The organism is Glaciecola punicea ACAM 611 (assembly GCF_000252165.1).
GTDB lineage: Bacteria > Pseudomonadota > Gammaproteobacteria > Enterobacterales > Alteromonadaceae > Glaciecola > Glaciecola punicea.
This window is the reverse complement of sequence record NZ_BAET01000004.1, coordinates 1-115,343: the sequence shown is the minus strand read 5'-3', so window position 1 is coordinate 115,343 and position 115,343 is coordinate 1. Positions and strand designations below refer to the sequence as shown.

Here is a 115,343-nt window from a genome sequence, read left to right as displayed (position 1 = left end):
GATGCGATATTTTCGGTCACTAAGTGAGCTTCCTGTAAATCAATATTTCAGTGCTAAAGCCATCTGCTAATTAATACGCAATTATAAAATAGTCAAAGGCAGCGCTTGGATAAGCAAATAATACGTGAAGCCCACACATTTATAAAGTCAATTTGAGCACCTCGCGCATGCGCTCCTGCAGCATATCTATCAACAGGTCAGGCTGAGACTTTGAAAAAAAGCGTTTATAACCCACTTTTTTCACCATAGCCTCTTTAAAAACTGTTCTAAAACGACGTTAACCATAGCAGGTTTCGGCTGCTTTTAGCGAAACACCACTGCAAGCTTAGCAATCGTCTCAGGCAAACCTCATCCTTAACAGAAGTTCTCAAAAAACAAATCTTGGCAATTAATGCGTTTTCAACTAAGGTCGTTATAACTGTATAAAAGCAAAGATTAAGCGCCATGAACATCCATCGTAAAAGCCACAATTATTCAATATTCAAACGTATATCTAGCCTTATTTTGCTTATACTCTGCGTGATCATTGGCGTTAATTTATATTACATGCATTCACAAAACGCCGCCAAGTGGTATCAAGTTGAGTCTGAACAACTTGGGCGCAGCCTCACCCTGCAGGCCGCTAAGCTTATTGCCGCGCCCTTAGCTAAAGATGACGAAGAAATGCTGATGCAGTATGTGGCGGTTATTAACCAAGGCATGTTTGTAAAAGGCGCCGTTTTATTTGACGAACTAGGCGTGCGCTACGCTCAGGAAGAAGATAATTTTTCGGTGGTAGACATGGTCAAAGAAAATGCAGTAAAGCCTCTTGTATTTGTCGAAGACATTGTGTTTGAAGGCAACCTTATTGGCTACATTAAGCTGCTATTAGACAAGCAGGCCATTACCGAGCATCATCGAATTTTTAACAAAAACCAGCTTTCGCAGAGTATACTTATGATTGTATTGAGCATTGTGGCCGCTGCGTTAGCCACAAGGTTGTTTTATAAAACCCGTCAAAGCTATCGCAAAGCGGCAACCGAAGACAATTTGGTGTAGTGACCCTTGATTGCTGTGGTTTTAGCTGGTTTGGTAATCTATGTAAATATACGGTGATAGTTAGCAGTACTTTGCTGCACTACCTCGTTTACTGATATACCCTTTAATTTTGCTAAAGCTTGCGCAATTAAAGGTAGTCTTTCGGGCGTATTAGGCTCACCTTGAAAACCATATACTGGCATGTCAGGCGCGTCGGTTTCTAACACAATATGCGCCATATCAACTGCCTTAATTGTGCGCCTTGTTTTAACGGCCCGCTCATACGTTATAGTACCGCCTACGCCAAGGGCCAAACCTAAGGCTATATAAGTCTGCGCTGTTTGATAGCTGCCGCTAAAGGCATGCACCACCCCACCAACGTCAAACTTCTCTTGTTTAAGTATGCGAATAAGCTCGTTGTGCGACTGCCTATGGTGCAGTATTAATGGTTTTTTAATCACTTTTGCAATGCGTATTTGCTCCCGCAGCACTTTTTCTTGATATTCCATGGGTATGCTCAGTGAACCGTCTACCCCGCATTCACCAATGGCGACTATTGTCGTTTTATGCTGGCTAGCCAAATCGGCCATGCGCATCATTTGCCTTTTTAATTCAGGTTCTGGCAAAACGCTTAAAAAACACGGATGACAACCTAAAGCGATATCAATAAGCGGATACCGATGTTTTAATTCTAAAAGGGTCGCAAACTGGTCAAGACTTAAGCCCGGCACTAACAGCTTTTTAAGGCCCAGTTGCAGGGCCTTGTTCAGTATTTGCTTGCGCTTATTCTCAAATACCGCAAGGTCAAAATGGCAGTGGCTGTCGATCATGCCTAGGGCATTAATCGAGTACTGTCCCACTCGCCATTTTCTGCTTTATTATATTCGAAACGATCGTGCAGGCGGTGCTCGCCTCCCTGCCAGAATTCTATTTGGCTGGGTTTGACTAAGTAACCCCCCCAAAAATCGGGCAGTGGAATTTCGCCTTTTGCGAACTTTTCTTTTACTTGCATGAACTGAGTGACTAACAACTGACGAGTCGATATGGGCGTACTTTGCTGGCTTGCCCACGCGCCTAGCTGGCTCGATTTGGGGCGTGAGAAAAAGTATTTCGCCACAGTGGAGCGAGGCAAAGGTTGTGCTATGCCGCACACACGCACTTGGCGCTCTAAAAAGTACCATGGGAAGTGCAGACTTATTTTATCGTTGTGCTTTAACTCTTTGGCTTTGCGACTGCCTAAGTTGGTGTAAAACACAAAGCCTTCGTCGCTCACGTCTTTGAGCAATACTATACGCTGGCTAGGCTGGCCGCTTGCGTCAACCGTGGCTACAGTCATTGCGTTTGGGTCGGGCAGTTCTGCCGCAATGGCGTCTTGTAGCCATTTGTTAAATAAATCCATAGGGTTTTTAGTAAGCACGTTAGTGTCGAGCGTGCCCTTGGTATATTCTTTTCGAAAATCTTGTAATGGTTTCATCGATTCATCTCGCTTATAAATAGCGTTACTTTAACAACCGTTAATTGTTGATTGGTTTGTTTACCTGCAAGTTTTCGCACTTGCATCTTAGCGGCCAACTAAAAAATTAGAACTTAACACTTTTGGCACAGCCACTTATGGACGATAATCATCGTCATAGCCTAATGAACGCAGTGCTCGGTCATCGTCAGCCCAGCCCGATTTTACTTTCACCCATAGTTCTAAAAACACCTTATTGTCGAACAAGACTTCCATGTCTTTTCGCGCTTCAGCGCCCATGGTTTTTAAATGCGACCCTTGCTTGCCTATAATCATAGGCTTTTGCGAAGCGCGATCAACCAATATAAGGCCGTGAATATGGTAAACACCTTTAGGGGTTAACGAAAACTGCTCAATTTCTACCGTTACCGCGTAAGGCAGTTCATCGCCAGTGAAACGCATTAGCTTTTCACGAATAATTTCAGCAGCCATGAATCGGCTTGAGCGATCGGTTACGTAGTCTTGAGGGTAATAAAACTCACTTAAAGGCAGTTGCTCAAAAATTAACTTGCGCAGGTTATCTATTTGTTTGCCCTGCTTTGCAGACACTGGCAAGAGGTGGGTAAAATCATGCTTTTTATTCAATTCTTTTAGGGTGTCAAATAGTTTGCCGTGCTCAGGCACCATATCTATCTTATTCACGACTAACCAACAGGGTAAACCCGACTGCTTAATTTTGTTCAACACAAGCTCGTCATCATCGGTCCAGCGAGTGCCTTCTATTACGAATAACACCATCGATACCTCGCTTAAGGAGCTTGACGCGGCCTTATTCATCAATTTGTTTATCGCTTTTTTCTCATCAGCGTGAAGGCCTGGGGTGTCTACGTATATAGCTTGCCTATTATCGAGGGTGTCTATGCCCATAATACGGTGGCGAGTGGTTTGGGGCTTACGCGAGGTGATACTCACTTTTTGCCCTAAAATGCGGTTCAATATCGTTGACTTACCCACATTGGGGCGGCCAACAATGGCAATCATTCCACAGTACGTTTCAGTCATAATGGTAAGGCCTCTAAAATTTTTTTGGCTGCTTCTTGCTCGGCAATACGGCGGCTCTTGCCAGCGCCCGTTTTATGGATTTTTAAGGCATGTACATTACATTTGACAGTAAACATTTGCGCATGATCCTTGCCCTTTATGTCTGTCACTTTATAATCGGGCAAATCTAACTGGCGGCTCTGCAGGTATTCTTGCAGCTGCGTTTTGTTGTCTTTTATCTGCTCGTCTGGGTCGAGCGCTTTAATTCTTTTTTCAAACAGCGTGTTTATGGTAAGCGCTACAGCGTCTATTCCAGACTCAACATAAATGGCGCCAAGAATGGCCTCTACCGCATCTGCTAAAATTGAATCTCGTCTGCGACCGCCGCTTTTCATTTCGCCAGGCCCCAGTTTCATAAGCTCACCCAAAGACAATTCTCTGGCGACTTTGGCTAGGGTTTCGCCCTTAACCAGATTTGAGCGCATGCGGGTGAGCTTGCCCTCCGGCAGATTTGGAAATTTTTCATACACCCGCTGGGCAATCACAAGGCCTAACACGGCGTCGCCTAAAAACTCTAGTCGCTCGTTATGTTTGCGCGCGGCACTACGATGCGTAAGAGCTTGCTGCAGTAGCGATACATTACTGAAGGTGTAATGAAGCTGTGCTAGCAACTTAATATAGGGATCTATCACGACTTATTTCACCTATCCAATTGGGCTTAACAAACTCAACATATCCATGTTAATTAATACCGCCAATTCGGCTGAAGCGCACACCGGTTGGCACAAACGTAGGTAAAAAGTCATCTTCGCTGCGTTCAAACTCAAAACTGACCCATATGAAAACGGCTTTGCCGACAATGTTCTCTTGCGGCACAAACCCCCAGCGACGACTGTCAGCCGAGTTGTCGCGGTTATCACCCATCACAAAATAGTGATCTTGTGGAATAATATGTGTACTGGCGGGGCTCATAATCCTAGGGTTTCGTAAAATTTGATGCTTCACATCGCCAATCGTTTCGGTAAACATGGATAGGACATCACCGTGCTCTTGCACATTGCTCAAGCCCTGCGATCTTAATGATACTGGCACTTGCGGCGAGCACACCTGCCCTGTTTCACACACCGGTTCAATAAACACCTGCTTACCACGATAGTGAACAGTTTCCCCCGGCAGCCCGATTACGCGCTTAATGTAGTCTATTCGTTCATCTAGAGGATATTTAAACACGATGACGTCGCCGCGCTTTACCTCACCTGTTTTAATAATTTCCTTGCGCGCTACGGGGTCCCTTAGGCTATATGCAAACTTTTCAACCAGTAAAAAATCACCCACCAGCAAGGTTGGAAACATAGAACCTGACGGTATTTGAAAAGGTTCGTAGATAAAAGAACGAAAAATCATGACGCCAAAAAATATGGGAAACATCTGCTTGCAAAAATCAACCACCGCAGGCATGTCGCCACTTCCGCTTGCTGCATTAGCAATGTCTGCATTGCCAACGGCAACTTTTTTGGGGGCGAAGGCTAGCGCGTATACCAGCCATACCAGGCCGGTTATAAGGCTGGCGCCAACTAAAAGAATGGAGAAGTAAGTGGCCATTAATTATCTACCTTAAGAATTGCTAAGAATGCATCTTGCGGCAGCTCTACATTACCCACCTGCTTCATGCGCTTTTTGCCGTCTTTTTGCTTCTGTAAAAGTTTCTTCTTACGACTAATATCACCGCCGTAACATTTTGCGATTACGTTTTTACGCAACTGTTTAACAGTACTGCGCGCAATAATATGGTTGCCAATAGCGGCCTGGATGGCAATATCAAACATTTGCCTTGGAATAAGCTCGCGTAGTTTTTCAACCAGCAAGCGTCCGCGATAGGGGGCATTGTTTTTGTGTGTGATAATGGCTAAGGCGTCCACGCGCTCGCCGTTAATTAAAATATCTAAACGACACATATCGGCTTCTTGAAAGCGAGTAAAGTTGTAGTCAAGTGATGCGAAGCCGCGGCTGGTCGACTTTAGCCTATCGAAAAAGTCCAGCACCACTTCGGCCATGGGTAAGTCGTAGGTAAGCGCTACCTGTTTACCGTGATAGACCATGGCGGTTTGCATGCCACGTTTTTCTATGCACAAGGTAATAACATTGCCTAAGTATTCTTGCGGCACTAGTATATGGGCAGTAACGATGGGTTCGCGAATTTCCTCTATGTCGTTAACTGAGGGCAGTTTTGACGGGCTGTCTACTTTATAAACCTCGCCCTGCGTGGTTTTTACTTCATACACTACCGTTGGCGCGGTAGTAATCAGATCAAGATCGTATTCACGCTCCAAACGTTGCTGAATAATTTCCATATGCAACATGCCTAAAAAGCCAATACGAAAACCAAAGCCTAAGGCTGTTGAGCTTTCTGGCTCATAAAATAACGACGAATCGTTTAAGCTTAGCTTAGCGAGCGCGTCACGAAAGTCTTCATAGTCGTCGGAGCTTACCGGGAATAAACCGGCATATACCTGTGGCTTTATCTTTTTAAAACCCGGCAGTGCTTTTTCACACGGATTTCTGGCTAAGGTGATGGTGTCGCCCACGGGAGCTCCGTTAATTTCTTTTATACCGGCAATAACGAAACCAACTTCACCAGTTCTTAATATAGTCGTTTCGGTTTGTTTAGGGGTGAACACACCAATTTTATCTGCCTGATGCACAACACCGGTCGACATAATTTTAATTTTATCTTTAGCGTTTAATTCGCCATTAACAATACGCACAAGTGATACAACGCCTTGGTAATTGTCAAACCACGAATCTACAATGAGAGCCTCAAGCGGTGCGTCTTTATTGCCCACCGGCGGCGGTATTTTGTTTATAATAACTTCGAGTACGTCAATAATGCCCTCGCCGGTTTTTGCCGAGCATCGAACAGCATCTATGGCGTCTATACCGACTATATCTTCTATTTCTTCGGCGACGCGATCGGGTTCGGCTTGGGGCAAATCTATTTTATTTAAAATAGGCACCACTTCCACATTCAGGTCGAGCGCGGTGTAACAGTTAGCTAGCGTTTGCGCTTCGACGCCTTGCCCGGCGTCAACCACCAATAAAGCACCTTCGCAGGCGGCTAATGAGCGCGATACTTCGTAGCTAAAATCCACGTGACCAGGGGTGTCAATAAAATTGAGCTGATATTTTTCGCCGTCTTTGGCGTTGTAAAACAAGGTAACGCTTTGCGCTTTTATGGTAATGCCGCGTTCGCGCTCAATGTCCATCGAGTCGAGTACCTGCCCTTTCATTTCGCGAATAGTAAGGCCGCCACATTCTTGTATAAGACGATCAGACAGTGTCGATTTTCCGTGATCAATATGTGCGATAATACTGAAGTTACGAATATTTTTGAGTTGCATATAAAAAATGTTACCTACTATGTTCTATATCCCGGGGCGGTGAAGCTTTGCAGCGGAACAAAGTTAACGAAATGCTGACGCGTTAGTAAGTGTTGTTTGAATAGCTTACTAACCATTTAACGACCTTTAATTATACGAAACATCAGCGCATAACAAAGGACACAGATAGTACCGTTTTGCGAGACTAATTGCGACAAATCAAGCGCAATATCGGTATTTTGATATAATTTGCATGTGAATGTACAATCTAGCCCCCAGCAGCAGCCTCAGCGCTTATGCTGTGAGCCGGCTGGGCGACTAAAGCAGCCATGCACTCACATGCAAAACCCCTTCACTGCTAAATTTTATGTACGGGAATTTCATGTTTATGTGTGACGACGGGAGAAAGCGTTGCGCCTAAGAATATTGGCGTAAAATGATGCTTATTGCTAGGGCGTTTAGAAAATGCCGACGCCCCCCAGAAACCGCCTAGCGCAGCAGTACAGGCAAACCCTAACGCTAGTAGCTCATGTGCTTGCGGAAAAACAGTCATAAAAATAGTCGCGCTGAGCATTAGCAGCAGCAAAGGCACTACATACACGATAAGAGAAGCGCGCAGCAGTGCTCTCTCGCTTATGCCAATTTTAACCTGTTGGCCTACTACCAACTGGCACGGTACTTCAATGCGTACATGGTTTGCTTTCGGGGTGAAGGCTTTGGCGATGGTGCTAGTTGGGCAGGCTTCGCTGGCTTTGCAACCCGCACAAGTGGTTTTCACTTGGGTTTCAATCCAGACATGATCGCCGTCTAATGCGACTACCGTTCCCATTTCTTCAATCATTTAACGATTGTCCTAGTTGTGCTGATTGTGCTGATTGTGCTGATTGTGTGCTGACTGCATAAGTTATGTGAGCTATACGATACATTTATTACGCAAACAAGCTTAAGGACGGTCACTTTTTAATACAATTGAGCTGGCCATTTTGCTGGCTGTTTCTAAGGGGATCTCTCCCACCACCGTTACTTGAATTCTTCCGTCTGAGATTGACACAATAGAGGTAACATCGGTAGTTAGCGCTATATCTTCTTGACTTGCGTCGCTAGCTTTCATGACGTAAATGGACACGTCAACTAGTCCGTCACTCACCATCATATATTCTGCCGGCTGACCTGTTAATGAAATACGGCGTAAATTTTCGGTGACTTTTTGCATGCCTGTGGGCACAAATTCAAGCGTCCATGGGAGCGCTTGATTCTCGGTCGCTTGTGTGCTGGCGACCGGCGGTAACTGTTCGGCTTGAATATTATAAAAGTATTGCTGTACATCGTCATTAATAGACAATTGGGTAACCTGCATTTGCTCTAAAAGCTCGCCTTGCAGGTCGTACATGTTTAGCTTTAGTAACAACCCCGTTTGCTCATCTAACCATAAGTTATATTGATAACGCGACTTGTCTTTGCTAATCACTCTTATTTGCTGGGCCATACGGCCCGAGACTCGATTACGGCCCATGAGTAACACCTCGTAACCCGCTTTTAATAAATCGGGGTTGTTTAAAAAGGCGTTGGGAATAGGCCCGTCTATAAAATCGGACCTAATGCTAAGCGGTGTAAAGCCTGGCTCAAAAATGCTAACTTTATTGTTTATGCGAATTTGTTCAAAGCCTGGGCCGTTAAGCAAGCTAAGCTGTTCAGCAGAATCGCCATTCTCCATGCGCGCTCGTCGCCATACGTAAGGCATAGTCTCACGCCTTGGGCTTGACACTACGTAGCTAATTTCGAACGACACTTGGTTAATTGTGTTCGACAAACGATTCATCCATGCATCAGCTGACATCACATCGAAAGTGTTTTCTTGGTTGATCTCAGCCAGTGATTCAAGTCCAGATTTGGTTTCTGCTTGCGTTTCTGTTTGCGTTTCAAATTGCGTTTGAGCTTCATTGCTGCTTTGGGCCGCACTCGCTAAAGGATACAGAGCAAATGTGATGATAAACATGAAAACAGCCGCCGACAATAAAATCGCAGGCAGCTGTTTTTTAAAATATAATAGCGTCATCTTATTTTGCACTACCACCGTTTTCATTAATCGATTCTTCGTTAGACTCTGCAGCTTTCACGCTTGCATCAGAAATGGAGATGTTTCGCAGCCTTTGCTGGCGCACGTGATCTTGAATTAGCGCGTTGATTTGCCGTCTTTGCTGGATAAGCTGGTCCATGCGATCTTGCTGAGAAATACTGGCGCTTTGCAAGCTCACAGGTGCTAAACCACCTTGAGGACCTATAATGGGAGGCGCAGTTCTAAAAGGGTCTGTTATTTCAGGCTTATTGTAAGTTTGCACGCCAAAAATTACCATTGCCGTTACACATGCCACCATGGCTAACTGGCCACTTTGCCTAGCAATAGGCAACAAGGCTTGCACTACCGGCAGTTCCCGCCAGCCTGGCTTGGGCGCAATCATTGCTAGTTCGTCGTGTAACGCTATGGCAATCTTGTCGCTGATGTCAAATGAAATGTCGCTTGACATGTCTTTACGCAACACATCGCGTGTTAAATGATAGCTTCGCCATTTTGCGCTCAGTTCTGCATCATTCATAATGGACTTAGCAAATTTGCTTCTTTCGCTGTCCGTTGCTTCACCGTCGACCATGGCCGATAAATTTTCATGCTTTTGTATCATTGACTGAATATCCTAGCTCAACCTATCCATTCGAGTCGCAAATAGATGGTTCGTTCATTTTGTTGTACCAAATCTTTTCTTTTGTTTATTAAACCAATGAAAATATAGGCTTTATAAATTTTAACGTTCAGTAAAAATCAACCATTACGAATATACAAACGTAAACAAAATAAAAAATTAATTCTCAATTAACGGCAGAATCACCTTGTCAATCGCTTCTCTAGCTCTAAAAATTCTAGATCTTACCGTGCCAACCGGGCATTCCATCACCGCGGCAATTTCTTCATAGCTTAAACCTTCTATTTCACGCAGTGTGATAGCCGCGCGTAAATCGTCTGGTAAGCTTTCAATTGCCGCAAAAAGTTTTGTTTGTAACTCTTCTGACAGTAAGGTTTTTTCGGGCGACGCATTTTCTTTTAGGGCATCGCTACCGTCATAAAAATCAGCCTCTTGGGCGTCTACATCACTCGCGGGTGGCTTTCTGCTTTGCGAGGTTAAATAGTTTTTTGCGCTATTAACCGCTATTCTATAAAGCCAAGTGTAAAAAGCACTCTCGCCTCTAAAATTCGGCAATGCTCTGTAAGCTTTTATAAACGCTTCTTGAGTAACGTCGGCTACGTCTCCTGAATTTTTGACATAGCGCGAGACAATGTTCATTACTTTATTTTGGTGCCTAACTACAAGTAAATTAAACGCGTTTTTATTTCCGCTTTGTACCTGTTTAACTAACTCTTGGTCGGTTGTTTGCTCGCTCATTAAAGCCACATCTCCTTTTACACTACTACCGAAATGGCGGCTGGCAAGTGCTATAATTGACCCATACTTTTGGTTTAAGTTCGAACTTTATCAAATTTAATCCGTAAAAACGCTTTATCTTAGTATTTTATTGCTAATATTTAGAACTATCCAAACAAGTTTCACGTAATTATCGAGTACTTTCATTACTATCTCTGAAAATAACTATGCAAGCACCTACAGCAGTCCCAACGGCTACATCCGAACCTGCAATGTCTGCACAAACCGCGATATTAGAAGCAGATTCGCCTGAAATATCTGTGGCAAAAGTCACTAGCTTGCCAGAAGCACAGGCAGAACATAGCTGCGACCTCTTAGTTATTGGCAGTGGCGCGGCTGGGCTTAGTCTTGCTTTGAATATAGCCGACCATTGCAATGTAATTGTGTTAAGTAAAAGCGATATTGATGAAGGCAGCACTCGCTATGCTCAAGGTGGTATAGCAGCGGTATTTGACGACAACGACTCTATTGAGAGCCATATTCAAGACACCTTAAAAGCTGGGGCCGGCATATGCGATGAGGAGGTGGTGAGATTCACCGCGCAAAACGCCAAACAAAGTATGCAGTGGCTCATAGGTGAAGGCGTGCCCTTTGACCAAGAGTTAGATGCTAACGGCGACACTAGGTTTCACCTCACTCGCGAGGGTGGCCATTCTCATCGTCGAATATTACACGCTGCTGATGCCACCGGCGCCGCCGTTCAAAGCACCTTGTCTGAACGCGTAAAAAATCACCCAAACATTCAATTGTTTGAGCGCTACAACGCCATAGACCTGATTAAAACAAGCAAAAGCGACAATCACTGTGTAGGTGCATATGTATGGAACAGAAACGCTGAAAAAGTAGAGTCAATAAGGGCCACTTTTGTCGCACTAGCAAGCGGCGGCGGCAGTAAAGTATACCAGTACACCTCAAACCCCGACGTTTCAAGTGGCGACGGTATTGCTATGGCGTGGCGAGCAGGCTGTAATATCGGCAATATGGAATTTAATCAGTTTCACCCTACCTGTTTGTATCACCCCGACGCGGGTAACTTTTTAATTAGCGAAGCCCTGCGCGGTGAGGGCGCATATTTGTGTCACGGCGACGGCACCCGCTTTATGCAGCAATTTGATGAACGCGGCGATTTAGCCCCGCGCGACATTGTAGCCCGCGCCATCGACTTCGAAATGAAGCGTCTAGGTGAAGACTGCATGTATTTAAATATTAGCCATAAACCAAGCGAATTTATCATAAAGCACTTTCCGAACATCTATAAAAAATGCCGCTCTTTAGGCATAGATATAACTCGCCAGCCTATCCCGGTGGTACCAGCAGCGCACTATAGCTGCGGAGGCGTGGTCACCGACCTTGATGCGCGTACTAATTTAAACAACGTGTATGCCATTGGTGAAGTGGCTTATACAGGTTTGCATGGCGCTAATCGCATGGCCAGTAATTCGCTGCTTGAATGCGTGGTATTTGCACACGCCTGCGCTAGACATCTAATTGCCAGCGGGCAATTAGGCCACAGCAAGCAGCAGTCGGCTAACGCAAACGCCATTATTGAACTTTGGGATGAAAGCCGCGTTATTGATTCAGATGAAGCGGTTATTATTCAGCATAACTGGCATGAGCTACGCTTATTTATGTGGGATTACGTTGGCATAGTGCGCTCTAACAAACGCTTGGAACGCGCCGCACGACGGATTAATTTGCTGAAGCAGGAAGTGGACGAGTATTACTCTAACTTTAAAGTAAGTAACAACATGCTTGAGCTGAGGAATTTGCTCTGCGTTGCCCAGCTTATTGTCATTTGTGCCATCAAGCGTAAAGAAAGCCGCGGGCTGCATTACAACTTAGATTATCCTGAACTGTTGGAAAACTCTGGCCCTACTATTATTAACAAGGATATGTCGCTGTAGCTAAGTGCAGTGAGCCGCTCACGCATGTTATTCAGCTCAAAAAATCACATTATTAGCCAAAATAACTAGAATCTAATATTGCCATGCAAAAATATGTGTTCTTTGGTGCCTGTCTTGGGGCTTAAGTTAAAATTTATTGTGTTTGAGGCACACTCTCGAGTATTGAGTATAGTGTTTGCCGGTAGCGCAATTGCATGTTTAAACACAGTGTCTATTGTAAATGGGCTTTGATAAAAGCGATGCTTATTGGCAATGTTTGAGACCGTGAGCGCTTTTGAGAACATGCCGTGGGCAATGGCTTTTTTGAAGCCAAAGAATTTTGCGCTCATGTTATGTAAATGGATGGGGTTATAATCGCCCGACACTTTCGCGTATTGGCGGCCAATGTTACTCGCAAAATTCACTTCAAGCTTTTCTGAAACGCCCACAGCAATTGCGCTTGAAATCCAGTCCGGCGCTTGCTTGGCGTGATTTTTTACAGCCTCTGCTGCATCCGCATGCTTAGTGCGAGCTAAGTAAAAACTCGTGGCTTTTATATCAGGCGCATCATCGTTTGTGTTGTTCGCGCTGCTTGCGGTGGTGACAACCTCAAACAACCAGCCTTTTTTGTGGTAAAAAACACCGCCAAAATAAGTCTGCAAATGTAATTTATCAGCTTGACTGGGTAGCTTATTTACGCTTATTTGATTGGCCACATGCACCATGCCCATGGGCGCAAAAGGAAAATCTTTATGCACCATCATTTCTAACTGCAAAGGCAATGATAAAGTTTGAATATAATTGGGATGCACTAGCGAAGCTAAGCCCGGCTGCCACTTCGTAAGTTGATTGTAAGTGGTGCAATGCTTTGCATTAATAGACTCTTGGCGCTGACAACTTACTGTTGGCAAGCACATATTCGGTAATGAATGCTCGCTTTGTAGCGTCGTGCTAGGTTTGTGGCTAAGTGCTTTTATATAAAGCTGTAGCGTTTTAGTATTCATATTCATTAGGCCCAATACTTTCACACAAGTTACATACATGGAAACTTTCCCCATCAGGAAAGTTATCAACCGTGATATTCATTGTTAGTATAGAGTAAAGTACTCTCTTCATGAAAACTTCTTCATATCGGAGCATAATCGGTGTTTGTCAAAACCATGGTGTTCTCACGCACTTTGTTTTGAAAAGCGCCAAAGCGCCAGTTAAGACACGTGCCATATTAAGTGACGACATATGCTTTTATATTGAGAAGGACTAAGCAAGAATTTAGGTAAAAACACCCAGTGCATTTTTTTTTGCCTAGCCCAAAGTGACAACTCATTACTAGGCGTTTTTTGAAATGCAAGCCAGCAACCCAGCTGATTATGCCTGCATTGTACTTCACACAGCACGGCTAAAAGCTCATATTCGTCGTTTATTCTATGCACACCAGCGCCAACGTCACCTTCATGCAATATCAAATGAGTGATAGTATCTTGCCTACGCCCTTTCAGTAAGAAAATACACATAACGGTGAGGCTAATTAGTAAAATATAGCTGAGTGTGGAAAGAGTATACTTCGCAAGTAGTAGGGTTATCGCTACCGCTATTAGTAGGCAAGCGACATTACAACGGTCAACAAATTGGTTTGATGGCGCAAGTGCAATCGTTATTGACACATATAAGCCTTATATTAAACGTGTTTAAACGGCTTTAGTCAGCTCTAATCTTAACCCGGTCTAGCACTATACTCACCATTTCAGACAGATCTGGATCGAAACAACGTTGATGTCCCATAAACCAAGCGAACAAATCTGGGTCGTCGCAGGTTAATAACCGCTCTAACGTTTCTTGCTCTTGAAAAGTGAGTGTGTCAAACGCCTGATCTACGAAAGGCAGTAGTAGAACATCAAGTTCTAACATGCCTCTTCTGCAGGCCCATCTTAATCGTGCTAATCGTTTAGGTTCAAATACCTTCGCGTTCAAAACTCTTTCCTTTGTTAAATAAGTTTTACGTTGCTAGCTTAACATTAAGCTAAGCTCCAAAATACTGATCTTGGGATAATTGTTGCTTTAGCAAGTAAATCTTTGTGCGACTATTGTAAAATGCACAGGTAACCCATAGTTCTACCTGATAACATGCATAGCATCTGTATTTTTAACCCTTTTTAAGGAGCGTGTAACGTGGCTACTCATTCATTTATGGCAACACTAGATGACCTAAACATTGTTAAAGTATCGGGCGAACAGCGCGTCGACTATTTAAATGGACAATTAACGGTGTCGACCAAAAAGTTTGACGGCGGGAGCGCACGATTAACCGCCCACTGTGACTTTAAAGGCAAAATGTTTGCCGCTATTATCATAAGCCAGTGTAATGACGCATTTTTCCTTAGCATGCATAAAGACTCGGCAATAATTAGCCAAGAACAGCTTAAGAAATACGGTGTATTCTCAAAAGTAGACATTCAAATAAACGAAGAGCTCCATTGTATCGGCATTGCCGGCGATGAAAACATTAAGCACCTAAGGGTGCTGTTTCCAGCGCTAAGTAGCACACATATGAGCACTACCAACAATGAATTCGGCCAAGCTATTTGCTTTTCTGACGCAAGCCTGCGCTACTTGTGTTACCTAAGCGACAAAGGCAAGCAAAGGCTGCTAGATATTAGCGACGCCGACGCATTTGTTCCCTGCGAACGTTGGAATATGCTAGAAATTGAAGCCGGTATTGCGAACATACAAGCCGCCACTATGAGCCAGTTTGTGCCTCAAATGCTAAACTTTCAAAGCATACACGCCATCGATTTCGACAAGGGCTGCTATATGGGCCAAGAAGTAGTGGCTAGAACCAAATTTTTAGGCAAAAACAAACGTGCTACGTTTTTATTAAGCGGTACGCTTGAAAGTGAGCTAAGCATTAACGCCGGCGACAACATAGAGTTGCAAATAGGCGAGAGCTGGCGACGCGGCGGTGTTATTGTGCGCGCCGTAAGCAGGCCTAATGCAGTGGACGAGTCGGGCAATAGCAAAACGGTAAAGCTGCTCGCGGTTATGCCCAACGACACTGACCCAAACGCGGTAGTGCGCTTAAAAGACAGTGATGTTAGACTTAGCGTGACGCCACTACCTTACGAATTAACAAGATAGTATTGATATTATATATCTTAGCACTAACTTATCTTACTTAACCAAAAGGATATTTATGCAAATAGCCGACAATCACGTAGTTACGCTTCACTATACCGTTAAAACTCAGGACGGAGACATTATTGATGAATCTCAGTCAACTGAGCCACTAGCATTTATTCAAGGCTCCAACTTTATGATAGCGGGCTTAGAAGACGCTTTATATGGCAAGCAAAAAAGCGAGAAGTTTGAAATAACTGTTGAGCCTGAGCAAGCTTACGGGCACCGTCAAGACGCATTGGTGCAGGCAGTACCTGCTAGTATGTTTGAAGGTATGGACATTGAAGTGGGCATGAGCTTTCGCGCCACTACCGACCAAGGTGAGCAGTCGGTCATAATAATCGATAAGACTGACGAGCACGTTACCGTAGACGGTAATCATCCATTGTCAAGCCTAACACTTACCTTTGATGTAAGCATTGAAGATGTGCGAGAAGCCAGCGCCGAGGAACTCGAGCATGGACACGTGCACGGTGCCGGTGGACACGATCACTAAGGCTTAAAATACTTGGGCTGCTTTTTATCTGCCAAGCAGTTGTTAAGCGCCCCTTGCTATTGATTTATTAAGTTTATCCTAGCGCATCAGCGCCCTCTTCACCGGTGCGGATCCTGATAGTACGCAACACATCAGACACAAATATTTTGCCATCGCCAATTTTGCCTGTTTTAGCCACCTCAATAATACTTTCTACTACCAAGTCAACAATATCGTCATTAACCACCACCTCAATTTTTACCTTAGGTAAAAAATCTACCTGATATTCGGCCCCTCTATACAGCTCCTGATGGCCTTTTTGGCGACCGAAACCTTTCACCTCAGTGATAGTCAAACCTGACACCCCAGCATCTGCAAGGGCCTCTCTTACATCATCAAGTTTGAAAGGTTTAATTATCGCTTCTATCTTCTTCATTATATATTACTCGTTGTCGTAAATAGTCGGAATAGGAATTCGTTTATGCTGCGTTTTAGTATAGATGTTTATTAAACGCTCGTCACTGCTCTTGTCTTGGCTTTTACCTTCTAAAAAGTCATCAATTTGATTATATGTAAGCCCAAGTGACGCTTCGTCAGTTAACTGCGGCTGCAAAGATTCTAAGTCAGCGGTTGGCGCTTTTGTAATAACGTGCTCTGGTGCGCCTAAAAATGCAGATATTTGTCTCACCTGACGTTTGTTTAGGCCAAACAGCGGTGCTAAATCACAGGCGCCATCGCCGTACTTCGTATAAAACCCCGTAATATTCTCGGCTGAATGATCGGTACCTAGCACTAAACCTTTGCTTAAGCCTGCAATATCGTACTGTATGGCCATACGCGTGCGCGCTTTAGCGTTGCCCTTTACGAAATCGTCTAACGCGCTAGTAATATCGTTATTGTTAAAAGCCGACGAGGCTTGCAGTGCGTCACGCGCTGCACTATGAATAGCGTCGGCACCCTCTTTTACGTTCGCCGTTACAGAAAGACTTGGCGCTATAAAATCTAAACTGGCTTGGGCGTCGGCTTCATCAGCTTGGCTTGAATAAGGCAGTCTTACTGCAATAAAACGATATTGCGCAGCTACTTGGCCTACTTCTTCATTTAAAGCATTAACCGCTAATTGCGCTAAACGGCCTAGTAGGCAAGAGTCTATACCACCGCTAATGCCCAGTATTAAAGATTTCATACCAGAATCGAGTAGCTGCTGTTTAATGAAATTAACCCTGCGGTTCACCTCAAAACTAGGGTCTATGCTAGGAAGCACTCTCATTTCATCAATAATATTCTGTTTTAACACTGTAGGCTCCGTTCAATATTTATGCTATACGGTGGATAATTTGTAAGTCAGGATTTGCAGACCAGTACTACAACAAAGTCTAAACTTTAACATGCTATTGTATAGCTGCATACGCATCCATTGCTCTTCATATTATATAGTTTACGCGTATTAATTAGGAGTAGTGAAGTGAATTTTAGTGTAAGAGTGGTTAAAACGTTAACAATGCGTGACGGTAAGTCGCCTTTGACAACATGCGAGTCAAAGCAAAAGGCTTGGCGCTGTTGAAGATACTGATGGAAACGAGCTTAGCTGTAGCTAACGTTTTTAGTTTATATTTTGTTCTATGTTTACTATCACAAAGACCAGTATTTAATTAAATAAATACGGTTAAGCTTTTATCTCACACTTTATATAAGATGGGATTAACAGCTTGTGGTAAAAAAAACAGATCTTGACAGCGGTTTCACACTGCTTGAACTACTCGTTAGCATCGCTTTATTTTACATAGTATTAGGCATTGCTGCGCCAAGCGCTAAAAGAATTATCGATGTGCACAAAATTGCTGCCGATATAAATCACACCAACGCGATCATTCGATATGCTAGGACCTATGCCATAAGTCATTATCAAACAAGCAAAGTGTGCCCTGCTTTTGATCACACTACCTGTTCTACAGACTGGGCGCAGCCGTTAATTGTATTTGCTGATAGCAATAGTAATAACCTTCGCGATGCTGATGAGCCTCTGCTTGCGGCGCGCGCTGCCCTGCGTTCGCAGCACAAAATGAAAGGACCGAAATCACCGATACAGTTTTACGAAAGCGGTGAAAACGCTTCGCCTGCCAGTTTAACGCTGTGCCCTGTGTCTAATGATAATACACTGGCAAGAGCATTATATGTGAGTTTACAGGGCCGTATTAGACTCAGTATAGATCACAATAAAGACGGTATTCATGAACGGGTTAAAAGAGTAAATTTAGTCTGTACTTCATTTTGAGCACTCGTTCATCATTGCTTTATAGGGCTTTGCATTTCCCACTGACAAGTTTGATATGGGTGCACGAACCTGAACCGCGCTGAGAGTTTTTATAGGTTTAATATGCAGATCTTGCACTGTATGGGCAGGATCTGCCGTTTGCTGATATATACAAGCTTGTTCAAATTCAAGGCCACAGTAGCTTAGTACTTGGCTTATTAGCGTTTCAGCTTGCTGCACTAGGTCTTCATAATGCAGCCTGTATATTTCGCTACCAAAGGCTTTATGCCAAAAGGCCATTAGGCTTTGATAAAAACCGTGATACACATTTAACTGCGACAAATCACAAAAATAGGGTTCGTTGCTGGCAAAATGATGTCTGAAAATAGACAAGGCGACGTCGTCAAAATTACGGCTTAAGTGAATAATTTTGGCATCAGGGAAAACGCGTTTAATAAGCCCTATTGACTGAAAATTTGCCGGCAATTTGTCGATTATATAAGGGGCGGTTAACTGGCGTTTTTTAATGGCACTGTTATAAATAGCCCGTGCGTTTTTAAGCAGCGTATCGTTTTCGCAAGAGTCTTGTAATAATGCGCTCATAAAGAGTGGATATGGCTGCTTGAAATGCTGAGTAAAATAGCGCGCAAGCTGTTCGCTGATGATAGTTGTCTCTGCCACACTTTCTATGGCCGAATGTTTACTTAGTAGCGTTTCAAGAAGTGTTGAGCCCGTTCTGGGTAAGCCAATTATAAATATAAGGATTGGCCCTTCTACATTCGCATTATTATTATGTTCAAGGCGTTTGTTATGTTGGGTAAACGGGCTATGAACACTTTTTATTTGACCAAAAAAGGTCGCAAGATCTTGGGTATCAAAATTAGCCTGCATGCGCTGAATATTGTTCGCTTGCTGCCATTGCATAAAAGCTTTTTCTGTTTGGCCTAAATGATGAAACACTTCACCAATTCCATAATGTAAAAGCATCGCTTGAGGTGAATTTTTAGGCTGGCTTTCTAATAACTTTATAAGCTGATCTGCGCTGCTGCTGCAGTGCATGCTGGCATCAAGCTTAAGCATTAAAAGCCAAGCATAGGCGAGTAATTGCACCATTTTTGAAGACGACTCACAAAGCGCAATGCAGCGTTTACAATATTCTTTAGCTTTGGTGAATTGGCCGGTTTCACTGCAGTGTAGGGCCGCTTTATATAAAACTTCAGGACTTTGCCTAAATTGCGCTAACATAAAATTATTTAAGGTAGTTACGTCTGCATGCGCATTCACGGCTTCAAAAGTATCCATTAAGCTAAATATGGGCCTGTAATCCTGCGGCATTCTTTGGCAAGCCTGAGACAGGTGAGAAATAGCCCGATCAAACTCTTCTACAATGCTATAAAGTTCACCTAAGACCAAGTGAATCTGGCCATTATGAGGATAGACCTGAAGCAGCGACCTTAATATTTTATGCGCTTGGCCATAGTCTTTTTTTTCCACGCAGTGCTGCGCTTTTTCAAGCGCGTGTTGCGCTTCTTTGGGCAAGTTTAGTTCATTCATATAAGAGCGGCTTTATCCTTGGCTCATAACATAAAAAAGCCCTGCGGCGGCGTTCTAAACTAAACGCACCACAAGGCTTAATGTGTGAAGTGCAAAGGTGATGTTGCCGATGCACTTTTAGTCTTTTATTTCATACAACTTTTTACAAAACGCTAACACTTAAAAGTTATACGTTGCCTGAACATAATAATAACCGCCATTGATACCAAATGGAGAGGTTTCGTAAAACACACCACCCCAGTTATTATTGGGAATACCTTGAGCCGCTGGAATATTAATACGCTCAGCATCTTGGTCGAAGATGTTTTGTGCGCCGGCCGTTAAAGTAATTGAATCATTCACGAAGTAACTCGCTTCAAAATCTACCGTAACTGCTGAAGATGCTGTGATTGCCGTGGCATCAAAGTCGACGTGAACACCTTGGTATTCGCCAAAGTAATTCACGCGTGTAAAGAATGAGAAGTCATCCATACTTTGCGACCACGTGGCGGTAGCGCGATGATTGGGTAAATCTTCTTCTAAACGTTTTACTTTGAAAGCACCGGTAATCTCAGAGAAACGGGTAACCTCGGTTTCATTCCAATTATACGCTACGCTAAATCTCGAACTGCCGCCCATAAGCTCAGTAGAATAGTTTGCTACTATGTCTAAGCCTTGGGTAGTAGTGTCAAAGTCGTTGGTAAAGAAGCTGACTTGGGCAAGGCCGTCTGAGTTGGGAACACCGGCGGCTTTTAAGGTAGCCTTGTTTTGTTCTGTTAAATCGATTTTATTCGACTGCGAAATACGATCATCAACGTCAATATTGTAAAAGTCTAGCGTAATGAAAACATCACCCGCACTGTAAACTGCGCCCAAGGTATAGCTTACTGACTCTTCTGGTGTAAGCTCTGTACCGCCTAACTCAACCGAGATTGGGTTAGTCGGCGGCAGCAGTGCCGAGTCAACTAATACGCCACTGCTCAGGTTAGTTTGCACGTTACTTACGTTAGCTTGACCAACGGTAGGCGCTCTAAAGCCGGTGCTCACTGAGCCTCGAAACGATAAGTCGTCGCTAGCGTGGAACTGACCGCTTACTTTAAAGTTAGCCGTTGAACCAAAGGTGTCATAGTCTTCATAGCGAACGGCTAAGCCCATTAACAATGCTTCACTAAAAGGTATTTCAGCGTCGCCGTAAACGGCGTAACTGCGCCTTGTTGATACACCTTGGTCTGAAGGCTTAAAGCCAGGGAAACCGTTTGAGCCAATACTGAAACCTTGGTTAAACAGAGGACCGACCTCAAAGGATGCTTGGTCGCCTGAAATAACCTCAAAGCTTTCTTCTCGCCATTCCAAACCACCGGCAATGTTTGCCAAATCATCTAAGCCAATATCGACTAACTTAGCCATATCATAGTTAATGGTTTTTTCTAGCTGGATGTACTTACCTGGTGCAAACTCTCGGGGGGTATCAGGGCCTAATGAAGAGTTGAGTGTGTCAAAAATCAAAAACTGCGATTCACTTCGACCTACACCGCCGCTTAAATCAAATAACCAACCGTCAACAAAACCACCGTTAAATTCGCCTTTAGTCCCCATGGTTATTGAAGTATCGGTGATGTTTCCGCCAAAGTTAGGGGTAAACCCGCCTGGTAAATTTTGGTTGTGTGCAAAACAATTTGCAGCCGTTAATTGACCCAAGGCCAGTTCGTTAGGTAGACCGTTTGCACCAAGTTCCACCACAGGGCAGTTTAATTGCTGCGACAAACCGTCAAGTGAACCGACCAAAATAGTTGCGGGGGCCGCATCCCATGCTGCTTGTCCCGTTGGATTGTCATTACCGGGACGGTAAGCGGGGCTGCCATCAACATTTCTGACAATTCCGCCATATACACCTGGTCGTGTGGTTGGGCTACGGTAGTAGAAACCACCGCGTACGTCACGCTCAGAATAGTTACCAAACATGTAAAATTCTTTATCGTTGCCTAGGTCTAAACCAACGTTACCAAAAATAGTGATGTCGTCATTTATTTCAGGTGAACCCCAAATTTGGGCAGGATTAGCAAGCTCTAAACCCGCTGCGGCGAACTCTGTTGCATCAGCTCGCTGCACACTTCGGCTGGTAGCATCGGAGTTTTTATACTGAAAGCTTAAATTAGCAAAACCATTGTCGGTAAACGGCAAACCAACGTTACCTGACACCTGCGTAGTAGCGCCATCACCTTCGTAATGTTCGCCTTGGCGTACTGAAAGAGAGCCGCCATCGTTGTCATCTTTTAATACAAAGTTCAATACACCGGCAATAGCATCCGAGCCGTATTGTGCAGCGGCGCCGTCGCGCAGTACTTCAACTTGCTTAAGTGCGATGCTTGGAATCACGCTAATATCGGGGCCTTGAGCGCCGTCGTTTATGCCGCCGCCAAGGAAGGTTATAACCGACGAGCGATGGCGACGTTTGCCGTTGAGTAACACCAGCGTGCTGTCTGCTGATAAACCCCGTAAAGTCGCAGGGCGTATTAAGGTAGCACCATCACTGATGGGCATGTCGTGAACATTAAACGAAGGAACCGAGCCCTTAAGAATACTTAGCATGTCAGTGTTACCTGACTTAGACAACTCATCTGCGCCAATAATATCGATAGGTACGGGTGAGTCTGCTACTGAGCGTGGTGCTGCGCGGCTGCCGACAACGGCAATTTTTTCGACGTTGTCAATGTTTCGAGCCTGCTGTGCTAGAACGGGCATGGAGAGCATTAGACCTGCGGCAGCTGAAGCTGCAATGCCGATACGCACGCTGGTGCATAAAGATGAAAGTTTCTTTTGCATGGTTCTTCCTATGAGTGTGTAAATAGTATGTATTAATTATTTTATAAATGACTTTAGGGTAAAAAAGCCACTGTGAGCGCTCATAATTTGGCGACACAAAATAATATATACAGTTCTTTTTCTTAATTATCAATAAAATTAGAAAATAACGCTAGACACTTGTGTTTTTTTATGACTAAAGTATAAATTTTAAGTGATATTTGTAGGAGGCCTTGCTAGTCTGTGCGTAGCAAATTTTTAATGCCCAGATGCGAGATAAAAGAGTCATTAATGGTAGGACCAACAAAAATGCGCTAGGTCAATACTAACAACGCCAACAGTACTCGCTCAAAGCAAGTGCTCCATCCGCGTTTACGTCCCATCCTTTACGTCCATCATTATATAAGAATAGATCACCGTTGCCCGCTACCAAAGAGCCCACGACCGGCGTCGCCTTTAGCATATAGGACTGGCCGTTAGTACTTACGTTGTAAATTGAAAGCGTGTATTTTTTGTTGTCAGCGGGTTCAGAAGCAGGCGAATAAGTCGCAAATATCGCAGGGACACCTGTGTCGCCGCTCGATACTGCAGCGCCTTTATAACTGAAGTTAGACGCACTATGTCTTTCCATGGCGCTGGCAAGACCCATTAAGTCAGCTTGTGCAGCGCCGCGTGCACTGCTAACAACCATGCCTTGATAGCTAGGATAAGCAATGGCAGAAAAAATGCCTATTATGGCCATTACTATCATTAGCTCTATTAAGGTGAAGCCTCTGGTTTTGGCTGTTAACATTACTTTTTCCTTAAATGTGTTGTGATGATTGAAATAGTCGTTGAGCGACTATCTCAGCCTTGTTTACGCCTTACGGCTTTTCAATTTCTGTTGTCCAAGTGTCTTTTTGCACGCGCTCAAAACGTCCATATATGTTTTGCGCTAGGCATTCAAAAGCGCTGCCACAAGCGACTTCATTGCCATTTTCATCAATTTCTATTACCGCTGAAACACATTGTGCTCCCAAACAAACAACGGGCTGCGCAATATTTTCAATCAAAATTTTAGTATCGGGCGCAATACCAGTTTGGGCAATTTGTGCAAATCGATCCAATGGTTCTTTTTCGTTGTTTCGATTAATGTCTGCTACTGCATTTCCATTTAGCATATTGACTAAATGCGCACGGCTGTTGCCGGTAGGCGGAGCACACAAACTATCACTCGCAGAAGCGGGTAAGTAAGTAGTAAAAAATATCTTATAATCGAGAATTAATGGTGATGCCAATACCTTTTCACCGCCGCTGTTTAAGCGAATTCTCCAACCACTCTTTTCTAATAAGGCTTTTGCTTCGATTTCGCGTTCCTGTGAATTACTTGAGGTTAATAGATGATCGGTCGCATCATACAAATTTTCTTGTGTAAACGCTGAGCTAGGTAATAAGAACTTACCTTCGTCTTCGGTATTAAACATACCGGTGTCTTTTATCAGATAAAATTCATCTTCAATTACCGTGTCTAAAGGATTCGCTCTAAATCCTGAGCCAATCGCCACCGCATAGTATTGTTCTTCGCCCAATGTTATTTCAGACACATCGGGGCCGTAATAAAAACGTCTATTTTCTTGCGCAGTATCGCCTGAAAAACTAGCCAACAATCCACCACTTACCAGCTCGTTTTTATTTTTGCCATTATATATGTCAAGCCGAAATAATTGTCCGCCCATATCTGCAACGTATATATGATCTGCCAGCCCGTCGTTGTTGCGGTCAATCGCTGACACTCTAGCGGGAATACTATATTTCATATCATCAAGGATAAGATCAGCGTTCTCGTTACTGGCAGACCACAGCAGGCTGCCATCATTAGCGTCAATAATGAATACGCTATTGCCAACGCTGTCTTGTGAGCGCTCTTTTTTTTCGTCTTGATCCTCATCGTAGCCGCCACCAATAATCATAACGTCTTTAACATCGTCAGTTATTTTAATCTTGGTTAATATAGGACGCGACCAGCTTTGCCCTAAATTTTCAAATTCACCTTCACCGCCGTTTATAGTGAATTTCAATTTAGGATCCATTTTTGCGGTAACGTCAAATACATAGTAATTATTACCGCCTCGGCGCATGCCTAAATACAAGTAGATTTTTTCACCCACGTTGCGCACCACTAAATCACCGTCTAAACCATACTTGTGACTGAAGGAAGAGCCATCGCTATAGAAATCATGTAGGTTAGAGAGTAACTCTTTGGGTGCTATAGCGAAGTTTTCACTGCCGTCTTGTGCATCTATAGAATGCAAGAAGCCGTGATTAGTAGAAACGAACACCGCACTGTCGGTATCTGAGTAGTTAATAATGACTGGTTGTGAGTGAATGGGATCTCCCATTTGTAAGCGCACGTCGCTGGTGGAACCGTCATTGTCATCATCAAACACGTCTACCCCACGCGCCCACTTTAATACTTGCGTTCTTAGCAGTTGTGCATCGCTCATGGTATTAATGGCAAGATCTTGAACGCTTATATTGACGTTACTTTCATTCAATTTATTCGAATTTTTAAATATTCTCTCGGTTGTATCTTCAAAGAAATATATATTTCGTACAAGATCTAGCTTACTAGCCGCACCGCCTTCACGCACATCATTGCCATCGGCAAGTGTAGACCAGAAGCTATGACTGTTTTCTGCAAAGAAACCGCTTGCAGGATTAACCGCATTGAGACCATTTTTATCTAATATTTTATCGCCTTTAATACGGTATTTTTTTATGTTTCCAGGCCAAAGAGTCCCTTCACCAGGCTTGAACAAAGCAAAATATAGTTCGTCGTGGTGAGACAGGCGATTTAATTGGTTTACCGCAACGCCGGGGGAGACGAAGGTCGTGTTAACGTCTTTTACCTGGCGCAAAATAGTCTCAAAAGCAGCCAATAACTTTTCGCTGTCGTCAGCCTGATAGAAACCGCCGCCGCTTTGTAGGGCTAATTTATTCAAAAAACTGTCAGCATTTGCATTCGTAGCAAAGCCAATTGTATGGGTAACCACGCGCGCATTAATAACGGAGTCGTTGGGATCGCTTATATTTTTTACTAACGCTACACCGCACTTCTCATCTGTGTCACCACCAGCGCACCTTTTACCTAGCAAGCTTTCAATCTTACCGATAGCCGTATTACCAGCAGCTTCACCATCAGACAGCAGCACAATATGGTTATTCGTTTGACAGATTAAATCTTCAATAGGCGAAATGTAGCGCGCGCCGGCAGGTATATACTCTTCGCGGCAGTTCTCATTACTTAAATCATTCTCATCACATCCAGCCGGCAGAACCGAATTTTCGCCCACATAAGATTCTCTGTGACTCACTCGGGTACTTCTTTGCATTCTGCCTCGTTCGTTATATCTTGAAACACCTCGTTTGAGTTTGTAGTCAACGTCAAGTCCACCAAAATACAGCGCCGCTTCATAAAGCGTGCCGACTATTGGGGTGGTTCCAGCAGTACTCAATTGGTTAACTTTACTGATTAAATGATCTCTTACCGTAGAGACGGTCTCGGGTGTTGCATTACCCTCAAACTCTATCACTAAGCTAACCGCATCCGATTGTTTCCCCCTAGCGGTAAAAGCACCACGGCTGTCATTACTAAAATCTGACATAATTAGCATCAATTCGTTGTTAGCAGTCCAGCCTGCTCTATCCACTATTTCTTGAACAATATTAGTGATTGATGGAGACTGATACACGCCGTTTTTTTCAAAACGCTGAATATTGGTCCAGCTAACAGAGGCCGATGTCTTCGGCGTTTTTTTAAGGCGATAATCGCTATGCGTAGAAAAATTAACTGGATTGTCCAGCGCCGCGCCATGAATAGCCATTCTAGCGTTAGATCCATTGCGGTTTTGAAAAGCGGTAAACTCTAAGTATGCGTTCGTTATGGTAGAACCAGCCGGCACTTTTAAATCGTTAAATAGTACTGCTGTGTATGCATTTGAATTTGAGTGAAATGACAATTCATCACCAGTATTTGCTTTGCCATTGTGACGCTCCTCTGCATTGTCGCTTTGTTTTTGTACTTGATACACCAAGTTATAACGAGTACAGCCAGTTGCCGTGTTTTCGTCAAAGGTAATTACAAGCTCAGCTGCACTGGAGTCTGCGTGCTCACTTGTGTAAATTTGCCTGTTAGCCCCAGCGGTGGGATCCAATGTTTTTACAATAAGCGCCAGATTGTTATTACCACACCAGTCAGAGCGATTTACTATTTCTTGAATAATTGGCGTTAAATCAGGCGTTCTAAGGGTTTCGCCATCACTTGGGAATTGATTGCCTTCGTTCCAAATTATTCGCTCATCGCTTGTTGGACGATCAGAAATATTATTTAAACCTGTCGAGAATTCAACAGCATTGCCCACCGCTTCACCTTTAATTATGAAGGCTGTTGCACTGTTGTCTATGCGCGCTGATGTAAAGCGTAAAAATGCACTTGTAATGATGGCTGAACGCGGAATTTTCACATTTTGATATCTAAAACCAGAATAAATCGTTTCTGTCCCCTGAGCAATAGCGTTTATGGTGGCGCCGTCTGTTACGGTTTGTCCGATTTGACGGGCATCATCTTGGCCATCGATAATAGATAAAATTATTTGCGGGGCAATAGATGAGTCAATATCTCGGACAGGAAATAAAATGGGCCCGCCCTCATTCTGAAAATGCATTAGGCCTGCATTAATGTTGGTGGCGCCACCAAGTACCACACGCAGAGCATCTTGTACTCTCTTCATACGCGTAACGCCAACGCTGTCTCGACTGCCCATACTGCCTGACGTGTCCATGATAAACAGAACATTGGGTTTATAGGTGACCACTGAGTCACTTGAACCTACATAAATATCAAGATCATCGCCAAAGGCACTAAAACTAACCATGAAGCTAAGTGAACAAGCGATCAACGAGAGGCCTAATTTTTGCGTAAACATAAGTATTACCTCGTTAATTTGTTGCAGGTGCGAATACAGAAGCACTCAAAGTATTGGCTACCACGTAGCTACTGCCTTGTGTTTGGCCGCAGCCTCTGACAATGAATATATGGCAATTGATATTGCTACCGCCGATCACCTTACTTGAACCTCGACATGCTTGTTCGCGCACAAAAGCTGTTTTTGACCAGCTGTCTACTGGCGGGTTTTCACTGTAGCGTCCAGTAGCGGTATGTCTTGCATTAAAGTCTAGACCGTTTTTGGTAACGGCACGGTCAGTGCGATTAGTGTCAAAACAGCTCATTTGATCCGTGCCTAGATTAATTTGTGGCAGCTGTCTTGCTTCTGAAAGCGGGTCGGTAAGTACAGGATCTGTTAATACCGATTCGTCTTCTGATTCAAAAATTACTCCTGCAATTGCCGCTTCTGCAGCATTAAATGACACCGACTTACGCTCCATTGAACCGGCCATTTTGCCTTGTAAAAGACTGATAGACACAGACGACACGCCCAATATTGTGATTGAAAGCAATACCAATAAGGCGAATACCATCACCAAACCCTTTTGATTTTTTATACTCCTCCCCTAACAAAATTTCGCATATTTCTAAATGTTATCGTGGTTTCAAAGACCTTATAAAGTCCTTCGTCGGGCGCCGTCAGTAAATCTTCATTAAGTAGTTTAAAGGTCAGTTTTCTATCTAAGTTGATGTTGCCTTCTCCTTTCACTACAATTGCCATGCGTAAGCTAACCACTTGCTGTTTTGCATTGAAGGCATCACTTAGGCCCGACGCATCTATGTATCTAATGGGCAATGTTTCGCCATCGTTGCTTAAGGGGTCTGCCATTCCGTAGGTCACTTGAAAAGACAGTACGTTGTCTAATATTGTGTAAGCAGCATGGCCGTTGTGACCAGCAGCCGCTTTTTGACCGCGCAGTACACGTCCGTCAAAACCTCTGCATTTAAGCTTGCCTTGATCCACAAAGTATTCATTTACCACAAAAAACGCTTCATCCATGGCATAGCCTAGCGAAAAGCCTCGACAGTCTTTCGTAGCCTGCAGGCTAAGCACTAGAGTGTCACTTGCGCCATCGCCTCCTTGTTCACTGCCAAGCGTTGTCCGGTTACTAAAATCGCCGGGAATAGGAATAGGGTGATTACGCACAAAAGATTCTTCTTCAACAATATCTACGCTGTCGTTTAGGTGTGGATCTAAAGCATTATATAAGCCCACCATAAGCAATTCGTAGCGCATTCTAGAGACGATAAAACGACCGCTTTCTTGGGTACTTGCCATTGCTCTGTTGAGCTCGCCGGTCATCGAATTACTGATAAGAATTTGCACGACGGCGCTGGAAATGACTAAGCCTAAAGCCAAGGAAATCATCACTTCAACCAGTGAAAATCCCTGTTGCTTGCTATTCACTTTGCCTAAGCCTTGCATTACAGTGCTACCTGTTTTACAACGCAGTCGAAGTCTGAGTTACCATCGTCATTACAGTTTGTATTTGATTTTTTGAAATCACCGCGCCAGCTTTGTACCGACCACTTAACCATTATTGTATGAATGGAACCTGCAGTACATGCGTCGATGTCTGTGGTGTCGCTGTCGTTACAGCTTACCTCAAGCGTGGCATTGGCATTTTCTCTGACCACGGAACATGACATTTGGTAAGCATCAAAAACAGCTAAATCGGCGGCAATGCACTCACCCGTTTGGCACTTAGGAATACCTGCAGGAATAGTTAAGCAATGGCATTCATAGGGAGGTGTTGATCCTACACAGGATAAATTCTTGAAATTATAAAAATTTTCATCGACATAATTATTATGAATAACGAATCCGTCGGTTACGCGTGAAGCCACCGTGGAGGCATGTAAACGCTCTGTCATTTGCGCGCTGACCATAATCGCTTGGGTACGCGCTAATGCTTCTTTGTTGGCAAATGAACCAACAAACTGTAAAGAAGCGACACCGAGTAATCCTACGGACAAAATGACCAAGGTAACAAGCACCTCAATCATGCCTACGCCTTTTTGACGAGCTACGCTATTAAACTGCTGTGTCTGCCTGATTTCTATATTTCTCATAACGTAATAAAAAAGTTTGCGTGTAAAGGATATCGACACCTTATCAATTATCCGCAAGATAAGGTTATTGTGAATGAGTGTAAGGTATTAAATTTAGATGAGAACTGGCCTTTTGGCCGGAATTGTCAGGCGTAATGCACTAATAAAAATAGAGTATAGATTATAGTGGAAGATGGATAACGTTATGTAAGCTCTCTTAGCACTGCACTATAGGGGAATAGATTTGTGCTTAGCAACATAGTATAAACGGCGCCTATTATGTAGTTTATTTGTAATGGGCGCTGTTTAAAAGGCAGGTATTTTCTTACGTGATCTGTTTAATACGCAGTTCTTTAGGCACAGCAAATTCGACATTTTCTGGTCGACCATCTCGTTCACTGGCTTTACTAGCGCCCCATTCAATTAGTTTGTCAATCACCCCTTGTACCAAGATCTCGGGTGCCGATGCGCCTGCTGTTACGCCAATGTGCAAGGCACCTTCAAGCCATTCTTTTTGAATGCAGTCTTTGTCGGCAATTAAAAAAGATTTAGCGCCTATTTTGTGGCCTAATTCTCTAAGCCTGTTTGAATTAGAGGAGTTTTGTGCGCCTACCACCAGCAATACGTCGCAGTCGTTGGCTAAGTCTCGCACTGCGTCTTGGCGGTTTTGGGTGGCATAGCAAATATCGTCTTTACGTGGGCCATCAATTTTTGGGAATTTTACGCGCAGGGCATCAATTACGTCTGCGGTATCGTCTACCGAAAGGGTTGTTTGGCTGCAATAGTAAAGCTTAGCTGGATTATTAACTTCAAGTTTCAAGACATCATCAATAGACTCGACCAAATAAATGCCGCCATCGGCGTTGCTATACTGCCCCATCGTACCTTCAACCTCAGGATGTCCCTGATGCCCAATAAGCACGCATTCTATGCCCTTCTTGCTTGCCCGCATTACTTCCATGTGCACTTTTGTTACTAGTGGACAAGTTGCATCAAACACTTTTAAACCGCGCATGGTGGCTTTGTTTCGAACCGCTTGTGATACACCGTGAGCAGAGAAGATCACAATGGCATTGTCGGGCACTTCAGTTAGCTCTTCCACAAAAATTGCGCCGCGATCTTTTAAACCATCCACGACAAACTTGTTGTGTACAACCTCATGGCGCACATAAATAGGCGGCTCAAATAATTCTAAGGCACGCTCTACAATTATAATTGCGCGGTCTACGCCGGCACAAAAACCGCGGGGATTGGCTAAATGAATTTGCATAGTTACCTCTTATTTAACATCAATTATTTCAACAGCAAATACCACCGTTTGTCCGGCCAATGGATGATTAAAATCAACCGTTACCGAATGCCCTGCTATGCTGCGGATAATACCTGGGAGCTCGCTGCCATCGGGCTGTGAAAACCCCATTATCATACCTTCGGATAACTCCATATCTGCTGTGAATTTAGTTTTATCAATGTAATAAATGTTGTCTGGATTGGGCATACCAAAGGCATCAGTGGGCTTTAAGGTAAATGACTTTTTATCGGCAACGGTTAAACCGCGCAAACATTCTTCAAAGTTGGGCGTTAAACTGCCGTCGCCCATTACCATCTTAGCCGGCTTGTTGCTCACACGTGTGCTGTCTGCTGCGGTGCCATCCTCAAGGGTTAGATCGAAGTGCAAAATAACTTGGCTGTTGTCACCTATTATTTTGCTATTATCTTGCGGTGTTGCTGTACTATTTGTCATCGACTTTATTTGCCTCTTTATTCTTGAACATATCTAAAATTAGTAGCCCCGCACCAATGAAAATGGCCGAGTCTGCTACGTTAAACGCAGGCCAATGATACGTGCCGTAGTAAAAATCTAAAAAATCGATTACATAGCCATGCATTATACGGTCAAATACGTTTCCTAGTGCACCGCCTAATATAAAGGAGAAGGCGACGGGCAGCAAAAGCTGCTCTTTTGTGGTTTGCCGTAGCCACCACAGTATCAAAGCACTGACGGTTAACGCTACAGCCGATAGAAAATAAACTTGCCAGCCGCCTGCATCATATAAAAAACTAAACGCTGCACCATAGTTATGTACATAGGTTAAATTGAAAAAACCCGTAATTTGTATCGATTCAAATAACGTCATGGCCTGAACAATTGCATACTTAGTCCACTGGTCTAGTATAAAAATAATCGCTGATATCCACAAAAAGCGCAGCCCCGTGGTCTTAAATAAATCAAGCATATTGGCGCGCTTCCCCGTTGCCGTCTACGTTTTCTATACATCTGTTACACAGTTGCGGGTGGGTAGGATCGCTTCCCACTTCTTTTTTTTGGTGCCAACAGCGTACGCATTTCTCATCCGCCAATTTTTCAACCAGCACAAACATGTGTTGATTTGGCGTGTCCAGTGCACCCAGTGGCTTTTGTGCTAAGTCTTTAACATGTGCCTCCGAGGTAATTAATACAAAACGAAGTTCATCTTCGAGTTTACTTAACAAATCGGCGGTTGGCGTATCTACATACAAAGTGACCTTGGCTTCTAGTGAACCCCCAATAAGCTTGCTAATGCGGGCTTTTTCTAAAGCGCTGTTTACGTCTGCTTTAACCAGCATTATTTGCTGCCAAAAAGTGTTGTCTAGTGTCTGCTTACTAACACTGGGTAAAGCGTCGTACCAGGTTTGGGTGAACACAAATTCCTCACGCTCACCAGGCATTACTTCCCATAATTCTTGAGCGGTAAAACTGGTGATAGGCGCCATCCAGCGCACTAGCGCCTCCATGATATGATAAAGTGCCGTTTGACAGGACCGTCGCGCAAGGCCGTCTGATTTGGCGGTGTATTGACGGTCTTTGATAATGTCGAGGTAAAAACTACCCATATCAATTGAACAGAACTGCATAAGCGTTTGACAGACAATAAGCATATCGTATTGCTCATAGGCGTCTAAAATTTCTTTTTGTACTTGGCTTGTTCTTTCTACTGCCCACGCGTCTAGTGCTACCATGTCGTTGACCGCAACTAAATCGGTGGCTGGATTGAAGCCGTTGAGGTTAGACAATAGAAAACGGCAGGTGTTACGAATACGCCTGTAAGCGTCTGCAGAGCGTTTCAGTATTTCGTCACTTACCGTCATTTCACCGCGATAATCGGTAGAGGCAGCCCATAAGCGCAATATATCGGCGCCCAGCTTGTTGGTGACTTCTTGGGGCGCAATTACGTTGCCCACGGATTTCGACATCTTTTTACCGTTAGCGTCTACCGTAAAGCCGTGCGTTAATACTTGCTTATACGGTGCGTGGCCATGCATAGCAATAGAGCTGATAAGCGAAGACATAAACCAACCTCGGTGCTGGTCAGAACCCTCTAAATAGAGGTCTGCTGATGCTGGGATATCATCACGCTTGTCAACCACAAAATAGTGAGTAACACCTGAGTCAAACCATACGTCAAGAGTGTCGGTTACTTTTTCATACTCGCTGTTGTTGTCGCCCAGAAGCGCCTCATCGCGTAAATCCCACCATGCCTGAATGCCTTTTTCTTCCACCGCTTTTGCCACTGTTTCCATAATAGCTTGCGTATTTGGATGAATTTCACCAGTACTTACGTGCACGAATAAACAAATAGGCACGCCCCATGTACGTTGACGCGAAATGCACCAGTCGGGACGCCCTTCTACCATAGAGGTAATACGTTTTTCACCCCACGCGGGTATCCACTGGGTTTGTTTAATTTGCTCAAGAGAGGCTTTACGTAAGCCTTTCTTATCCATGCTGATGAACCACTGCGGGGTAGCTCTAAAAATAAGCGGCGTTTTATGTCGCCAGCAGTGTGGGTAACTATGTTCGTACTTAACGCACAGTACCAAAGCCTTATATTCTTTTAAAGCCTCAACAATTGACTGATTTGCTTTAAACACATGCTGGCCAGCAAACATAGGCGTGTCGTGTGTGTATACGCCATTTGGCCCCACCGGATTATAAACTTCTAAGCCATATTCTTTACCTACAATAAAATCTTCCACGCCGTGCGCAGGCGCTGTGTGCACACAGCCAGTACCTGATTCAGTGGTAACGTGATTGCCTAAAATAAGGGGCACAGTAATGCCAAGTAGAGGGTGTTTAACGCGCTGGTTTTCAAGCGCACTGCCGGTGCAGCGTGCCACTATGTTAACGTTTTGCGCTTGATAGCGCAGCGCACAATGCTCTACCAATTCCTGCGCAATTACTAAGCGCTGATTTAAGCCTTCAATTTTCATATCAACCAGTGCGTATACTAGCTCAGGATGTAAACTTATTGCGCGATTTGCTGGAATGGTCCAAGGAGTTGTTGTCCAAATAACGACTTTTGCAGCCAGACTCGTAAACACCGCCTCATCAAGACCAAATGACGCTGCCATTGCTTGAGTATTCGTTACCGCAAAGGAAACATCTATTGCCAAAGATACTTTGTCTTGGTATTCAACTTCAGCTTCCGCTAAAGCCGAGCCGCAATCGGTACACCAATGCACTGGCTTAAAGCCTTTTTCTAGATGACCAGAGTGTACGATTTTTGCCAAGGCGCGAATAATGTCGGCTTCGCTGCTAAAATCCATGGTTTTATAAGGGTTCTGCCAATCAGCCAGCACGCCTAGTCGCTGAAAATCGCGACTTTGTCCTTCAATTTGTTTTTGCGCATACTGCCTGCACTTTTCTCTAAACTGCGCTACGCTCACTTTTTTACCCGGTTTGCCAACTTTTTTCTCAACCATTAGCTCAATCGGCAAGCCATGACAGTCCCAGCCTGGCACATAAGGCGAATCGAAATCAGACAGTGTTTTTGATTTAACAATGATGTCTTTTAAAATTTTATTAACCGCATGACCAATGTGAATATCGCCATTAGCGTAAGGAGGACCGTCATGAAGAATAAAAGACTTTTTGCCTGATTTGGCTTGCCTAATTTTTTGGTAAAGATTTTGGCTGTCCCAGTGTTTTAACATTACAGGCTCGCGATTCGCCAAGTTACCGCGCATTGGAAAGGCCGTATCAGGCAAGTTTAGGGTCGCTTTATAGTCACTCATAGGGTGTGGTTTCCATTAAATCATTAATTGGCGAACAAGCATTTGGCCCGCGCTGCGTCTTTTTTTATTTGTACGGTGAGTTCCCCAAAATCTGAAAACTTTACCTCATTGCGTATCTTGCTGACAAACTCAACTCGTATATATTGGGAATACAAATCACCCGAAAAATCGAACAAGTGCGCTTCAAGCTGCATCTTTGTGCCATTTAAGGTAGGGCGATGCCCCACATTTGCAACGCCATTGTAAACATTGTCGTTATGTTTAACTTTTACCGCAAACACACCACTGACGGGCGATTTTGTTCGCTTTAGTAATATGTTTGCAGTGGGGAAGCCAATTTTTCTGCCGTTTTGTTCGCCGTGAACCACCGTGCCTGCTACCTCAAAGGGTCGCCCTAGCATTTGCGCGGCCAAAGTAAAATCGTCATTTCTTAGGGCATTGCGTATGGCGGTAGAACTGATTCGGTGGTCGTGCAGCCTAAAACTTTGGGTGCTAACAAGTTCAAAACCTTGTGCTTTGCTTTCTTGTGCCAACATCGTAAAATCACCACTTCGCCCAATGCCAAACCTGAAGTCGTCACCCACAACCAAAAACTTTACTCCTAGCTGCTTCACCAGCAAATTAGTGATGAAGTCGTGGGGCGACATACTGGAAAATTCTGCGCAAAAACGCACGCACAAGAGCCTATGAACGCCTAACTTTTCAAGCGCAATATATTTATCTCTTAACACAGACAAGCGCGCTGGCGCATGTTCAGGCGCAAACAGCTCTTCAGGCTGTGGCTCAAATACCATCACCACTGCAGGTAAGTTTAACAGTTTAGCCTTTTGCAATACACTTTCAAGTACCGCCTGATGGCCTAAGTGTACACCGTCAAATTTACCAATAGTTAGCACGCAACCATTATGCTGCGCCCGGATATTATGTAGACCTCTGATTAATTCCAAACTATTTCGCTACTTTTTTATGAAACAACAAAGCCAGAGATTATAAACGATGAGCACATTAATGTCAGTGCCTTAACGCGATTAAAAGTGCTTACTTTACGTAACTGCGCTGCTATTTTTTAACTTTCTTACCAATTAACTGATGAGGCCGTACCCCTAAGATCAAAATGCTGATGGCATAACAAATTATGCCTATTGCGATACAATAGCACAAATATTCTACACGCTGGCTGAATGAGCTTTGTACCCACGCCAGATTTGCCGAATAAGCAAACACCGCTATTACCATAACAACAGTGGCAAGGGTAATTTTGGCTAGAAACCACCAAGTGTCTTTTGAGATCCTGTACACCTCTAAAAAAGATAGACGTCGGTATAGTAAAACCGCGTTCATAATACCTGAAATAGACGTGGCTAAGGCTAAACCGACGTAACCAAGAGGAATGGCCAATATTAAGTTAAGCACCATGTTTATCGCCATGGTAATAATACCGTATTTAACCGGCGTTTTAGTGTCTTGCCTAGAGTAAAAAGCGGGTGCAAAAATCTTAACTAACATAAAGCCAAACAGGCCTATCGCGTAAGCCATTAAACTGAGCGAGGCCATGTGTGCGGTGTCTACACTGAAAGCACCCCGCTGGAAAATCACCAGCATTAGCGGCATTGCAAGGACCATAAGTGCAGCACCTGCGGGAATACCTAGCATGGCAACAATACGAAAAGCCCAGTCTATATTTTTTGAGAATGCCTGCTTGTCTTTACTTACATGGTTTCTTGACAGCGTGGGTAAAATCACTGTAGCGATAGCGATACCAAAAAGCCCTAAAGGAAACTCAAGCAAACGGTCGGAATAGTATAGCCAGCTAATCGACCCTGTTTGTAAGAAACTCGCTATTACAGTGTCAAGGAGTAAGTTAATTTGGCTCACCGATACACCAAAAAGTGCGGGTATCATGAGTGTGCGCACTTTTACCACGCCTGGATCAGACCAGCCCCATTTGGGTCTAACCAGCAGTCCGGCTCTGTATAAAAAAGGAAGTTGAAAAAACAACTGAACCACGCCGCCAATAAACACACCCCACGCCAGCGCATATGCGCCCAGAGACAAATGAGGCGTTAGAAAGTATGCGCAGGCAATAATAGAAACATTTAGCAACACCGGCGTAAAAGCAGCAACGGCAAACTTGCCCATAGTGTTTAAGATAGCGCCGGCAAACCCTGTTAGCGAAATAAAAAATATATATGGAAAGGTTATTTTTAAAAGGGTTGACGCTAGTTCAAACTTTTCTCCCCCAGGCTCTTCATTTAAATAATCAATAAACCAACCTGCACCAAATATGGCGGCTAACAGGGGTGAGGCGACCACCCCAACAATGGCCGTAAAAAAAACGATAGCACCGAGTGTACCCGACACTTTTGCAACAAAGTCTTTTAACTTTGCGTTGTCATCTTGTGCATTAACTTCTGTTAAAACAGGTATAAACGCTTGAGCGAAGGCGCCTTCGGCAAATAGGCGACGTAAAAAATTGGGAATTTTATTCGCGAATAAAAACACATCAGCGCTTGCGCTCGCGCCCAACAGATTAGCCACCACAACGTCTCGCACTAGCCCTAGCACTCTGGACAATAGCGTCATTGCGCTGACGATAACGCCGGCCTTTATTAGTTTGTCAGGCATAGAGCACTCTTGAAGAAACACACATGGAATATTGTATTAAACCCATACACTGTTGGGGAGTATAATACGACGGTATTAATGTAGTATAACTGTATTGTTGATAAGTTTGCTGTGTCTTGAGGTTTTTTTGTTTTTATCCTCTATAAGCGTTGACAAATATCGAAATAACTTAGATAATCCGCACCCTCAATTTTGACATGAATATTTTAGGAGTTTCCCCCTTGGCTAACATTAAGTCCGCTAAGAAACGTGCAATTCAAGCCGAGACGCGCCGCCAGCATAATGCAAGCCGCCGCTCCATGACACGCACTAGCATCAAAAAAATCATTGCCGCTATAACCGCTGGTAACAAAGAAGAAGCACAGATAGCTTTCACAGCCGCTGTTCCTGTTCTTGACAGAATGGCGACAAAGGGTCTTATTCATAAGAATAAAGCAGCCCGTCATAAATCTCGCTTGAATGCACAAATTAAGGCTATGGCCTAGTTTAATAGCCCTCACAGGTATTTAAACACAGATTACAAAGGCTTCTAGTCAATTAGAAGCCTTTTTTTTAAGCTCAAGTTTGCCTTTTTGCGTATACCCCTTATATGTCTTAATTAACATAAGAGTTGTTTGATGATCAAGTATGTTTTTGTACTGCCACTTACCCTTAGTTTCATCTGGTTTTTGTATCTTCAGTATAATAACTATTCGTTTAAGCAAGGTAGGAGGGGCTATGTGTATATAGCGGTTGTTAGCGCTTTCATAGTAGGGTTTTTCAGTATTGTGTGGCTGATAACGCGGTCGTAACACGATCCATTAATATTAAAAAACCCGCTTTTGCGGGTTTCTTATTTTCAGTGATACAGTAGCGTTTCTTATTGAGTCACCAAAGTAAGATCGGCACCAACTCGCAGCGCCGCAACGAAATTTTCATAAGTTTGCTGACCTTGCATACTAACTAACCTTTGCGCAATAGTAGCTTGCATGCTCTCGTCTGTTTGCGAGGCTATATTAACCAACGACAATACCACTAGACCAACGCTGTTATCAAACACTGACACTACTTTACTGTTAACACCTTGAGTAGGCCCTAGTTCAAAAATAGCATTCACCATTGGCACCGGCAGTTCGTTTGAACTACGCGCTAAGCCTACATGCGTCGACCATGACAATGCGTGTTTAGCTAAGAGAGGGCTAATATCTTCATCATTCAACATAGCAGTTTGAATATCTAGTGCATAGACCAGCGCCTGCTGCTGCGCCTTTTGGGTCTTGAGTAAGCCCTCTATTTGCTGACTAACTTCACCGAGCGAACGCGTGCGCTTAGATTTATGCTCGGCAACTCTGGCAACCATCACTAATTCATCGCTAAGCTCTAATAAATCACTGTTTACTCGGTCAATTACTAATTCACCAGAAAAAGCAATGTCATTTAATTGGGGGTAGTCAACACCCTGGGGTAGTTGGTTTTCCTCAAAAAAACCAGTTTCTATAACAGGTCGGTTAATGGCTTTTGCGACCGCTTCTAAGGAATCTGGCTCTTCAAATGCTAAACGCGCCATTTCTTGCTGCAGTGCAAAGAATTCATCAGTTGCTTTTGTTAAGCGTAAATCGCCCTCAATACGCGCGCTAGCCTGAGACAATGGTGTAACAATAGAAGGCGAGTACTGGGTAAGTTTTATAATGTGTAGACCAAAGTCGGTTTCAACAATCACAGATATATCACCCACCGCGTTTAAAGCGTAGGCAGCATCGCCAAACTCACCTTCGTAATCGCTAGGACTAATTTGACCTAAGTCACCACCTTCCTCAGCACTTATAATGTCATCAGAATTCTCTTGCGCAAGTGTTGCAAAATCTTCACCATTACGCAGTTGTTCTAAGACTGCCTGCGCACGAGTTCTGGCTAATTCAATGTCGTCTCCTGCCTCAAACAAAATATGCGATACGCTGCGCGTTTCTTGGCTTGCGAACAAACGGGTATTGTCAGCGTAATATTGGGCTATTTCTTCTTGGCTCACTTCCATTTGCGGACTTAAGTCCGCTACCGATAACGTTACGTAGGCGAGTTTAACCTGCTCTTGAGTATCAAATCTTGAAAGATTTGCATCGTAATATACCTGAACCTCTTCACTTGTTAGTTCTATGGATTCTTGATATTTCGCTAAATCTATTTGTAAGCTTTTCGCGTCGCGCGTTTGCCCCTGAAGCGCTAGCAAATTAGATATTTGATGCTGCATACTAAAGTTAGACCCGTTAATAGCCTGAACCAACTGCTGGCGGGTCATTTGGTCGCGCATATACTCAGCAAATTGAGTAGGTGTATAGCCTGCACGGCCTAGTGTATTTAGATAAATGGTGTTGTCAAAAGCCCCAGCTACTTGAAACTCGGGTAGCATTGTAATTGCTTTCTTAATTTCACTGTCCCCAACGCGTAGGCCCAACGATTTAGCCTTTTGGGTAACCAGCTCATCATTAATGAGCTGTTGCAATATGTCATTGCGAAATTGAGTAACGTAAGTTTCACTGGCGAATAAAGAATTAACCGCGTCACCAAACTGGCTTTCAAGTCGTGCGCGCTCATTGTTATAGGCAATATCTAGTGCGCCTGCGGGTATTTCTTCACCATTTACTATTGCCACTGCATTCGTATTATCAGAAGAAATGTAGCTTCCCACACCAGTGAACACGAAGCTAACGACTATTAGCGCAATAATTCCTATCGCCCAAGGACCTTGAATGCCCTCACGAATATTTTGTAACATGTTTAACAACAACCTTTTGTTAGCAAGAAGAAGCCGTCCTAACCGTTGGCGCCTACTTTATTAGTTAAATATTTAACTGTAGATTATACCGACCCTTTTCTGGATACGCGAGTAAAACCCGTTTTAAGTCATAATAACTTGACTATTAGCAAGCAACAGACGTAAAAAAGGCGATGAATTTTCATCGCCTTTACGCAGTGTATAACGCTTTACTAATTAGTTGCATGCGTCTTTTAGTGCTTTACCTGCTTTGAATGCTGGTACTTTTGCAGCCGCTATTTGTATAGTGGCGCCCGTTTGAGGATTACGCCCACTGCGAGCAGCACGGTCGCGGACGGCAAAAGTGCCAAAACCTACAAGCGCAACTTGATCACCATCTTTAAGCGCTGTGGTTACAGTATCGGTAAATGCATCTAATGCACGACCAGCGGCTGCTTTAGAAATATCTGCAGCTTCAGCGATTTCATCAACTAGTTGAGTTTTGTTCACAATATGCTCCCCTTCATTTATTTTTATAATATATTATCTTAACAGAATGTGTAGCCAACTCTGAGAATCATTCTTCGTTTTATGAACAATGGCTGCATAGAGCTTAGCCAGTTTAATGATCGTTAAATCGTTGAATTTGAACGACGACTTCGTTACTGTAATAAAAAATCTGAGTACCTGCAAACCCTTTATAATAAAGGCTTTGAACGATTACCTCAATAAGGTAGCATAACTAGGCTAAATGTGAATAACTTATTTACGTAAAATCACAAAAAATGCAAATATGCCACGCTTGCACTTAATGCTATTTAATAAAAACTCAGTAAACCTATACTTTAGTGCTTACTGTGAAGCTCTCGACGGGATATTCTAAGGCAATATCCAGTACCTCGTCGATCCATTTCACAGGATAAATCGTCAAATCGCCGATCACGTTTTTAGGTATTTCTTCTAAGTCTCTTTCGTTGTCTAATGGAATAATAACCGTTTTTATACCGCCTCTATGGGCCGCTAATAACTTTTCCTTTAGGCCACCAATCGCCAGCACTTCACCACGCAGTGTAATTTCACCGGTCATGGCAACATCGCACTTAACAGGGTTACCGGTTAAAGACGACACGAGTGCAGTACACATACCGATACCTGCGCTTGGACCATCTTTTGGGGTAGCTCCCTCTGGTACATGCACATGAATATCACGCTTTTCATAAAAATCAGGATTAATTCTGAGTTTCTCTGCACGCGACCTGACGACCGTCATAGCAGCTTTAATAGATTCTTGCATCACATCGCCAAGTGAGCCTGTTGCAATAGACTTTCCTTTACCAGGCACGGCACTGGTTTCGATAGTTAATAAATCACCACCTACTTGAGTCCACGCTAAACCTGTCACCTGACCTATTTGATTGTTTTTATCTGCCTTTCCATAGTCAAACTTTTGCACACCAAGATAGTTCTTTAAGTTATCTTGATTAACCACCACTTGCCCTTTTTCTTTTTTAAGCAAGATGTTCTTGACTGCTTTTCGGCAAATTTTAGAAATTTCACGCTCCAAATTACGCACACCGGCTTCACGTGTGTAATAACGTATTACCCCTACTATTGCCGACTCTTCAATTTTCAATTCGTTGTCTTTAAGACCGTTACGCTCAATTTGCTTGGCAATTAAATGGCGAGTTGCAATATTCAGTTTTTCGTCTTCTGTGTAGCCCGACAAACGAATAACTTCCATTCTGTCCAATAAAGCATCTGGAATATTCATGCTGTTAGAGGTCGCAACAAACATTACATCAGACAAATCGTAATCAACTTCTAAGTAATGATCACTAAAGGTGGAGTTTTGCTCAGGATCTAATACTTCTAAAAGTGCTGATGAAGGATCTCCACGCATATCAGAGGACATTTTGTCAATTTCATCCAGTAAAAATAGCGGATTCTTGACGCCAACCTTTGACATTTTTTGAATTAATTTACCCGGTAATGAGCCAATGTAAGTTCTACGATGACCCCGTATTTCAGCTTCATCGCGAACACCACCTAAGGACATTCGAACATATTTTCGCCCTGTTGCTTTTGCCACTGATTGCCCCAGCGATGTTTTGCCCACACCAGGGGGACCCACCAAGCATAATATGGGGCCTTTCAATTTCTTTACACGCTGCTGTACCGCCAAATACTCTAATATACGCTCTTTTACTTTATCTAAACCATAATGGTCATTGTCGAGCACCTTTTCGGCCTGCACTAAGTCGCGTTTTACCACGCTGCGCTTATGCCATGGAACCGACACCAACCAATCTATATATGAACGAACGACGGTGGCTTCCGCCGACATAGGCGACATCATTTTAAGTTTGTTAAGCTCTGCTGAGGCCTTGTTTTTCGCCTCCGCTGGCATTTTTGCCGCTTCAATTTTTTGCTGTAAGGCCTCAAATTCGTCAGGTGTATCTTCAAGTTCACCCAACTCTTTTTGAATAGCCTTCATCTGCTCGTTCAAATAATATTCGCGCTGACTTTTTTCCATCTGCTTTTTCACACGCGTACGAATTTTTTTCTCTACTTGCAGTAAGTCAATTTCACCATCCATTAGTGTCATTAAAAATTCGATCCGCTCTACTACACCCTGCATCTCAAGCACTTTTTGCTTTTCAACCAGTTTTAAAGGCATATGAGCGGCCATGGTATCTGCCAGTTTAGCGACGTCTTCAATGCCGTTTAGTGAAGTGAGTACTTCTGGTGGTATTTTCTTATTTAGCTTTACATAACCTTCAAACTGCGACACCGCAGAACGAATAAGTACATCTTGCTCTGCTTCATCCATCACCTCATCATTTAATACGTTTACATCTGCGATAAAAAATGGATCTGTGTTCAGGTAGCTAGCAATCTTGCCACGCACATTACCTTCAACAAGGACCTTGACGGTACCATCAGGCAATTTTAACAGTTGTAAAATGGTGGCTACCGTGCCAATGTCAAAAACTTCAGATGTGCTGGGTTCATCAATACCGGCATCAGTTTGTGCCACTAAGAAAACACGCTTATCGTTATCCATGGCTGCTTCTAGGCATTGAATAGATTTTTCACGTCCAACAAACAAAGGAATTACCATATGTGGATATACCACTACATCGCGTAATGCCAAGACTGGCATGTTTTTAAGTACACTGCTGGTGGTCATTTTTCTCTCTTAACTGGTTGCATTGTGGATGTATATGGGGATTCTCAGGTAAAGTTTAAACCTGATTTAATAAAAAACTAAAAAAGGGCCTCGATGGCCCTTTCTTGCTTACTCAGAAGCTGCTTTTTTATCGGTATTTTCATAGATCAGCAAAGGCGCAGATTCCCCTCTTATGACGGTTTCATCAATAACTACTTTCGCTACATTCGGATTTGAAGGTAAATCATACATAGTATCTAAGAGCACAGCCTCTACAATAGAGCGCAGGCCTCGGGCACCGGTTTTGCGTGTCATTGCTTTACTCGCAATTGCGCGAAGTGCGTCTTCCCTGAACTCCAACTCAACACCTTCAAGCGCAAGTAAAGCGCCATATTGCTTAGTGATAGCGTTTTTGGGTTCTTGTAGAATTTGTATTAGAGCGTCTTCACTTAATTCCTCTAAACTAGCAACTACCGGCAAACGACCAATAAACTCTGGGATCAGACCGTATTTGACCAAGTCTTGCGGCTCAACATCTTTAAACAACTCCGACAAATTTTTCTTATCTGACTGTGCTTTTACTTCAGCACCAAACCCTATACCAGAGCCTTTGGCGCTGCGCTGCTCAATTATTTTGTCTAAACCAGCAAATGCTCCACCACAAATAAATAGAATTTTAGAGGTATCAACCTGCAAAAATTCCTGCTGTGGGTGTTTACGTCCGCCTTGGGGAGGAACCGATGCAATGGTCCCTTCTATTAATTTTAGTAAAGCTTGTTGTACACCTTCGCCAGAAACATCGCGGGTAATTGACGGATTGTCTGACTTGCGCGAAATTTTGTCTATTTCATCGATGTACACGATACCGCGCTGCGCTTTTTCAGGATCGTAGTCACACTTTTGAAGCAGCTTTTGAATGATATTTTCAACGTCTTCACCAACATAACCCGCCTCTGTTAAGGTGGTTGCATCAGCCATTGTGAAAGGCACATCGAGCAAGCGAGCAAGCGTTTCGGCTAGCAGCGTTTTCCCGCTGCCGGTCGGGCCAATTAGCAGTATGTTGCTTTTGCCTAATTCAACGCCTTCGTGTACATCGCCGTTTTTCAAACGTTTGTAGTGATTATAAACTGCTACTGCCAACACTTTTTTAGCGTGTTCTTGACCAATAACGTAATCGTCTAAATGCGCATGAATCTCACTTGGTGTCGGAAGCGCATCCTTCTTTTGCTTAGGTGAAATTTCTTTAATTTCTTCACGAATGATATCGTTGCAAAGCTCTACACATTCGTCGCAAATGAATACAGAAGGACCCGCAATAAGTTTACGTACTTCATGCTGACTTTTACCGCAGAAAGAACAGTACAACAACTTGTTGTCGCCCTCTTTGGTACTATTATCGCTCATAAAATTTGCCTTTAATCTTTGGGTTGCCCTTTTACAAAAGGGCATTTGAATTTATTTTCCAACATCGTCTCTGCTGTTTAAGATACTATCAACTAAACCATAGTCAACTGCTTGTTGTGCACCTAAGAAGTTATCTCTGTCAGTATCTTTTGCCACTTTTTCATATTTTTGGCCAGTGTGCTGCGCCATTAGGCGATTCATCTTTTCTTTTATAGACAAGATTTCTTTGGCATGTATTTCAAAATCAGACGCTTGGCCCTGGAAACCACCTAGGGGCTGATGAATCATTACACGTGAGTTAGGCAATACATAACGTTTGCCCTTTTCACCCGCTGAGAGTAAAAATGCACCCATACTAGCGGCCTGACCAATGCACACCGTGCTAACATTTGGCTTGATGAAATTCATTGTATCATAAATGGCCATACCAGCTGTTACTGAACCACCGGGAGAATTTATGTATAGAAAGATATCTTTCTCAGGGTTTTCTGCTTCTAAAAACAGCATTTGAGCGACAATCAGATTAGCCATGTGGTCTTCAACCTGACCTACTAAGAAAATGACGTTTTCTTTTAACAAACGTGAATAGATATCAAACGAACGCTCACCGCGAGCGGTTTGTTCAATAACCATAGGAACGAGTGCATTAGAGGGTTCAAAAATATTATTGTTCATTTTGTCTCTTTTTAGTTAAAAAAAATGCCCGGTGAGTCCGAGCATTTAATCAGTTGAGAGTCTGTTACGCCAATTATTACGTGTAAACTACGCTTTTTTGTTCATAACTTCATCAAAAGATTTTTTCACTTCTTTGACTTTTGCTTTTTCTAATATGGTATCAATTGCCTGCTCTTCAAGGGCAAGGTTCTGAATTTGTTTTAATAACTCTTGGTTGTTTTTGTAGTACTCAACAACTTCAGTAGGATCTTCATAAGCAGAAGCCGTTGTTTCGATAAGTGCATCAACGCGCTTAGGATCAACTTCAACTTTATTCTCTTTTATAATTTGCCCAATTAACAGACCAACTGCCACTCGGCGCTTAGCGTTTTCAGTAAACATGTCAGCAGGCAACTCGGGTAAATTTTGACCATTTCCTTGCTGTGCAAAGCGCTGCTTAGCTTGTTCACGTAAGGCATTCACTTCTTGGTCAACCAATGCTTTGGGCGCATCAACGCTGTTGCTCGCCAACAATGCATCAATTACTGCTTCTTTTACGCTAGTTTTGAGCGTTTGGTCTAATTCGCGCTGCATGTTTTTCTTCACTTCAGCTTCTAAGGCTTCAACTCCGCCTTCTTTCACGCCAAACAAAGTTGCAAATTCATCGTCAATTTTTGGTAAATTTAGCCCTTCAACTTTGTTTACTGTGATTACAAATGACGCTGCTTTACCTTTTAAAGCTTCTGCATGATAGTCTTGAGGAAAGGTCAACTCAGCAATGACTTCATCGCCCGTCTTAGCACCAATTAAAGGCTCTTCAAAGCCTGGTATCATTTGGCTTTTGCCTAGCTCTAGTGGAAAATCTTCGGCTTTACCGCCGTCAAACTCTTCACCGTCGATGCTACCAACAAAACTTATGGTAAGTTTATCGCCTTTTTTAGCTTTACGCTTACATTCTTTAAACGTAGCGTGCTGCTGCTGAAGGGTTTTCATCATTTCACTTAGGTCATTGCCAGCAATCTCTACTACCGGCTTTTCAATTTCTAAGGTGTCTAGTGCACTCACTACCACGTCTGGATACACTTCGAAGGTGGCGGCAAACTCTAAATCTTCACCAGCAACATCTTTGGTTAATTCAAAATTCGGCATGCCTGCAGGTGTAAGCTCTTCTTGCATAATAGCTTGATAGAAATGCTGCTGCATAACATCGCCTGACACTTCTTGACGTACCGCACTACCAAAGCGTTTTTTGATTACGCTTGCTGGCACTTTACCTGGACGAAAACCGTTTATACGCTGTGTTTTTGCTAATTGTTGTAAACGCGACTTAACGGCTTTATCTACAGATTCCGCTGGAACGGTAATAGTAAGACGGCGTTCTAAACCTTGAGTCGTCTCGACTGACACTTGCATTCTTCTACCTCAACTATGCGCCACTTGCGCTTTGTGTAATCAATCATAATAGATTCGTAGATAATTTAAGACTGTTTGAAGCCCATGTTTCAATTATTTACTAAACTATGCATGGCACCCAAACAACTTTTAATGATGAATGAGTTTAAAAAAAGGACGCCAAATTATACAGAGTGATTTTATTTTAGTCGAGGAGTTATGCGGATTTAATTAAAAAAACCGCGTTTTTGAGGATTATTTTAGTTTTATAGAGTAATTTTTACGCACAAAAGAAAAATGGTCGGTGAGATAGGATTCGAACCTACGACCCCTTGGACCCAAACCAAGTGCGCTACCAAGCTGCGCCACTCACCGATATGTTTATTATGAAAATGTTTATTTTGACTCAAAAGATTGTTGTGACAACCCTTCAATAGATGGTGCGGAAGGAGAGACTTGAACTCTCACGCCGTGAAGCACTGGAACCTAAATCCAGCGTGTCTACCAATTCCACCACTCCCGCAAACTTTATGCTGTGCTGCACTTTCTACAGACACTTTACCAATGTTTTACTGATACTACATGTATATTTATGCTACAAGAACTTAGGTTGTAAAAGAGTATCACATGTTGTCAGAAAAAAGTGGGGTGGACGATGGGGTTTGAACCCACGACCGCTGGAATCACAATCCAGAGCTCTACCAACTGAGCTACGCCCACCACTGATTTACTACTTTTCCTGACAGCAACTACATTTACTACCCTTTCTCATTAGCATGCCTTTTGGGCCAATACGATGGCGCGTCCGGCAGGATTCGAACCTGCGACCACCCGCTTAGAAGGCGGGTGCTCTATCCAGCTGAGCTACGGACGCTCGTCGAATCGAAAAGCTAATGGTCGGTGAGATAGGATTCGAACCTACGACCCCTTGGACCCAAACCAAGTGCGCTACCAAGCTGCGCCACTCACCGATTGCGTAAAGGATAAACATTGAATGCTCATCTCTACGGGGGGCGCATGTTACCGACAATGCTGAATTTGGTCAAACACTATTTAGCATAATTTGTGGATTTTTTAAGGTTGCTGTTTTTTTCAGCATTTCTTGGCCATTAAGCGTCGCTTTGGTGATTCGACTAACGCGCTGCCTATCATTTTATTCGATGTATTATACTACTCTAGAAAGTCTGTTTCACTAGCAAACTCTGGTTATTTTACTCATTTTTCCTTAAACTACACCGCAAAACCACCAGCGGATAAACTCGGTACATGACAGCTCAACTGATAAATGGCAAAAACATAGCACAACAAGTACGTAATAACGTGGCGGCGCATATAGACGTGCTAAAAGAAGCGAACAAGAGACTGCCCGGATTAGCTGTTGTATTGGTGGGCACAAACTCCGCATCTCAAATTTATGTCGCACACAAAACCAAAGCCTGCGCTGAGGTAGGTCTAGTATCAAAAGAGTTTACTTTGCCTGCCACCACCAAACAACACAGCGTATTAGCCTTAATTGACACGCTTAATGACGACCCCGAGATTGACGGTATTTTGGTGCAGTTACCCTTACCTGCAGGCTTAAGTGTCGAAGATATATTAGAGCGTATCCATCCAAGTAAAGATGTTGATGGCTTTCATCCCTATAATATTGGTCGCTTAGCGCAGCGCATGCCTGCTTTGAGACCGTGCACGCCCAAAGGTATCATGACCATGATTGAGGCCACAAAGCGCAAGATTAAGGGCATGGATGCAGTTATCGTGGGCGCATCAAATATAGTGGGTCGGCCAATGGGGCTTGAGCTCCTGCTAGCCGGCTGCACTGTTACGACTTGCCATAAGTTCACCAAGAATTTACAAGCGCACGTGCAGCGAGCCGATTTGTTGGTGGTGGCGGTAGGTAAGCCTCACTTTATACCTGGCCACTGGATAAAAAAAGGCGCAATTGTCATTGATGTTGGCATTAACCGCTTGGATGACGGCACCTTAACTGGCGATGTTGAATTTGAAGTCGCAAAAGACCGAGCAGACTGGATAACACCTGTGCCTGGGGGCGTTGGTCCCATGACTGTAGCCAGCTTAATAGAAAATACACTAGAGGCTTATGTTGAATATCACTCCTTCCAACATCAGGTAAGGGGCACTGCTAAATGAACAACAAAAATGGCCCAGCGTCAGCGGCAGGTCACGGCGCAGAAGCAAAAGTATGGAGATGGCTTGACAAGGTCGTCATTGGTGAAAACCTATGTCCTTTTGCAAGAGTACCGCGTGAACGCGGCCAAGTGCGACTGCTAGTTGTGCAAGAGCCTAACGTGCAGCACTTGTTAACAATACTGGCAAATGAATGTCATTACTTGGTCGCACATCCTAAAACAGAAACTAGCCTAATCGCCTTGACCCATCAGCTAGATGATTTTTACGATTATCTAGACGCCTTGGACATGGCTCAGGAGCTGCTAGAAGATCTTGGCTATGAAGGTGTTTTTCAATTGGCAAGTTTTCATCCTGAGTACTTATTTGCAGGTGAACCGGCTAATTCAGTCAGTCATTATACAAATAGAGCACCCTTCCCTATGTTTCATCTAATTCGCGAGGCTAGCATTACCAAAGCGCTCGCCTTCGTTGAAGACCCTGAAGATATTCCTAGGCGCAACATAGCGCATGCAAACAAGCTAGGGGTGGCTTTCTTCAAAGGGTTTCTATCGTAATTGACATTGCACTAGAGCTGTTCTACAAACAGCTCGTAAGGGCTTGTTTGAAGCGCTTATTCTAGATGCCTACCCTAGAAACTTGTTTTAGGCGCTCGCTTTCGACATATTTTAGCGATTAATAACAGCAGCAAAACAAGTACCACTGGCGCAAGTACAATATTGATGAGTTTAAGAATATCGCCTAAGGCCTCAATATCTCGCTGCAGCTGGAACTGCACCTCGCGAAGTGATTTTCTAATTGCCATTCTTTGCTCGGTAAAGCCGTTGATGGTCGCTTCTTGCTCGGCACTTAGAGCAACATTGTTGTCAGGAATTTGCAACTGAGCCAGGGCCTTTTCGGTTTGTTCTAACTGTTTCTGCAAGCGCTTCTCTTGTGCTCTAAAGTTTTCTTCTGCGATCAGCCGGATAACCTGCACCCTTGTGAAAGGCCTATCAAAAGTGGCACGACTTCTAATGCCGATAAGACCATCACTACCGCTTAAGTTTTCAAGCGTATTGATGATAAAATCGCCATTATTAGCAAATGGTGTCGATACCATTTGCCCAAAAAAGTTACTGCTTTGCACCCAAAAACGATCTGCCGCTATATCAGCGTCGGCAATTACCACTAAGTTCAAGCTATTGGTTCGTCTTATTATATTTTCACCATCAGGCGCTTGAGCGTCAGCAAAGTGTGATACCGCGCTGCCTGAATAACGCGCCGCAAGGATAAATGCTTCGTCGCCTTTGGTAAATTTTTCAGCAAACACTGCTGGGTTTCGTGTTGCCATATATCTTTGCGCTGGCATAAGGTCGTTAGCGGCAGATGAGCTTAGCAGAACTGTTTGCGACAGCAGGCTGTTTGAGCCTAAGGATAAAGTGCCAAAAGAGGCGCCGTTAATACTGTCTAAATCGGTAGTGGTGATATCGTTTGGGTTAATTTGCTCGCGAGTTAGGCCTAAAAAACCTAAGTGTCGAATAAGGCCACCAGCCGGATTCCGCACTTCTAGACCCGTTAAAGCATCAAGCACAACGTTTTCATTATCAAATTTAATGCCATAAGAGGCAAGTAAAGGCAAAAACGAACTATTAACCCCCACTGAGCCCATCTGCGCCATTAGGTCAGACTCGTAGTGGGCATCGACTAATGCCAAGGCCCTGCCTTGGCGCATTAAAAACTGATCGATACTGAACAGCAGTGCCTCATTTATATTTTGAGAATGCCACAGCAACAGCACGTCAGTGTTACTAGGTAAAGACTTAGTCGAACTGCTAATTAACGTGATATCGAACATCTTTTCAAGCTGCTGATACAAAACAAAGGCGGCTGTTGTTTTCCCATTTAATGGATTTTCACCGCCGGCAATTTCTAAATCAGTAACAATAGTTAACTTAGCAATCTCAGGCTCGTTTAAACTGTAGAGTAAAGTACTAATATCGTATTCTAAAAAAGCTTCTTTGCTGGGGTCGAAAAAGCCAATTACCATGGTGTCACCAAGGTTGTTTGTGCCGGCTAAACCAAAATAAATAGTGTTTTGAAAACTGCCTGTAGAAGCTGCTGTTAATCCAAATGCTGCAGCGCTATCTTGGGCTTCTGAGAAGGGCTCAGGATCAATTATTTCTAGGTGTATATTGCCCTTGCCTAGTTTCACATATTCTTGCAGCAGACTTTGTACTCTTGCCTTATAGTCGCGTAGGGCCGTCATGCCGGTTGAGTTACTCTCAGAAAAAAACAGCTGAAGTGTAATAGGCGCTTTTGTATCAGCCGCTATTTTTTGACTACCTTTGCTTAATGAGTATATTTTTCGCTCGGTCAAATCAATGCCTACACTATTGGCATACATGTTATTGAACACCATTGCGCCTAAAAATAAAGCGCCAAGCAGGCCAAATATTATGATGTTAAAAAAAATCGTTTTTAGCATTAATGTGCCTTTTTCTGTTCAATTACCACATAAGCTGCAAACAGCCAAACCGCAATGCTTAGCACGTAAAACAAGACGTCGTTTAGCACAATTACGCCTTTTGCCATGTTTTGGAAGTGAGTCAAAAAGCTTAAACCAGCAATGGCATCAACTATTATGTTAGGTGCCCACATTTGGAATAAATCAATTACCACGGGCGAGCCTGCCAATACAAAAACGAAACAAATCACAATGGCTGAAATAAAGGCAACCACTTGATTTCGGGTAGTTGCCGACATGCAAATACCCACGGCTAAAAAAGCACCCGACATAAGCCAACTGCCTAAATAAGCCGCCAAAATAACCCCGTTATCGGGCGCACCTAAATAGTTAACGGTAACAAATAGTGGAAAGGTCATTAGCAAACATAAACCCAAAATTGCCCAGGCTGCAAAAAACTTCCCGAGCATAATTTGCATAGTGGTAATAGGCAATGTCATGATTAACTCTATACTGCCGCTTTTGCGCTCTTCAGACCACGTACGCATGGCAATAGCAGGCACTAAAAACAAATATAACCAAGGGTGGAAGTCGAAGAAACTAAGCAAGTCTGCCTGTCCTCTTTCATAAAATTCCCCAAACAAAAAGGTAAACACTCCCGACATAACCAAGAAAATCAGAATAAAAATGTAGGCCACAGGGGTCGCAAAAAAACTCGCAAACTCGCGTTTAAAGATAGTCAATGTGGCACTCATACTTGCTCCTGCTGGTTAGACTCAAGTGTAATTTTTCTAAACACATCATCAAGTCTGACCTCTTCAGGATACACCATGTCTACCGGCATTTGGTGATATTGAATATGTGAGGTAACTTGACCAAGAATATACCTGCCAGGCTGAGCAAAAACCGTCACATAATTAGTGCCTGGGGTGTGCGTCATATCTAACACACCGTCTATCTCAAGCAGGCCTGATATGTCACTTGCATAGCTTAGCTTAAGCGTCACGGCATTGTGTAAAGGCGACATTTTTTTCAAGGTTTCTGGTGTATCATCGAAGCACTTTTTGCCATTTGCAATAATAATAACGCGGTTACACACCGCAGCCACTTCATCAAGAATATGCGTAGACACAATCACCATTTTGTCTTTTGCCAAATTTTTAATAAGCTGTCTAACGTGGTATTTCTGATTGGGATCTAAGCCGTCAGTCGGCTCATCTAAAATTAAAATATTAGGATCGTGAATAAGAGCTTGTGCTAAACCTACTCTGCGTTTGAAGCCCTTGGAAAGATGCTCAATTTTTTTATTCAAAACCTGCTCAAGCTGCACTTGTTCACACACCTTGCCGATGGCTTGTTGGCGTGTGGTTCGCGGCATTCTCCTGACTTGGGTAATAAAGTATAGAAACTGATACACAGTCATATCGCTATAGGCAGGCGCTCCTTCAGGCAAGTAGCCAATATTTTGCTTTATTTTTAAGGCTTCGCGGCCTGATTGTGTAAAGCTAAGACCGTTTATTTCAATGGAGCCTGAAGACACGGGCAAAAAGCCGGTAAGCATTTTCATGGTGGTCGATTTTCCGGCTCCATTGGGGCCTAAAAAACCCACCACATCGCCGGGTCTGATTTCAAACGATAAATCGTCGACTACGCGGTGCTGATTAAATACCCGGCTGATATTTTTTACCGAAATCATGTTTTCCCTTGAGATTATTATGTAAGATGGAAGCCTACATGGTCGCAAAAATCCCAAGTGTTGGCTGAGTTTATTCTGCGCTTAAAAAGAATGTATTATAAAGCGCTTTATTGACCAACTATTATAATCAAATATTTACACTTACTATGACAAATATTTAACGTTAAATCCACTTTCTTAAGCTAAGGCATTGTCTTTTTTACGATAAGTCTAGATCCATCTATACGGTTAACATAAGCACCGGTATATATGTTTGCTTAAGAGCATTGTTCTACTAGCCAGCTTTTATGGACACACATGTGACTCACTCAATCACTCCCATAGGACACATATTAACCCCCTTTACGCAAAAGTTTTCGATTCCACGTCAAGGCTTATCGCTAAGCTGTGCATCTGGCGAAATTGTGTTTAGTGAACATATTGATATCGCACAGTCTCTAGACGGCATTGAAGCATTTTCGCACCTATGGCTGTTGTTTTTATTTCATGAAAACCTCGCGCAAGGCTATAAAACGAAGGTAAGGCCGCCGCGTTTAGGGGGAAACAAAAAAATAGGCGTATTTGCTAGTCGCAGTAGCTTTCGTCCCAATGGCATTGGCATGTCAGTGGTCAAAAACCTTGGTATGAAAGGGCAGCGTTTGCAGGTACAAGGGGTCGATTTGTTAAGCAACACACCCATTGTGGATATTAAGCCTTACTTGCCCTACGCAGATAGTGTGGCACAAGCAAGCGCAGGCTTTGCCCAAGAAAAACCAAAGCCGCCTTTAACCCTTAAGTTTTCGACACAAGCGGCGCAAAAATTAGTACTGCATCAAGCATGCTATCCCGCACTTACGACGCTGATCCATAATACCCTTAGTCAAGACCCTCGCCCTTCCTACAAAAAGCACAAACAAGACAATAAAATTTATTTTATGCAGCTCTACGATATTGAACTTAGCTTTTGTGTCATGGCAAGTACCGCTGAGGTAATCGACATTTATCCAATCCTTACTTAAGCTAGGCTCATTTTAAATAGGCCCTAAGAATACATTTTAGCTTTAGTCTGCGCCCACACACTGCTAATATCCGAGGCATTAAAAACTGACGGTTTATTTATACTCTATTATGCGCACTACACAATATTTATTAGCCACACAAAAAGAAGTTCCTAGCGACGCAGACGTTGTTTCTCATCAGCTCATGTTGCGCGCCGGAATGGTCAGAAAACTCGCCTCTGGTTTGTACAGTTGGTTACCCACCGGGTTACGGGTGTTAAACAAAGTCAGTAAAATTGTACACGAAGAAATGGTACGCGCCGGATCTATTGAAATCAACATGCCGGTGGTGCAGCCAGCAGATCTATGGCAGCAATCAGGGCGCCTAGAAGAATATGGCCCTGAGCTTTTGCGCATTCAAGACAGACATCAGCGCGACTTTGTGCTTGGGCCAACGCACGAAGAAGTCATTACCACTATTGTTAGCAACGATGTGAATAGCTACAAACAGCTGCCGCTCAACTTGTATCAAGTACAGACAAAATTTCGTGACGAAGTAAGGCCTAGGTTCGGTGTTATGCGTTCTCGCGAATTTATAATGAAAGACGCCTACTCGTTTCATTTATCCATGGAATGTCTAAGTAACACATATCAAGATATGCACACAGCATACTGCAATGTGTTTGACCGCATAGGCCTAAACTACAGATCTGTTATTGCCGATTCAGGCTCTATAGGCGGTGCGGTGTCACATGAGTTTCACGTATTAGCAGAATCTGGCGAAGACGATATCGCATTTAGCAATAGTTCTGACTACGCAGCAAATGTAGAGCTTGCCGAGGCCATTACCCATGCGGTTGCTGCTAGCCCCACCAAAGCGCTTGAAAAAGTAAATACGGGCGATGCAAAAACCATTGCTACGGTATCTGAATTATTGAGCATTAATGCAAGCCAAAGTGTGAAAACGTTAATTGTTGCCGCCAGCAGTGAAATTGACGCTGAGTTTGTAGCGCTTATTTTACGCGGTGATCATCAACTTAACGCCATAAAAGCTGAGAAACACCCGTGGATTGCCAGTCCTTTGGTAATGGCGCAAGAAGAAGCCGTTAAAACCTTAGTGGGATGTGGTTTTGGAACACTTGGCCCTATCAAAATGCCTATGCCGGTGTTAGTGGATAGAAGCGCCGCCGCCTGCAGCGATTTTGTATGCGGTGCAAACGAAGAAAACATGCATTTTACTGGCGTTAATTGGCAGCGTGATTTTAGCGCAAAAGGGGCCGACGCGAGCGGTTTAGACAGCCGTATCGTAGTCGATTTACGCCAAGTCGTAGCGGGTGACCCGTCTCCCTGCGGTAGCGGCACTTTAGATATTCGCAAGGGTATTGAAGTTGGGCATATCTTCCAATTAGGCGATAAATACAGTAAAGCAATGAACTGCGGCGTGTTAACTGAAACGGGTAAGTACCAAGTCTTGCAAATGGGCTGCTATGGTATCGGCATAACCCGCATAGTGGCCGCGGCAATTGAGCAAAACAACGATAAGTACGGCATAATGTGGCCCGACGCTATCGCCCCTTTCAAAGTGGTGATCATTCCAATGAATATGCATAAGTCGCATCGCGTAAATGAAGTTGCCCAGAAACTTTACCAAGATTTACTCGACGCTGGCGTAGACGTGTTGTTTGATGATCGTAAAGAAAGACCCGGCGTTATGTTTGCCGACATGGAATTAATTGGGGTGCCGCACAGCATTATTATTGGTGAGCGAAACCTCGATGAAAACGCCCTTGAATACAAAAATAGAGCCACTGGTGAAAAAATAATGTTGCCAATTGATAAAGTTGTTACCTTTATTACCGAAAAGTAAATAAGGCAGTTCTTGTTTGCTCTTGAAGGGTGGCATTGATGGTTATACTGGACACACCTTCTTTTATCATCGCAATCTGGAATTCCCTTAATTACTCTGCGGTGGTACTTACGGGCGAGTGCTTAAAGTCGGCAGACAGGCGTTTAACGGCTCTTATGTATTGCACCTACGTTTTGGCTTTAAATTTACGCATGTTCATATCTTCAATCATACGCTTGCACATAGCATAAGGCTTTTACATTTTACGATATTGTTTGGTATTTTTTGTTGTATAGTTCTGTATATCTTATCGTTTAACCTGCAATTATACTCACATTGCAATACAAGGACTTTACCTTGAAAAAGCCATTCGCTCGCACATTTATAGCCTTCTTTTTATTCATTTATCAGTGGCCGATGGCAGTGGCAAGTAACGAAATGGTTGTTTTACCCGCCATAACAATTTTTGCTACAATAGCGCCAAAAAACGCTGCACAAATGACGCAAGAAAAAGTTGATACACAATCTACAGAGCTTAAAAGTGTAAAAGGTAGTGCACCGGTAAAAACATTGCTAAGTGAAAAATTCGAGAATGAGCGTGAAGCTAATCTAAACTCTTTCTCACTTGTTCAGCATAATCCAAACTACCTTTTGCCGATAAGCTATTCTCCCAACTCAAATCCCATATCGTTTGATGGCATAGACGACGAGCAAATTGGCCGCTTTGAAGCCAAATACCAAATAAGTGTAAAAACCCCGCTGTGGCTGCACCAAGACAATGCTTCAGGCGTATATTTTGGTTTTACTGCGGTATCCTTTTGGCAAGTATACAATGATGAGGCCTCTAAGCCTTTTCGAGAAACAAATTATCAACCTGAGGTATTCTACCAATTTAATACTGACACATCCCTTGCCGGTTACAAATTCAATTTGTTTCGAATAGGCTTAAATCATATGTCAAATGGTCAGTCTAGCTTAAAGTCACGCAGCTGGAATCGTATTATCGCAACAGCGCTGTTTAGCGATGAAAATACAGCATACTACTTACGCACGTGGGTAAGACTGCCTGAAGATGCTAAAACATCGCCGCTTGATCCCCAAGGCGACGACAATCCTGACATTAATGACTACTATGGAAGAGTGGAATTAGGCTTCGGCTATCGTTTGGGTGAATTAGACATTGCTACTAGCATTAGAAATAACCTGTCTTTAGAGGATAATCGCAGCGGCGTTGAAGTAAACATTACTTACCCCTTCAACCAACGCTACGATTTACTTTTGCAGTTATTTAGTGGCTATGGAGACTCTCTTATTGACTACAATCGTCACAAACAGCGGGTGAGCATTGGTGTACAGATACGATTTTTATAGTGCGTCAAAGACCTTTTTCTATTCCCACTCAATAGTCGCACCATTAATATACCCTTTAAGAACAATAACTTAGACCGGTCAAAACCATCTTTACAACATATTTGCAACATACTTGGTCCACTTCTGTGCGCCTCACTATCCATAATATCATTGTGATAACAATAGCTTATAATTTCTACTGTTGTAAACTTTGCAACTGCTAATGCACCACCCCACTCAATAGTTTCTGGCTTACAAAACCCTATAGATAAAGGGCTATAAGCACAAAAATAAAAGTGTGCAACTGTCGTCTAACTCTTACACCCTCTTTTGGTGCTTAACATCAACTACTAGCCTCTGTTTTATCAGTAACTTAGGTATTTGCGAGTTACAAACACTGCAACCTTACTACCCAAACCTTCATGCAACATAACCTTTGTATAATTCAGCTTGAAACTCTATAAACGTCTTCTGTATGTCAACCACAGTACCTAGCTCCTCTTGTGCTGCGTGTATGCTTCCATACTTCGCTGCAAGCACCGTACTTAGCTTTCCTACGTCTAACTCATCCACTCCCCCATTGACGTAGTTACGCAGTACATAAGCCACAAACTCTCGCTGTGGCTCATTCAATAGGTTGTAGATATTGTCTTTGCTCGTTTCTACACGTGCGGCACGACTGACGGTAGGCTTTGCATATGCAATGTACTCAAGCACATCAAACAAGTCACTATTCTCTGCGTTGATAAGTTCTTGTAGCTTAAGTAAGTCGTCTTTATGGCAGCCCTCTTTCTCAAGCTTCTCAAGTAAGTCTCTGCGCGTAAGTGGGTTTGACCAAAGCTTGCGCAGCTGCTCTTCACTACCCAAAAGCTCTGGTAGTTTAAGTGTGTCAAACAACCTCTTCAAAAACTCTTCTGCGCTTATTGGTTTGCCGTCTACATAGAAATAAGTACTGCTCATGCTTTGCAGTTCACGTACCTTTCCATCAGAAAGCCTTATTCTGAGTTTTGGTACCATTGGATTATCATCTGGCTCCTTTGGTTCGCTAGGTTCTTTTGGCTCACTAGGCGTTTTAGGTGTGCTTACCTCTGGCTCAATTGGCTCACCATCCCATTCAGCATCGTTAAACATATGGTAAGCATTTACGAAATCAACAATGGTAAAGAAGTGCTTGCCTTCAAATAGACGAGTGCCACGTCCAATAATCTGTTTGAATTCAATCATGCTATTGATGGGACGAAGCAAAACAATATTACGCACGTTGCGTGCATCAACACCAGTGGTGAGCTTTTGGCTTGTTGTTAATATAGTGGGCAGTAGCTTTTCGTTGTCTTGAAATTGACGTAGGTAAGTATCGCCAATAGCGCCATCATTAGCTGTGACTCGTACACAGTAATCAATACTTTTTGATGTGGCTTCTTGGTTAATCAAATCGCGCACCAAAGCTGCATGGGCTTGGTTCGCGCAGAAGACAATTGTTTTCTCGTTCTGATTGATTGCAGCAAGCATATCTATAACGCGCTTTCGTTCACGCTGCTCAATAAAAATACTCTTGTTAAAGTCGGACTCTTTGTATACGTGTCCTTCCCTTACTTCGCCCTCAATGATTTCATCATCAGAAGTGTAGACATATTCATCAATCGTTGTCTGTATACGCTTTACTTTGAAGGGAGTAAGAAATCCATCTTGTATGCCTTCCTTTAAGCTATAGATGAAAACGGGTTCACCGAAATAATCGTAAGTATCAGCATTGTCAGTTCTTTTAGGTGTAGCTGTTAATCCTATATGCACTGCGCCAGAGAAGTGGTTAAGTATTTCTCGCCAAGTGCTCTCGTCATTAGCGCCACCTCTGTGACACTCATCAATAATCACTAAATCAAAAAAGTCCTTCTCGTACTCACCAAAGTAGTGCTTATCATCAGCACCACTCATAAAGGTTTGAAAGATGGTAAAGAAAACGCTACCGTTTTTGGGTACTTCACCACGCTTAGCTATATCACTTGTGCTGATGCGTACAAGCGCAGCATCATCAAACGAACTAAAGTCTAAGTAGGCTTGGTTAGCGAGTATATTTCTGTCTGCAAGAAATAATATACGTGGTTGTCGCTTGCCATCTTTTTGCTGTGTCCATCTACTCTTAAACAGCTTCCAAGCAATTTGGAAAGCGATAAATGTTTTGCCAGTGCCAGTGGCAAGTGTAAGCAGTACGCGTTGTGCGTCATTGGCTATAGCAGTCACAGCACGATTAACAGCAAGCTCTTGATAGTAGCGTGCTTCCTTCATGCCATTCATGTTTTCAAACGGCACTGCGTTAAATCGTTCTAACCACTCATTAGGTTCACCAAAAGTGCGCTGCCAAAGTTCTTGAGGTGACGGAAATGCAGTTATCTCGCCTTCGTTCTCAACAGTACTTGCATCTTCAATAGAGTGGTTAATTTCGTAGATGCGTTTACCATTTGCGGCAAAGCTCGTTTGCAGTCTTAACTTCTGAGCATAGAGTTTGGCTTGTGCAATACCTTCTCCAACTTCTAGTTCATCACTTTTAGCCTCTACTACTGCAAGCTTGATATTCTTATACTCAAGCACATAGTCTGCTTTCAGCATTCCAGTTCGAATGCCGCTAGCACGAATTTCGCCAGCGTTAATACTGTACTCACGTCGCACACGCACTTGAGCTTCTACGTTAGTTCTCCAACCAACTGCTTCAAGTTGCTTATCGATAAGCTCTGCGCGTGTGTCTGCTTCGTTCATGCTGCCTCACCTTTTAGTTCTTGCGCAAGGATTGCTGATTTAAGAGAACTTAGCTGTCTTGCTTTTCCATTGTATGCTGTATGTAATTCTTCAGAGAGTTTCAGTAGTTTTTCAAGTTTCACCAGAATTTTATCTTGTGCAATAATAGGTGGGAGTGGAATTTCTAAACTTCTAATCATCCCTATCTTTAGGAATTTAGTTCCAGCACCAACAGACATTTTCTTAAATTTGGAAAGCGCATTTATAAGCTGGAAATAGAGATAACGAGAGCGCAAGGAGTTAGAGTCCACCACAGTCAAAACATAAGTCCGCTGATAAGCGTTAAATTTACCTTCATAGTGTTTCACATTAAAGTCGCCAGAGGCATTATTCCCAGCAAGTAGTACTGCATCGCATTCAAAAGCAAACTTGTCTATTGAATAAATTTCACGCGAACAGGTAAAAAAAGGAAATTCACCATTTTCAACCATTGCATTTGAATCAAGCTTTCCAGTCTTAATGTTGATAAGTTTTTCTAGCGGAAGATTGTCAGTTTCAACATTTGAAAGATACTGACTGAATATTTCATTTGCTTTTATTATGTTGCAAGCGTTGGCAAAAATAGCGCTATCAATCTCCGCAAACGCTGCATCTAGCTTGGCAACGATTCGTTGTTGTTCCTCAAAATCTGTTGGGAAACTGACTGAAAATTCTTCTTTCAATTTTGTTTTTGAAAGCTCTGTCTGTCCACTGGTTCCCTGTCCCGCAGCTTTAATCTCATCTTCAATGAAGATTGCAGCGAATCCAAAATAGTCCAAGTAAAAAAACTCTGGTTTAGGGCGAACTATTGTTACATGGCTATCCACCGTCGTTAGCTCATCTGGCTCATCACGTACTTGAGCTACCCTTCCTAAGGTGCCATGCCCAGTTGAATTTATAAGCACATCACCCTTTTGGATAAAACGTTCTGGCTTCACGCTTTTTTTGGAAATGTCGTGTCGCCTCGCCAAACTATAGTCAATCGTATGATTTCTGATGCATTTTTGGTTTAGTACTCTTACTCCACCAGCTTCCAAATACTTTGGAGAAATGCCTCTACTGATTAACAAACAAGCATCTTCTAGAACAAGCATATTCCACATCACAGCAACTCCTTTATTGCCTGTAATGCTTCTGCCGCTTGCGCGTCTAGCTCTTCAATCTCTGCGATGATTTCTAACGGTGTACGCTCGTCAACTTCTTCAACGCGATTAGGATTGTTTACAGTTAAGTCATACGTTTTTGTATTCACGCTATCTATATCTATGAGCCAACTCTTCTCGCTTAGCTCTTGCGTCTTTGCCATATCCACAAACTCAGCTAAGTCACGTTCATTTAGCGGGTTCGTTTTACCCATGTTTCTTCCAACATCTAGTTGGTAGTACCACACTTTCTCTGTTGGTTTACCTTTTTCAAAGAAGAGCACAACTGTCTTAACACCAGTACCTATAAACGCACCACCTGGTAAATCAAGTACTGCGAACAGATTGCATTCTTCAAGTAGCTGCTTGCGTAGTGCAACACTTGCGTTGTCAGTGTTGCTTAAGAATGTATTTTTGATTACAACACCACAGCGTCCACCAACCTTCAGCATCTTTATAAAATGCTGTAGAAATAAGTAAGCTGTTTCTGATGTCTTAATAGGAAAGTTTTGCTGTATCTCTGCTCGCTCTTTTCCACCAAAAGGTGGGTTTGCAACAACAACATCAACTCTGTCTTTTTGCTGTATGTCTGTGATGTTCTCAGCAAGGGTATTGGTATGAAGGATATTTGGCGCTTCAATGCCGTGCAGAATCATATTCATCGTACCTATGACATAAGCAAGCGACTTCTTTTCCTTTCCAAAGAATGTACTGTTTTGCAGTGTTTCGTACTCAGCAGCACTTAGCTCTTTGCTGCCTCTCATATGTGCGTATGCTTCACACAAGAATCCAGCACTACCTACAGCGCCATCGTATACAGTTTCACCTATTTGTGGATTGATGACTTTGACAATGCTTTTGATAAGGGGGCGTGGAGTGTAGTACTCACCACCATTTCGTCCAGCATTACCCATGTTCTTAATCTTGTCTTCGTACAAGCTGCTCAACTCATGCTTGTCGTCATTGCTTAAGAACTTTAACTCATCAACCTTATTCACTACTTCACGTAAAGCGTATCCACTTTGCAGCTTGTTACGTAGCTCACTAAATATCTCACCAATCTTGTAGTTAATGGTACGAGGGTTATCAGCTGAGAGTTTGAAATTTGAAAGGTAGGGGAAAAGCTTTAGATTCACAAAATCACGTAAGTCATCACCAGTGAGAGCTGCATTGTAGTCTGCACTTCCATCAACCTTCTTTGGTGCTGCCCACTCATTCCAACGAAACTCACCATCTATAATGCGAGTGAACTTTTCACCATTAAGTATTGCTGCTTGCTCTTTTTCAGATTCAAAGTCATCTAAGTACTTTAGAAACAGCACCCAACTCGTCTGCTCAATGTAATCTAGCTCACTGCTACAGCCAGCATCTTTCCATAACGTATCGTCAATATTCTTAAATGCTGCTTCATACATGCTGTCCATTCCTGTTTAAAATTTTTATTGCACTGCCGTCTATTCGTACTCAATTTGTAGTATTCCCTAACTTATAAATATTACAAGCGTTAATGCCCTACTCCAAACATACCACTCTCAACTGCTTTGATGTTTGCTTCAGCCTTTTTGATCAATCTGTATGCTCCAACATTACACTTATTCTTTAGATCAGCATCTTTAAGTACTTTCTGTGCGTCTTCAAATATAAACACAGCACCTATCTCTACATTAGTTTTGCCTTCTAGTCTCATGTCGTATGCCTTGAGACACTTCTCTAAACTATTAACATCTACTTTTAGATTAGATGGATGATATCGTGCTGTTACTTCTGTGGGATTAAGAACTAATTGCTTCAATAACTTTGCGAGTCGCCTTTCAATTGTTGATCTTGTGACATTTGTAGGAAGAATGATTACTTTAACTTCTCCACTTTCAATCTGATCTTTGCTTTCAAGTAACTCATCATTTGTAGCAAAGCCTTCTACTGTATGTCCTTTAATACCAAACAACCTTTCTCCTCTTAGCTGATCATTTTTATCTTTTTCTGTCCACCATTCCCAAAAACCTAACTCACCTGTGTACTGATCTGAGTGAAGATTGCCAAAGTCCTTGTACAACTTAGTCATACCTTTGCCATTGTTCTCACAAGCAAGTTTGTATTTGTCAGATCGCTTCAAATACTCAAACCACAAGTAATAAAAGCTCTTATTGACATCTACGCCCTTGTACTTTTTGTCTTTTTTATTGCGTCTTTCTACAGCTCCCGCTCTAGGAGATAAAGGTGCTGGCTTTGGAAAGTAGTGTGCCATATAACAAGTATTCAATATGAGTATAGTCGTAAATGTTACCACAATTGATAGTCGATATAATTGATATATGTTCGCAATTAAGCAGACATTGTTAATTTGCACTTAAAACTGAACCACGATTTGCATCTAAAACTGATCCACCCAAGTAGCCTTATATGACCATAATCATGTTTTAATTTCTAGCCTTTTTCTCCTTTGATTTTTTAGTTGATTCTTTAAAGCGGAAGCTGTCATTGCCGGTTTCAATTATGTGACGCATTAACATAGCCTTTCAAATGCTTCATCTGCGAAACGATACATCCGTATCTTTGCTTAGTTATGATTCTAGTCTCAATATCTCTTCGTCTATGCTCTAAGTATTTTTCTATCGCTGAGTGTATTGATATTGAAAAGATCGTTTTATTTTCTTGTCGTTTAACAAGAATTCCAGCGTATTCAATCTTTGCTTTTTCTATTGCTGAATCTTTAGATTTTGTTCTTAAACTCTTTGTAAAGTACTTTTGATTCTCAGCAATATACATTCTCATGTGCCAATTATCGCCAGACTGTTTAGTCTGAAAGATAGTGACTTCACCCTCAATGAGTTTTACCTGATTGAATCTAAACCCACGAGTATCTTCTATTATTTGAGATTTGTTCTCTTTTCTAAAGTCTATTCTCACTACGTTGCTCTTCATTTGTATCCACCTTTTAAGTTATAGATACCATTTTACTAACATCTATAGTGGATAACATTTACATGCATACAAAGAGATTATACTTGTTACTTAGGTAAGGACAATGAGTGAATACTATTACGAAACAGAGTGAACGTATTAGTTTACAAGTATTCTTGCAAGCGCAACGAAGGAATGCGTGTTTCAGAAGAGTTTACAAGTACTTTACAAGTGGTAAGATAGCGTAGGTATGCGTGTTTCAGCGCTGTCTATCACTCCCATTCTATGGTCGCAGGAGGCTTACCTGAAATATCGTAAACAACTCTGGAAATGCCATCAACTTCATTAATAATACGATTAGATACAAGGCCCAAAAACTCATACGGTAAATGCGCCCAACGCGCAGTCATAAAATCAATTGTTTCAACGGCTCTTAAAGATACGACCCAGTCATACTTGCGCATGTCTCCCATAACGCCTACCGACTTGACCGGCAGAAATACCGTAAAGGCTTGGCTTACCTCGTGATAAAGGTTATGACGATGTAGTTCTTCAATAAAAATGGCGTCGGCTTTACGCAGTAAATCACAATATTCTTTTTTAATTTCACCCAGTACTCTTACCCCTAAACCCGGTCCAGGAAAAGGATGGCGGTAAAGCATGTCGTAAGGCAGCCCTAGTTCAAGGCCTATTTTGCGCACTTCATCTTTAAATAATTCACGTAAAGGCTCTACTAAGCCCATTTTCATATCGGCGGGCAGACCGCCTACATTATGATGTGATTTGATAACGTGTGCTTTACCTGTTTTAGAGCCTGCCGACTCAATTACATCGGGGTAAATGGTGCCTTGAGCAAGCCATTTCGCATTGGCTAACTTGCTTGACTCTTCATCAAATACATACACAAACTGATTGCCGATGATTTTGCGTTTTTTCTCTGGGTCGGTTTCGCCAGCCAGTGCGTCCAAAAATCTCTGCTGCGCCTCAATCTTGATGATATTTAAGCCAAAGTGATCGCCAAACCTATCCATTACTTGCTGACCTTCGTGCAAGCGAAGTAAGCCGTTGTCAACAAACACGCAGGTTAGTTGAGCACCAATAGCTTGGTGCAACAGCATCGCCGTAACAGAAGAGTCAACGCCGCCTGATAGGCCAAGAATAACTTCGTCATCACCCACCTGTTGTTTTATCCGTGCTACCGCATCTTCAATGATTGAAGCGGGTGTCCATAATTTTTCACAGCCGCAAATGGCCATAACAAACTGCTGCAGAATACGTGAGCCTTGTTTAGTATGCGTGACCTCGGGATGAAACTGCACGCCATAAAATCTCTTCTTTACGTTTACCATGCCAGCGTGCGGGCAGTTAGGCGTTTGTGCGATAGTTTCAAAGCCAGGCGGCACTTCTATAACCTTGTCACCATGACTCATCCACACGTCTAATAGTGCATTTCCCTGCGCGTTTATGCCATCTTCAATTTTATCAAACAAATGTGAAGGCTTCGGCAGTTCCACTTGCGCATAGCCAAACTCGCGCATATCAGAACCTTGCACTTTGCCGCCTAACTGATGCGCCATTGTTTGCATGCCGTAGCAAATACCTAAGACCGGTACACCTGCATTAAAAACATACTGCGGCGCGCGCGGGGAATTTCCCGCGCTTACCGACTCAGGACCACCCGACAAAATAATACCATCTGGTGCAAATTCTCTAATGTACTTTTCATTTACGTCCCAGGCCCAAAGTTCGCAGTAGACGCCTATCTCACGTACGCGCCGGGCGATGAGTTGAGTGTACTGGGACCCAAAATCAAGGATAAGAATTTTCTGACTATGAATATTAATCGACATTAAATGTCCTAAAAAGTAGACTACGTTTACAGGGACATACACATAATGGCAAGAGTATTCTCTGCCCACATGTATACTCCCCGCATAAAAACAAAAAGGGTATTCCCGAAATATGCCCTATCCTAAGCGATAGTTTGGTGCTTCTTTGGTAATGCTGACGTCGTGGACGTGTGACTCACCCATTCCTGCGGCAGTCACTTTTACAAACTTCGGCTTGGTGCGAAGCTCATCAATTGTCGCGCAGCCCGTTAAGCCCATCGCTGATCGCAAACCACCTAACTGCTGATGGATAATGGTAGAAATAGGACCTTTATAAGCCACTCGTCCTTCAATGCCTTCGGGGACTAATTTTTCAGCGCTGCTGCTAGTTTGAAAATATCGGTCTGAAGATCCATGGCTTTGGTTCATTGCGGCTAATGAACCCATGCCGCGATATGACTTGTAATAGCGGCCTTGATAAAGCTCCACTTCACCGGGAGCTTCTTCGGTGCCAGCCAGCATGCTGCCGACCATCACCGAGCTTGCGCCAGCAGCTAAGGCTTTTGCGATATCACCAGAAAAACGAATGCCGCCGTCAGCAATAACCGGAATGCCTAACTTATCAACGGCAGAAACAGCATCGCTTATAGCGGTTATTTGCGGTACGCCGCAGCCAGTAACTATACGAGTGGTGCAAATAGAGCCGGGGCCTATACCTACTTTAACAGCATCTACACCAGCCTTTGCTAATGCTAAAGCGCCCTCGGCGGTAGCCACATTGCCGGCAATAATTTGTAAATTGGGATATTGTTCGCGCACTTGCTTAACACGATCAATCACGCCTTGGGAATGGCCATGCGAGGTGTCAATTAAAAGTACGTCCACGCCTGCTTCAACCAGCAGTTTAATACGCTCTTCTGTGCCTGGCCCTACGCTTACCGCAGCGCCAACGCGTAATCTACCTTGCGCATCTTTGCAGGCGTTTGGTTTACTCTTAGCTTTTTGAAAATCTTTAACGGTAATTAAACCGGCTAGTTTAAAGCTCTCGTCAACCACCAATATTTTTTCAATACGGTATTGATGCATCAGCTCCATGACCTTGTCGGGGCTAACCTCAGCGGTCACCGTGACTAAGTTTTCTTTACTCGTCATGACTTTACTGACCGGCTCTTCAAGACGGTTTTCAAAACGCAAATCACGGCTGGTGACAATGCCTATTAAATTATTTTCGCCGTCTACCACAGGAAAACCAGAGTATCCTAGCTGCTTACTCATGGCGATTGTGGCGCCAATGGTGTCGCTTGCGCTCACCGTAACCGGGTCGAGCACCACACCACTTTCATATTTTTTGACGCGCAAAACATGATCGGCTTGCGCCTCGGGAGTCATATTCTTATGCACAAAGCCTATACCGCCTTCTTGCGCTAAGGCAATGGCAAGTGATGCTTCGGTAACCGTGTCCATAGCAGCAGACATAAGAGGGACATTTAAACTAATGCCGCGGGTGAGACGTGTTTTAAGGCTTACCATGTGTGGCAAAACTTGGGAGTGACTGGGTACTAAAAGTACGTCGTCAAAAGTATACGCTTCTTTTTCTATTCGTAACATGCAATTTGACCTATATACGAGTGGCTTAATTGCGGTGAGATTGTAGTATTTTTTCATATCTAGGTAAACTACAATTGCGTATTGTTTGAGAAAAATGTTTAATAAAGCCAATCTTTACACGTGAATTGGTCAAAAGGTAATATATTCAATTATGTTTGCAGTGCCCCAAGCCGTCAAAATAATCAGTGTTACCAAACTTAATCGCTTTGCCAAGCAGGTGCTTGAAAGTGAAATTGGACAAGTATGGGTTAGCGGTGAAATATCTAATTTTACGCGCGCTACTTCAGGTCACTGGTACTTCACCTTAAAAGATGACAAAGCGCAAGTACGCACCGCCATGTTCCGCGGGGCTAATCAAGGTGTAAGCTTTACCCCTAAACATGGCGACAAAGTGGTGGTTAAGGCGAATATAAGTTTGTATGAAGCTCGCGGCGACTATCAACTTATTGCCGTGGCCATGGAGCCCGAGGGCGAAGGCTTGCTTAAACAAGCCTTTGAAGCCTTAAAACTAAAACTACAAAGCGAAGGTTTGTTTGCGCATGAAACTAAGCAAACCTTACCGGCTCATATCACTAAAATTGGCATTGTTACATCACAAACAGGCGCCGCCGTTCACGACATTTTGCATGTACTGGGCCGCCGAAACCCCAGCATAGAGGTAATTATTTACCCTAGCATGGTCCAAGGCGACGGCGCGGCGGCCTCTATTGCTAAACAAATTGAGCGCGCTAACATCAGAAATGAAGTCGATGTATTAATCGTCGGCAGAGGCGGCGGTTCACTTGAAGACCTATGGCCATTTAATGAAGAAATAGTCGCGCGCGCTATTTATGCCTCACATTTAGTGGTGGTGTCGGCAGTGGGTCATGAGGTAGATGTAACCATCGCTGATTTTGTTGCTGACATTCGCGCTGCTACACCATCAGCTGCCGCTGAATTACTTAGCACCGACAAACATGTACTAGAAAAGAACCTAAGTGAGCAAAAACGCTCACTTGTTCGGGCGCTCAACGACATGCTGGCGCAAAAAGAGCAGCAAAGAATGTCGCTACAGCAGCGATTGCAGGCGCAACATCCCGTTAAAAAGTTTAATCAAAACAGCCAGCAATTTGATTATTTGTACGCTAGACTATTGCAGCAACATCCTGCAAAAACAATTAAAGAAAAGCTTGAATCGCTTCACTATTTACACCAGCGTCTACAGGCACAGCACCCTCAGTTACGTTTACTTGCGCATAAACAAACACTCACTCGCTCGCATCAGCGATTAACTCAAGCCCTTACCAAACAGATCAATATCGCCAAACAGCAGCAGTCGAGCCAAGCAAAAAACATCTCGTTTTTATCGCCTGTTAATGACATAAAGCGAGCTAAGCAAGCTAGTCAAAAGCGTTTACTCGACTTAAGCAGTACAATGAAAGCATACGTGCTTAGCAAAGAACAACACTTAGGCAAAACAGCAGCATTACTCGATACTGTTAGTCCCTTAGCGACTTTATCGCGCGGATATAGTATGACGCTTAGCGAAAATATATTGCTAAGGTCGGTGAGAGACGTTCAAAAAAATCAGATAATTACTTCACAACTAGCCGATGGCGAAATAGTCTCCACAGTAAATTCAGTTTTGAAAACAGCTTCTCCCGCCCCACAGACGAATTAGTTCACTGCGCTAAAACAGCAAATTTGATAGTCTTTAAGCAGGATCTATAGTCTTATTTACTTCGTTACCTTACCTTTTGTCAGGTGAGGACAGTAGGCGCTTTCGTTTACGCTCTTGCGATACGGTAAGCTTACCTGGTTTGGCGTCAAAAGGATTTGAGCCTTCTCTAAACTCTATCTTTATGGGCGTCCCCATCATTGATAATGAACGCCGATAATAATTAGTTAAAAAACGCTTATAAGCATCCGGCAAATCTTTCACTTGGTTGCCATGTATGACAATTACCGGCGGATTGTAGCCACCCGCATGCGCATACTTCATTTTAACTCGTCTCCCACGCACCAAAGGCGGTTGATGATCGTGCTGTGCCATTTCCATTATATCAGTAAGCATAGACGTATTAATGCGCTTAGTGGCCGACTCGTATGCCTCTTGGACCGATTCGAATAAATGTCCCACTCCCGAGCCGTGTAGGGCTGAAATAAAATGCAAGCGAGCAAAATCAACAAAACCTAAACGGCGATCAAGCTCCTTTTTGACTTGGTCTTTGACGTGGTTGTCTAAACCGTCCCATTTGTTAACGGCAATGACTAAGGAGCGACCGGAGTTTAAAATAAAGCCCAACAGCGATAAGTCTTGTTCGGCAACACCCTCTCGCGCATCAACCACAAGCAAGACCACATTGGCTTCTTCAATCGCTTGGAGAGTTTTAACGATAGAAAATTTCTCAACAACGTCAGACACTTTCTTACGTTTTCTAACACCCGCTGTGTCTATTAAGACATATTCGCGACCATCGCGCTGCATAGGAATGAAAATACTGTCGCGGGTGGTACCGGGCAAATCATAAACAACAACGCGCTCTTCCCCTAAAATTCTATTCGTTAAGGTCGACTTGCCTACGTTAGGCTTACCCACAATAGCCAGTTTAATGGGCTGTGCTTGCAGCTGTTTAAGTTTTTCTTGTGCATCGATTGTTTCTTCTTCGATACTCGGTGGCGCTACATGCATGTCTTTAAATATCTTATCTAACGGCGACAACACCGCTTCTATTAGCTTAGACACACCGCGGCCATGCGCCGCAGCTATTTGTAACAAACTGCCCATGCCTAAAGTGTAAAAATCTGCGCTTTCGCTGTCGCCGTCTAGGCCATCAACCTTGTTAACCACAATATGAACGGGCTTTTCTTGCTTACGCAAATGCTCGCTTATACCAATATCAGTGGGCGTTAGTCCGTCTCTTGCATCAACTAAAAATAGCACAACGTCTGCTTCTTCTATGGCCAATAAAGACTGATGCGCCATGCGCGCGTCTATGCCTTGCTCATTGCCACTAATGCCGCCTGTATCAACCACGATAAACTGGCGCAGCTCAAAGGTAGCGGTGCCGTATTTGCGATCGCGGGTAAGACCAGGAAAATCCGCTACTAACGCGTCTCGAGTATTGGTTAAACGATTAAATAATGTAGACTTTCCAACATTTGGGCGCCCTACTAAGGCTATTACAGGTAACATTTTTTTCTCAAATTAGGTAATAAGTAAAAAAGCGCAAACAAAAACGCCAATGAGAGAACCATTGGCGAAGTTTAAACGCAATAATCAACGGGTGCACATTAATTAGATTATTCGGGCGTACTAAGCACACTAATTTCGCCGTCTCGGGTTTGCACAACAAGCAATCCGTCTATAAAAACAGGCTCATTGTATATAGCCTCGTTTTCTCCCCTTCCCACTTCTATGCGCGACACGTACTTTCCTTCGTCTTGCGTAAAGTAGTGCAAATAGCCGAATTTGTCGCCTACAGCAATGTAATCGCCCACGGGGGTAGCAGCGGTTAAATTTCTTCTTCTTAGCTCGCCATTAGACCAAAGCTCTACACCGTTGCGTCTGTCAATTGCATAAATACTGCTGTTGTTGTCTGTCACAAACAAGCGATTCCCATCGATAGACACATTGCGAAAAGAAGCGTATTCGCGCGTCCATATCACATTTCCAGAACGCAGCTCAATCGCGGCTAGTGAACCCCCATAGGATACCAGAAACACGGTGCCGCCAAAAACAAGCGGCTTAGAATCTATGTCAACTATGCGGTCAAGTTCAGTTGCGCCGGTGGGCTTAGCCACTTCCGATTCCCAAGCGGTTAGGCCGGTGTCAATGATACTGACTCTTACACGACCGTTAGCTAAACCAACAATAGCGCCACCAGCGGAGGCAGTTGGCGCCGATATACCTCTTAGCGTAAGGGGAGGAACATCAGAGTCATTTTGCCATTTTACTTCACCGGTAAGCGCATCTAGGCCCATTAATGAACCAGAAACAGTGTTAACAACGATTATGTTTGCGTCTGCAGCCGGTGCAGCTATCACTTCACTTGGTACATTCGTCTGCCAATTTATACTACCATCGGCCTCGTTTAATGAATAAACAACGCCGTCTTCAGTGCCAAAATAAATTGCATTGTAGGCCGCGGTTAAACCACCCGAGATTTTAGCAGATACCGAACCTGCAAATAAGCCATAGCCATTGCTAAAAGAGCTTTTGGTACTCTTACGGCTAATATCACGCGACCAAATGCGCTTACCCGTGTCAGGGTTAAGGGCAACAATTTCGCCCTGCCTGTCGGCGGCAAAAATTTTGCCGTAAGCCACTGCTGGGGTTAATCTTGAGAAAAATTTTTCTACGCCATCACCTACCGATTCAGACCATACAACTTCGGTTTCAAACGCCATGGTTATTTCCGGTAACTGCCTAATTTCTTTTTCTTCATCGTCGTCAAGCCAGCCACCTATGGTAGCGCAGCCGCTTATGCTCATGCCAAGTATAAGCGTAGTTGATAGCTTTAGAAATTTATTCAACATTGCCACCTATTTCTTGCGTTTTTGCAAATGCAATATTATCTCGCTTCATTTTTAAAGTAGGGTTGTTTGGCATTTGCGCCATTGCTATTGTGTAGGCATTTTGTGCGCCATCAAAATCGCCCATAGCTAACAAGGTATCGCCTCTTAACTCTTCGACTTGATTCTCAAAAGACGTTGATTCAAGCGAATTTAGCACCGCCAATGCTTCATCCTTTTCGTTCATTTGAAGATGCACGTTAGCTAAACGTATACGCGCAATATCGGCAATAGTTGAGTCTTGGCTAATGGCAGTTTTCAAATGCATTTTGGCATTTTCGTAATCTTCATCTTGCACTGCTCTTTGTGCCAGTATCATGGCAGCAAGTGGTGCGTAGCCTGTGTCACTTTTCTCAGCCACAAACGCCGCAAGGCCTTCTTTGTTGCCGTCATCTACGAAGCTTTCTAAGCTAGCATTATACGCTGCAGAAGCCTCTTCCTTCGCAATTACTTGTGAATCGTTATAGAAACGCCAGCCCCACAGTAAACCCAAACCAATGATCGCGCCAGCAATAATCGCCATACCATTGTCTTTCCAGAATTGCTTTATGGCCTGTACCTGCTGCTCTTCGGTTTCGTACCCTATCATTTTTATTGTTTCCTTATTTCAGATCTCAAAACATCGCGTTGATTTGTTTCAATATTTATTAATATGACTGTCGTTTAACCTCGTTGGCTAGTGAATGTCTGCCAGTAATGCTAATAATGTTTTTTCATTTACTTGGTTTTGAGGGCTTTCTTTACGTAACCACTTAATCCCAAAGGTATTCTCTTTGACTTCATTTTCACCAATAACGATGGCAACTTTCGCCCCGCTTGCATCAGCTTTTTTTAGTTGTTTTTTAAAGTTTCCACCGCCGCAGTGCAGCTGGACCTTTAAGTACGAAAACTGGTCGCGCAAATTCTCAGCCAGGCGCAATGCAATTAACGATGCATCAGCCCCTATTGCCGTCACGTAAACGTCGGCATGATTAACCATTGGCTCTAGCTGGGTAGACTCGATTAATAAAACCAATCGCTCAATACCCATCGCAAACCCTACGGCGGGAGTCGCTTTTGCGCCAAGCTGTTCCACTAAGCCGTCGTAGCGACCGCCTGCACAAACAGTACCTTGGGCTCCTAAAACATCGCTTACCCATTCGAAAACAGTACGATTATAATAATCGAGACCGCGCACTAAGGCTGGATTAACGTGGTATTTGATGCCTAAAGCGTCTAATCGTTCACATAAACTCATAAAATGTTGATGTGACTCTGGATCTAAATGATCAATAAGCTTAGGTGCATTTGCCACTATAGCCTGCGTATTTTTGTCTTTAGAGTCCAACACGCGCAGTACGTTGGTGTGCAGTCTTCGCTTGCTGTCTTCATCGAGTTGATCTACATGCTGACTTAAGTAGTCACTTAGTAGCGCTCGGTAATCGCTGCGCGCTTGAGCATTGCCTAAGGAGTTAATTTGCAGCGCTACTTTGTCACTTATACCAAATGACTTCCACAACCGAGCCCCTAGCAATATCATTTCTGCGTCTATATCAGGACCTTCAAAACCGAAAGCCTCCATACCTAACTGATGAAACTGCCTGTATCGACCTTTTTGTGGGCGCTCGTGCCTAAACATAGGGCCCATATACCACAGGCGCTGCTGCTGATTGTACAGCAAGCCATGCTGAGTACCTGCGCGCACGGCGCATGCGGTGCCTTCTGGGCGTAACGCTAAACTGTCGCCATTGCGATCTTCAAAAACATACATTTCTTTTTCGACAATGTCGGTAGCTTCCCCCACAGAGCGTTTGAATAAATCGGTGCTTTCTACAATAGGGGTACGAATTTCTTGATAATGGTAGCTATTGGCTAAGTCACGGATACGCGCTTCAACAAACTGCCAAACAGGTGTTTGTGAAGGTAAGCAGTCATTCATACCACGAATTGCTTGAATAGTTTTAGACACTGATTACTCGCGTTACTGATAAAGCGCAATAGTATAAGGATTTTGGTACGTGGGGTAAAGAAATTAAGCGCGCAAAGCACACTTATAGTAAGCTTTTATGCATCCCCATTTGACACCAAAACATCAATTCTATTTTTTTCATCAAGCATTGCTGTTTTTGCGGCAACTTTTGCGCGGATTTTTTGCTCAAGTTTATCCACTAACTGATCGTTTGAAAAACGCTCGCGTTGACGAATACCATCCTCATAAAACCCGCTCATATTGCGCGCACCCGTTAGGCCTATATCGGAAATCTCAGCCTCACCAGGGCCATTTACTACGCATCCTATGATAGACACGTCTAAAGGCATTATAATGTCCTCTAATCTTTGTTCAAGCGCATTCACGGTGCTTATTACATCAAACTCTTGCCTTGAACAGCTAGGACAGGCAATCAGATTAATGCCTCGGGCACGTATACGCAGCGATTTGAGAATATCAAAGCCCACTTTAATTTCTTCGACCGGGTCTGCGGCCAATGACACACGAATAGTATCGCCTATGCCTTCAGCTAGCAGCATACCTAAACCGACCGCGCTTTTGACAGAACCCGAACGCAGCCCACCTGCTTCTGTAATACCCAAATGCAAAGGCTGACTTATCTGTTTAGCCAGCAGCCTGTAAGCCCCTACCGCGAGAAATACATCAGAAGCCTTGACCGAAACTTTAAATTGGTCAAAGTTTAATTTATCGAGAATATCAACATGGCGCATAGCAGACTCTAATAATGCCTGCGGTGTAGGTTCACCATACTTTTCTTGTAAATCACGCTCTAGAGAGCCGCCGTTTACGCCAATTCGAATAGGGATATTATAGAAGCGGGCGCAGGCTACGACGCTCTTAACACGCTCAATATTACCAATATTGCCAGGGTTAATGCGCAGACAGTCTGCGCCATACTCCGCTACCTTAAGCGCTATTCGGTAGTCAAAGTGAATATCGGCCACTAAGGGAATACTCACTTGCTGCTTAATCAGCTTAAATGCTTCAGCCGCGTCCATAGTAGGCACCGACACTCGAACAATGTCAGCGCCAACGGCTTGGATTCTGTTGATTTGCGCAACGGTTGCAGCAACGTCAAGCGTTTCGGTGTTAGTCATTGACTGCACCGCAATGGGTGCACCATCACCAACCGGCACACTGCCAACGTTAATACGAGTAGATGGACGACGCTTTATGGGAGATTCTGAAAACATTCCTAGCTCTCAACTGTTAAAGTAAAATTAGCCGCTTGACCCGAGGGGTATACGGACATGTCGATGGCTTTCCCGCCAAAATCGATATCCACATTGTCAGGTGTACATAAAATTATCTCAATGGGCGCTAAACCTGACACTTCCATTACGCGCCCCTGCTTTTTGATACCAATAGCAATTGTTTCATTGTTTACATCTTTTACGCTCACCCAACAGTCTGTTTTGAAGGTGAACGCCATATTTATGCTGCCATCAGCGTTCATACGCACGCCATTCACCACCTTTGCAGACGTTGCAGGGCTTATGTTAACAATGTTAGGTACAGCAGTTTGAAACTGCTGGTTAGCTTCATTGTCTGTTTGGTCTGTTTGGTCTGTTTGCTCTAACACCTCAGCGTTAGCGTCGAGGCCTTGCTCTGAGTCTTCATTTTCGCTTAAATTGGTAATGATAGATGCGCTGTTGTCAATGTCTTCTTCTAGGATTTCCGGTCCGGTGTTTAAGCGGGCAATGTCTTGTTGTTCTAAGTTTAAGCCAAGCACACTCTCTTTTTTGCCAATACTATCAGTTTCAGAAGAACTTGTGCTTGCCCCATCCTCAGACTGTTCACTCTCACTAAACAATTTATCAAGTGTTTCTGATACAAAACGTTGCGAAGTCGTAAGAGAGTCTGATTGCTGCGCCCACCAGCCAATGACAGACCCTAACACTAATAGAGCCACCACAACAGTAACCATATTCCATTTATGATCATCGGCTTCGCGTGACACTCTTTTAGAAAAACTCTGTAACTTAGCGGGCTGATTACTACGCGAATGAATTCTCTCGTAAGCATCAAGCAAGGGCTGTACTTCTAGATAAACCAATTTTGCATACAAGCGCACGTAGCCTTTACTAAATATCAGTGAAACGCCCGGCTCTAAAGCATCATTTTCAACTGCCTTAACACTGTTTGGACGAAGATGAAGCCTGTCTGCTACTTGCTGCTGGGTCAAACCCAAGTCTTCACGTGCTTTTTTTAACTGTTTGCCTGGACTATTTTCGTAATCAACACTTTGGGTCTCTGCGTTAACCGATGACGATGTTTGTTGTAATTTTTTGTCTTCATCACTCATTTTAAATTGGTTCCTTTACCCACAACTTAGTGCCTATTCGGATCGAAGATGCATCTTCTAAGTTATTCCATTCTAGCAGTTTTCTTATCTTCACGTTATATTTCAGCGAAATGCGATATAAATTTTCTTTTGCCTGAACAATATGAAACTGTCTTAGTTGCGTAGCTACTGCGTCTGGAATATCTACAGCGGGTATTTGCGTCATCTGTGTCGATTCAGATGCCAAGTTACTCTCATTCTGACTAGCCGGATTCGCAGCATTACTGGTCGCAATGTCATCCATGGTAATGGTAGAACTGGCGGGTATGTCGCCCACTTGGGAACGCGCATTATTGTCCGGTCTAATTTTTTGTGTAATGGCCATATTAGCTTGAAACTTACCAATATGTTCCAATGCTTTTGCTGTATTTGGATAAGACGGATACAGCGTTCTTAATAGTTCAGAGTATTCTACCGCTGCGCGAACATCATTTTGTCCTTGCGCGACTTGAAATGACAGCCACAAAGACTCTTTGGAAACACCCGCGCTTCGCTCATACTTAAATAGTGACCTTTTTGCAGCGTCAAACTGACTTGTTTGCATATATAACTGCGACACAAAGAGCAGGCTTGAAGCGCGCGTGGGCTGATGATTAAGCGCACTGTCAAAGTATGCAATTGCCTCTTCTATTTTCCCTTGGGTTTGTGCACATATGGCTAAATTCTCATAGGTTTGAGCCGTTGATACATACCGTTTATCGTCTACGGCTCTCAAAAAATATCGCTTTGCCTGCTCGTAGTCGCCCTGCTTACACAAAAAAGCCCCGTAGCTGTTTAATACATCGGGGTCGTTATTAGAATAATCTATCGCTTGCTTATAATACTCTTGCGCGCGCGTAACTTCGTCTACCTGCTGGTAATAAAACGCCATGGCAAAGTTTGCTTGCCCCGAGAGAGGATCGAACTCTAAGGCTCTGTCTAAGTTAAATTTTGCTTGACTGAAACTGCCATTTTTTAAATACGTTAAGCCTAAGCTTACCCGTGTTTTGGCCGCTTCCACTTTATCAAAATCACCCGCTCCTTTAAATCTCTTATCGGCGGGTTGAGACCCACAAGCACTTAATATAAGCACTACTGCGACTACACATATTTTCTTCAACATAAGACCTTCGCCTTTAGCTCCTCACTATTGAAAATATAGTGCAGGCCTGATTACTGGGTTACTCTGACCGATATTGGTTTGCCTTGCATTTGCTTCTTTAATAGGCGCTTTGTTCTATCCACCACGTCGCCTACTAACTGTCCGCAGGCAGCATCAATATCATCACCTCTGGTTTTTCTGACTACGGTGGTAAAACCATAGCTCATTAGTACTTTAGAAAAGCGATCTATTCTAGAATTGCTAGAGCAGGTATAAGGCGAACCAGGGTAAGGATTAAACGGAATTAAATTAATCTTACTTGGCGTATCTTGTAACACTCTGGCTAGTGCATGAGCCTGGTCTGTGCTGTCGTTAACACCATTAAGCATTACATACTCCACCGTTACTCTACCCTGATTAGCTTTTGACTTAGCTAAATAACGCCTAACGGCCGCCAAAAACTCTTCAATAGGGTACTTTTTGTTCACCGGCACTAATTCATCGCGCAGTTCATTGTCTGCTGCGTGCAAGGATATCGCCAATGCCACATCTATTTGATCACCCAGCATGTCTAGGGCAGGCACAACGCCCGAAGTTGACAAGGTCACACGGCGTTTAGATAAACCAAACCCGAAATCGTCAAGCATTATGTCCATCGCGGGCACGACATTTTTTAAATTCAGTAACGGCTCTCCCATGCCCATCATGACGACATTTGTAATAGGACGTTTTGATGTATCTTTTGACAAGCCAATAAAAGTCGCCACTCGCCATACTTGGCCAATAATTTCCGCTACCGACAAATTGCGATTGAAGCCTTGCTGCGCGGTAGAGCAAAACGTGCATTCAAGCGCACAGCCCACTTGCGAAGACACACATAAAGTAGCGCGATCGGTTTCGGGGATCCATACTGTTTCTACTTCTTGCCCGCCATCGAGCATTATAGCAAACTTGATGGTACCGTCTGAGGCTTGCTGATGCTCAGATATTTCAGGAGCACGCACTTCGCATAGGGCAATGAGCTTTGCACGTAAATCTTTATTTAAATTGGTCATTTTGGTGAAGTCGCATTGGCCTTCTTGATAAATCCACTTCATCAACTGCTCTGTTCTGAAAGGTTTCTCACCAATGCTCGACAAGTACTCGCGTAAACCATTGCGGTTAAAGTTAAGTAAATTGACTTTTTTTGTCTGCGCGGCAGTTTTATCCTGCGCAGCCCCTTCTACGATAACCGACATGTAACACCTATCTAAACAAATATTTATATATAACGATGACCCTACTGTATGTGAGTCGACTCAATTTTAAGTTCACTTTTGATGAAAAAAGGGAGCAATTGCTCCCTTTTTCCCAAAATGTACTCATGCTTAGCGTGTGCGTGGGCAAATCTCTTCATCAGAGAAGAAATACGCTATCTCACGCGCCGCTGATTCTGGCGCATCTGAACCGTGAACTGCATTCTCATCAATTGATGCAGCGTAATCAGACCGCAAAGTGCCTGCGGCAGCATCGCTTGGGTTAGTTGCACCCATTATTTCCCGATTGCTAAGAACTGCATTTTCGCCTTCTAAGACTTGCACCATAACCGGACCTGAAGTCATAAAGTCCACTAAAGCACCAAAAAATGGACGTTCTTTGTGTTCAGCATAAAAGCCTTCGGCTTTATCTTTGCTCAAATGAAGCATTTTCGACGCAACTATTCGTAAGCCTGCTGATTCGAAGCGATTATATATTGCGCCTATTGCATTTTTAGCAACTGCGTCTGGTTTAATTATCGAAAAAGTTCGTTCTAAAGCCATGTTTTTTTTCCTACTTATTCAAATTTTTTGTGTGTATTTTATTACAAACGCTTGCGCTAAATATGTTCTTATATAACGTTCTTCGACGAAATAACGCATATCTTATTTGGCAATGCGCTCAACAAAGTCGTATTAGTGCACATAATTATATGCAAATACACTATAAAACACTAATCTAATTTTGATTAATGTTGCTCCAACACATGGTTGATGTGCTTTATGGGTACTAAAGACTTAATGATGAACCCAATCAACGGTATTCAAATCGACGCCGTCTTTGAACATGTCCCATAAAGGTGAGATCTCTCTTAGTTTGTCAATTTTGCTTAAAATTACATCAATAACATAGTCTATTTCTGCTTCTGTAGTGAAGCGGCCTAAACTAAAACGAATAGAGCTGTGCGCTAGTTCATCAGTTAAGCCTAGCGCGCGCAGAACGTATGATGACTCTAAACTGGCTGATGTACAGGCTGAACCTGATGAAACCGCCATGTCTTTAAGCGCCATAATTAGGGATTCGCCTTCAACATAGTTGAAACTAACGTTAAGGTTATGCGCTATACGCTGCTCTAAGTCTCCGTTAAGATATACTTCTTCCATATTTTTAATGCCGTTCCACAATTTGTTGCGCAACATAAGAATACGGGCACTTTCAGTTGCCATTTCTTCTTTAGCTATTCTGAACGCTTCCCCCATTCCCACGATTTGGTGCGTGGCTAAGGTACCTGAGCGCATACCTCTTTCATGACCACCGCCGTGCATTTGCGCTTCAACTCTAACGCGTGGTTTGCGCGATACATACAACGCGCCTATACCTTTGGGGCCATACGTTTTATGCGCCGAAAAAGACATTAAATCAACTTTCATGGTCTGTAAATCAATTGGGATTTTACCTGTGCTTTGGGCTGCGTCTACGTGAAAGATAATTTTGCGTGAACGGCATATCTCGCCAATGGCCGCAATATCTTGAATCACGCCTATCTCATTGTTTACGTGCATAATAGAAACTAAGACAGTGTCATCACGCATGGCAGATTGAAGTTCGTCTAAATCGACTATACCATTTGCCTTTGGCAGCATATAGCTTACTTCAAAACCTTCACGCTCTAGCTGGCGTGTACTATCAAGCACAGCTTTGTGTTCAGTTTTTAGGGTAATAATGTGCTTACCGCGTTTTTTATAAAACGCGGCAGCACCCTTAATAGCGAGGTTGTTTGATTCAGTTGCGCCTGATGTAAACACAATCTCGCGTGGGTCAGCGTTAACAAGCGCTGCAATGTTATTACGTGCGATGTCTACTGCTTCCTCTGCTACCCAACCGAACTTGTGTGATCTTGACGCCGGATTGCCAAAGTTACCTTCAAGTGACAAACACTCTCTCATCGCGTCAGCGACACGCGGGTCAACTGGCGTAGTAGATGAATAATCTAGATAAATAGGTAGGGTTAATTCACTCATCTTTTACTCCGCTTATAGCTGCATACTAATTTCAATGTTATTTGAATTAGATATAGCAGTTTAATCTTGTCTGCCCGGGACTTTTTGAATGAAGGCTATTTTATATACTTGACTGTTTTAGTCAAGTACTGTTTAAACCCTCATAGCTAAATCAAACGACACCTGTTGATGCTTAGTCCTTCTTTGATTCACTAACGGTTTTGTCAACCGCAGAGAGCATACCGCGCAAAATCGCAAGCTCTTGCGACTCTAAACGGGTGCGTGTAAACATGCGCCTCACTTTTGACATAATAACACCGGGGTGCTTTGAACGGATAAAGCCGGCTTTAGCAAACGTTGATTCAAAATGTACATAAAACTTTTCTAATTCTTTGCTTAGTGGATACGGGTTTTCAAGTGCCTCGCGCTCTATATATGGCGCGCGCTGAAGCGCAATATGATGCTGACGAATCTCATAGCACAGCGTTTGCACCGCAGCTGCTAAGTTCAATGAGCTATATTCAGGATTAGCGTCTATGCATACATGAAAGTTACACTGCTGTAATTCTTCATTTGACAGCCCGTTGTTTTCTCTGCCAAATACCAAAGCAACAGGGTAATTAGCCGCTTCAGTAATTAATTTATCGCCGCACTCGCGTGAATCTAGCATAGGCCAAGACAAAGTGCGTGAACGTGCAGATGTGCCTACCACTAAACCGCAGTCTGCGATGGCTTCTTGTAAAGTATTCACAATAGTAGCGTTGGCTAAAATATCGGTAGCGCCAGCGGCCAAAGCACTTGCTTTACTGTCGGGTTTGGTAACTGGGTCAACCAAGTATAAATTCTTCAAACCCATGGTCTTCATGGCCCGGGCAGCCGATCCAATATTACCAGTATGAGAGGTATTAACGAGTACAATTCTAATGGCGTCAAGCATGATAAATCCTACAAACCAGTTATATTATGCTGTAATTAATGTGGCGTATATTGAGCGAGTTAACTCAACTCTTACACAATACAATACGCACGAACAGCGGGTATTTTAACAGCAATATTGTAGCACACAGAAAAGCGATTGCGACGATTTGAAAGCTATCTTTAGCCAGAGCTTCTAAGTTTTATTTACAGTCAATTGAGCCTAGGGCTAAGTTCTGCTAGACTACGCGACGATTTCAACTATGTTCTTTTTACAATTTGGTGGGTACTATGCATCCTATGCTTAATATTGCTGTGCGCGCGGCGCGTGCGGCGGGAAATGTGATAACGCGCGGTTATGAAAACCGCAGCGATTTAGAAATTCAGTCAAAAGGCGCTCACGATTTTGTGACTAAAATCGATAAAGAAGCCGAATTAACCATTATTAGCAAAATTCAGCAATCGTTTCCAGATCACTCTTTTATAGGCGAAGAGGGCGGCAACATAAAAGGCAATAGCGACTTCACATGGATTATTGACCCACTAGATGGTACTAGCAATTTCATCACGGGTATTCCTCACTTTGCTGTTTCTATTGCCTTAATGTTTAAAGGCAGACTTGACCAAGCGGTTATATTCGACCCTATCAGAGGTGAATTATTCACCGCAACTAAAGGCAGTGGCGCGCAGTTAAATGGCTACCGTTTGCGCTGCACCAAAGCAAAAGATTTATCTAATACTCTACTGGCCACGGCCATTCCCTTTAGAAACAAATCAAATCTTGAAGACGATTTAGCAAAATTTGCTAAAGTCTTTAAAGACTGTGGCGACATTAGACGCTCAGGCTCAGCGGCACTCGATTTGGCCTATGTAGCCGCCGGTCGCTATGATGGCTACTGGGAAAAGGGTCTTAAGGCCTGGGATATGGCAGCGGGCGCACTATTAGTGAAAGAATCTGGCGGTTTAGTAACTGATTATGCGGGTAACAACGACCCACTTTATACTGAAATGGCAACGCCAAGCAGTGCTAACGGTTTGGTAGCAGGCAACCCGCGCGTAGTACAAAGCATTGTGAAGCGCTTACAATAGCAACGCTCGTTTAAAAAAAGACTAGGCGCTTATAATACAACAAGCGCTTGGTCCAATCATTAAACGTTTTCATCAAGCCCATTCCTCGCCATGTTTAACTACTGGGTTTCTAAATCTAATATCATCATTATGTCTTGACCAACCCATTCTGCCTCTGGGTCAGAATCATAGCCAATGCGATAGTCTAAGCGGTTGATGGCAAAGTTAGCGCTAAGTTTATTACCTGTTTGCTTCAAAAAGAAGGTTTGTGTTTTGCTAAACCCTCTTAAGGTAAGCTGACCGCTCACCTTAAAGCCGCCGTCTATCATTTCAACCGAGTCACTAACAAAGCTTCCTTGAGGATGATTTTTCACATCAAACCAATCCCCCTCTAACAGAGCAGTGTCGTAAGTAAAGTCACCGGTTTTGGCAGAACGTAGGTCAAACGAAGCAGTAATACTGGGATTACTGTGAGGAGGTAGGACTAAATCTGCCTGCCACTTTTCAAATACGCCGCTAAACTTCATACCTACGTGCTCGCCTGAAAAACCTACCTTGCTGCCCTTGTTATCGACTGTATAAGTGTTTAATGCGTACACCGACGCGCTCACGATGCACAAAGCTACGAATAAGCCCGCATATCGCAATCTTGTCAACTTGCCCACCAGAGCATTCATCATTGTTTTGACCACCACATTCTTTTCAGTAAGTTAATTTTATGTTTTTTCTTGTGCCATACGACCGCCGAAATATGGCCCAATATTAACGTTGCCAAGCTTATGGCTGTTATCCAATGTACGTTATTTGCGATTGTTTCAATGGCTTTGTTACGGGCAACACCAGGAACATGAGGCCAATTTATCCAGTCAACAAATACCAAAGTGGGCAAGCCAAAGGGGCTGGCCGACACCATTAACCAGCCCGACAGCGGCATAGTAATAAGCGCTATATATAAAGCAGTGTGCCCAAGCTTGGCCTGCAGATTTTCTGTTGGCGTGAGTGCGTCTAATGCTGCTGGTGCTTTGGTAAATATTCTTACGCCAATACGCAATAATATTGCCCATAGCATAATAACACCCGACGCTTTATGAATTTGGAATAGCCGGAATTGATCGGCTCTAGATATATCGGCATATACCATGTACAGGCCGCTAGCAAACATAAACATTAAGCCTAAAACAATTGACCAATGCAGCAATATACTTAAGCTATGGTAGCGATTGCCTTGACCCGCACCTGACATTAGACTCATACTATTGCATCACCGCGTGCTATTGAGTTTTTGCAAACTCGCCTTCAATCATCACTTTTACTTCGTCGCCTATATTGGGCACAAACTTCGACATGCCCCAGTCGGAACGTTTAATAGTCGTGGTGGCTGAAAACCCCATTGTTGGTTTGCCGCTAAAGGGCTGGCGTTCCATTGCACCGTTGAAAATAACATCTAACGTTACCGGCTTTGAAACACCTAAAAAGCGCAGATCGCCTTGCATAAGTGCGGTTTTTTCGCCCGTCATTTCAATTGACGTCGACGCAAAATCTATACTGGCGAATTTTGGCGCATTAAACCAGTCTTCATCTGTTGCCAGAATTTGATCAAAGTCTTTCTCATCTGCATTAGGGTAAGCGGTTTGAATAGACATTGGGTTAATAGTTGCAACGACCCGACTGGCCTCAATATTATTGGGCTTATAGTCAATGCTTGCATCAAAATCGGCAAAGCGCGCCACATAATTAGTTAAACCCAAATGAGACACTTTCCAGATAACCGACGCATGACTCAGATCTAAGGTGTATTCACCTTCAGGCATATTGTTAAAGGGGCTTTTCGCAAATACCCAGGACACACAGCCCGCCAATGTAATTACAACTACTGCAACTGATATTTTTATAAATTTCATACTAATAGGCTCCTAATTAACGCGTGAATGTTTAATAGTTTTGAATTTGCTGTTGTATCGACGCAGTCAAATCAGACGGAATACACAGCTGATTTGCCAATGCCTGTAAATACGCTTGCGAATCTTGATGCTCTAAATCTAAAGCGGTTGCGCTAGCCGCATAAACCTCAATACCGGTTTGTGCGTTAGGTACCTGAGATACTAGACTGGCTAAATCGAGGGGCTTTCTAAGCTCGTCAAACAATGTGGCTTTTTCTTCTACGCTAAGGTCCATTGAATCAACTTGGGCAAAAATACGCTGACGCTCGTCGTTATCAATGTGCCCATCGCAGTGAGCAGCAGTAATCATCGCGCGCATTAATAGCATTTGTCCGTTAGGGTTGTTATCGTCTACCACTTCTTCAAACTGCTTCTGCTGTATTCTAGCGGGCGCAAAATCAAACTGAGCGCCTTTATGGGCAACGTGATGCTGCTCTTGATTAAAGGTTTGCGGCATACTCTGCGTTTGGTTATTGGCTAAGGCTTGTGGCTCCTGCTGCGGACTAGTTGTTTGTTGAGCACTTTGATTCTTGGCCGAGTAATTTTGATATGCTTTCCAAGCTAAACCCCCTACTGCAGCTAAAGCACCTACTTTAAGCACTGAGCCACCAACTTTACGGCCTTTTTTACTGGCGATCATACTGGTTAGTCCGCCGCCGGCAACACCGCCCATAAAACCGCTCAATGCGCCTGAGCTAGTTAAGCCGCCAATCATCTTTTTTAAGTCCATCCGTCACTCCAAAAATTATTATTATTAATGTTGACAACAGTTATACGAAAAGATTACATAAACTGGCTCAGATTGTTTATGAAATTTTTCATATCAGGGTTTTAAGGGGATTTGAAAAGATAAAACCCCAATAATTATTCATTATTGGGGTTTTCATTGGACGTGATTAGACTGTGTTAGATAGACTCTAAATCTTCGCCTTCCTTTTCAACTTCTTCGGGTATTAAATCTTCTTTGCTGACGCCTAAGGCTAAGGCAACGGCGCTTGCGATATACACAGACGAATATGTCCCTATAAATACACCAAACAATAGTGCTGTTGCGAAGCCGTGTATTAATTCACCCCCTTTATAAAAAAGCGCAACCAGTACTAGGATGGTAGTTAATGAAGTAATAATAGTGCGGTTAAGGGTTTGGGTAAGTGAAATATTCACTATTTCTAGCGGTGTTCCCTTGCGGATTTTTCTGAAATTCTCCCGAATTCTGTCCGATACCACAATGGTGTCGTTGAGTGAGTAACCTATTACCGCCAACAACGCCGCCAAGACAGTCAAATCAAACTCTAATTTGAAAATAGAGAACATCCCCAAGGTAATAAGCACATCGTGCAAAAGCGCCGATACCGAACCAAGCGCAAACCGGTATTCAAAACGCATTGCTACGTATAACAATATGCATATTAGCGCCACCAGCATTGCTAAGCCCCCTTGTTCGGTGAGTTCTTCACCAATACTTGGACCAACAAAACTGATACTTTGCACCAAAACGGTGGCATTTTTTGCGCTTAATGCCTCAACCACCATGCCGCCAATTTCATCCTTAGGTAAATCATCTCGTGGAGCAATTCTGATTAGTACATCTTGGCTACTGCCAAAGTTTTGTACAATCGCCTCCGGAAAGTTGGCGTCTGCTAAATCGGTTCTCACTTGCGTTAAATTAGCGCCGTCCGGGTAGGCCACCTGAATTTCTGTTCCGCCAGTAAAGTCTAAACCCCAGTTTAATTGATTGACCGCAAGTGAGGCGACTGAAGCAAATATTAATAGGGTTGAAAAAATTAAGGCGGGCAACCTAAATCTCATGAAGTCAACGGGCTTATCTAATCTCAACAGTTGAAATTTCATCTGCTACCTCCTTAAATCATTAGCGACTTGACGCGTTTACCGCCCCAAATCATGTTAACTATTACGCGCGATACAATAATGGCAGTAAACATCGATGTTGCAATGCCTATCATTAGTGTAATCGAGAAGCCTTTTATAGGGCCCGTTCCTACTGCAAACAAAATCATGCCTGCAATGAAAGTGGTAATATTGGCGTCTAAAATAGTTGAAAACGCATTGTCATAGCCAAAGTGAATAGCCTGTTGTGGGCTTCTGCCTTCACGGATTTCTTCTCGTATTCGTTCAAATATTAACACGTTAGCGTCAACCGCCATACCAACGGTTAATACGATACCCGCCATACCGGGAAGCGTTAACGTTGCACCAGGTATCATCGACATAATGCCCACGATCATGATCAGGTTTACCACTAGTCCAATATTGGCGACCAGACCAAACGCCCTATAGTAAATGAGCATAAAGGCAAGCACCGCAATTAAGCCGTATATAATTGCCTGCATGCCTAGTTTGACGTTTTCAGCGCCTAGGCTTGGCCCTACCGTACGCTCTTCCACAATTTGAATAGGCGCTATTAGCGCTCCTGCACGTAATAGCAAGCTTAAATCTCTTGCTTCTTTCGCGTTATCGATACCGGTAATTCTAAACGAGTTACCTAAGCGAGCCTGAATAGTCGCTACGTTTATGACTTCTTCATGCTTCTCAAAAATAAGTTTGTCTTCACTGTCGCGCTCACCTGTAGACTTGTATTCAATAAATACAGTGGCCATAGGCTTGCCAATGTTGTCTTTGGTGGCATTTGACATTTTACTGCCGCCTTTAGAATCAAGCGAAATGTTTACCTGCGGGAAGCCATTTTCGTCGGTGCTACTGTTAGCGTCAATAATGTGGCTGCCCTGAAGCATAACTTGTTTACGCAGTAAAATAGGCTGGCCGTTGCGATCGAAGTTTAGCTGCGAGGAAGCTGGAATACGTCCATTTACTGCATCGCGTACGTCATTAGTTTGATCAACTAGCCTAAAATCAAGGGTGGCGGTGGCGTTTAGAATTTCTCTGGCAAGGGTAGAGTCCTGTATGCCGGGAAGCTGAACAACTATGCGCTCTGATCCTTGTTTTTGTACCAAGGGCTCTGCTACGCCTAATTGATTTACACGGCTGCGAATAATAGTAATATTTTGCTTAACCGCATAGTCTTTAATCTCCGATAGGCGGGCGTCGGTGAAGCTTGCACGAAGAGTTAGCGCATCGCGTTCACTAAACAGCATGTTGCGATAGTTATTACGTAAGAAAAATTGAGCGTCCTCAAGGACCTGCGGATCTCTAAAAGAAATCTCGATAAAATCGCCAGCTTGACTCACCGCACGGTAACGCAGGCTTTCTTGGCGAAGCTGTGTTTGGAAGTCGTCAATGGTGTCTTCAAATGCCTTACTGACCGCACTCTTCATATCCACTTCCATTAAAAAATGTATACCGCCGCGCAAATCAAGGCCGAGTTTCATGGGCGCTGCGTTTAGCGCTTCTAGCCAATCAGGCGTATCGGGCGCTAAATTCATTGCGACTATGAAATTGTCGCTAAATGCATCGTGTAAATGCTCGCGCGCAAGAAGTTGAGTGTCTGAGTCATTTAACCTAACTAGTAGTTGGTCATTTTTAAATTCAACCGCTTTGAAGGCAATATTTGCTTCGCGCATGCTCGCTTCAACGTCGGCGATCATTTGCGGGCTAACAGTGGAGGTTTTGCCTGACGAAATTTGCACAGCATGATCTTCGCCATATAAGTTCGGCAAGGCATATAGCGTACACATACTTAGCACGAAAACAACTAACACGTATTTCCAAATAGGATTTTGGTTTAACACAATTACTTCCTACATGCCTTGCATACCGCGCCCGCAGTGACGAGCAGCGAAATGCCGGCTTTATTTTATATTGACTTCATAGTGCCTTTTGGCAATACCGCACTAATCGCTGATTTTTGAACAACGATTTGATTAGCTTCATTTAATGAAATTTCAATAAAATCCTTGTCATCTGCAACTTTAGTCACTTTACCCACAATACCGCCTTGGGTTAACACTTCATCGCCCTTGCCAATTGAAGAGATTAAGTTTTTATGCTCTTTTACGCGCTTAGCCTGCGGACGATATAAAAGAAAATAAAAGATTAAACCAAAAACGGCTAACATTATTAGCATTTCGTAGCCGGGCCCGTCTGATCCGCCGCCCGCTGCTTGGGCGTGTGCGTTAGAGATGAAAAAACTCATGTTTGCTTTCCTTATGTAAATTTAAAATTTTTGTTATTTGGGTATTATTTTCAACGATAACCTTGTTGTAAGTACTTGCAACAAGGCGCGTTAATTATAAATCGGGGACATCCATCCCTTTTTGCGCATAAAACAGCTCAACAAATTCTGTTAATGCATTTTCACTAATGGCGGTGCGTAAGCCTTCCATAACCACCTGATAATAGCGCAGGTTGTGAATGGTATTAAGACGCGCGCCTAGTATCTCATTACACTTGTCTAAGTGATGTAAATATGACCGAGAATAGTTTTTACAAGTGTAACAATCACATTTCTCGTCTAAAGGTTTGATGTCTGTTTTATGCCGAGCGTTACGTATTTTAACCACACCATCATGTACAAATAGGTGACCATTTCGCGCGTTGCGAGTGGGCATAACACAGTCAAACATATCAATACCACGGCGAACCGCTTCTACTATATCTTCAGGTTTACCGACTCCCATCAAATAACGGGGCTTGTTAGCGGGAATTTGCGGCGCGGTGTGTTTAACAATGCGCATCATGTCTTCTTTTGGCTCACCTACTGACAGTCCGCCGATGGCGTAGCCGTCAAAGCCAATTTCTTCTAGGCCGCTGAGAGAAACATCGCGCAAATCTTCAAACATACCGCCTTGTACTATGCCAAATAAAGCTGAAGGATTATCGCTGTGAGCTTCTTTAGAGCGCTTTGCCCAGCGTAATGATAGCTCCATAGAGCGTTGCGCCTCATCCTTTGTGGCAGGAAAAGGCGTACACTCGTCAAATATCATGACAATATCAGAGCCTAAATCACGCTGAACATGCATAGATTTTTCAGGCGTAAGCAATATTTTTTCACCGTTGATGGGCGAACGAAAGGTCACGCCTTCTTCATTTATCTTACTCATGGCACCTAAAGAGAATACTTGAAAGCCGCCTGAATCAGTTAAGATAGGCTTATTCCAATGCATAAAGTCGTGCAGGTCGCCGTGGTCTTTGATAATGCCGGTGCCAGGGCGAAGCATCAGATGAAAGGTATTGCCTAAGCAAATATGTGCACCCGTTTCGGTGAGTTCTTCAGGAGTCATGCCCTTTACTGTGCCGTATGTACCCACTGGCATAAAAGCAGGTGTTTCAACCACACCACGCTCAAATATTAATTGACCGCGTCTGGCAAGGCCGTCTGTATTAAGTAGAGAAAACTTCATTCACGATCTGCTGTGTTATGGGCTAAATGTTAATCGTACATTAACTAAATATTTCCGATTAAAATTAGCTTGATTCAAAAATTTTCGCGATTATAGCAAACTTAGTGATGAAAATAATACCCCATTACAAAAACCAGTCAGTATTCGTAAATTTAAAAAAGCGGCCGGCGAGATTTGTAGTTGGCGCTTTTAGCCATACAAGCCTCGCAGCAAGCAAGCACCTTATCGCAGCACAGGCATGTATCTAATCAACATCGATAATAGAACGTCACCTTTGAAAGTGGTAACGGTCTGACCACATCCGCTGTCCATTTATTGGTATCGCTGAACAATAATAATGGTTGATGATTATTATGCCCAAAATATGAACACATATTTTAAGACGCCTGTTGAACAAGCGCTAAACATGAACGTAAGAAGGAAATTACTAGACGCTTGCCAGTGACGGCATAGTCTAGCTTGAATTTTTTTATATAAGTTTCGTGTAATCAGGCCTTTGTTTGAGCACCCTCAATAAACATGGCGTCACCATAACTAAAGAATCGATACTCTTGTTCAATCGCTTCGCTATAAGCCTTCATAACACCGTCGCGACTCGCAAAAGCACTAATGAGCATCATCAGGGTAGACTGGGGCAAATGAAAGTTGGTTAACATACAGTCAACTACTTTGAATTCAAAGCCAGGGTAGATGAATATGCTGGTATCAGACAAAAAACTCTCGATAAGACTATCAGACGCTTGTTGCGCAGCCGATTCAAGCGATCTTACCGAGGTAGTGCCTACCGCAATAACGCGTTTACCATTAGCCTTGGTTTGCTTGACTAAATTAGCCACTTCTGGGGTGACCTCAGCAAACTCCGCATGCATTTGATGGTCTTCAATATTCTCCACGCGTACAGGCAAGAAGGTGCCAGCTCCCACATGCAGGGTAACAAATGCGGTATTTACACCCTTGTCTTTAAGTGTTTGTAAAATTGCCTCGTCAAAATGCAGGCCCGCTGTAGGCGCGGCAACTGCACCTGGTTTTTCGTTATACACCGTTTGGTAACGCTCTTTGTCGGCAGCTTCATCAGGTCGATCTATATAAGGTGGCAGTGGCATGTGGCCATGCTGTTCTAACAATTCGAAAATTGTTTGAGGACTTTTTGGGTTTACCTCAAATTGAATGTGAAATAAGGCATCTTGACGACCCAACACTTGCACCTTTATATCACCTTCTAAGGTTAATACCGCACCTACTTTGGGAGACTTACTGGATCTTATGTGCGCAAGAGCGGTACTGTCGTTAAGAACACGCTCTAGCATTATCTCTATTTTACCGCCACTTTGCTTATGTCCAAACAGCCTTGCAGGTATGACTCTGGTGTTATTAAACACAAGTAAGTCGCCTGGCTCAACTAGGTCAACAATGTCAATAAAAAGCCCATGGCGAACCTCGCTAGTGGCGCCATTTAACCTAAGCATGCGAGAGGCCGTGCGCTGGGCGCTTGGATATTTTGCAATTAGTTTTTCGGGTAGTTCAAAATCAAAATCAGTTAGTTTCATAAAATAATCAAGTCAGTGTTATCGCTAGTGTATCGGGTTGGGTTTTTCACCATTGTGAATGTGGCGGACTGTTTGCTCATTAGCTTGAGTTTACACCACTGTTTAGGTCTATTAACGCTACATTTATTACTCGCTTAGGCGCTATCACAATAAATAAACGTTAATCGCTTGTATTTAGTTTAAAAGTTTCTCACACTTACGCCCATTATGTTCAAAGCCAAGCCAAAAGATTATTTATGCAAACGTGGATCAAAGTCAGAAAAATAATGACGCAGTACTTTTCTAATTTGCGTTGGTATGTAGTTGTATTAATGATGGTGTTTTATTCACTAAGTAGCTATGCCCTACTTTTTATAGCAGGCGAAGAGGGTTTACTCAATATACACGACTTTGTATATTGGTTAGTAATAACGAGTTCAACCGTAGGCTATGGCGACATGTCCCCCAGCACCGCGGCGGGTAAATGGATAGTCGCCCTATATATAATACCTATGGGGCTGTCTATCTTTGCCTTAGTGCTTGGCAGGGCAGCAAATTTTGTAAGTAAGCAATGGCAAAAAGGAGCACGAGGTTTGAATGCGTTAAATGTAAGTAACCATATTTTAGTAATTGGTTGGAATGGTAAACGAACAGAGCAGCTTATAAAGCTGCTGCTGATTGAGAAAGAAAATTCCATCGAAAAACCGGAAATAGTGCTGTGTGTAAGAGCCGATATTACCAACCCTTATCCTTCTTTAATCGACTTTGTGCACGTTGAATCGTTTAATAAAGACGAAGATATGGACAAGGCCTGCGTACAAACCGCGGCCACTATATTAATTGATAACCCGCATGATGACATGACCATGACCACCGCTTTATATTGTTCTCAGCGCAATAAAAAAGCCCATAAAGTGGCATATTTTGACGACGAAAGCCTGGTTAAACTGCTGCAACAGCACTGTCCAGAAATAGAATGCACGCCTAGCGTAGCGGTTGAAATGTTGGCTAAGTCGGCGTTTGACCCGGGTTCAAGTCTTTTGCATCACGATTTATTAGACGTATATGAAGGCCAGGCGCAATTTTCAGCCACTATTGCGCAAAACGTTGATGCCATTAGCGTTAAAAACCTGTTTTATCAGTTAAAGCATAAATACGATGCCATTTTTATTGGCGTTGCAAGCAATCATGACATTCTTAAAATTGTCGTAAATCCTCCTCTTACCGCACAGCTATTGCCGGGTGATAAAATTTTTTATATCGCTGAAAACCGCATAAATAACATCGATTGGACAAAATTTAGCGACGCTGATTTACTATAGCTTGTATTCAATGTTAGTACCTTTGGGTATAGTATTTTATTACACCCTAAGACAACGAAAGACGCTAATTAGGGTGACAAGCCAAGCTTATTGGGCGTAAAATGCACACCCTTTTGAGTAGTAGAGTAATTGATGTGAGCCAAAACGAAAGCGCCAAGCAGCAGAAGTCCGGTTTTTTTGGAAATTTAATCTTCAATATCGCCATTCCCGTCCTTATAATGACCTACGCCAGCAGTGACGAATATTTAGGCCCGGCATGGAGTATTGTGGTTGCCCTCGCTTTTCCGCTTACCTACGGTTTGCTTGAATTGAAAAACACCAAGAAAATCAACATGTTTTCTGTACTTGGGATTGTAAGTGTGTTGCTAACGGGCGGAATAAGCTTACTCAAACTGCCAGCTGAATATATGGCTATAAAAGAAGCTGCTATTCCTGCCGCTATTGGTCTTGCCGTTCTCATCACCCAATTCACTAAAAACCCGCTGGTTAAAGCGCTAATTCTTAATGACCAATTAATTAATTGGGACAAGCTCAATAAACGCTTGGAAGAAAAACAAAAGGTAGAAGTATTTAACGCTAAAGTGGCCATTAGTTCGTACATTGTCGCCAGCTCGTTTTTCTTGTCGTCCTCTTTAAATTACGCCTTAGCCAAGTGGATATTAGTGTCGGAACCCGGCACCACTGCTTACATTGAGGAAATTGGCAGAATGACCGCCTTAAGTTATCCGGTAATTGTTATCCCCAGTATGATTTTGTTGATTACTGCGCTCATTTATTTATTTAAACAAATCTCGGTAGTGACTGGCGACCCAGTTGAGGATTTTATGCGCCAGTGAAGACCTTCGATATTGTCTGTTAACAAAAACGCCTGCTTTTGAAGCAGGCGTTTTTGGTTTAAAAAGTAACTATGTCCTTATTGCAGAAAGCCCTCATTTTTTATGCGCTTGGTCAAGCAGCGTAAATATCTTTTCAGCAATATCAGTGTTGTTCTGATTACCCGCAAAGACCTGTGCGCTTGGGCCAAACGCAAACATATCCACGTCTACCGCAGTATGGCCACTGGTTGTCCAGCCGGTGTTTGTGCGCGTATTTATGATATCTTTTAAGATAGCTTGAACCGCACGCGGGTTCATATCAGCATTAATTACGTCAAGGCTATCAATCTCTTGTTGATTAAGTGCAAAGCCAAACATGTCTGATACATACTGTCCTTTATCTGTTTCGGTGAGCATATTGGCGGCAATAGTGGGTACAGACTTTTTGAAATTTTGTATGTAAGACGCATCCCATCGATAATCGCTTACTGCACCAATGGTGAGCCCGCCCGTGCTGTGATCAGCCGTTAATATCACCAATGTATCGGGATGTGCTTCAACGTAATCAACCAAGTATTCCATGGTTTTAGCCAAATCATGCATTTCAGCCATCGCAGAGGCGATGTCGTTACCGTGGCCAGCCCAATCAACCTGACTTGCTTCAAGTAACAAAAAATAACCCGAGTCTTGAGTATCCGCGGCTAAATATGGCACTATTGCCTTAGTCAATGTGTGCAAACGCGTCGGATCAATGTCGTCTAATGCCCACGGCAGACTGCCGTCCCCAAACAAGCCTAAAACTGGGACACTGGGGTCAATACTGGATAATTGATCATAACTATCAATATATTGATAACCGTCGGCTTGAAACAACTCTACTAAGTTTCTGTCTTCGCGAATAAAGTGGCCCCAGCCAGCGCCTAGCATAATGTCGGCTAAATGTTCGCCGTTAATTCGGTCGTCATAGAAACTGTCGGCTATTTGCGCGTAATTGCCGCGGGCTTCGTTTGCGACCATATACGACGCGGGAGTAGCGTGCACTATATGACTGGTCACCGCTAAGCCAGTTTTTAAGCCTAATTTATGCGCGCGATGCAACACAGTTTCGAGGGGCTGTTTGTCTACACCCATACCTACGGCGCCATTGTAGCTCTTCACGCCAGTTGACATGGCGGTTGCACTGGCTGCTGAGTCAGTTACTACGCCCGACTGCTGATGCGGATAGGTACGCACCGTGCCGACTAAAATACCGTCGAAAACAGTAGTTTCAACAGCTTCTGTATCAGGGTTATCCATAAAGTAGCGATAGGCTGACACGTAAGCAGGGCCCATACCGTCGGCAATCACCATGATAATATTTTTAGGCGCAGCCGCAGATGGCTGCGCGCTGACGTTTGCGGCATCTTTTTGCTTGGTGGCTGCGTTCACATCGTCAGCGACCGGCGCACAGCTTGCTACGGACAAAATAGAAACGGTAGCAATTGCTATCCTACTCAGTGCAGTCAAATAGGGTGTTGTCATAAAAGCTCCAGGTATGACGATTCGTTTAATCATCAAGTTATTGAATGTAGGTTAGCATTTGAAGGAGTATACAGTATAAATTGAAGCAACTTACAGTACGCGTTGTAAATTTTATGTGAATGTATAATATCGACATTTTCTAGACTAAATTTGTAGATTTATTTACACTTCAGCATGCTAAACAGGCGCTTGAGTTAATTTGACGCCTCTTTTTTTTCAGTTAAGGAGCTGTTTTATATTTAAGCGCTTCCCTTGTGCGATGTTTTGTTTTAGCGTTGCGTTTAGGAAAAAGTAGAGTTTAACAAGAGGATGTCATTGATTTGAACCTAGCAAAGGTAGATTTAAACTTACTGGTATATTTCGATGTGTTATTGCGCGAAGGCAGCGTTACCAAAGCCGCAAATCAGCTCAGTATCACCCAGCCCGCCATGAGCAATAGCTTAAAGCGCTTGCGTGATTTATTCAAAGACCCGCTGCTAGTTAGAACGAGCGCCGGAATGACCCCCACTAAAAGAGCATTAGAGCTACAGCCAATAGTGCGCAAAGTGTTAAGTGAACTAGAATCGAGCATTCAGCCAGATGTCGAATTTGATCCAAGTGCTAGCAGGCGAACCTTTAGAATAATGACCAGTGACTATGCTGAATCCACAATATTACTGGGCTTATTAAGCAAACTGGCTATTTTCGCCCCCAACATCACCCTTGATCTAATTACCCCAAGCGATGTGACCTTCCACGATGTTGAGCACGGTAAAGTCGACATGGCCATTAATCGCTTCGATGAGCTTCCGTCTTCTTTTCATCAAAAAATTATTTGGCTCGACAGTTTTTCATGCGTAATGAATAGCCAACACCCTAAAGCCAATCAGTTCAGCCTCGGTGACTATCTTAGTAGCCAGCATGTATGGGTAAGCAAAACAGGTTTTGGCGTGGGCGTGGGCATAGACCCCAACGAGGTGCAAAAATTAGGCTGGGTTGATGAAGCATTATCGAAAATTGGTAAGCAAAGAGATATCAGAGTATTTACCCGGCATTATCATGCCGCCTTGCAAATCGCTAGAACACAAAACTTAGTGGTAACCTTGCCTAGTAAAGTCGCAAAAATCTTTGAAAATGATCCTGCGGTAAAAGTGTTACCGCCGCCTTTTGATATTCCACCCTTTGCCCTTAAAATGGCGTGGAGTGCGCTGCTGCATCACGACGCAGGCCATATATGGCTGCGAAAATTAATTGGTGACGTTGCCAATGAGATGACAAGCGGATAGATGCCTCCTGTAAACTTCAGATGATATACGCTTTTCGGTTGACGGATATTCTAAACAAGGTTACATTCTGATTACTAACATTGCTGGAGAATCAACATGACGCCACAAAATTTTCATCTTTTGCACGTACAGCCAAGTGTTATTCTGCTACTCTTATTACTGGGGCCAAAAACGCACGGGTAATGTTTATATATATTTTCTAAACCCGTGTAATGCACGGGTTTTTTTATGTCTTTTTTTATTAGCGTCAATGCATAATTAGGCTGTTAATAAGCGGCCAATAGGGGTAATAATGAACAATCAAGTCATCATTTTCGACACCAGTCTACGCGACGGCGAACAAGCACTGCCGGCCAGTCTTAATGTACGCGAAAAACTTCAGATAGCCCTCATGCTGGAACGCCTAGGCGTGGACGTTATTGAGGCAGGTTTTCCAGTATCGTCACCGGGCGATTTCAAGTCGGTTCAACTGATCGCAAAAGAAATTAAAAATGCGCGTGTGTGCGGTCTATCACGGGCCTTAGCCAAAGACATAGACGCATGCGGCGAAGCACTTGGCGTTGCCGAAGCGTTCAGAATTCATACCTTTATAGCCACCTCCGATATTCACGTAAATACCAAGCTGCGTAAGTCACAAGACGAAGTCGTTGAGATGGCGATAAAGGCCATTAAACACGCCAGCAAATACACCGATGACATAGAGTTTTCCTGTGAAGATGCGGGGCGAACCCACATAGATTATTTGTGCAGAATGGTTGAGGCGGCCATTACAGCGGGCGCAACCACCGTTAATATTCCCGATACCGTGGGCTATACCATACCGTCTGAGTTTGGTAGCATTATAAGTAGTTTGTTTAACCGAGTGCCCAACATAGACAAAGCCATTATTTCGGTCCACTGTCACAATGATTTAGGCTTAGCAGTGGCCAACTCTTTAACGGCGGTAGAACATGGCGCCAGACAAATTGAATGCACTATAAATGGTATTGGTGAACGCGCCGGCAATTGCTCATTAGAAGAAATTGTGATGACGCTTAAAACGCGCTACCAAAAATTAGGCCTTAACACCAATATTAACACGCAAGAAATTCACAGAGCCTCGAAATTAGTCAGCCAGTTATGCAGCATGCCGGTGCAGGCAAACAAAGCAATTGTAGGGGCCAACGCCTTTAGTCACTCATCAGGCATTCACCAAGACGGCGTGTTAAAAGGGCAAAACACTTATGAAATAATGACACCTGAAAGCGTGGGCATAAACAAGAATGTGCTTAATTTGACCTCACGCTCTGGTCGTCACGTTATTAAACACCGACTAGGTGAGCTTGGCTATGGCCCAGATGAATACGATCTGGATAACATATACGAATCATTTGTGCGCCTTGCCGACAAAAAAGGCCAAGTATTTGACTATGACTTAGAGGCGCTACTGTTTTTCGACCAGCAAAAACATGAGCACGCGCATTATAAATTGAACTACCTGCATGCAAGCTCGGGCCACAATATTGTGCCAACTGCCACCGTCACTATACTGGCTGGTGAACATGAGATTACCCAAGCGGCCACCGGCAATGGCCCGGTTGATGCAGCATTTAATGCCATTATAAAAGCCATTGATGGGCACAGCTTAGAGATTGTTGACTTTAAACTTGATTCAAAAGGCGAAGGCGCCGACGCTCTCGCTCAAGTGAGCGTTATAGTAGAATACAACGGCCGTCGCTTTAATGGCATCGGCTTAGCCACCGACATTGTTGAGGCTGGCGTTAAGTCACTTATATTCGTGTTAAACAACACATATTTGGCCGATCAGATTGATCAACAAAAACAACATAAAATAGTAGGAGTTTAAATGACAAGCTTTACAATTGCGGTGCTTGCGGGTGACGGTATCGGCCCTGAAGTGATGCACCAAGCACGCAGGGTGTTAGACGTAGTAGGGAAAAAACATAATTTCACCTTGAACTGCCAAGAGCACGCGGTAGGCGGCTACGCTATTGACACGCAAGGTGAAGCCCTGCCCGCTGCCACACTTAGCGCCTGTGAGAACGCTGACGCTATTTTGTTTGGTTCTATTGGTGGACCCAAATGGGATAATCTTCCCTTAGAAGAGCGCCCTGAGCGCGCTGCCCTACTCACCCTACGAAGCCACTTCGACTTATTTAGTAATCTACGACCTGCCAAAATTTACCCAAGCCTAGTCCATCTTTCGCCGCTTCGCGCCGACATAGCCCAAAATAATGTTGATATATTAGTCATACGCGAACTAACCTCGGGCATTTACTTTGGTCAACCCAAGGGCAGACAAGGCGAAGGCGAACAAACTAACGCATTTGATACCATGCGCTATTCAAAAGCCGAAATACGCCGCATTGCGATATCGGCGTTTGAAGCCGCAACAAAGCGTAAAAACAAAGTAACCTCGGTTGATAAAGCCAATGTGTTGGCTACCAGCCGTTTATGGCGTGAAGTGGTTGAAGAGGTTGCAGCTGACTATCCAAGCGTAAGCCTTGAACATATTTATATAGACAACGCAACCATGCAGCTAGTGGCTAACCCCGGTCAATTTGACGTAATGCTGTGCTCTAATTTATTTGGCGACATAATTTCTGACGAGTGCGCTATGATCACCGGCTCTATGGGTTTATTACCTTCGGCCAGTCTCAACCAAGACGGTTTTGGGATGTTTGAGCCCGCAGGCGGCTCAGCCCCCGATATCGCTGGCAAAGGCATTGCCAACCCGGTTGCACAGATACTCTCAGGCGCCATGATGCTTCGCTACAGCCTAGGCCTTGAAACCGCCGCCGATGATATTGAACGCGCTGTACTTAAAACCTTAAGCGACGGCATTTTAACGGCAGAGTTGCTGTCGCCCCAAAACAAACATAGCGCAAAATCCACGAGTGAAGTAGGTGACTATATTATTAGTCAGCTTTAAGGAGCCCAACATGACATCAACGACACCCTCTACGCTGTATGAAAAAGTCCTAAATGCACATATTGTAGAAGATTTGGGAGAGGATTTATTACTTTATATTGACCGCCATTTAATTCATGAGGTTACCACCCCACAGGCATTTGCCGGACTGGCTGAAAAAGGTCGCAGCGTGCGTCGTCCTGACCTTACCTTTGGGACCATGGATCATAGTATTTCAACGCGTTCATTAGCGCTTGATGCCTGCGGCCCTCAAAATGCGTTACAGCTAAATACTTTGGCCGCAAATTGTGCACAGCACAATATTCAGCTTTATCCTGTGGGTCACAAAAATCAAGGCATTGTGCATGTAATAGGGCCGCAGCTGGGACTTATTCATCCGGGCATGACCGTTGTATGCGGCGACTCGCATACCGCCACGCACGGCGCGTTTGGTGCTCTGGCCTTTGGCATAGGCACCTCGCAGGTTGAGCATGTGTTGGCCAGTCAAACACTTAAGCAATCGCGCGGTAAAAGCATGCTTATAAACGTGAATGGTAAACTGGGGCTTGGCGTCACCGCAAAAGATATTATTTTGGCCATTATTGGTAAAATTGGCCACGCCGGTGCCACCGGTCATGTGATTGAATACGCCGGCCAAGCCATTCGCGACTTGTCGATGGAACAGCGCATGACCGTGTGTAATATGAGTATTGAAGCGGGGGCAAAAGCCGGTCTTATTGCGCCTGACGATAAAACCATAGAATACATTAGAGGCCGCGAATTTGCGCCAAGTGAGGCACATTGGGACGACGCCGTGTGCTATTGGAAAAGCTTATACACCGACCAAGATGCCCAATTTGACAGTGTGGTAGAGCTAGACGCCGCAGACATTGAGCCGCAAGTCACGTGGGGAACCAATCCGGGACAGGTAGTGGGCATCAAGCAACACGTCCCACAACCCGATAGCTATAGCGACGCTGTGGTTAAAGAGTCAGCCAACAAAGCCTTAAAATATATGGGTCTTGAAGCAGGCCAAGCCATAAGCGATATTAGTATTTCGCATGTGTTTATTGGCTCATGCACTAACAGCCGCATAGAAGATTTGCGCGCTGCGGCCAAAATAGCGGCTTTAGGCAAAGTTGCAAAAGGCGTAACGGCCATTGTGGTACCAGGCTCGGTCCAGGTAAAAGAGCAGGCTGAAACTGAACAGCTCGATGTAATATTCAAACAAAGCGGCTTTGAATGGCGCCTACCTGGGTGCTCAATGTGTTTGGGCATGAACGACGATATATTGCAGCCGGGTGATCGCTGCGCTTCAACCAGCAATCGAAATTTTGAAGGCCGACAAGGTCGTGGAGGGCGCACGCATTTAGTTAGCCCTGAAATGGCAGCCGCAGCGGCTATTACGGGTAAATTTACCGACGTACGCACTATGGGAGAACACTAATGACGGGTATTAATATAGTCACCGGCACAGTTGCCCCGCTAGATCAGGCTAATATAGACACCGATCAAATTATTCCTAAGCAGTTTTTAACCGGGATAACGCGCACTGGCTACGGGGTTAATTTGTTTCATGATTGGCGCTATCAAAACGGTGATAAAGATCAGGTTGACCCTGACTTTTCACTTAATCAGCCCGAGTATAAAGGCGCGTCTATACTGCTAACGCGGGAGAATTTCGGCTGTGGTTCAAGCCGAGAACACGCACCGTGGGCGCTAGCCGACTTTGGCTTTAACTGCATTATTGCCAACAGCTTTGCCGACATATTTTATGGTAACAGTATCAACAACCAGCTGTTGGTGCTTACCTTACCAAACGTTGAGCTAGATCAGTTGTTTACAAAGGTAGCCAACAATCCTAAGGTTGTTATTACGGTGACATTGACCGCGCAAAGCGTTAAATGTGAAGAGCTTGAGTTTTTATTTGATATTGCAAGTCATCATAAAACTAATTTGCTTAAAGGGCTTGACGCGATTGGGCAAACGCTTGAGCACGACGCTCAAATTACGCAGTTTGAAAAAGCAAGACGCAGTTGGCTTTAGATTACCCAAGTGCGGGATTTAGCATTGTGGGGCAATTGCTACAATACTAAACCCGCTTGTGCCAGATACGGCAACGCTAAACATGGTAATTGCCAGAACGGCGGTGCTACCAGTCTGACAAAGCGTTCATAGTGAACTCATCACCCTTGTATTCCAACACGACTTTTTCAGACTCAATTCGTTTTAACACCACATTATTCGCAATAATATCTCCCTCACTTAAACGTTGACTGTTAACTCTAACCCATCTGTCACGAGGATTTGAGGCATACATATGCGCACTAAAACTCATCGCTGGCATTTGCGTTAACACAGCCGGCGGCAGCTGATCTATGCGCGGCAAGGCGTTTAGGTCGGTAACTTTCAGTATCTCTTGAGACCACATGCCTTCTTGGCTGTCAATGTCTTGGGCGGCGGCTTGAATGCGCCGTAATAAGGTAGGATTGAGCCGTTCATTTGACGACTCGTTAGATGCGCTGCTGTCATTATCAGCTGCTCTATTTACGCGAGTTTGTGCACCGCGTTGACTTATGCTGTTGGTGTTGATGTCATCTTCGCTGCCGCTTTGATAGCCAAGCACCTGTTGTCCTTCTTCAAGCTCAACGCCGTTTATTGTTTCAATTGTAAAAGGCTGCGCTGATTGACCTATATCGTTGTTAGCTATATCGTTGTTAGCTATGCCTCGTTCAACAGACGGTTTTGCTGCATTAACGCTGTCTTGTAGACTATATAGGCCTGCGTTTGCTGTTTGCTCTGAGCTAGTCGACAACGTTACATTTGGTAGATTTTGCGTTTGCGTATTCACATCCATGCCGCTATTGGTACTTTTTTCATTAGGTGAGCTGTCGCTGCTAGGCTCATCTTGGCGGTCCAAGCTTTGGCCTGATATTGCTGATGTATTAGTAATTGGCGCTACGTTCGCGACTGTGGCGACTATGGCTACAACGCCGCTATCGCTATTTGTGGTATTTATGGATGATACCTCAGTTGAATCTTTTGCATAAAGCATACCCGATATTACGGTCGTGGTGGCGCTGCCGATAGCAAAACCGCATAAAATAAACATCAGCAGTAAAGTGTAGGGCTTACCATACAGCATCCATTTAGATGGCATTTGATCTACGGCAGGCAAGAATAAAGAGCGATGAAACTGCTGTGAAAGCTGCCGGTCAACATCGGCAATTTGTCGATTTGAGGCAACAAGACGCTGAGTGGCCGTAGCTCTTCGCACCGGTACATCGTTTGTGCTAGTGCTATCTGTGTTGCTAGTATTGGGCTTGGTAGTAAGCGCGCTTGGGCCTTGAGCGTCTTCGTCATCTTCAAGCTCTACGTGCAAACTTTGATTGATGTCTACTTCTACCACACTAACGCCCATTTCGCTGAGCCCGCGGATCATATCTGCAGAGCGTATAAAGCCCACTTTACGTATTTTGGCTGGACCATGCTGCTCAATGACTTGCGTCACCATCATGCCGGGAATCAGCTCACTAACTTTTAGCTGCTTAAGCATACAGCCCTCCATAAATAGCACCGGTGAGTAAACCTAGGATAAGCGCCAGCAAAAACCAGCGAATATAGAGCGGTTTGAAGCGCGATTGCTGGCGCTGCAAAACAATGTCTTCGCCTAACACCTGAAAACTAGACGAGACCATAATTTGATGGTCAACAAAAGGTTTTTGTAAGGAATAGCCTAAACTTAAGGCGCGGTCACACAGCAGATTGATAACGCGGGGAATGCCGCCGCTTATAGTGAAAAGCTCAACAAGTGCGGCTTTTGTGAAGCAGGCGCTTAAACCACCGGCAACCGACCAGCGATGCTCTACATATTGGCCTACTTCAACTTGTGTTAAGGGCAATAAATGATACCTTGCCGTTACGCGTTGGGCAAGCTGACGAAGTTCGTTTCGTCTGAGCAGTTGCTGTAGTTCAGGCTGCCCAATGAGCACCACTTTAAGCAGCTTTTCGCGATTGGTTTCTAAATTTGTCAGCAAGCGCAGTTGTTCAAGCACTTCGGGCAATAGATGCTGCGCTTCATCAATCAACAGCACCGTGTTTACGCCGTTTTCATGATTACTGGCGAGCTTGGCTAATATGCGGTCGGTGAATACTTTCAAAGACGCGCTGTTTTGATCATAGTTTACCCCCAACTCGTCACACACCGTTGCCAGTAGCTCAAGCGCCGACAAGGTAGGATTGAGTATTACCGCCATTTGGGTGTCTTTGCCGAGCTCTTGCATGAGTTTGCGCGACACTGTCGTTTTGCCCGTGCCGACCTCACCGGTGAGCATAACAAAGCCGCCCGACTCCGTTAACCCAAAATTTAAATGCGCTAGCGCTTGTTTATGGCGAGTACTCATAAATAAATAGTCGGGGTTAGGCGCTATTGAAAAGGGATTATCGTTTAAGCCATAATAATTTAAGTACAAGGGTATATTCTTTTCGTTATTGTTGTATGCGTACTCTTGCGATCGTAAAAAAGCAGCGTAATGCACATGACTGAATAGCGTTAAATTAGCATGTTTACAGTGAAGGGTAAATTTGAGATTAGCATTTGCCACAATTAAGACACCGCTAATTAACAATAGGCTAAAAACTTCATCATAATTTGTATATTGGCATTATTAAAAATCGCATAAATAAGGTAAACTTGCGCGAAACGACGTTAAAAAAACGCTATATTTTTACGTATATTATATTTTACTAAAGGCCATCACCATTGAGCAGCTTCTACGCCCTAGAACTTAACGACGAATTAGTCAGTGCAGTTAACGACTTGGGATTTACAAAACCCACCTCTATTCAAGCATCGGTGATACCCGACGCAATGGACGGCGCCGATATTCTTGCCTGTGCGCCTACCGGAACTGGCAAAACAGCTGCTTTTATACTGCCTATTTGCCAATTTTTACTCGACTATCCAAATAAATACAGTAGCTCAGCTCGTTCACTGATATTGGTGCCCACGCGCGAACTTGCTTATCAAGTAGCCGAACACGCCGAGCTTTTGTGTAAAAACACCGATTTAGTGGTGGGCGTTATTACCGGCGGCATAAACTACGGTACCGATCGCGAGACATTATCCAACAGGCTCGATATTTTAGTCGCCACCCCTGGGCGTTTATTAGAGCACATTCAATCTGAAAGCTTCGACTGCCGTGAAATAGAATCATTAGTGTTAGATGAAGCTGACCGCATGCTCGACATGGGCTTTGGCGCAGTGGTGAATCAAATTTGTGAAGAAGCAAGATGGCGTAAACAAACCATGTTGTTTTCGGCCACCTTAGAAGGCCGCGGCGTGCGCAACTTTGCGCGCGACATTTTGCAAAATCCTATCGAACACAACGCTTCGCCTTCGCGCAAAGAAAAAGCAAAGACCTTGCAGTGGTATCATTTATGCGACGACCCTAAACACAAAGACGCGCTGCTTGATTACCATTTAGCCAACACGGTCGAGTCGTGCATTGTGTTTGTGAAAACGCGCGAACGCCTGCATAAAATGAAAGACCGCTTATTCTCCAAAGACTTTAATGTGGCCTACTTACAGGGCGATATGCCCCAAGACAAACGCATGGCGGCCTTAAGCAGTTTTAAAAACGGTGACGTAAAAATACTGATTGCGACCGACGTGGCCGCGCGCGGCTTAGACGTGCCCGATGTGTCACATGTTATTAATTACGACATGCCACGAGGCGCAGACGTGTACCTTCATCGCATAGGCCGCACCGGCAGAGCAGGCGCAAAAGGCGTGGCAATATCGCTCATTGAAGCGCATGACTTTATGTGGGTTGGCAAAGTTGCACGCTATACCCAAGACGCTTTTAAAGCGCGTGTTGTAGACGAATTGAAGCCTAAGAACAAGCCGCCTGTACTGCGCAAAGTGAAGAAAACAAAAACCAAGAAGGCCAGTAAGCTAAGCGCGGCGCGCAAAAAAATATCGAATAAAAAACGTAAAGGCGCCCGCCCTGCGTCACCTAAAGAGTAGGATAAGTGATGGATAAAATAGTATTAGCCACCGGCAACAAAGGCAAGGTGGCGGAATTTTCTCATCTGTTTACCCAATATAATATAGACGTAGCACCCCAGTCTGATTTCAATGTACCCGACGTACCCGAAACCGGCACTACCTTTGTTGAAAATGCCATTATTAAAGCTCGTCATGCGGCTAAACTCACAGGCTTACCCGCCATTGCCGACGACAGCGGCCTAGTAGTAGATGCCTTAAACGGCGCGCCCGGGATATATTCAGCAAGGTATGGCGCGCTAAACGCACAAACTAAGCCAAGCGATAGCGACAACTGCACAAAGTTACTCGCTGAGCTTAACGGCAAGCATAACCGTCAAGCAAAGTTTTTGTGCGTACTGGTGTTTATGCGCCACGCAAACGACCCGACGCCCATAATTTGCCAAGGTGAATGGGAAGGTGAAATAGCCACTTCGGCCTCTGGCGAAGGTGGTTTTGGCTACGATCCACTATTTTATGTGCCTAGCCTAGCGCAAACTGCGGCAATGCTGTCTAAGCATGAAAAGAGCGACATAAGCCATCGCGCAAAGGCCTTAAAAGAGTTAATGCACAAACTTCAAACCCTTATTTAAGTCATAATTTATGAGCATAGCCCTTGCCCTATATATTCATATTCCTTGGTGTGTACAAACCTGCCCCTACTGCGATTTTAATTCACATCAGTTAAAAGGCGGCATACCTGAGGACGAATATATTGCGAATTTACTGGCCGACTTAGATCAAGATATTCCGCTTATTACCCACAATGGGAATATTCGGCCAATAAGCAGCATTTTTATTGGTGGCGGTACACCAAGCTTATTGAGCGTTACAGCAATGAGCAAATTATTACACGGCGTAAAACAGCGACTGCCCATCAATGAAAATGCAGAAATTAGCATGGAAGCCAACCCTGGCACCGCTGAAGCCGCCAAGTTTTTAGGCTTTACCCAAGCCGGTATTAATCGTATGTCTATTGGTGTGCAAAGCTTCGAACAAAAGCACTTAAGCGCCCTTGGTAGAATTCACGATGCCCAGCACTCCCAGAATGCTCTTACATTCGCACGAGAATTACCGCTTAGGTCTTTCAACGCCGACATAATGCACGGATTACCCGAACAAAGTTTGCAAAATGCGCTTGACGATCTTACCCAAGCCATTGCGCACAAACCGCCACATTTGTCGTGGTATCAGCTGACCATAGAACCGAATACGCGGTTTCATTCAAAACCACCTGTGTTGCCTGACGAGGACTTACTGTGGGAAATTCAACTACACGGGCAGGCGCTGCTGCAATCTAAGGGCTATGAACAATATGAAGTCTCAGCCTACGGACAAAACGGTCATCGCTGCGAACAAAACCTTAATTATTGGCGCTTTAGTGACTATTTGGGCATTGGCTGTGGGGCGCATGGAAAGATTACCAACTTAAGCGACTTTTCAATAAGCCGCACTGAAAAAGTTAAGCATCCTAAAGGGTATATGAACTTAACCAAGCCCTATATGCATAAACACATAGCAGTAAATGACAACGAGCTTGCGTTTGAGTTTTTCATGAACAGATTTAGGCTGCTTGAAGCCTGTCCAAAAGACGCTTTTTTGCAGCACACCGGGCGTTCACTTAATGCCGGTGAGCAGAACATTATCAAAAAGCTCGTTCAAAAAGGGCTACTTGAAGAGTCTGTAAACACATGGCAGGTGTCAGACTTGGGCCGGCGCTATTTAAACACTGTGCTCGAAGAGTTTGTGTAAGATAAAAAATCAAGCCAGGTGGATTTTACAATACTGTTCTATCGGCAAACTCAGCGGCGACTTTAGGCTGTAAGTAGTCACAAAATGGTGTTTACAAAGGACTTACCCAAATAAAATAGGCAATATTAACGATGTGGCAATACCGTTCACACACAGTGCTAGGGTAGCAAAAGCGGTACACTGCTCACCAATTGAAATAGCACGTGCGGTGCCAATGGCGTGAGAAACAGCGCCTAGGGCAGTCCCTTGAGCGGCTTGGTTATTCACGCCTATTAAGGCAAATAACGCAGGACCACAAATAGCACCCACTATACCCGTGCTAATCACGAACACCGCGGCTAATGCCGGTATACCGCCTATAGCGCCTGCGGCGTCCATTGCCAAGGGTGTAGTAATAGATTTAACCAGCACCGTCATTTGTAAATTAAGCGGCGTATTGAGCAAATATAAGCATGTCCATGATAAAACCGGTGCTAGTGCGCCGCCCACACATATAGGCACTAATACACGCCAGTTCATTTTGACCAACAGCCTAAGCTGTCGGTATAAGGGCACAGCGAGTGCAACCGTCGCGGGTCCTAGCAAAGCCGACAATAATTGCGTGTATTCTTGATATTCAGACACACTAGTGTGCGTAAGTGACTGCAGCAAAATAATAAGTAAGGTGGCGACAATGAGCGGATGCAAAGCAGGCTGTATGAAGCGTAAAGGCTTAGAGGCTCTATGCAAATGCAGCGCACCAAAATAAATAACAATGGTAAGCGCGAGCCACAGTATAGTGGCGAGGTAATTAATGTTTGGCAGCAACGCTAACATATTAAGGCGCCTTATTAGGCGGTTGAGCGGTGTTTACATCTTTTGGTGTTAACATATGCATTAGGCGCTGGCTCAACCAAGCGGTGATGGCTAAACTTAGCAATGTTGACACCACAATAGACAAAAATAAAGCCAAGGGATACGCCAATATCAGATCAATATAGTTAACGATAGCCACTATGGCGGGAATAAAAAATAATGACATATTGCCAAGCAAAGGGTCGGCCGCTTTTGAGATGGCGATTGGCACGCGCATAAGCAACAACAAAGCAACAAACAGAACAGCAATGCCGACTAAAGCCGGTGCAATGGTAATATTAAACTGAAGCAGCACGGACTTGCCGCCGAAAAATAAAGCGCTTAAGCAAAAAAGGCCAACCAAAAATTGGCCTAGCGTTTTAAAAAACCGACGTTTAGAAGGTACATTCTTGGTGTGTGGTGATGAAATAATTCGTTCCTTGATTAGAATAGTCTATTTGGTTCTTCTCTCATAAAACGTTGCTACCCTATCAATAATACTGTTTTATTTGCTCGTGAGCCGCGTGATATTAAAAACAAGGCGTAAACATAGCAAATTTTCTTAGTTAGTTCACTTATATGACGGCAGATATCTGCTAAACTTTAGCCGTTGCAAGTACTTAACCATTATTTGTATAAAAAAGTGGGGATTTGGTAATGACTTTCATGTAAAAAGTATTTATACTTCGCACCGCTTTGAAGCAAGGCCTACTCGTTTATATCTATAAACATCTTGCTTCTTTAAAACCTTTTCGGTTTTGGGGCGATAAGCAAACACAAGCTTTCAAAATGTGGCCCGATAGCTCAGTTGGTTAGAGCATCCGACTCATAATCGGCAGGTCCCCTGTTCAAGTCAGGGTCGGGCCACCATTTCTAAAGAACTCAATCCGAAGCGCTTACTAACAAAAAATTAAAATTTCAATATTGGGTGCATTAATGATGAGTTGTAAGTCGGTAAAACCATCAGTGCGACTGAGACGCGCATATTTACCGCGGTGCTCAATCCGCTTTTGTTTACCGTCACTGTCTTTTTCGAAAATATTCAAAAAGCCCATATCAGTCTCCTGTTGCGATGTTTGCAGGGTATTTTAGATGATGGTGAGTATAACCAGCATAAACGCTATCGTTAATTTACCCAAAAGGTAATGATTCCATAAATGTTTGATAAAAAGTCTTTTCCCTGTTGTTCACCTGTCGATATTAAAAGCTTTATCAGTACATAAATCGTAAGTCTATTGAAGCGAAAGCTAAAACAATGAAGACTAGGCCAAAAATTGGCAAATTCAATCAAATAGTGATTTTTGAAGTATGCACCGATCTGGATAGCGCGCATTCAAATTTAAACACCAAAAAGCTAAGCCCTAAAAAGTGGCTTCTCTAAATGTGGATAGAGAAGCCAAACGCCCTAGTACGCTTTTTTCGCATAAGCAAAGCGATACAGCACGGGGAGAACAAACAGTGTCAATATCGTTGAGGAAATAATGCCACCAATCACAACGGTTGCTAGGGGCCTCTGTACTTCCGCGCCAGTTCCGACGTTCAGTGCCATTGGCACAAACCCTAAGCTCGCGACCAGCGCGGTCATCAGCACTGGCCTTAAACGAACAATTGCCCCCTCAACAATGGCGTAAACTAAATCGCCGGTTTCATCTAACTGCTGCCTAATAAACGACAACATGACTAAACCGTTGAGCACGGCAATGCCTGACAAGGCGATAAATCCGACACCTGCTGATATCGACAGTGGCATATCGCGAAGCCACAACGCAAAAATGCCGCCGGTGAGTGCAAGTGGCACGCCCGTAAAGATAATCAAAGCATCTCTTATGGACCCAAACGCAATCACCAGTAAGGTTAAAATAATAAACAGGGTAGCTGGTACCACAATAGATAAGCGCTGACTCGCACTTTCCAACTGCTCAAATGTACCACCATAGTCCAACCAATAGCCTGGTGGAAGGTTGACCTCATCACGCACTTTATCTTTGACCTCGTTAACAAAAGTACCTAAGTCACGCTCTCTCACGTTGGCCGTAATAACAATGCGCCGCTTACCATTTTCACGACTAATTTGGCTCGGCACTGAAGAATACGCAAGCTCTGCGACCTCTGACAGTGGTACGAACTCGCCATTTTTTGTGACAATAGGAATGTCACCCAGCGCATCTAAGTTTGAACGTATATTCTCGTCATACCTGACGATTAAGCCAAACCGGCGGTCGCCATTAAAAATCAAGCCAGCCTCATTACCACCTATGGCCGAGTGCAGCCATGTCTGTAAATCAGTGATATCTAAGCCATACCTTGCCAACATAATGGGTTTAGGATTAACCGTAAATATCGGCACATCATCTACCTGTTCAATACGCGCATCTGCCACCCCGTCAACTGATTGCAACACAGCCAATATGTCCTCAGCAGATGACACTAGGGTAGCTAAGTCGTCCCCAAAGAGTTTAATTCCCAAATCAGATCGCACACCACTTATGAGTTCGTTAAAACGCATTTGTATAGGTTGGGTAAACTCATAGTTATTGCCGGGTAGGGTCAAGAGGTCCTTTTCAAGCATCACCACAAAATCTTGTTTTGATAAGCTTGGGTCTGGCCAAGTACTGCGCGGTTTTAACATCACAAAGGTATCGGTCACATTGGGCGGCATAGCGTCGGTGGCAACCTCTGCGGTGCCGGTTTTTGCAAAGACGGTCTGAACCTGCTCATACTTCATGATGGTGGTTTCCAGCAGTTTTTGCATATCAACCGCTTGTTCAATGCCAGTGCCGGGAATACGCATAGCGTGAAGGGCAATATCACCCTCGTCTAACTGCGGAATAAACTCAGCGCCTAATCGGGTAGACAGCCATATACTGACAACCACTAATATAGTTGCCAGCAGCACGACTAACCATCTTAATTTTAATGCGGCCACCAACAAAGGACGATATATAGATTTTGCGCCCACAATAATCGGGCTCTCTTTTTCGCTAATTTTACCGTTCATGAACATGGCAATGGCAGCCGGCACAACTGTGATAGAAAACACCATGGCAGCCAATAGCGCTATAATCACTGTAGCAGCCATAGGATGAAACATCTTGCCTTCCACGCCTGACAGGGTAAACAGCGGAATATAGACAATGGTAATGATAAGTACGCCAAACAAGCTTGGCTTTATCACCTCACTGGTGGCTTGAAACACAAGTTCTAATCTTTCTTTTAACGGCAGTACTGTGACTGTGCGTCGTTGTGCTTGTGATAGTCTTCGCATACAGTTTTCAACAATAATAACGGTACCGTCCACAATCAAGCCGAAATCTAAGGCCCCTAAACTCATCAAGTTGGCCGACACACCGGTTTGCACCATCCCCGTAATAGTCGCTAGCATAACCAGAGGGATGACAGCTGCGGTTATTAGGGCTGCACGCACATTTCCGAGTAAAAGAAACAGCACAACAATGACTAATAATGCACCTTCAACAAGATTCTTTTGTACCGTGTTAATCGCCTTGTCTACTAAGGTAGTGCGGTCATAAACAGCCTCAATTAGTACCCCTTGAGGTAAACTTGATTGGATATAAGTGACCTTTTCACCCACCGCCAATGCAACAGCACGCGAGTTTTCGCCCACTAACATCATGGCAGTTCCAAGCACAGTTTCTTGCCCCTCCCGCGTGGCTGCGCCGGTTCTTAGCTCCTTACCAATGGCAACACTGCCAATATCGTTCACCGTGATCGGCACGCCATCAATCTGCGTGACCACTACGTTGCCAATATCAGCAATACTTTTAAGTTGCGCTTGTGAGCGCACTAATATTTGTTGTCCATTACGCTCAATGAATCCTGCCCCTTGATTGGCATTATTACGCTCAAGTGCTGTCATCAAATCTTGCATACTAAGACCAAAACTGAGCATTTTTTGTGGCTTAGGATTGACATGGTATTGCTTTACATAACCGCCGATGGCATTGACTTCGGTCACACCCTTGACCAAGGCCAATTGCGGTTTTACTACCCAATCATGTATTTCTCGCAAAGCCATTGCATCATAAGGTTCACCGCTACTTTGAGTTGCGCCGTCTTGCGCGGTTAGCGTATACATATATATTTCGCCTAAACCCGTGGCGATAGGTCCCATTTCAGGCTCAAGTCCTTGCGGTAGTTGGCTTTTAATGGCTCCTAATTTTGTATTAATCAGGTTTCTAGCAAAATAAAGGTCGGTACCTTCATCAAACACAGCGGTTACCTGACTTAAGCCATAACGCGACAATGAGCGTGTATAGCTTAAGTTGGGCAGTCCTGCTAACGCGGTTTCCACCACAAAGGTGATCCTTTGCTCGGTTTCAAGAGGCGAGTAGCCCTGTGCCTGTGTATTTATTTGTACCTGCACATTTGTGATATCAGGCACCGCATCGATGGGCAACTTTTGATAGCTCCAAAGACCCGCACCAATCACTAAAAACATCAGCAAAAGGACGATCCCTCGTCTTTCAATGGATAGTCGTAAAATAGAGTCAATCACGCATGGCTCCTCGTGGCTAAGAAAGTAAGCATCATAAAATTAAACAACGTGATGAATAATGAATTAGTGATCATGACCGGCCTCCGACTTTTCTAGATCCGCTTTGAGCAAGTAACTATTTAGACTCACAATACGCTCGCCATTTTGTAGGCCATTGACTATTTCAATATTCATATTGTCTGGGGTGCCTAATAGGACGGGGCGAGGGTGATATTCATTGTGCCCTTCACGTACACTACTCTTTAGCACAAACACGACTGACTTTTCTTCGAACGTTTGAATAGCGGTTTTTGGAATAAGTAGAGCGACATCACTTGTTGCAACCGTGATCTGCCCACTTACTAGCGCACCTACCGGCCACTGGCCGTCTTTGTTATTGACTCTGATATATGCAAGCGTATAAGGCTTACCATCGGGCGAGGGCGCAATGTGGCTAATGGTAGATGATTGCTTTACACCAGTATGAGTTAGCATGACTTGTTGACCGGCTTTAACGGATGACAACTGTTTAGGAAATACCTTTAATCGCGCCCATACATCATCATAATTGGCAATGGAAAACAGGATCTGTCCGTTTGATAGTTCGCCTGCATTGGCATGCCTAGCAATCACATTGCCAGAAAATGGTGAGGTGATTTTGTATTGCTTCAAACTTTCATTTGATTCAACTGTGGCAAGCGTATCGCCTAGTTTGACACTATCACCAAGATTCACGGTAACGGCGGAAATTACGCCATCAAACCTTGCTCTAATATGGCTAAGCGAGGCAGGATCGGTGATGACATCGCCATAGGCAGTCGCCAAGATCTGGAGTTGTCCACTCGTTACTGCCATGGTTTGCAAGCCATTGGCGTTTGCCATCTCGGCAGATAGGGTGACAAATTCGTCGGCATGAGCGTATTCATTTGATTGCGCACTTTCACCTGCAAGCGTCGCAAAACAAAGCATCGCTAGACAGACAAGTACGAATAAGCGCAATGGCATTGCTACATCGTGTGACAATGTTTGTGATAGTTTAACAGTATAGTTCATGATTACTTCTCAATAAAAATAGTGGTAAAAGGCGCCGGTTGAGCGCGCAACAGGATAGGTTGGCCGGTAAGTGCTTCTATATCTGCGCCGCGCTGGTGCGCGTTTTTAGCGGATTGGATAAGGGCTTGTTGGGCTTGCAGCATGTCTTGCCTCGTTGATACCCATTCTAAATAGCTGAACCTACCGTCTGAATACGCCTGTTCAACCATGACCAAGGCTTCTTGTAGTGGGGGAATAATGTCGTTTTGAAACGTTTCCACTTCAAGTAAGGCACGATTTCTGGCATCTAGCGCTTGATTCACTTGATGATACAAGCTGCGCAAACTGGCTTGCTTTTGTTGCTCAATTTGGTCAAGCCTTGCCTTTTGAGCCTCATACTGGCCTAAGTTACGCTGCTGACTGAACAGCGGAACACTTGCACCGGCAACAAAGGCGGATTCATCGATACCGTTAATTCGCCGAATGCCCGCTGACCAAGAAATATTTGGTTTATCACCGGTTTGGGTGAGGCGTAACTGTGCATCCTGCACACGCGTTTGCTGCGCATACTCTTGTATGTAGGGACTCATCGAAAGTGCTGATATGAGGTCGTTAAGCGGCGGTGAAGCCGTTAACGAAAACAAATTTCCGGTTACTCGCGTAAACGCAGGCGTTTTGTCTCCCCACATAATGGCTAAACTGTTGATGCTCGCTTGCAGGCTTTGGTTTGCGGTAAGCACACTGAGTCTAGTCTGAGCTAAGGCCGCTTGGGCACGTTTGATTTCTAATTGTGGAGACGCACCCGCCTCGACTCTTGTTAAGACCGCTTGATAGGTATAACGCGCTAATTGTTCCGCATCATTTACCATACTCACGGTTTCTTGTTGCGCAAGCACATCAATATAGCGGCGCATTACCTCGCTTAAAATATCAAGTGAGCGCACTTTCTTTTGAACAATCACTTGTTGGCGTTGTGCGTGGGTAATGCGTTTTCTCGCATCCACCTTGTCCCCCAGCTCAATGACGGATGACAAAGTGAGGGTAAGCTCTGCATCTGTGATGCCAGAGACTTCACTGTTACCCAAGAAATTCTCAAGCTCTACGCCGAGGGAATAGCCAGGGCGTAGTTCAGCGGTTTTAGCGTCACCCGCCACAATCTGTCGTTTGAAGTCGAATTCATGTAGCTGCGGATTATTGGCTAATGTTTGCTTAATTGCGCGCTCTAGGGTGATGGGAAACGCCTCTGCGGGTTCGTTTTGAACCGCATAAGTATTGCTTACTGCACCCATGGCAAGGGCACTGGCACCTAACACCCATAGGCATAGGTATTCGTTCATAAAAGAATATTTCATTGTGTATCCAAATTAAATTAATGAATGCATGCGCATCGCGATGTAAATTACGTTCGCGTTTTGCAAATGTTAATTAAGAAAGGATTACTGTTTTGGGGGGCGTAATAATCGACTGACTTGGCCGTCAATCATGATTTTGAAATAGAAAAATTGATGTAACTGCGCAGCCAACAGGATTTTTCCAGAATGTTGCTGAATGAACCATTGTGCATGGGTGCCGTGGCAGTGACCGCAGTGATGGCAGTCGGCCGAGTTGTGGTGTTTCGTAGATTTACTTGTGCCGTCATCAACATCAATGTCTTGGAGCGGTATTGCCGCTATTTTATCATCTATACTGTGCTGGTGTTCTTGTTGCAGATGTTCTTTATCAATGACATGAAAGTCTAACGAACTGGCGACGGCAGAAAACGACTGAAACAAAATCAGCAGTATTGTGCAGTATCCGATTATTCGTCGACGTATCATTTATAAGCCATGGTTAAAATCATATTCATTTCAGACGGCACTATAGTCGAAATCGAAGAGCTTGAAAAGCCCACCATGATTACTTTCGTATAGTTACGCATCTGTATTGTCATCTCGGCATTGTTCATCAGCAAACTCTAGCTCAATCGTCGTATGGACAAATTCAAATACGGCAAGCTCCTCTTGAAGCTGACGTTTAAGCGTTTGCATTTGTAAGACAGTAACCCCGTTAGGTAACACTAAGTGCGCCGTCATCACGTTTTGTTCGCCGTCCAGTGACCATATATGGAAGTGATGAAGCGCGTCTACT

Annotated in this window: 99 protein-coding genes and 6 tRNA genes (1 of these 105 running past the window's edge); 24 read left to right on the top strand and 81 right to left on the bottom strand. The window is 43.8% G+C overall.

Annotated features, from left to right (window positions below):
* Positions 1-20, bottom strand: the 5' portion of a protein-coding gene (gene serB / locus GPUN_RS13575) for a phosphoserine phosphatase SerB (RefSeq protein WP_006002712.1). Its footprint begins 1,180 nt before the window's first position; only the first 20 of its 1,200 coding nucleotides appear in the window; its start codon is at positions 18-20; the stop codon falls past the left edge of the window.
* Positions 21-444: 424 nt separating this feature from the next.
* On the opposite strand from serB, the gene GPUN_RS01500 reads away from it, so the two are divergent.
* A complete protein-coding gene (locus GPUN_RS01500; protein ID WP_006002710.1) occupies positions 445-1,038 on the top strand; it encodes an AhpA/YtjB family protein in 594 nt (197 codons plus the stop codon).
* 38 nt (positions 1,039-1,076) lie between these two features.
* On the opposite strand, the gene GPUN_RS01495 is transcribed toward GPUN_RS01500, so the two are convergent.
* The 10 genes from GPUN_RS01495 to rpoE all read right to left on the bottom strand — a co-directional run bounded on the left by GPUN_RS01495 (position 1,077) and on the right by rpoE (position 10,322).
* Positions 1,077-1,877, bottom strand: a complete 801-nt coding sequence (locus GPUN_RS01495; protein ID WP_238528929.1) for a TatD family hydrolase — start codon at positions 1,875-1,877, stop codon at positions 1,077-1,079.
* Entirely contained in the window at positions 1,850-2,491 is a 642-nt protein-coding gene (gene pdxH, locus GPUN_RS01490; protein ID WP_006002708.1) for a pyridoxamine 5'-phosphate oxidase, read from the bottom strand. Before pdxH ends, GPUN_RS01495 begins: the two co-directional genes overlap by 28 nt.
* Before the next feature lie 135 nt (positions 2,492-2,626).
* The gene (gene era / locus GPUN_RS01485) at positions 2,627-3,532 is read right to left on the bottom strand and encodes a GTPase Era (protein ID WP_040519954.1); all 906 of its coding nucleotides are present in this window, start codon (positions 3,530-3,532) and stop codon (positions 2,627-2,629) included.
* Positions 3,529-4,203: a ribonuclease III gene (gene rnc / locus GPUN_RS01480; protein ID WP_006002706.1), complete on the bottom strand. Its 675-nt coding sequence runs from the start codon at positions 4,201-4,203 to the stop codon at positions 3,529-3,531. Before rnc ends, era begins: the two co-directional genes overlap by 4 nt.
* Before the next feature lie 49 nt (positions 4,204-4,252).
* Positions 4,253-5,113, bottom strand: coding sequence for a signal peptidase I (gene lepB, locus GPUN_RS01475; RefSeq protein WP_006002705.1), 861 nt, complete (start codon positions 5,111-5,113; stop codon positions 4,253-4,255).
* On the bottom strand, positions 5,113-6,909 hold the full coding sequence (lepA, locus tag GPUN_RS01470; RefSeq protein WP_006002704.1) for a translation elongation factor 4: 1,797 nt from the start codon (positions 6,907-6,909) through the stop codon (positions 5,113-5,115). Before lepA ends, lepB begins: the two co-directional genes overlap by 1 nt.
* A 337-nt stretch (positions 6,910-7,246) precedes the next feature.
* Positions 7,247-7,729 carry a SoxR reducing system RseC family protein gene (locus GPUN_RS01465; protein ID WP_006002703.1) on the bottom strand — a complete coding sequence of 161 codons (483 nt, stop codon included), beginning with the start codon at positions 7,727-7,729 and terminating at the stop codon, positions 7,247-7,249.
* A gap of 102 nt (positions 7,730-7,831) precedes the next feature.
* The gene (locus GPUN_RS01460) at positions 7,832-8,971 is read right to left on the bottom strand and encodes a MucB/RseB C-terminal domain-containing protein (protein ID WP_006002701.1); all 1,140 of its coding nucleotides are present in this window, start codon (positions 8,969-8,971) and stop codon (positions 7,832-7,834) included.
* Positions 8,946-9,566: a sigma-E factor negative regulatory protein gene (locus GPUN_RS01455; protein WP_006002699.1), complete on the bottom strand. Its 621-nt coding sequence runs from the start codon at positions 9,564-9,566 to the stop codon at positions 8,946-8,948. Before GPUN_RS01455 ends, GPUN_RS01460 begins: the two co-directional genes overlap by 26 nt.
* Positions 9,567-9,743: 177 nt before the next feature.
* Positions 9,744-10,322, bottom strand: a complete 579-nt coding sequence (gene rpoE, locus GPUN_RS01450) for an RNA polymerase sigma factor RpoE (RefSeq protein WP_006002696.1) — start codon at positions 10,320-10,322, stop codon at positions 9,744-9,746.
* Between the two features lie 206 nt (positions 10,323-10,528).
* Between rpoE and nadB the strand changes: the two genes are divergently transcribed.
* Positions 10,529-12,265: an L-aspartate oxidase gene (gene nadB, locus GPUN_RS01445; protein ID WP_006002694.1), complete on the top strand. Its 1,737-nt coding sequence runs from the start codon at positions 10,529-10,531 to the stop codon at positions 12,263-12,265.
* Between the two features lie 65 nt (positions 12,266-12,330).
* Here the strand turns inward: nadB and GPUN_RS13570 are convergent, their stop codons facing one another.
* The 3 genes from GPUN_RS13570 to GPUN_RS01430 all read right to left on the bottom strand — a co-directional run bounded on the left by GPUN_RS13570 (position 12,331) and on the right by GPUN_RS01430 (position 14,212).
* Positions 12,331-13,287: a MaoC/PaaZ C-terminal domain-containing protein gene (locus tag GPUN_RS13570; protein ID WP_006002692.1), complete on the bottom strand. Its 957-nt coding sequence runs from the start codon at positions 13,285-13,287 to the stop codon at positions 12,331-12,333.
* Positions 13,288-13,449: 162 nt separating this feature from the next.
* Positions 13,450-13,905 carry a hypothetical protein gene (locus GPUN_RS01435; RefSeq protein ID WP_006002690.1) on the bottom strand — a complete coding sequence of 152 codons (456 nt, stop codon included), beginning with the start codon at positions 13,903-13,905 and terminating at the stop codon, positions 13,450-13,452.
* A gap of 34 nt (positions 13,906-13,939) precedes the next feature.
* Positions 13,940-14,212: an FAD assembly factor SdhE gene (locus tag GPUN_RS01430; RefSeq protein WP_040519953.1), complete on the bottom strand. Its 273-nt coding sequence runs from the start codon at positions 14,210-14,212 to the stop codon at positions 13,940-13,942.
* 198 nt (positions 14,213-14,410) lie between these two features.
* On the opposite strand from GPUN_RS01430, the gene ygfZ reads away from it, so the two are divergent.
* Both ygfZ and GPUN_RS01420 read left to right on the top strand, forming a co-directional pair.
* Entirely contained in the window at positions 14,411-15,376 is a 966-nt protein-coding gene (gene ygfZ, locus GPUN_RS01425; protein WP_006002686.1) for a tRNA-modifying protein YgfZ, read from the top strand.
* Between the two features lie 55 nt (positions 15,377-15,431).
* The gene (locus GPUN_RS01420; protein WP_006002684.1) at positions 15,432-15,911 is read left to right on the top strand and encodes an FKBP-type peptidyl-prolyl cis-trans isomerase; all 480 of its coding nucleotides are present in this window, start codon (positions 15,432-15,434) and stop codon (positions 15,909-15,911) included.
* A gap of 73 nt (positions 15,912-15,984) precedes the next feature.
* Here the strand turns inward: GPUN_RS01420 and GPUN_RS01415 are convergent, their stop codons facing one another.
* Entirely contained in the window at positions 15,985-16,326 is a 342-nt protein-coding gene (locus GPUN_RS01415) for a P-II family nitrogen regulator (RefSeq protein WP_006002682.1), read from the bottom strand.
* 6 nt (positions 16,327-16,332) lie between these two features.
* Positions 16,333-17,187: an NAD(+) synthase gene (nadE, locus tag GPUN_RS01410; RefSeq protein WP_006002681.1), complete on the bottom strand. Its 855-nt coding sequence runs from the start codon at positions 17,185-17,187 to the stop codon at positions 16,333-16,335.
* Between the two features lie 414 nt (positions 17,188-17,601).
* Between nadE and GPUN_RS01405 the strand changes: the two genes are divergently transcribed.
* Complete coding sequence (locus GPUN_RS01405) at positions 17,602-18,165, top strand: GspH/FimT family pseudopilin (protein WP_006002679.1); 564 nt, start codon at positions 17,602-17,604, stop codon at positions 18,163-18,165.
* On the opposite strand, the gene GPUN_RS01400 is transcribed toward GPUN_RS01405, so the two are convergent.
* The 13 genes from GPUN_RS01400 to murJ all read right to left on the bottom strand — a co-directional run bounded on the left by GPUN_RS01400 (position 18,157) and on the right by murJ (position 37,195).
* The gene (locus tag GPUN_RS01400) at positions 18,157-19,698 is read right to left on the bottom strand and encodes a tetratricopeptide repeat-containing sulfotransferase family protein (protein ID WP_006002678.1); all 1,542 of its coding nucleotides are present in this window, start codon (positions 19,696-19,698) and stop codon (positions 18,157-18,159) included. The two genes, GPUN_RS01405 and GPUN_RS01400, sit on opposite strands and share 9 nt — an antisense overlap.
* A 159-nt stretch (positions 19,699-19,857) precedes the next feature.
* Positions 19,858-22,500: a TonB-dependent receptor plug domain-containing protein gene (locus GPUN_RS01395; protein WP_006002676.1), complete on the bottom strand. Its 2,643-nt coding sequence runs from the start codon at positions 22,498-22,500 to the stop codon at positions 19,858-19,860.
* Positions 22,501-22,804: 304 nt separating this feature from the next.
* Positions 22,805-23,272: a type IV pilin protein gene (locus tag GPUN_RS01390; RefSeq protein WP_006002674.1), complete on the bottom strand. Its 468-nt coding sequence runs from the start codon at positions 23,270-23,272 to the stop codon at positions 22,805-22,807.
* A gap of 70 nt (positions 23,273-23,342) precedes the next feature.
* Complete coding sequence (locus GPUN_RS01385) at positions 23,343-27,443, bottom strand: PilC/PilY family type IV pilus protein (RefSeq protein ID WP_006002672.1); 4,101 nt, start codon at positions 27,441-27,443, stop codon at positions 23,343-23,345.
* 13 nt (positions 27,444-27,456) lie between these two features.
* Positions 27,457-27,996: a pilus assembly PilX family protein gene (locus GPUN_RS01380; protein WP_051987262.1), complete on the bottom strand. Its 540-nt coding sequence runs from the start codon at positions 27,994-27,996 to the stop codon at positions 27,457-27,459.
* A 20-nt stretch (positions 27,997-28,016) separates the two neighbouring features.
* Positions 28,017-28,871, bottom strand: a complete 855-nt coding sequence (locus GPUN_RS01375; RefSeq protein WP_238528928.1) for a PilW family protein — start codon at positions 28,869-28,871, stop codon at positions 28,017-28,019.
* A gap of 17 nt (positions 28,872-28,888) precedes the next feature.
* Entirely contained in the window at positions 28,889-29,536 is a 648-nt protein-coding gene (locus GPUN_RS01370; protein WP_051987261.1) for a prepilin-type N-terminal cleavage/methylation domain-containing protein, read from the bottom strand.
* 304 nt (positions 29,537-29,840) lie between these two features.
* Positions 29,841-30,785 carry a 4-hydroxy-3-methylbut-2-enyl diphosphate reductase gene (gene ispH / locus GPUN_RS01365; RefSeq protein ID WP_006002666.1) on the bottom strand — a complete coding sequence of 315 codons (945 nt, stop codon included), beginning with the start codon at positions 30,783-30,785 and terminating at the stop codon, positions 29,841-29,843.
* Between the two features lie 9 nt (positions 30,786-30,794).
* The gene (gene fkpB / locus GPUN_RS01360) at positions 30,795-31,259 is read right to left on the bottom strand and encodes an FKBP-type peptidyl-prolyl cis-trans isomerase (RefSeq protein ID WP_006002665.1); all 465 of its coding nucleotides are present in this window, start codon (positions 31,257-31,259) and stop codon (positions 30,795-30,797) included.
* Positions 31,249-31,752 (bottom strand): signal peptidase II, encoded by a 504-nt coding sequence (gene lspA / locus GPUN_RS01355; protein WP_006002664.1) that lies wholly within the window; start codon positions 31,750-31,752, stop codon positions 31,249-31,251. The genes fkpB and lspA overlap by 11 nt, the downstream gene beginning before the upstream one ends.
* Positions 31,745-34,570, bottom strand: a complete 2,826-nt coding sequence (gene ileS / locus GPUN_RS01350) for an isoleucine--tRNA ligase (protein ID WP_006002663.1) — start codon at positions 34,568-34,570, stop codon at positions 31,745-31,747. The genes lspA and ileS overlap by 8 nt, the downstream gene beginning before the upstream one ends.
* 23 nt (positions 34,571-34,593) lie before the next feature.
* Positions 34,594-35,517 carry a bifunctional riboflavin kinase/FAD synthetase gene (gene ribF / locus GPUN_RS01345; RefSeq protein WP_006002662.1) on the bottom strand — a complete coding sequence of 308 codons (924 nt, stop codon included), beginning with the start codon at positions 35,515-35,517 and terminating at the stop codon, positions 34,594-34,596.
* A 112-nt stretch (positions 35,518-35,629) separates the two neighbouring features.
* The gene (gene murJ, locus GPUN_RS01340) at positions 35,630-37,195 is read right to left on the bottom strand and encodes a murein biosynthesis integral membrane protein MurJ (RefSeq protein ID WP_006002661.1); all 1,566 of its coding nucleotides are present in this window, start codon (positions 37,193-37,195) and stop codon (positions 35,630-35,632) included.
* Positions 37,196-37,416: 221 nt separating this feature from the next.
* On the opposite strand from murJ, the gene rpsT reads away from it, so the two are divergent.
* Entirely contained in the window at positions 37,417-37,680 is a 264-nt protein-coding gene (rpsT, locus tag GPUN_RS01335; protein ID WP_006002660.1) for a 30S ribosomal protein S20, read from the top strand.
* A gap of 374 nt (positions 37,681-38,054) precedes the next feature.
* On the opposite strand, the gene GPUN_RS01325 is transcribed toward rpsT, so the two are convergent.
* From GPUN_RS01325 to GPUN_RS01275, 11 genes are all read right to left on the bottom strand, one after another.
* Complete coding sequence (locus tag GPUN_RS01325; RefSeq protein ID WP_006002659.1) at positions 38,055-39,944, bottom strand: SurA N-terminal domain-containing protein; 1,890 nt, start codon at positions 39,942-39,944, stop codon at positions 38,055-38,057.
* Positions 39,945-40,160: 216 nt separating this feature from the next.
* Positions 40,161-40,433: a non-specific DNA-binding protein Hbs gene (hbs, locus tag GPUN_RS01320; protein WP_006002657.1), complete on the bottom strand. Its 273-nt coding sequence runs from the start codon at positions 40,431-40,433 to the stop codon at positions 40,161-40,163.
* A gap of 328 nt (positions 40,434-40,761) precedes the next feature.
* A complete protein-coding gene (gene lon / locus GPUN_RS01315) occupies positions 40,762-43,113 on the bottom strand; it encodes an endopeptidase La (RefSeq protein WP_006002655.1) in 2,352 nt (783 codons plus the stop codon).
* 108 nt (positions 43,114-43,221) lie between these two features.
* Positions 43,222-44,496 carry an ATP-dependent protease ATP-binding subunit ClpX gene (clpX, locus tag GPUN_RS01310; protein WP_006002654.1) on the bottom strand — a complete coding sequence of 425 codons (1,275 nt, stop codon included), beginning with the start codon at positions 44,494-44,496 and terminating at the stop codon, positions 43,222-43,224.
* A gap of 51 nt (positions 44,497-44,547) precedes the next feature.
* The gene (gene clpP, locus GPUN_RS01305; RefSeq protein WP_006002651.1) at positions 44,548-45,171 is read right to left on the bottom strand and encodes an ATP-dependent Clp endopeptidase proteolytic subunit ClpP; all 624 of its coding nucleotides are present in this window, start codon (positions 45,169-45,171) and stop codon (positions 44,548-44,550) included.
* Between the two features lie 87 nt (positions 45,172-45,258).
* Entirely contained in the window at positions 45,259-46,563 is a 1,305-nt protein-coding gene (gene tig / locus GPUN_RS01300) for a trigger factor (RefSeq protein ID WP_006002649.1), read from the bottom strand.
* Between the two features lie 277 nt (positions 46,564-46,840).
* A tRNA-Pro gene (locus tag GPUN_RS01295) sits at positions 46,841-46,917 on the bottom strand.
* Between the two features lie 63 nt (positions 46,918-46,980).
* Positions 46,981-47,065, bottom strand: a tRNA-Leu gene (locus tag GPUN_RS01290).
* Positions 47,066-47,186: 121 nt separating this feature from the next.
* Positions 47,187-47,262 (bottom strand) — tRNA-His (locus GPUN_RS01285).
* 77 nt (positions 47,263-47,339) lie between these two features.
* Positions 47,340-47,416 (bottom strand) — tRNA-Arg (locus tag GPUN_RS01280).
* A gap of 20 nt (positions 47,417-47,436) precedes the next feature.
* A tRNA-Pro gene (locus GPUN_RS01275) sits at positions 47,437-47,513 on the bottom strand.
* 295 nt (positions 47,514-47,808) lie between these two features.
* Between GPUN_RS01275 and folD the strand changes: the two genes are divergently transcribed.
* Positions 47,809-48,693 (top strand): bifunctional methylenetetrahydrofolate dehydrogenase/methenyltetrahydrofolate cyclohydrolase FolD, encoded by an 885-nt coding sequence (gene folD / locus GPUN_RS01270; RefSeq protein ID WP_006002647.1) that lies wholly within the window; start codon positions 47,809-47,811, stop codon positions 48,691-48,693.
* Positions 48,690-49,247, top strand: coding sequence for a DUF1415 domain-containing protein (locus tag GPUN_RS01265; RefSeq protein ID WP_006002646.1), 558 nt, complete (start codon positions 48,690-48,692; stop codon positions 49,245-49,247). Before folD ends, GPUN_RS01265 begins: the two co-directional genes overlap by 4 nt.
* Before the next feature lie 74 nt (positions 49,248-49,321).
* Here the strand turns inward: GPUN_RS01265 and GPUN_RS01260 are convergent, their stop codons facing one another.
* From GPUN_RS01260 to GPUN_RS01250, 3 genes are read right to left on the bottom strand one after another with little or no spacing between them, the layout of a single operon-like run.
* On the bottom strand, positions 49,322-51,154 hold the full coding sequence (locus GPUN_RS01260; RefSeq protein ID WP_006002644.1) for a GldG family protein: 1,833 nt from the start codon (positions 51,152-51,154) through the stop codon (positions 49,322-49,324).
* A complete protein-coding gene (locus GPUN_RS01255; RefSeq protein ID WP_006002641.1) occupies positions 51,154-51,888 on the bottom strand; it encodes an ABC transporter permease subunit in 735 nt (244 codons plus the stop codon). The genes GPUN_RS01260 and GPUN_RS01255 overlap by 1 nt, the downstream gene beginning before the upstream one ends.
* Positions 51,885-52,829, bottom strand: a complete 945-nt coding sequence (locus GPUN_RS01250; protein ID WP_006002639.1) for an ABC transporter ATP-binding protein — start codon at positions 52,827-52,829, stop codon at positions 51,885-51,887. The genes GPUN_RS01255 and GPUN_RS01250 overlap by 4 nt, the downstream gene beginning before the upstream one ends.
* 299 nt (positions 52,830-53,128) lie before the next feature.
* Here GPUN_RS01250 and tsaA point away from each other — a divergent pair, with 299 nt between their 5' ends.
* From tsaA to GPUN_RS01235, 3 genes are all read left to right on the top strand, one after another.
* Positions 53,129-53,827, top strand: coding sequence for a tRNA (N6-threonylcarbamoyladenosine(37)-N6)-methyltransferase TrmO (gene tsaA, locus GPUN_RS01245; protein WP_006002637.1), 699 nt, complete (start codon positions 53,129-53,131; stop codon positions 53,825-53,827).
* 109 nt (positions 53,828-53,936) lie between these two features.
* Positions 53,937-55,673 carry a proline--tRNA ligase gene (locus GPUN_RS01240; RefSeq protein ID WP_006002635.1) on the top strand — a complete coding sequence of 579 codons (1,737 nt, stop codon included), beginning with the start codon at positions 53,937-53,939 and terminating at the stop codon, positions 55,671-55,673.
* 336 nt (positions 55,674-56,009) lie between these two features.
* A complete protein-coding gene (locus tag GPUN_RS01235; RefSeq protein WP_006002633.1) occupies positions 56,010-57,023 on the top strand; it encodes a phospholipase A in 1,014 nt (337 codons plus the stop codon).
* A 399-nt stretch (positions 57,024-57,422) separates the two neighbouring features.
* On the opposite strand, the gene hsdR is transcribed toward GPUN_RS01235, so the two are convergent.
* The 7 genes from hsdR to guaB form a co-directional block, all read right to left on the bottom strand.
* The gene (gene hsdR / locus GPUN_RS01230; RefSeq protein ID WP_006002631.1) at positions 57,423-59,753 is read right to left on the bottom strand and encodes an EcoAI/FtnUII family type I restriction enzme subunit R; all 2,331 of its coding nucleotides are present in this window, start codon (positions 59,751-59,753) and stop codon (positions 57,423-57,425) included.
* Positions 59,750-60,874 carry a restriction endonuclease subunit S gene (locus GPUN_RS13565; RefSeq protein ID WP_006002628.1) on the bottom strand — a complete coding sequence of 375 codons (1,125 nt, stop codon included), beginning with the start codon at positions 60,872-60,874 and terminating at the stop codon, positions 59,750-59,752. Before GPUN_RS13565 ends, hsdR begins: the two co-directional genes overlap by 4 nt.
* A complete protein-coding gene (locus GPUN_RS01220) occupies positions 60,874-62,328 on the bottom strand; it encodes a type I restriction-modification system subunit M (protein ID WP_006002626.1) in 1,455 nt (484 codons plus the stop codon). Before GPUN_RS01220 ends, GPUN_RS13565 begins: the two co-directional genes overlap by 1 nt.
* Positions 62,329-62,417: 89 nt before the next feature.
* Entirely contained in the window at positions 62,418-63,158 is a 741-nt protein-coding gene (locus GPUN_RS01215) for a hypothetical protein (protein ID WP_040519945.1), read from the bottom strand.
* Positions 63,159-63,400: 242 nt separating this feature from the next.
* Complete coding sequence (locus GPUN_RS01210) at positions 63,401-63,835, bottom strand: hypothetical protein (RefSeq protein WP_006002621.1); 435 nt, start codon at positions 63,833-63,835, stop codon at positions 63,401-63,403.
* Between the two features lie 251 nt (positions 63,836-64,086).
* Positions 64,087-65,664: a glutamine-hydrolyzing GMP synthase gene (gene guaA, locus GPUN_RS01205; RefSeq protein WP_006002620.1), complete on the bottom strand. Its 1,578-nt coding sequence runs from the start codon at positions 65,662-65,664 to the stop codon at positions 64,087-64,089.
* A gap of 117 nt (positions 65,665-65,781) precedes the next feature.
* Positions 65,782-67,251: an IMP dehydrogenase gene (gene guaB, locus GPUN_RS01200; protein WP_006002617.1), complete on the bottom strand. Its 1,470-nt coding sequence runs from the start codon at positions 67,249-67,251 to the stop codon at positions 65,782-65,784.
* Positions 67,252-67,402: 151 nt separating this feature from the next.
* Between guaB and xseA the strand changes: the two genes are divergently transcribed.
* Positions 67,403-68,911 carry an exodeoxyribonuclease VII large subunit gene (xseA, locus tag GPUN_RS01195; protein ID WP_006002615.1) on the top strand — a complete coding sequence of 503 codons (1,509 nt, stop codon included), beginning with the start codon at positions 67,403-67,405 and terminating at the stop codon, positions 68,909-68,911.
* Between the two features lie 69 nt (positions 68,912-68,980).
* On the opposite strand, the gene der is transcribed toward xseA, so the two are convergent.
* The 11 genes from der to trmJ all read right to left on the bottom strand — a co-directional run bounded on the left by der (position 68,981) and on the right by trmJ (position 81,393).
* Positions 68,981-70,426 (bottom strand): ribosome biogenesis GTPase Der, encoded by a 1,446-nt coding sequence (gene der, locus GPUN_RS01190; protein ID WP_006002613.1) that lies wholly within the window; start codon positions 70,424-70,426, stop codon positions 68,981-68,983.
* Between the two features lie 107 nt (positions 70,427-70,533).
* Positions 70,534-71,769: an outer membrane protein assembly factor BamB gene (gene bamB, locus GPUN_RS01185; protein ID WP_006002612.1), complete on the bottom strand. Its 1,236-nt coding sequence runs from the start codon at positions 71,767-71,769 to the stop codon at positions 70,534-70,536.
* Positions 71,759-72,394 carry a YfgM family protein gene (locus GPUN_RS01180; RefSeq protein WP_006002611.1) on the bottom strand — a complete coding sequence of 212 codons (636 nt, stop codon included), beginning with the start codon at positions 72,392-72,394 and terminating at the stop codon, positions 71,759-71,761. Before GPUN_RS01180 ends, bamB begins: the two co-directional genes overlap by 11 nt.
* An 87-nt stretch (positions 72,395-72,481) precedes the next feature.
* Positions 72,482-73,753 (bottom strand): histidine--tRNA ligase, encoded by a 1,272-nt coding sequence (gene hisS / locus GPUN_RS01175; protein WP_081483873.1) that lies wholly within the window; start codon positions 73,751-73,753, stop codon positions 72,482-72,484.
* A gap of 95 nt (positions 73,754-73,848) precedes the next feature.
* Positions 73,849-74,988 carry a flavodoxin-dependent (E)-4-hydroxy-3-methylbut-2-enyl-diphosphate synthase gene (ispG, locus tag GPUN_RS01170; RefSeq protein WP_006002609.1) on the bottom strand — a complete coding sequence of 380 codons (1,140 nt, stop codon included), beginning with the start codon at positions 74,986-74,988 and terminating at the stop codon, positions 73,849-73,851.
* A 2-nt stretch (positions 74,989-74,990) separates the two neighbouring features.
* Entirely contained in the window at positions 74,991-76,100 is a 1,110-nt protein-coding gene (locus GPUN_RS01165; RefSeq protein WP_006002608.1) for a RodZ domain-containing protein, read from the bottom strand.
* A gap of 1 nt (position 76,101) precedes the next feature.
* On the bottom strand, positions 76,102-77,241 hold the full coding sequence (pilW, locus tag GPUN_RS01160; protein WP_006002607.1) for a type IV pilus biogenesis/stability protein PilW: 1,140 nt from the start codon (positions 77,239-77,241) through the stop codon (positions 76,102-76,104).
* Between the two features lie 50 nt (positions 77,242-77,291).
* On the bottom strand, positions 77,292-78,458 hold the full coding sequence (gene rlmN, locus GPUN_RS01155) for a dual-specificity RNA methyltransferase RlmN (protein ID WP_006002606.1): 1,167 nt from the start codon (positions 78,456-78,458) through the stop codon (positions 77,292-77,294).
* 129 nt (positions 78,459-78,587) lie between these two features.
* A complete protein-coding gene (ndk, locus tag GPUN_RS01150; protein WP_006002605.1) occupies positions 78,588-79,019 on the bottom strand; it encodes a nucleoside-diphosphate kinase in 432 nt (143 codons plus the stop codon).
* A 234-nt stretch (positions 79,020-79,253) separates the two neighbouring features.
* Positions 79,254-80,477, bottom strand: a complete 1,224-nt coding sequence (locus GPUN_RS01145) for an IscS subfamily cysteine desulfurase (protein ID WP_006002603.1) — start codon at positions 80,475-80,477, stop codon at positions 79,254-79,256.
* A 172-nt stretch (positions 80,478-80,649) separates the two neighbouring features.
* Positions 80,650-81,393 carry a tRNA (cytosine(32)/uridine(32)-2'-O)-methyltransferase TrmJ gene (gene trmJ, locus GPUN_RS01140; RefSeq protein ID WP_006002601.1) on the bottom strand — a complete coding sequence of 248 codons (744 nt, stop codon included), beginning with the start codon at positions 81,391-81,393 and terminating at the stop codon, positions 80,650-80,652.
* A 269-nt stretch (positions 81,394-81,662) separates the two neighbouring features.
* On the opposite strand from trmJ, the gene suhB reads away from it, so the two are divergent.
* Positions 81,663-82,460 carry an inositol-1-monophosphatase gene (gene suhB, locus GPUN_RS01135; RefSeq protein WP_006002598.1) on the top strand — a complete coding sequence of 266 codons (798 nt, stop codon included), beginning with the start codon at positions 81,663-81,665 and terminating at the stop codon, positions 82,458-82,460.
* 98 nt (positions 82,461-82,558) lie between these two features.
* Here the strand turns inward: suhB and GPUN_RS01130 are convergent, their stop codons facing one another.
* From GPUN_RS01130 to queA, 9 genes are all read right to left on the bottom strand, one after another.
* A complete protein-coding gene (locus tag GPUN_RS01130; RefSeq protein WP_006002596.1) occupies positions 82,559-83,119 on the bottom strand; it encodes a YceI family protein in 561 nt (186 codons plus the stop codon).
* Entirely contained in the window at positions 83,116-83,691 is a 576-nt protein-coding gene (locus tag GPUN_RS01125) for a cytochrome b (protein WP_238528927.1), read from the bottom strand. Before GPUN_RS01125 ends, GPUN_RS01130 begins: the two co-directional genes overlap by 4 nt.
* 19 nt (positions 83,692-83,710) lie before the next feature.
* Positions 83,711-84,340, bottom strand: a complete 630-nt coding sequence (locus GPUN_RS01120) for a YceI family protein (protein WP_006002591.1) — start codon at positions 84,338-84,340, stop codon at positions 83,711-83,713.
* A 31-nt stretch (positions 84,341-84,371) separates the two neighbouring features.
* Positions 84,372-85,109, bottom strand: coding sequence for a tellurite resistance TerB family protein (locus GPUN_RS01115; protein ID WP_006002589.1), 738 nt, complete (start codon positions 85,107-85,109; stop codon positions 84,372-84,374).
* Between the two features lie 176 nt (positions 85,110-85,285).
* On the bottom strand, positions 85,286-86,230 hold the full coding sequence (gene secF / locus GPUN_RS01110) for a protein translocase subunit SecF (protein ID WP_006002587.1): 945 nt from the start codon (positions 86,228-86,230) through the stop codon (positions 85,286-85,288).
* 11 nt (positions 86,231-86,241) lie between these two features.
* Positions 86,242-88,086 carry a protein translocase subunit SecD gene (gene secD, locus GPUN_RS01105; protein WP_006002585.1) on the bottom strand — a complete coding sequence of 615 codons (1,845 nt, stop codon included), beginning with the start codon at positions 88,084-88,086 and terminating at the stop codon, positions 86,242-86,244.
* Positions 88,087-88,151: 65 nt separating this feature from the next.
* A complete protein-coding gene (gene yajC / locus GPUN_RS01100) occupies positions 88,152-88,490 on the bottom strand; it encodes a preprotein translocase subunit YajC (protein WP_006002583.1) in 339 nt (112 codons plus the stop codon).
* Positions 88,491-88,584: 94 nt separating this feature from the next.
* Positions 88,585-89,697 (bottom strand): tRNA guanosine(34) transglycosylase Tgt, encoded by a 1,113-nt coding sequence (gene tgt / locus GPUN_RS01095; protein ID WP_006002582.1) that lies wholly within the window; start codon positions 89,695-89,697, stop codon positions 88,585-88,587.
* Positions 89,698-90,185: 488 nt separating this feature from the next.
* Positions 90,186-91,244, bottom strand: coding sequence for a tRNA preQ1(34) S-adenosylmethionine ribosyltransferase-isomerase QueA (queA, locus tag GPUN_RS01090; RefSeq protein ID WP_006002579.1), 1,059 nt, complete (start codon positions 91,242-91,244; stop codon positions 90,186-90,188).
* 236 nt (positions 91,245-91,480) lie between these two features.
* Here queA and GPUN_RS01085 point away from each other — a divergent pair, with 236 nt between their 5' ends.
* Together GPUN_RS01085 and GPUN_RS01080 are read left to right on the top strand one after the other, a co-directional pair.
* Entirely contained in the window at positions 91,481-92,545 is a 1,065-nt protein-coding gene (locus GPUN_RS01085; protein WP_006002576.1) for an ion channel, read from the top strand.
* Between the two features lie 101 nt (positions 92,546-92,646).
* Entirely contained in the window at positions 92,647-93,381 is a 735-nt protein-coding gene (locus GPUN_RS01080) for a VC0807 family protein (RefSeq protein ID WP_006002574.1), read from the top strand.
* A 93-nt stretch (positions 93,382-93,474) separates the two neighbouring features.
* Here GPUN_RS01080 and GPUN_RS01075 read toward each other — a convergent pair whose 3' ends face one another.
* Positions 93,475-94,881, bottom strand: a complete 1,407-nt coding sequence (locus GPUN_RS01075) for an alkaline phosphatase (protein WP_006002573.1) — start codon at positions 94,879-94,881, stop codon at positions 93,475-93,477.
* Positions 94,882-95,201: 320 nt separating this feature from the next.
* Between GPUN_RS01075 and GPUN_RS01070 the strand changes: the two genes are divergently transcribed.
* The 5 genes from GPUN_RS01070 to leuD all read left to right on the top strand — a co-directional run bounded on the left by GPUN_RS01070 (position 95,202) and on the right by leuD (position 101,103).
* On the top strand, positions 95,202-96,146 hold the full coding sequence (locus tag GPUN_RS01070) for a LysR family transcriptional regulator (protein WP_006002569.1): 945 nt from the start codon (positions 95,202-95,204) through the stop codon (positions 96,144-96,146).
* A gap of 292 nt (positions 96,147-96,438) precedes the next feature.
* Positions 96,439-97,992 carry a 2-isopropylmalate synthase gene (leuA, locus tag GPUN_RS01065; RefSeq protein ID WP_006002568.1) on the top strand — a complete coding sequence of 518 codons (1,554 nt, stop codon included), beginning with the start codon at positions 96,439-96,441 and terminating at the stop codon, positions 97,990-97,992.
* Complete coding sequence (gene leuB / locus GPUN_RS01060) at positions 97,993-99,078, top strand: 3-isopropylmalate dehydrogenase (RefSeq protein WP_006002565.1); 1,086 nt, start codon at positions 97,993-97,995, stop codon at positions 99,076-99,078.
* 10 nt (positions 99,079-99,088) lie between these two features.
* On the top strand, positions 99,089-100,504 hold the full coding sequence (leuC, locus tag GPUN_RS01055; RefSeq protein WP_006002563.1) for a 3-isopropylmalate dehydratase large subunit: 1,416 nt from the start codon (positions 99,089-99,091) through the stop codon (positions 100,502-100,504).
* Positions 100,504-101,103 carry a 3-isopropylmalate dehydratase small subunit gene (gene leuD, locus GPUN_RS01050; protein ID WP_006002560.1) on the top strand — a complete coding sequence of 200 codons (600 nt, stop codon included), beginning with the start codon at positions 100,504-100,506 and terminating at the stop codon, positions 101,101-101,103. Before leuC ends, leuD begins: the two co-directional genes overlap by 1 nt.
* Positions 101,104-101,209: 106 nt before the next feature.
* On the opposite strand, the gene GPUN_RS01045 is transcribed toward leuD, so the two are convergent.
* Both GPUN_RS01045 and GPUN_RS01040 read right to left on the bottom strand, forming a co-directional pair.
* Positions 101,210-102,613, bottom strand: a complete 1,404-nt coding sequence (locus GPUN_RS01045; protein WP_006002558.1) for a general secretion pathway protein GspB — start codon at positions 102,611-102,613, stop codon at positions 101,210-101,212.
* On the bottom strand, positions 102,606-103,529 hold the full coding sequence (locus GPUN_RS01040; protein WP_040519958.1) for an ExeA family protein: 924 nt from the start codon (positions 103,527-103,529) through the stop codon (positions 102,606-102,608). Before GPUN_RS01040 ends, GPUN_RS01045 begins: the two co-directional genes overlap by 8 nt.
* A 290-nt stretch (positions 103,530-103,819) precedes the next feature.
* Here GPUN_RS01040 and srmB point away from each other — a divergent pair, with 290 nt between their 5' ends.
* Genes srmB through hemW form a run of 3 tightly spaced genes read left to right on the top strand, consistent with a single transcriptional unit; the run spans position 103,820 to position 106,855 of the window.
* Complete coding sequence (srmB, locus tag GPUN_RS01035; RefSeq protein ID WP_006002554.1) at positions 103,820-105,085, top strand: ATP-dependent RNA helicase SrmB; 1,266 nt, start codon at positions 103,820-103,822, stop codon at positions 105,083-105,085.
* A gap of 5 nt (positions 105,086-105,090) precedes the next feature.
* Positions 105,091-105,696 (top strand): RdgB/HAM1 family non-canonical purine NTP pyrophosphatase, encoded by a 606-nt coding sequence (gene rdgB, locus GPUN_RS01030; RefSeq protein WP_040519939.1) that lies wholly within the window; start codon positions 105,091-105,093, stop codon positions 105,694-105,696.
* Between the two features lie 10 nt (positions 105,697-105,706).
* Entirely contained in the window at positions 105,707-106,855 is a 1,149-nt protein-coding gene (gene hemW, locus GPUN_RS01025) for a radical SAM family heme chaperone HemW (RefSeq protein WP_006002551.1), read from the top strand.
* A gap of 102 nt (positions 106,856-106,957) precedes the next feature.
* Here hemW and GPUN_RS01020 read toward each other — a convergent pair whose 3' ends face one another.
* Positions 106,958-107,671 carry an LrgB family protein gene (locus GPUN_RS01020; RefSeq protein ID WP_006002550.1) on the bottom strand — a complete coding sequence of 238 codons (714 nt, stop codon included), beginning with the start codon at positions 107,669-107,671 and terminating at the stop codon, positions 106,958-106,960.
* A gap of 1 nt (position 107,672) precedes the next feature.
* On the bottom strand, positions 107,673-108,053 hold the full coding sequence (locus GPUN_RS01015; RefSeq protein WP_006002549.1) for a CidA/LrgA family protein: 381 nt from the start codon (positions 108,051-108,053) through the stop codon (positions 107,673-107,675).
* Positions 108,054-108,482: 429 nt separating this feature from the next.
* Here GPUN_RS01015 and GPUN_RS01010 point away from each other — a divergent pair.
* Positions 108,483-108,559, top strand: a tRNA-Ile gene (locus GPUN_RS01010).
* Between the two features lie 29 nt (positions 108,560-108,588).
* Here the strand turns inward: GPUN_RS01010 and GPUN_RS14310 are convergent.
* The 6 genes from GPUN_RS14310 to GPUN_RS00985 form a co-directional block, all read right to left on the bottom strand.
* Entirely contained in the window at positions 108,589-108,744 is a 156-nt protein-coding gene (locus tag GPUN_RS14310) for a hypothetical protein (protein WP_006002548.1), read from the bottom strand.
* A gap of 350 nt (positions 108,745-109,094) precedes the next feature.
* On the bottom strand, positions 109,095-112,205 hold the full coding sequence (locus tag GPUN_RS01005; RefSeq protein WP_040519936.1) for an efflux RND transporter permease subunit: 3,111 nt from the start codon (positions 112,203-112,205) through the stop codon (positions 109,095-109,097).
* A gap of 63 nt (positions 112,206-112,268) precedes the next feature.
* A complete protein-coding gene (locus GPUN_RS01000; RefSeq protein WP_006002545.1) occupies positions 112,269-113,237 on the bottom strand; it encodes an efflux RND transporter periplasmic adaptor subunit in 969 nt (322 codons plus the stop codon).
* A gap of 2 nt (positions 113,238-113,239) precedes the next feature.
* A complete protein-coding gene (locus GPUN_RS00995; protein ID WP_006002543.1) occupies positions 113,240-114,568 on the bottom strand; it encodes a TolC family protein in 1,329 nt (442 codons plus the stop codon).
* Between the two features lie 84 nt (positions 114,569-114,652).
* Complete coding sequence (locus GPUN_RS00990; RefSeq protein WP_040519932.1) at positions 114,653-115,033, bottom strand: hypothetical protein; 381 nt, start codon at positions 115,031-115,033, stop codon at positions 114,653-114,655.
* Positions 115,034-115,126: 93 nt separating this feature from the next.
* The coding region (locus tag GPUN_RS00985; protein WP_040519930.1) for a cation transporter dimerization domain-containing protein at positions 115,127-115,343 on the bottom strand (217 nt) is incomplete at its 5' end.

Bases quoted from the DNA above. Each gene is read 5' to 3' on its own strand.
- hemW (WP_006002551.1), top strand. From the start codon at position 105,707: ATGAGCATAGCCCTTGCCCTATATATTCATATTCCTTGGTGTGTACAA.
- ileS (WP_006002663.1), bottom strand. From the start codon at position 34,570: ATGAGTGACTATAAAGCGACCCTAAACTTGCCTGATACGGCCTTTCCA.
- lon (WP_006002655.1), bottom strand. From the start codon at position 43,113: ATGACCACCAGCAGTGTACTTAAAAACATGCCAGTCTTGGCATTACGC.
- rlmN (WP_006002606.1), bottom strand. From the start codon at position 78,458: ATGTCGGTTATCGTAGAAGGGGCTGCGCAGGATAAAACTGCCGCGCAG.
- tgt (WP_006002582.1), bottom strand. From the start codon at position 89,697: ATGAAGTTTTCTCTACTTAATACAGACGGCCTTGCCAGACGCGGTCAA.
- GPUN_RS01500 (WP_006002710.1), top strand. From the start codon at position 445: ATGAACATCCATCGTAAAAGCCACAATTATTCAATATTCAAACGTATA.
- GPUN_RS01400 (WP_006002678.1), bottom strand. From the start codon at position 19,698: ATGAATGAACTAAACTTGCCCAAAGAAGCGCAACACGCGCTTGAAAAA.
- GPUN_RS13570 (WP_006002692.1), bottom strand. From the start codon at position 13,287: ATGTATGTAACTTGTGTGAAAGTATTGGGCCTAATGAATATGAATACT.
- GPUN_RS01415 (WP_006002682.1), bottom strand. From the start codon at position 16,326: ATGAAGAAGATAGAAGCGATAATTAAACCTTTCAAACTTGATGATGTA.
- trmJ (WP_006002601.1), bottom strand. From the start codon at position 81,393: ATGCTTGACGCCATTAGAATTGTACTCGTTAATACCTCTCATACTGGT.
- GPUN_RS00995 (WP_006002543.1), bottom strand. From the start codon at position 114,568: ATGAAATATTCTTTTATGAACGAATACCTATGCCTATGGGTGTTAGGT.
- era (WP_040519954.1), bottom strand. From the start codon at position 3,532: ATGACTGAAACGTACTGTGGAATGATTGCCATTGTTGGCCGCCCCAAT.
- GPUN_RS01465 (WP_006002703.1), bottom strand. From the start codon at position 7,729: ATGATTGAAGAAATGGGAACGGTAGTCGCATTAGACGGCGATCATGTC.
- nadB (WP_006002694.1), top strand. From the start codon at position 10,529: ATGCAAGCACCTACAGCAGTCCCAACGGCTACATCCGAACCTGCAATG.
- ispG (WP_006002609.1), bottom strand. From the start codon at position 74,988: ATGTTTTCAGAATCTCCCATAAAGCGTCGTCCATCTACTCGTATTAAC.
- GPUN_RS01380 (WP_051987262.1), bottom strand. From the start codon at position 27,996: ATGGTATTCGCCTTATTGGTATTGCTTTCAATCACAATATTGGGCGTG.
- GPUN_RS01045 (WP_006002558.1), bottom strand. From the start codon at position 102,613: ATGCTTAAGCAGCTAAAAGTTAGTGAGCTGATTCCCGGCATGATGGTG.
- GPUN_RS01325 (WP_006002659.1), bottom strand. From the start codon at position 39,944: ATGTTACAAAATATTCGTGAGGGCATTCAAGGTCCTTGGGCGATAGGA.
- GPUN_RS01075 (WP_006002573.1), bottom strand. From the start codon at position 94,881: ATGACAACACCCTATTTGACTGCACTGAGTAGGATAGCAATTGCTACC.
- leuC (WP_006002563.1), top strand. From the start codon at position 99,089: ATGACATCAACGACACCCTCTACGCTGTATGAAAAAGTCCTAAATGCA.
- hsdR (WP_006002631.1), bottom strand. From the start codon at position 59,753: ATGAACGAAGCAGACACACGCGCAGAGCTTATCGATAAGCAACTTGAA.
- xseA (WP_006002615.1), top strand. From the start codon at position 67,403: ATGTTTGCAGTGCCCCAAGCCGTCAAAATAATCAGTGTTACCAAACTT.
- suhB (WP_006002598.1), top strand. From the start codon at position 81,663: ATGCATCCTATGCTTAATATTGCTGTGCGCGCGGCGCGTGCGGCGGGA.
- GPUN_RS01395 (WP_006002676.1), bottom strand. From the start codon at position 22,500: ATGCAAAAGAAACTTTCATCTTTATGCACCAGCGTGCGTATCGGCATT.
- GPUN_RS01460 (WP_006002701.1), bottom strand. From the start codon at position 8,971: ATGAAAACGGTGGTAGTGCAAAATAAGATGACGCTATTATATTTTAAA.
- GPUN_RS14310 (WP_006002548.1), bottom strand. From the start codon at position 108,744: ATGGGCTTTTTGAATATTTTCGAAAAAGACAGTGACGGTAAACAAAAG.
- GPUN_RS01385 (WP_006002672.1), bottom strand. From the start codon at position 27,443: ATGTTTACGCAAAAATTAGGCCTCTCGTTGATCGCTTGTTCACTTAGC.
- fkpB (WP_006002665.1), bottom strand. From the start codon at position 31,259: ATGACAAATAGTACAGCAACACCGCAAGATAATAGCAAAATAATAGGT.
- lepB (WP_006002705.1), bottom strand. From the start codon at position 5,113: ATGGCCACTTACTTCTCCATTCTTTTAGTTGGCGCCAGCCTTATAACC.
- pilW (WP_006002607.1), bottom strand. From the start codon at position 77,241: ATGTTGAAGAAAATATGTGTAGTCGCAGTAGTGCTTATATTAAGTGCT.
- ispH (WP_006002666.1), bottom strand. From the start codon at position 30,785: ATGCAAATTCATTTAGCCAATCCCCGCGGTTTTTGTGCCGGCGTAGAC.
- der (WP_006002613.1), bottom strand. From the start codon at position 70,426: ATGTTACCTGTAATAGCCTTAGTAGGGCGCCCAAATGTTGGAAAGTCT.
- guaB (WP_006002617.1), bottom strand. From the start codon at position 67,251: ATGTTACGAATAGAAAAAGAAGCGTATACTTTTGACGACGTACTTTTA.
- GPUN_RS01260 (WP_006002644.1), bottom strand. From the start codon at position 51,154: ATGCTAAAAACGATTTTTTTTAACATCATAATATTTGGCCTGCTTGGC.
- GPUN_RS01020 (WP_006002550.1), bottom strand. From the start codon at position 107,671: ATGTTAGCGTTGCTGCCAAACATTAATTACCTCGCCACTATACTGTGG.
- GPUN_RS01420 (WP_006002684.1), top strand. From the start codon at position 15,432: ATGCAAATAGCCGACAATCACGTAGTTACGCTTCACTATACCGTTAAA.
- GPUN_RS00990 (WP_040519932.1), bottom strand. From the start codon at position 115,033: ATGATACGTCGACGAATAATCGGATACTGCACAATACTGCTGATTTTG.
- GPUN_RS01250 (WP_006002639.1), bottom strand. From the start codon at position 52,829: ATGATTTCGGTAAAAAATATCAGCCGGGTATTTAATCAGCACCGCGTA.
- secF (WP_006002587.1), bottom strand. From the start codon at position 86,230: ATGAAATTTCAACTGTTGAGATTAGATAAGCCCGTTGACTTCATGAGA.
- leuB (WP_006002565.1), top strand. From the start codon at position 97,993: ATGACAAGCTTTACAATTGCGGTGCTTGCGGGTGACGGTATCGGCCCT.
- GPUN_RS01180 (WP_006002611.1), bottom strand. From the start codon at position 72,394: ATGATAGGGTACGAAACCGAAGAGCAGCAGGTACAGGCCATAAAGCAA.
- GPUN_RS01125 (WP_238528927.1), bottom strand. From the start codon at position 83,691: ATGAGTCTAATGTCAGGTGCGGGTCAAGGCAATCGCTACCATAGCTTA.
- guaA (WP_006002620.1), bottom strand. From the start codon at position 65,664: ATGTCGATTAATATTCATAGTCAGAAAATTCTTATCCTTGATTTTGGG.
- GPUN_RS01390 (WP_006002674.1), bottom strand. From the start codon at position 23,272: ATGTTAACAGCCAAAACCAGAGGCTTCACCTTAATAGAGCTAATGATA.
- GPUN_RS01080 (WP_006002574.1), top strand. From the start codon at position 92,647: ATGCACACCCTTTTGAGTAGTAGAGTAATTGATGTGAGCCAAAACGAA.
- GPUN_RS01120 (WP_006002591.1), bottom strand. From the start codon at position 84,340: ATGAAATTTATAAAAATATCAGTTGCAGTAGTTGTAATTACATTGGCG.
- GPUN_RS01130 (WP_006002596.1), bottom strand. From the start codon at position 83,119: ATGATGAATGCTCTGGTGGGCAAGTTGACAAGATTGCGATATGCGGGC.
- GPUN_RS01165 (WP_006002608.1), bottom strand. From the start codon at position 76,100: ATGAGTGATGAAGACAAAAAATTACAACAAACATCGTCATCGGTTAAC.
- clpX (WP_006002654.1), bottom strand. From the start codon at position 44,496: ATGAGCGATAATAGTACCAAAGAGGGCGACAACAAGTTGTTGTACTGT.
- GPUN_RS01370 (WP_051987261.1), bottom strand. From the start codon at position 29,536: ATGAGAAATATAGAAATCAGGCAGACACAGCAGTTTAATAGCGTAGCT.
- murJ (WP_006002661.1), bottom strand. From the start codon at position 37,195: ATGCCTGACAAACTAATAAAGGCCGGCGTTATCGTCAGCGCAATGACG.
- clpP (WP_006002651.1), bottom strand. From the start codon at position 45,171: ATGAACAATAATATTTTTGAACCCTCTAATGCACTCGTTCCTATGGTT.
- yajC (WP_006002583.1), bottom strand. From the start codon at position 88,490: ATGAGTTTTTTCATCTCTAACGCACACGCCCAAGCAGCGGGCGGCGGA.
- leuD (WP_006002560.1), top strand. From the start codon at position 100,504: ATGACGGGTATTAATATAGTCACCGGCACAGTTGCCCCGCTAGATCAG.
- lepA (WP_006002704.1), bottom strand. From the start codon at position 6,909: ATGCAACTCAAAAATATTCGTAACTTCAGTATTATCGCACATATTGAT.
- GPUN_RS01000 (WP_006002545.1), bottom strand. From the start codon at position 113,237: ATGAACTATACTGTTAAACTATCACAAACATTGTCACACGATGTAGCA.
- GPUN_RS01240 (WP_006002635.1), top strand. From the start codon at position 53,937: ATGCGCACTACACAATATTTATTAGCCACACAAAAAGAAGTTCCTAGC.
- lspA (WP_006002664.1), bottom strand. From the start codon at position 31,752: ATGCTTGATTTATTTAAGACCACGGGGCTGCGCTTTTTGTGGATATCA.
- rpoE (WP_006002696.1), bottom strand. From the start codon at position 10,322: ATGAGCGAGCAAACAACCGACCAAGAGTTAGTTAAACAGGTACAAAGC.
- GPUN_RS01215 (WP_040519945.1), bottom strand. From the start codon at position 63,158: ATGGCACACTACTTTCCAAAGCCAGCACCTTTATCTCCTAGAGCGGGA.
- pdxH (WP_006002708.1), bottom strand. From the start codon at position 2,491: ATGAAACCATTACAAGATTTTCGAAAAGAATATACCAAGGGCACGCTC.
- GPUN_RS01145 (WP_006002603.1), bottom strand. From the start codon at position 80,477: ATGAGTGAATTAACCCTACCTATTTATCTAGATTATTCATCTACTACG.
- GPUN_RS01255 (WP_006002641.1), bottom strand. From the start codon at position 51,888: ATGAGTGCCACATTGACTATCTTTAAACGCGAGTTTGCGAGTTTTTTT.
- GPUN_RS13565 (WP_006002628.1), bottom strand. From the start codon at position 60,874: ATGTGGAATATGCTTGTTCTAGAAGATGCTTGTTTGTTAATCAGTAGA.
- GPUN_RS01085 (WP_006002576.1), top strand. From the start codon at position 91,481: ATGCAAACGTGGATCAAAGTCAGAAAAATAATGACGCAGTACTTTTCT.
- tig (WP_006002649.1), bottom strand. From the start codon at position 46,563: ATGCAAGTGTCAGTCGAGACGACTCAAGGTTTAGAACGCCGTCTTACT.
- ndk (WP_006002605.1), bottom strand. From the start codon at position 79,019: ATGGCTTTAGAACGAACTTTTTCGATAATTAAACCAGACGCAGTTGCT.
- GPUN_RS01455 (WP_006002699.1), bottom strand. From the start codon at position 9,566: ATGATACAAAAGCATGAAAATTTATCGGCCATGGTCGACGGTGAAGCA.
- queA (WP_006002579.1), bottom strand. From the start codon at position 91,244: ATGAAACTAACTGATTTTGATTTTGAACTACCCGAAAAACTAATTGCA.
- GPUN_RS01210 (WP_006002621.1), bottom strand. From the start codon at position 63,835: ATGAAGAGCAACGTAGTGAGAATAGACTTTAGAAAAGAGAACAAATCT.
- bamB (WP_006002612.1), bottom strand. From the start codon at position 71,769: ATGTTGAATAAATTTCTAAAGCTATCAACTACGCTTATACTTGGCATG.
- GPUN_RS01115 (WP_006002589.1), bottom strand. From the start codon at position 85,109: ATGGACTTAAAAAAGATGATTGGCGGCTTAACTAGCTCAGGCGCATTG.
- GPUN_RS01265 (WP_006002646.1), top strand. From the start codon at position 48,690: ATGAACAACAAAAATGGCCCAGCGTCAGCGGCAGGTCACGGCGCAGAA.
- folD (WP_006002647.1), top strand. From the start codon at position 47,809: ATGACAGCTCAACTGATAAATGGCAAAAACATAGCACAACAAGTACGT.
- GPUN_RS01220 (WP_006002626.1), bottom strand. From the start codon at position 62,328: ATGTATGAAGCAGCATTTAAGAATATTGACGATACGTTATGGAAAGAT.
- leuA (WP_006002568.1), top strand. From the start codon at position 96,439: ATGAACAATCAAGTCATCATTTTCGACACCAGTCTACGCGACGGCGAA.